This window comes from Celeribacter sp. (genome assembly GCF_048261515.1).
In the GTDB taxonomy this organism is placed as follows: Bacteria; Pseudomonadota; Alphaproteobacteria; order Rhodobacterales; family Rhodobacteraceae; genus Celeribacter.
Genome location: NZ_JBLXFZ010000005.1, coordinates 1 through 114,402, shown reverse-complemented (window position 1 = coordinate 114,402; position 114,402 = coordinate 1). Strand labels below are relative to the sequence as shown.

The window sequence follows — 114,402 nt, the reverse complement described above, 5'->3', positions numbered from 1 at the left end:
GGTGTGCGTGAGCAGGCCGCCGTGGATGATTTTGGCAACTGGACGGTGACCTATGCGGACGGTGCGTTGCCCGAGGGCGACTATACGGCGGATGTGGTGATCGAGGCGAAGGACGGAGCGGGCAACACGCGCACCGAAACCACCAGCGTCGAGATTGATACCGTGGCTTCTGCGCCCGTCATCGAAGCCGTGACCCGCGATCCGGGCGGTGTGCGTGCGGTTAATATCGAAACCACAGATGATGATGTGTCCGTCTTTGCCGTGGCCGAGGATGGCGGCGTGAGCGAGATGTCGACCATCGACTTCGATCTGCCTCCGACTGCCGAGACGGGTGCCGAGACGATGAAAATCTTCACCCCAGGCGTTCCCAACGGCTCGCAGATTGTTCTGACGTCCGAGGACGACGCGGGCAACAGTTCCGACACGCTCTTTGTCCTCGATACCACGACCGAACGGCCTGCGGGGGAGATGTTCGAGGTGGATCTCGATAACGCGGGTCTTGATGGTTTCGACTTCGGCGCGATCGACCTGCAATACGTCAACGGCGGGGCGGTCACTCTGAGTGCGGCCGACATTGACCGTATTGCGGGCGTGGATAAGACCATCACGATTCACGGCGGCACCGACGACCAAGTTACCTTTGAGGGCGCAACCGCTACGGAGCGCATCGAGGACGTCGATGGCGTGGATTACGCAGTCTACACACTGGGAACCGGGGCGGAGGTCTGGGTTAACGAAGATATCTCGGTGGTGCTGACGTAACGCGCGGGCGCAACGGGCCGCGGCAGAAGGGAAGCGAAATGGGGCAGAGGCTGGCATTAAGCATGGCTCTAGGGGCGGTTTTGACCCTAAGCGGATGTATGGATGCGCCCGTACTTTCGGGCCTCTCCGATGTGAAGCCTGTGGCCTTCGTGCGCGACAAGGTTGGGGCGATTGGCACGGGGACTGCTGATGTGGACCCTGATGCTCCCGCACTCACCGCGGCGGCGGACGGGACAGGATCGGAAGTCATCGCCGATCTCATCTCACGGCGCTCCGTGCTGGAACCTGGGTCGAATTATGCAACACTTGCCTCCGCCCTGCTGGATACATCGTCGGGCGTGGCGCAGGCCGAATTGCGCGCGGCGAAGATGCGGGCGGTTGCGCGTGACAAGAACTGGCTGCCCACCATCGGCCCGTCCATTTCGCTCAACTCGCTTGGTGAGTTGGCGGCGGGGTTGATCCTCGATCAGGTGATTTACGACAATGGCAAGCGCAAGGCCGAACGCGCCTTTGCCGCCGCCGATGTCGAAGTCTCCGCTGTTGCGCTGACGCAGGATGCCAATGATCGCGTGTATGAGGGGCTGATGCTGCTCGTTACCGCGTCGGAGGCCAATGCCAAGGCAGAAATGGCCGAGCGTGGATTGGGGCGGATGCGCGAGTTCAATCGCGTTGTGACCGAGCGCGTGCGTGGAGGGGTGTCGAGCCTCTCCGATCAGCGGGTCGTGCGCACCAAGATCACCACGATGGAACAGGAGGTCGCCACGCACCGCGAGGCCCGTGACGCCGCCGAGGCGGAATTGCGCTCCATGGCGGGAGGCTATGATGTCTCGCGCATGTCGCAAGCCGTGGGCCTGCGTCTGCCAAGCTCCGATCTGGAACCGTTGACAGTGATCCGTGCGCAGGCCGAGGCTAAACGTACTCGCGCCGAGGCAGAGGTCGAGCGGGCGGGGCTGCTGCCGTCTCTGTCGGCGTCAACCATTCTGGGGCAGAAGGACAGCAGCGACATCACCTATGGCGGCGCGGCGACGCTCGGACTTGGAACCAGTGCCGAGATGGCCGCAAGCACTGCGCGCGCGGATGCCGCCGATGCCGCGGTTCAAAGGGCACGCGAAGAGGCTGAACGCACCCGCGCCCGTTTCGAGAGCCGCTTGGCCGCGCTGACGCGGCAGGAGCGCGACGTGGCCGAAATCGCGCAGCAATCGCGTGCCAACTACCGTCTGTTTCAGGATCAGTTTGATGCGGGCAAAAAGACGGTCATGGATGTGCTGAGCGTCTATGAGCAGATGGTGCGCGACGAGCTGCAACACATCGATATCAAGTATGAAATTGTTCTGACCCAGTTGGAAGCCGCGCGTCTCGCCGGCGCCTTGGCAAACGGGGTAGAGATTTGAGTAAGCCGAACAAGTTATCTTTTTCCATCACCTCCGCGCGCCCTGCGACCGCACCTGCCTCCAATACGATCAGGCCGCCGAAGAAAGTCGGTGCTGTCACCGTGCATGTCGGCACTCCTACGCCCGCGCCTGTCGAGCGGTCTTTCGTGCCCGACGATCCTGTTGCGCAGAAGAAGAAGGACGCCGCCGCAAAGGTGCGTGCCAAGGCGGCGAAGGTTGCGGAAGATTTGAAGGCGCGCGAAGAGGCGATGCAGGCGGAGACTGAGGCCGCGCGCAAGCAGCGCGAGGCCGCGAAGGTCAAGCGCCTGACCCGCGCTCGTGCTGCAACCGATGCCGTCGCCAAGCCTCGCAAGAGTGCTGCCGAGGTGAAAGCCGCAGCAAGGACACGTGCGGCCGCTGCGAAACCGGTCGAGACAGCGCCTGCGTCGAAGACCGTCGCGCAGGTTCCTGTTGCGCCTCAGCCGGTTGCCGCGCCGTCCGCTAAAAAGCAGTCGCCAGCGATGCCGCATCCTGTTCAGGCTGCGCCGCAATCAGTCGAAACTCAACCCGTCGCGGCGAAGCCCGTACCGCCTCGCGCGCAACCGATACCTGAACCCACACCACAACAAGCACCACAAGGCGTCAGCGCCGCCGCCCTTGCGCGGGCCGAATTGATAGTCCAGTTCGCCGCCCGCCACGGCATGAATGCCATGACCTCCGATATGATCGAAGGGTTCAATGACAAGAGCGGTACGGATATGTCGCCCGACACGCTGGCAGCCGCGCTGCGCTCCACGGGGCTAGAGGCGCGGATCGAGACGGGCTGCGCACCCACGGGCAAGCTGTGGCCCGCTTTGGCCTTCATGACCTCGGGCCATGTCATCATGGTGCTGTCGCAACGCGGCGATACCCTGCGCATCCACGACCGCAGCCAGCCCGATAACACCGCTGAAGTGCCGCTTGAGGAGTTCGCGCCCTTTTTCAGTGGGACGATCATTCGCGCGGGCAAGTCGTTGGAAGCTTTGACCAGCGCCCACCTGCCGCGTTTTGAGAGCCGCCACTGGTTCTGGTCGCAATTCCGTCCCTTGCGCAAACAGATCGCGGAGATCGCGCTTGGCTCACTGGTCGCCAACATGCTGGCCGTGGCGGTAGCGCTTTTCTCGCTACAGGTTTACGACCGTGTGATCCCGCACCAATCGCAGGCAACGCTATGGGTTCTGGCCCTCGGGGTCTGCGTGGCGGTTGTCTTTGAAGCGATGCTGAAACTGGCTCGCGCGCGCCTGATGGATGGCGCGGGGCGGCAGATCGAGATGCGGGTGCAGCGTCTCTTGATGGATCGGATCATGGGGATGCGGTCAGACGCACGACCCAACGGGGCGTCGGGGTTGTTCTCGGCTATGCGCGAGTTCGGGTCGGTGCGGGAGTTCTTCACCTCCTCGACTATCGGCACGGTCGCCGACATTCCCTTCATCTTCCTATTCTTCGCACTGGTCGCCTCCATCGCGGGGCCAGTGGTGGGGCTTCTTCTGGTGGGGGCCGTCCTCATGGTTGTTCCTGGCTATTTTCTGCAAAAGCGGATGCTGCGGTTGACCAAGGAAACCCAAGGGGCTTCTGCGCGATCAGGGCGGTTGTTGCAGGAAGTGATCTATGACCTCGACACCATCAAGTCACAGCGCGGCGAGGCCCGCGTGCGCCGCCTCTGGGACGAGTTGAACATGCTCTCGGCGGCGAAATCCTCCGAGCAACGCAAACTGGCGTCGGGCCTGACCTTCTGGGCGCAGGCGATCCAGCAGTTGACCTATATCGGAGCGATTGTTGCGGGCACCTATCTGGTGTTCGCGGGGCAGTTTACCGTCGGCACGATCATCGCGACGGGCATTCTGACCTCGCGCACGCTTGCGCCTCTGGCACAGCTTTCGGGAACGATGGCGCGGTGGTCTAATGTCAAAACCGCTCTCGATGGCCTTGATGCCATCGTGGAGGCCCCGCAAGACAGCGATCCCGCACGCCGCTACCTGCGCCGCGAGGCGTTGCGCGGGGACTTCGGGCTGCGCGAGGTGCAGTTCCGCTACGACGAGGAAGGCGCGCCGAGTCTTGATGTGCCCGCGCTTGATATCAAGTCGGGGCAGAAGATCGCCGTTCTGGGTGCGAATGGGTCGGGCAAGAGTACCTTCCTGAAACTCCTTGCGGGGCTGTACCATCCAAGTCAGGGGCGCGTGATGCTCGACGGTGCCGAGCTTGGGCAGATCGACATGCGCGACCTGCGCCGCAACATCGGCTATCTCGGGCAGGATGTGCGCCTCTTTGCCGCGACGCTGCGCGAGAACCTCGACCTTGGCGAGACGGGGCGCAGCGATGACGACCTCTATGCCGCGCTCGATTTTGCAGGGCTGGGAGCCTTCGTGCGCTCACATCCGCGCGGGTTGGACCTTGATATCCGCGATGGCGGCGAGGGGCTGTCGGTGGGGCAGCGCCAGTCGATTGGCTGGGCGCGGCTGTGGCTTCAAGATCCTGCGATCTGCCTTCTGGATGAGCCGACCGCCTCGCTTGATAGCGCGTTGGAGCACAAGTTGGTCGCCCGTATGGCCGACTGGCTCGCGCCGCGCACCGCCGTGATTGCAACGCACCGTATGCCGATCGTGGGGCTCGCCGACCGAACAATGGTGTTCAAGGACGGGCGCATGGTTGTCGATGGTCCGACCGATCAGGTCACGGAGCATCTGGCGCGAGCAAATGGCGGGGCTGTGTAATGGTGACGCTCGACACCATGATGGAGAAAGACCTCGACCGTCCAGGTTGGGTGATCCGCATTTCGGCGCTTGTGGTGCTGGTCTTCCTGCTTTGGGCGGCGATTGCCAATGTAGACGAGATCGTGCGAGCGGATGGGGAGATGATTTCTTCCTCGCGGCCCCAGATCGTGCAGAACCTTGAAGGCGGCATCCTGTCGGAATTACTGGTCAGCGAGGGGCAGATGGTCGAACAGGGTCAGGTGCTCGCTCGCTTGCAGGGCACGGAGTTCCGTACCTCCGCCGATGATTTGCAAGAGCGCCTCGACGCCCTGGAAGTGCGCCGTTTGCGCCTTGAGGCGGAGGTGGAGGGCGCTGACGATTTCTCTGTGCCTGACGATCTGGCCGCGCGCGCGGCGGCGGTTGTGGACTCCGAGCGTGCCTTGATGACGGCGCGGAAGGCGGATTTTCTGGCACGGCGCGACGGGGCGCGCGAGGCGCTTAAACAGGCCGAGACCGAGCGATCTCTCATGGAGGACATGCTCAAGAAGAACGTGGTCGCGCTGATCGAAGTGACGCGCGCGCGCAAGGCCTATACGGACGCGCTGGCCACCTACAACAGCATTGTCGCCGCGGCCGATCTGACGCGTGCGGAGGCCTATTCGGAGACGCTGCGCGAGATTGCCTCGGTGCGTCAGGGTTTGACGCTGGCAAAGGATCAGTTGGACCGTACGGTGATCACCTCGCCCATGCGCGGGATCGTCAACAATCTCACGGTGACGACCATCGGTGGCGTGATCCGTCCAGGTGAGGAACTGGTGCAGATCATTCCCGTCGATGAGGAGTTGTTCATCGAGGCGCGGGTGCGGCCCGAGGACATCGCCCATGTCGAGCCAGGGCAGGCCGCGACGATCAAGCTGTCGGCCTATGACTACACGATTTACGGCACGCTCAAGGGGACGGTAAAAGTGGTCTCCGCCGATACCTTCCGCGACGAGCGAGACCCCAATGCGCAGCCTTACTATCGCGTGACGGCGACGGTTGATCTCGACACCCTGTCACAGCGCCAGCAGAAGATCGAAATCCGACCAGGGATGCGTGCGCAAGTCGAGTTGCACACGGGATCCAAATCCTTCCTGCAATACCTCCTCAAACCGCTCTACAAATCGCGCGAGGCCTTCCGCGAGCCGTAAGTCGTTTGTAGAGTGGGGGTATGGAAACACCTATTCGAGATGCCGCGACGACCATTCTCCTGCGTCGTGGGCAGGGCGAACCGCGTGTGCTGGTTGGGCAGCGCGGTCGCGGAGCAGTGTTCATGCCAGGGAAGTTCGTCTTTCCAGGCGGTGCTGTGGACGCCGAAGACTATGAGCACGAGGTTGGTGGAGCACTTTCACCTCGCTGCACCGAGCGGCTGGCCAAGGAGGCCGATCCCGCGCTGGTCCGTGCATTGCCCGTAGCGGCATTGCGGGAGTTGCGCGAGGAAACGGGACTTGTAGTCGAGGACGCCTCGGCGCTGTCCTTTGTATTCCGCGCGATTACTCCACCCAACCGTCCTCGCCGTTTTGATGCGCGGTTTTTCCTTGCCGATGCGGATGCGGTTGTCGGTGATGTAGATGACTTTTCGCGCGCCGAAGACGAGCTGGCGCATATCCAGTGGGTGACGCTCTCACAGGTGCAGGAGTTTGATCTGCCATTTGTGACGCGTGTGGTTCTGGCGGAAGTGCAGGAAATGCTTAACGGACCTTTGCCGCCTGATCGTGTGCCGTTCTACGATCACCGAGGTGCGGTTGGACAGGTGCGTAATTTGCGCTAAGCGTCCGTTGACGCCTTGCAAGAGTGGCTCGCGCGGCCCCGACGATAGCGGGGGCCGCGCGTTTTTCAGATGTCTTTACGACTTGCTTGCGTAGAGCGAGTTGGCAATGAGTTCGTCGACCACGCCAGGATCGGCGAGTGTCGAAGTGTCGCCCAGACTGCCCGTGTCGTTTTCGGCGATCTTGCGCAGGATGCGGCGCATGATCTTGCCCGAACGGGTTTTCGGCAGGCCCGGTGCCCACTGGATGAAGTCGGGCTTGGCAATCGGACCGATCTCGGTGCGGACCCATTTTTCGAGGTCTTTCTTGAGCTCGTCCGACGGTTCCTCGCCGTTCATCAAGGTGACGTAGGCGTAGATGCCCTGACCTTTCACATCGTGTGGCATACCCACGACAGCGGCTTCGGCCACTTTCTGATGGGCGACCAGAGCGCTTTCAACTTCGGCGGTGCCCATGCGGTGCCCCGACACGTTGATCACGTCATCGACGCGACCCGTGATCCAGTAGTAGCCATCCTCGTCACGGCGGCATCCGTCGCCCGAGAAGTAGTAGCCTTTGTATTGCTGGAAATAGGTCTCTTGGAACCGCTCGTGGTCGCCCCAGATGCTGCGCATCTGACCTGGCCAGCTGTCCTTGAGGCAAAGCACGCCCTCGGTTGCGGTCTCGGTCAGTTCCTCACCCGTTGTCGGGTCAAGCACCACAGGCTGCACACCGAAGAACGGCAGTGTTGCCGACCCTGGTTTGGTCGCAATCGCGCCAGGAAGCGGGGTCAGGAGGTGGCCGCCCGTTTCGGTCTGCCACCAAGTGTCGACGATTGGGCATTCACCCTTGCCGACGACCTCGTTGTACCAGTTCCATGCTTCGGGGTTGATCGGCTCACCCACGGTGCCGAGCAGTTTGAGCGAGGAGAGATCGTATTTCTCCACGGGCTCGGTGCCATGCGCCATGAGCGCGCGGATTGCGGTCGGGGCGGTGTAGAACTGGTTGACCTTGTGCTTCTCGCACACAGCCCAGAAACGGCCCGCATCGGGGTAGGTCGGCACGCCCTCGAACATCACAGTCGTCGCGCCATTGGCCAGCGGGCCATAGACAATATAGCTGTGTCCCGTGACCCAACCCACATCAGCGGTGCACCAGAACACGTCGCCATCGTGATAGTCGAAGACGTATTTATGCGTCAGCGCCGCATAGGTGAGGTAGCCGCCCGTAGTGTGGACAACGCCCTTGGGTTTGCCCGTGGAGCCCGACGTGTAGAGGATGAAGAGCGGGTCTTCGGCATTCATGGGACGCGGCGGGCATTCGGGGCTCGCGTGTTCCATGAGGTATTTCACGTCTACATCGCGTCCGTCGATCCATGTGATCTGCTCGCCGGTATGTTTGACGACGAGACAACGCACCTTGTCCGAGCAGTGCAGAAGGGCCGCATCCGTGTTGGACTTCAGAGGTGTGGAGCGACCGCCGCGCGGGGCATGGTCGGCGGTGATGACAAGCTTCGCGCCACAGTCGTTGATTCGGTTGGCAAGCGCATCGGGGGAGAAGCCCGCGAAGACGATGGAGTGGATCGCACCGATCCGCGCACAGGCTAGCATGGCATAGGCGGCTTCGGGAATCATCGGGAGGTAGATCACAACGCGGTCGCCACGCATCACGCCTTGCGAGAGCAGGACGTTGGCCATGCGGTTCACCTTTTCGGAGAGTTCCTTGTAGGTGATATGCTGGGCGGGTTCATTCGGGTCATCAGGCTCGAAGATGATCGCGGTTTGCAGCGAACGTTTTTCGAGGTGACGGTCGATACAGTTAGCCGACGCGTTGAGCACGCCGTCCTCATACCATTTGATGTCCACACGCCCGAAGTCGAATGTGGTCTTCTTGACCTGCGTGTAGGGTTCCATCCAGTCGAGGATTTTGCCCTGCTCCGCCCAGAAACTGACGGGATCCTCTACGGATCGTTTGTACAGGTCGTCATAGGTCTTCCGGTCGATATGTGCATTTGCCGCGAATTCCTCAGACGGCGGGGTCACGAGATTGTCTTCGGACATTTGGGGCCTCCCTCTTGGTGATTTCAGTGCATCCCTCCAAAGGCAGACGTAGCACGTCGCCTCCTCCTATCGCCTTGTTTACCGCCTTTGATGTGAAAAAGCCCGTAAGAGGCTGCATAGGAACGGTTTTTTTGTAAAGAAATTGACGGTGGATGTGAAGGCTCTGTAAAAATGTAGGCTCGATCTGAAAAAGCGCTTATCCATCAAATGCTTGCGAAGTCGGATCAGTCACGGGCCTTTGGTGTCCGTTGGGGGCGTTGTAAATGACAGGGCATAAGGCGCGGGTGGCTTGGTCCGAGAGGTGCCCAGTGACGGTGTAATTCACCGAAGGAAATCACGACTCACTGGGGGAAGGCACGGGTATAGCGCGTCACGAAAGAGATCGCGAATGTCGGCTTGCGTGTCGTTCATTTTTGATGATGAAAGGATTTGGTGGAGCCTAGCGGGATCGAACCGCTGACCTCCTGCATGCCATGCAGGCGCTCTCCCAGCTGAGCTAAGGCCCCAAAACCAAGTCTTTGTGCCGTCTTTCCGGCTGTCTGGCGGGGGACGATTTCCGTCCGCCCGCGCTAGATATTTAGATCCGCTCACAGTTGCAAGCGAAAAATCGACGTTGCCAGATCAGTTGTCGTCGTCGGCTGCCACGTCGGCAATCTCGTCGAGCGACACATCATCATTGTCGTCATCGTCGTCGAGAAGATCGTCGTCGATTTCAACGTCGGTATCATCATCGAGCAGATCGTCATCAGTGTCGATGACATCCTCTTCTTCGACGGGCTTGGCTTTGGCTTCAACGGCGACCTGACTTTTGTTGTTCGCGTCGAACGTCACGGTCTCGCCAGTGTAGGGGGAGATGATCGGATCGGCGTTCAGGTCATAAAACCGCTTGCCCGTGGTCGGGCAGACGCGTTTGACGCCCCATTCCTCTTTGGGCATGTGCAATCCCTTTCGTTTGTGCAAGGCCATTTGGGTAAGACCCGCGCGGATTGCCACATCAAACGCGGGCTGTCAAAGGCTTTTGGCGGCAAATTGATGTGATCGCGGTGGTGTGCTTTCGCGGTGCGCGGTATTGCTTGGGCGCATTGTTGTAATTTGGGGAGGCGGATGGCCGATTCCTATGTGATAGAGGGCGAGGCGCCGATTTCGGTGACGTTGCGGCGTTCCAAGCAGGCGCGGCGGCTGTCTTTGCGTGTGTCGCGGCTGGACGGGCGGGTTACGCTGACCATGCCGCGTTCGGTGCGTGAGGGGGAGGCGATTGCCTTCCTGCGGGAGAAAGAGGCGTGGCTTCGCGGGCATCTAGGGCGCACGGTTGTAGCGCAAAGGCCTGAGATTGGCGGGACGATTCCTTTCCTCGGGCGCGACACCGAGATCGTTAGCGGCACGGGACGGGCGGCACGTCTTGAGGAAGATCGCCTTGTGGTGCCTGGCGATGGCGAGATGATTCCCGCGCGTATTCTGGCGTTTCTCAAACTTCAGGCACGCACGCGGCTGCAGGTGGCCTCCGATCACTACGCCGAGGCGCTTGGTGTGTCTTTTGGCAAGATTACTCTGCGCGATACCCGTTCACGCTGGGGATCGTGCACTTCCGAGGGCAACCTGATGTATTCGTGGCGCTTGGTCATGGCGCCGCAAGAGGTTCTCGACTACGTGGCTGCGCATGAAGTTGCGCATCTACTGGAGATGAATCACAGCGCCGCCTATTGGGCGAATGTCGCTAAGGTCTGCCCTGACTATCGCCGCCACCGCGACTGGTTGCGCACGGATGGACATAGTTTGCACAGCTGGGATTTCTCGCGTTGACGCCCTGCAACTTTGTGATCACAGTCCGCCCATGCTGACACCTATCTCGCGCACCACCGACACGCTGACCGCCGCCCATGATCGGGTCTACCGCGCGCTGCGGTCCAAGATCATGCACGGCGAAATCCGTCCGGGGCAGGCGCTGACCCTGCGCGGTATTGGCAAGATGTATGATGTCTCCATGACACCCGCCCGCGAGGCGGTGCGGCGGCTGGTGGCGGACGGGGGTTTGCAGCTTTCGGCTTCTGGTCGCGTGACAACGCCCGAGCTTTCGGGGGAGCGGATCGAGGAACTTGCCGCGATCCGTGCGTTGATCGAGCCCGAGCTTGCGTCCCGTGCTCTACCGCGCGCCCACATGGCGCTGATTGAGCGGCTTCAGGCGGCCAACACGGTCATTGCGGAGGCCGTCGCCAAGCACGACGATGTGGGCTACATCCGCGCCAATCTCGATTTCCACCGCACCCTCTACCTGCGCGCCCAAGCGCCCGCGATGCTGGCGCTGACCGAGACAGTCTGGCTCCAGCTCGGCCCTACCATGCGCGCGCTCTATGCCCGCCTTAACCGTACAGAAGTGCCGCATAATCATCGCCTGATCGTCGCGGCCCTACGTGCAGGCGACGAGCCGGGGTTGCGGTTGGCGGTGCGGTCGGATGTGACGCAGGGGCTGCGGATGCTGACTGTTTAGACCGACTTCAAGACCGACACTGGAGAACGCCCGATGCCCGAACTGAAACGCTCCCTCGACATGACCGAGGTGATGACGCCCGATCTTGCCAACTTCTCAGGCAAGGTCCACGGGGGTGCCTTGCTTAAACTTCTCGACCTCGTCGCCTTCTCCTGCGCCTCGCGTTATTCGGGCGAATATGCGGTGACGCTTTCGGTCGATCAGGTGGTGTTCAAGGAACCGATTCACGTTGGCGAAATGGTCCACTTCAAGGCGACGGTGAACTACGTTGGTCGCTCTTCGATGGAGATCGGTATCCGCGTTGAGGCGGAGGACATCCGCCGCCAGAAAGTCCGCCACACCAACTCGTGCTACTTCACGATGGTGGCTGTCGATGACCACGGGCAGTCCACCGAAGTGCCACGGTTCGAGCCGAAAACGGAAGTGGACAAACGCCGTTGGAAAGCCGCGAAACTGCGTAAGGAATTGCGCCGTGAGACCGAAGCCAAACTCGCCGCGATTTCGGGACACTGAGGCTTTCGCCTTTCGGAAAGCAGGAAACCCGCGCGGTCATTTCCGCGCGGGTTTCCTTTTAGTGTCAGGTGATTAGCCCTTAGGCGTGGATCGCCCCATCTCCGCAGGCCAAAGCCGCCTCGCGCACCGCCTCGGAGAAGGTCGGGTGGGCGTGGCAGGTGAGCGCGATGTCCTGTGCGGAGCCGCCGTATTCCATCGTGACGCAAACTTCGTGGATCAGATCACCCGCACCCGGTCCGATGATGTGGCAGCCCAGAACGCGGTCGGTTTCTTTGTCCACGATCAGCTTCACGAAGCCGTCGCCTTGTTGCACGGCCTTGGCGCGGGCGTTGGCCATGAAGGAGAATTTACCGACCTTGTAGGCGCGGCCTTCTTCTTTGAGCTGCTGCTCGGTTTTGCCGACCGAGGCGACTTCGGGGGTGGTGTAGATCACGCCAGGGATCACGTCGTAATTCACGTGGCCATGCTTGCCTGCGAGCACTTCGGCAACCGCCATGCCTTCGTCCTCGGCTTTGTGCGCGAGCATGGGGCCAGCGATGGTGTCGCCGATGGCGTAGATGCCTTTGACGGAGGTGGCCCAGTTGGCGTCGGTCTTGATTTGACCGCGCTCGGTCATCTCGACGCCAAGCGCCTCAAGGCCAAGTCCGTCAGTGTAGGGTTTGCGGCCTGTGGCGACCAGAACGACATCGGCGTCGATGGTCTCTTCGCTGTCGTCCTTGCGCAGTTTGTAGGTGACTTTGGCCTTGGTTTTCGTCGTCTCCACGCCCTGAACTGCGGCGCCGAGGATGAACTTAAGGCCCTGTTTTGTCAGGAGTTTCTGGAAGTTGCGCTGCACTTCCGCGTCCATGCCGGGGGTGATGGCGTCCAAGAACTCGACTACGGTCACTTCCGTACCCAGACGGGCGTAGACGGAACCAAGCTCCAGACCGATGACACCCGCGCCGATCACGACCATTTTCTTGGGCACTTTCGGCAGGTCGAGCGCGCCCGTGCTGTCGACGACCATGCCCTTCTCATTGTCCACCTCGATGCCAGGAAGCGAGGAGGGAACGGAGCCCGATGCGACGATGATATTCTTCGCCTCGTGAACCTCGTCACCCACTTTGACCTTACCCGCAGCAGGGATCGAAGCCCAACCTTTGATCCAGTCGATCTTGTTCTTTTTAAAGAGAAATTCGATGCCGCCCGTGTTCTGGCCGACGGTCTCTTCTTTGTATTTCTTCATCTGCGGCCAATCGACGGAGGGGGACTTTCCCTTGAGGCCCATCTTGGCGAAATTGTGCTCCGCCTCATGCAGAAGATGCGAGGCGTGGAGCAGGGCTTTCGAGGGGATACAGCCGACATTGAGGCAGGTGCCGCCAAGCGTTTCGCGGCCTTCGACCACGGCGGTCTTGAGGCCCAGTTGGGCGCAGCGGATGGCGGATACATAGCCGCCGGGGCCAGCACCGATGATGATTGCGTCGTAGGAAGCCATGGGGTTCTCCTTGGTCGATTTTCGCTGTCGGATAGCTGTCTGCTATGCGTCGGCTATCTGTATGTCATCTGTTTTGGTCAGGTTTGTCGGTAAACCCGAGGTGAAAGGGCGGGGCCGTTCAGATGAGAGCGGCGATGTAGAGGGCGATGGTGGCCAGCATGGCGATGATCCAGACGAGGGAGCGCCAAGGGTTCCACCCGAAAGCATAGGCGGGGATGTAGAGGACGCGTGCGGCGAGGTAGACCCACGCAGCCGCCGAGGTGACGGTGGTCTCCTGCGCGGTCACGGTGATGAGCAACACGGCGGCGGCGAAGAAGGGGAACATCTCCACGTGGTTGTCATAGGCACGCATCATCCGCGCGGTGGCGGGACGCATCTCGCGGCTCGGCGCATTGTCGCGCGACCCTGACGTGTAGTCCGAGCCAAGATCACGGTTCGCCATGACAGAGGCCACCGCGAATTGAACGAAGTGCATGAGGCCTGCGAGGGCGAGGGGGATGAGTGTTTGGGTCATGAGCTAATAGACTTTGTGAAGCCACCTAGTATTCCGCCAAGGAAGTCGCCCACTTGCGCGTAGGATTTCTCGCCAGAACTTACTTTTTTAACAGCTTCCGACATCTTGTCAGTATCGTCGCCAATTTTGATGGTGTGGCCTAGGGCGACCAAACCATAAGAAGTTAGACTGATATTTTGGACTACGCCACCTGCGATATCACCGATTGTTCGATGATATGCCTCTACGCGAATTATCCCTTCTGCTTCCAGCCATTTAAGACATGGATAAAAGTAAGGGGCGTATTCATCGTCTAGCATGAGATTGGAGAACTGTAGTGTCCACTCTTGGATGCCAATTTCTATGGCGTTATCGAGAATTTTCGCGATTACAATTTCGCTTCTTTCGAAGTTATCCATGATCTCACAACTTCCGAATGATTGAGCGGGCCGTTGGCCCGCCCAAGTTATTCTTACAGATCCATCAGCAGGCGACGCGGATCTTCGAGCGCTTCTTTGACGCGCACGAGGAAGGTCACGGCGCCTTTGCCGTCGACGATGCGGTGATCGTAGGAGAGGGCCAGATACATCATCGGGCGGATCACGACTTCACCGTTGATCGCCATGGGGCGCTCTTGGATCTTGTGCATGCCGAGGATACCCGACTGCGGCGGGTTGAGGATCGGGGAGGACATCAGCGAGCCATAGACACCACCATTGGAGATGGTGAAGGTGCCGCCCTGCATTTCGGCCATGGACAGTTTCCCGTCGCGGGCGCGTTTGCCTTTCTCGGCGATCTCTTTCTCGATCTCGGCGAAGCTCTTGTTGTCCACGTCACGCAGGACGGGAACGACGAGGCCTTGCGGTGTGCCAGCGGCGATGCCCATGTGGACGAAGTTCTTGTAGACCACATCGGTGCCGTCGATTTCGGCGTTCACTTCCGGCACTTCTTTGAGCGCGTGGACACAGGCCTTGGTGAAGAAGGACATGAAGCCGAGGCGTGCGCCGTGCTTCTTCTCGAACTCGTCTTTGTATTGTTTGCGCAGGGCCATCACCTCGGTCATGTCCACCTCGTTGTAGGTGGTGAGCATGGCGGCGGTGTTCTGGCTCTCTTTGAGGCGGCGCGCGATGGTCTGGCGCAGCTTTGTCATTTTCACGCGCTCTTCGCGGGCGGCGTCATCGGCGGGCGATGCAGGGCGCGGTGCAGCAGAGGGTGCGGGCGCCTTGGCGGGCGCGGAGGCGGCTTTGAGCACGTCCTCTTTCATGATGCGACCGTCTTTGCCCGTGCCCGTGACGGAAGCGGGGTCGATGCCTTTCTCGGCCATCAGCTTGTTGGCGGAGGGGGCGTTTTCCACGTCCTTGCCTGTCGAAGCGGCAGGGGCAGCGGCGGCAGGTGCCGCAGCGGCGGAGGCAGCGCCAGCGCCAGAGGAAAGCTCGGCCAGTTTACCGCCAGCGGAGACAGTGTCGCCTTCGTTCGCGATGATCGCGGTCAGGGTGCCAGCGGCAGGGGCGGGCACTTCGACGGAGACTTTATCTGTTTCGAGTTCGCAGAGCATTTCGTCGGCGGCAACGCTGTCACCTACGGCTTTGAACCATGTGGCAACGGTGGCCTCGGAGACGCTTTCGCCAAGGGTCGGAACCATCACGTCGACGGTTTCGGCAGCGGATGCGGCAGGTGCGGGCTCGGCTTTGGCTTCGGCCTTGGGTGCGGGAGCGGCCCCTTCTCCCTCGGAGAGCGTGGCGAGCAGGGCGTCGACACCGACGGTTTCGCCTTCGGCAGCGACGATTTCGCCAAGGGTGCCAGCGGCGGGCGAGGGCACTTCGACGGTCACTTTGTCGGTTTCCAGCTCACAGAGCATTTCATCGACGGCAACAGCATCGCCAGGCTTTTTGAACCATGTGGCGACAGTGGCCTCGGTGACGCTTTCGCCAAGGGTGGGGACGCGGACTTCTACGGACATGGGGTTATCCTTCGATGTTGAGCGCATCGTTCACGAGCGCCGTTTGTTGTGCTTTGTGCTGCGAGGCAAGGCCCGTTGCGGGCGATGCGGAGGCGTTACGACCCGTGTAGGTGGGACGGGTGTGTTTGGCGCCGATACGGGTGAGAACCCATTCGATGTTGGGCTCCACGAAATTCCACGCGCCTTGGTTCTTCGGCTCTTCCTGACACCAGACCATTTCGGCGTTCTTGAAGCGCTCCAGCTCCTTGACGAGGCTGAGGGCGGGGAAGGGGTAGAACTGTTCGAGGCGCATGATGTAGACGTCGTCGATGCCAGCGGCGTCGCGGGCTTCGAGCAGGTCGTAGTAGACCTTGCCCGAACACATGACGACGCGTTTGATCTTCTCGTCCTTGACCAGCTTGGTCTCGCTCAGGCCCGTGGGCGAGGTGGAGTCGGCATCGTCCCACAGAACGCGGTGGAAAGATGATCCCGTGACGAAATCCTTGGCATCGGAGACCGCGAGTTTGTGACGCAGAAGGGATTTCGGCGTCATCAGGACAAGCGGTTTACGGTAGCTGCGGTGGATCTGGCGGCGCAGGATGTGGAAGTAGTTGGCTGGCGTCGAGCAGTTGGCGACGATCCAGTTGTCCTGACCACACATTTGCAGGAAGCGTTCAAGGCGCGCGGAGGAGTGCTCCGGTCCCTGACCCTCATAGCCGTGCGGCAGCAGGCAGACGAGGCCCGACATGCGCAGCCATTTGCTTTCGCCCGAGGAGATGAACTGGTCGAACATGATCTGCGCACCGTTGGCGAAGTCGCCGAACTGTGCTTCCCAGAGCGTCAGCGCGTTGGGTTCGGCCAGCGAGTAGCCGTATTCGAAGCCCAGCACGGCGTATTCGGAGAGCATCGAGTCGATGACCTCGTAATGCGCCTGACCCTCTCGGATGTTGTTGAGCGGGTAGTAGCGCTCCTCGGTCGACTGGTTGATGAAGGCCGAGTGGCGTTGCGAGAAGGTGCCGCGTGTGGAGTCCTGACCCGACAGGCGCACGGGGTAGCCTTCCGTGAGCAGGGAGCCGAAGGCCAGCGCCTCGGCCGTGGCCCAGTCGAAGCCCTTGCCCTCTTCAAACATCTTCGCCTTGGCCGCGAGTTGGCGCGCCACGGTTTTGTGGATGTTGAATTCCTCGGGATAGGAGGTCAGCGACTTGCCCACTTCCGTCATGGTCTGTTCGGAAATCGCGGTTTCGCCGCGCTGATACTCTTCGCCCTCGGCGTTGAGGTGTTTCCAGCGCCCGTCGAGCCAGTCGGCCTTGTTCGGCTTGTAGGTCTTGCCCGCCTCGAACTCGTCGTTGAGGTGCGACTGGAACTGCGCCTTCATATCCTCGATCTCGCCTTCGGGGATGAGACCATCCTTGACGAGACGCTCGGTGTAGAGTTGCAGCGTCGTTTTGTGCCGCTTGATGTTGGTATACATCTGCGGGTTGGTGAACATCGGCTCGTCGCCTTCGTTGTGACCGAAGCGGCGGTAGCAGAAGATGTCGATGACCACGTCTTTGTGGAACTTCTGGCGGAACTCGGTGGCCACTTTGGCCGCGTGGACCACGGCTTCCGGATCGTCGCCGTTGACGTGGAAGATCGGGGCCTCGACCATCAGCGCGATATCCGTCGGATAAGGCGAGGAGCGCGAGAAGTGCGGCGCGGTGGTGAAGCCGATCTGGTTGTTCACAACGATATGGATCGTGCCGCCCGTTTTGTGACCGCGCAGACCCGACAGGCCGAAACATTCGGCCACGACACCCTGACCCGCAAAGGCTGCGTCGCCGTGCAGAAGCACGGGGATCACGGAGGTGCGATCAGGGTCGTTTTTCTGGTCGGTCTTGGCGCGGACCTTGCCGAGCACAACGGGGTTCACCGCCTCAAGGTGCGAGGGGTTCGCAGTGAGCGACAGGTGGACCTTGTTGCCATCAAACTCGCGGTCGGAGGACGCGCCGAGGTGATATTTCACATCGCCGGAACCGTCCACATCGTCGGGTTTGAAGGAGCCGCCCTGAAATTCGTTGAAGATCGCGCGGTAGGGTTTGCTCATCACGTTGGCGAGAACCGACAGACGCCCACGGTGGGGCATCCCGATCACGACCTCTTTCGCGCCGAGGTTGCCGCCGCGTTTGATGATCTGTTCCATCGCGGGGATGAGGCTTTCGCCGCCATCAAGGCCGAAACGCTTCGTGCCCATGTATTTGACGTGCAGGAATTTCTCGAAACCTTCGGCCTCGACGAGCTTGTTCAGGATCGCCTTGCGGCCCTCGCGGGTGAAGGCGATTTCCTTGCCATAGCCCTCAATGCGCTCCTTGAGCCAGCCCGCTTGTTCGGGGTCGGAGATGTGCATGTATTGCAGCGCGAAGGTGCCGCAATAGGTGCGTTTGACGATCTCCAGAATGGTGCGCATGGAGGCGGTATGCAGGCCCAGCACATGATCGAGGAAGATCGGGCGGTCCATGTCGGCTTCGGTGAAGCCGTAGCTTTTTGGGTCCAGTTCGGGATGCGGTGTCGCATCGCGCATACCAAGCGGATCGAGATCGGCGACGAGGTGGCCGCGGATACGGTAGGCGCGGATAATCATCAACGCGCGCACCGAGTCCAGAACGGCACGCTGGATCACGTCCTCGGAGAGATCGACTTTCTTCTCGACGGCTTTTTCGCGGATCTTTTTCTCCACGGCGGCGGGCTCGGCCCATTGACCGTCAAGCGCGGAAGTCAGTTCGTCGTTGGGAACGGGCGGCCAGTCGGCGCGCGCCCATGAGGGGCCAGCGGCCTCGGCCTGCACATCGAGCGAGTTGTCACCGAGCGACGCGAAGAACGCGGCCCAGCTTTCATCCACGGAGGAGGGGTCTTGCGTATATTGCGCATAGACCTGTTCGAGATACTCCGCGTTATGCCCCTGCATAAAGGAGGAGGCGTGGAACTCGTCGTTGGAGGAGTGGTCGTTCATCTCTCTTGACCTTTCTGGACGGCGTGGCCGTGTGTTTCGTGCGTATGAGGCGCACATCGCCTTTAAGTGGGTGCGCCTGCGCCCCGATTAATGTGGGCGCAGGCGAAGTTTTTTCCAGCTCTTGCGAGAGGCGATTAGCCGTTTTTGATCGCTTCCGCGACGGCTTCGCCCAGCGTAGCGGGGCTGTCGGCCACAACGATACCAGCGGATTTCATAGCTTCAATCTTGCTTTCCGCATCGCCCTTGCCGCCTGCGACGATGGCGCCAGCGTGGCCCATGCGGCGGCCCGGAGGTGCGGTGCGACCAGCGATGAAGCCAGCGGTCGGTTTCCAACGGCCTTTTTTGCGCTGCTCGGCGAGGAACTCGGCGGCTTCCTCTTCAGCGGAACCACCGATTTCACCGATCATGATGATCGACTGGGTTTCGTCGTCGTCGAGGAACATGTCGAGCACGTCGATGTGCTCTGTGCCTTTGATCGGGTCGCCGCCGATGCCCACAGCGGTGGACTGGCCGAGGCCGAGATCGGAGGTCTGCTTCACAGCTTCATAGGTCAGCGTGCCCGAGCGGGACACAACACCCACGGAGCCGCGCTTGTGAATGTGACCCGGCATGATGCCGATTTTGCAGGCGTCGGGCGTGATGACACCAGGGCAGTTCGGGCCGATGAGGCGCGAGGAGCTGCCTTCGAGCGCACGTTTGACCTTCATCATGTCGAGAACAGGAATGCCCTCGGTGATGCAGATGATCAGTTCCATTTCGGCGTCGATCGCTTCGAGGATCGAGTCGGCTGCGAAGGGCGGGGGCACGTAGATCACGGAAGCATTGGCTTCGGTGACGTGCTTCGCCTCATGCACGGAGTTGAACACGGGCAGGTCGAGGTGCTTTTGGCCACCTTTGCCCGGGGTCACGCCGCCGACCATCTTGGTGCCGTAAGCAATCGCTTGCTCGGAGTGGAAGGTGCCTTGCGAGCCTGTGAAGCCCTGACAGATAACCTTGGTGTTTTCGTCTACGAGGATAGCCATGTCGTTGTGCTTTCTCTGGTTCAATTCTAAGGGCGCCCAAACGCGGCGCGGTGAGAGTTAACCGTCACGCCCAAAGGGGCTGCGGGATATAAGGATGATGGCGATGGCAAACATAAGAGGGATGCCAAATTCGCCGACTTCTTCGATGACGCCGAAAAGGTTGTTCTGGTCTTCACTGACGGAGATGCCGAATGGTTCAAGTTTGCGCGCAATCCCGTCGATGGATTTGGAGAAAACGAGAAAGACCACGCCCAAAAGCACCGCAACCGATGCTGCGTCAAAGCGTGCCAGACCGGCAAGGAAAGCCCGTGTTTCACGGCGCAGAAGGATCAGACAGCTTGCAATAATACCTAGCAGGATCGCAGCTGAAATCACCAGTTCGACCGGACCGACCGTATCACCAGTATATTGGCGCAGTTTGAGGAGACCCTCTGTAAAAGGGATTTTGTCCAGATCCAGCTCGCGTGCTGCACAGACAGCAAGCACGACAACGAAGTACCACTTGGACCAAACCGCCTCGCGCGGCCACAGCACGAACAACAACACAATGCAGCCGATATAGCCAAGCATGGACGCAACTTCGAAAAGGCCGCCTTCAGCCACGATCGATTTCTGGCTTGCCAACGGCAATTGCGCCACCAGCACAATCAACACAAGGATCACTGCTGCTGCGCCAAATACCAATCCCAGACCGGATTTACGGCTTGAGTATGCTGCGGGAGCGTTCATTGGCGCACCTCATTTACAGGGAAAAACCGTTCCGCGTTTGCAAGGGCATAGTTTCGGCCAGAGCCGAAACTATCCGACGCCAAGGCATTTCCCGCCGCGGTCGATATCGCGTGAGTCGTAACAGCAGTGCCAGCCCCCGAAAGGGGAGCTGACATGCAAACTGTTGCTGCGGAAAATGCGGTATGCATCTCGATCAGCCCTTCACCGCTTTCACGATTTTCTGCGCGCCGTCTTTGAGGTCGTCGGCAGCGATGACGTTGAGGCCGGAGTTCGCGATGATCTCTTTGCCTTTTTCAACGTTGGTGCCTTCGAGACGGACAACGAGCGGCACCTGAAGGCCCACTTCTTTCACGGCGGCGATGACGCCTTCTGCGATGATGTCACAGCGCATGATGCCACCGAAGATGTTCACGAGGATGCCTTTGACGTTGTCGTCAGAGGTGATGATCTTGAACGCTTCGGTGACTTTCTCTTTGGTCGCGCCGCCGCCTACGTCGAGGAAGTTGGCAGGCTCTGCGCCGTAGAGTTTGATGATGTCCATGGTGGCCATCGCCAGACCCGCGCCGTTCACCATGCAACCGATCTCGCCATCAAGCGCGATGTAGTTGAGGTCGTGTTGGGACGCGGCGAGTTCTTTGGGGTCTTCTTCGGTTTCGTCACGTAGGCCCACGATGTCGGGGTGACGATAGAGTGCGTTGCCGTCAAAGCCTGCTTTACAGTCGAGGCATTTGATGTCGCCCGCGGGGGTGACGATCAGCGGGTTGATTTCCAGCATCTCCATGTCTTTCTCGACGAAGAGACGGTAGAGGTTGGAGATCAGCTGCACGCATTGTTTGACCTGCTTGCCTTCGAGGCCCAGAGCAAATGCGACGCGGCGGCCGTGGAACCCTTGCAGGCCCGTGGCGGGATCGATGGAGAAGGAGAGAATTTTCTCGGGTGTCTTGTCAGCCACTTCCTCGATGTCCATACCGCCTTCAGTGGAAGCGACGATGGAAACGCGGGAAGACTGGCGATCCACGAGAAGGGCGAGGTAGAGTTCGCGCTCGATGTCGGAACCGTCCTCGATGTAGATGCGGTTGACCTGTTTGCCTGCGGGGCCGGTCTGATGGGTCACGAGTGTGTGGCCGAGCATACGGTTGGCTTCCTGAGCGGCTTCCTCGACCGATTTGGCCAGTCGCACACCGCCTTTTTCGCCTGCGCCGGCTTCCTTGAAGGAACCCTTGCCGCGGCCACCTGCGTGGATCTGGGCTTTCACCACCCACAGCGGGCCGTCAAGCTCGCCTGCCGCCGCTTTGGCGTCGTTGGCGTTCAGAACGACGCGACCGTCAGAGACGGGGGCGCCATATTCCTTGAGAAGGCTTTTGGCCTGGTACTCGTGGATATTCATGGAACTGTCCTATTATCGTTCGTGTTCACTGCCCACATGACACACCCGATCGGGCTGAAGAAACGATTATTTGCCGTGTTAGCGGTAAATGTGCCTGAATTTTCACTTTTGTGATCACAGCGTCAAATCGTGTGATCACAAATCGGCTGCGTGTGATGAGAATCACGGCGAAGCCGCGATATGCCCCTTTGATGGGTATCTTGGTGCGCGGCATGGTATCGACTCGTGCCGAGCGTTCTGGCGGATCGCGTGGTGACAGATAAACTGCTGCCACGAAAAAGGCCCGCGCGATGCACGGGCCTTTTGAAATGTCGTGTTGTGGGGCCGATCAGCCGAGGTTGCTGTCGATGCCTTTGCAGGCTTCCACGAGACCTTTGACCGCATCCACGGATTTGTCGAACATCGCCTGCTCTTCTTTGGAGAGCTTGATGTCCACGACCTTCTCGATGCCGCCCGCGCCGATGATCGTCGGGACGCCGACGTAGAAGCCGTCGAGGCCAAGTTCGCCATCGCAGTAAGCCGCGCAGGGCAGGAGGCGTTTTTGGTCTTTGAGGTAGGCTTCGGCCATCTCGATTGCGGAGGTGGCAGGGGCGTAGAAGGCGGAGCCGGTTTTCAGCAGGCCAACGATTTCGGCGCCACCGTCACGGGTGCGCTGGATGATCGCGTCGAGTTTTTCCTGCGTGGTCCAGCCCATTTCCACCAGATCGGGCAGCGGGATGCCGCCAACGGTGGAGTAACGGGTGGAGGGCACCATGGTGTCGCCGTGGCCGCCGAGAACGAAGGCGGTGACGTCTTTCATGGAGACGTTGAATTCCACCGACAGGAAGTGGCGGAAGCGTGCGCTGTCGAGAACGCCAGCCATGCCGACAACCTTGTTGGTGGGCAGGCCGGAATACTGTTGCAGCGCCCAAACCATCGCGTCGAGCGGGTTGGTGATGCAGATAACGAATGCGTCGGGTGCGTGGGCTTTGATGCCTTCGCCGACCGACTTCATCACCTTGAGGTTGATGCCGAGAAGGTCGTCGCGTGACATGCCGGGCTTACGGGGAACACCAGCGGTGACGATGCAGACATCAGCGCCTGCGATGTCGGCGTAATCGTTGGTGCCGACCATTGTTGCGTCGAACCCCTCGGACGGGCCGGACTCCGCGATATCGAGGGCTTTGCCCTGCGGGGTGCCTTCTGCGATGTCGAACAGAACGACGTCACCAAGTTCTTTGAGAGCGGCGAGGTGGGCGAGCGTGCCGCCGATTTGACCTGCGCCGATTAGGGCAATCTTGGGTCTGGCCATGAATTTGTCTCCGGTCAGTTGGATTGAGAACGGGCGCATGGGTAGCCCTTTGCGTGCATTGGTGCAAGGGCGCTAGCGGCCGCACGCGGGGGCAACCCGCTGGCGTTAGCGTTAAACCCGCCTTATTCATCGGGGAAAGAGATATTTAAGAAATCGGAGCGGCCCATGGTCCTTGATGCCCATTTTTTCGCCTTTGCGATCCCTGCGGTGATTTTTGCGGGCATGTCGAAGGGCGGTTTCGGATCAGCGGCGGCCTTTGCCGCGACACCTTTTCTGGCGCTGATTCTCACCCCGGGACAGGCCATCGGACTGATGCTGCCGCTTCTGATGGTGATGGATGTGACCGCGCTCCGTGTGTTCTGGCGCAAGTGGGACTGGAAAATCGCGCGCAATCTGATTGTTGGTTCCTTGCCAGGAATTGCGCTGGCGGGATTGCTCTACGGGGTCGCCTCGCCAGATGTGTTCCGCTTTCTGATCGGGGTCGTGGCGATCGGATTCGTCGCCTACCAAGGTGCCAAGGCACGCGGATGGGTGCCGACGCCGAAGACGCAGATGGGCACAAAGGGCGGGCTGTTCTGGGGGGGCGTGACGGGCTTCACTTCCTTTATCAGCCATGCGGGCGGGCCACCCGCCGCCGTATATATGCTTAGTCAGAAGATGGATAAGACCACCTATCAGGCAACCAGCGTTCTGGTGTTTTGGGCGATAAATCTGCTCAAGTTCATCCCCTATTTCATCGTTGGTATTTTCAGCGCTGATACCTTTAAGGCAGATGTGATGCTGATTCCCGCCGCCGTCGCGGGCGTGTTGATCGGAGCCTATATGCACCACAAGATGTCGGACCGTCTGTTCTTTGCGCTGGCCTATATCTTCCTTGTCGTCACGGGCACGAAGTTGATTTTTGACGCGCTGACCTGAGCGACGTTTGACGGATTCGGGATAAGCGGCACGAAAATTTCTGCGTCGCGGCGCATTTGGGCTTGCGCAATGGTGCCGAAATGTGCCTCTTTGCGCAATAATGTTGCTCGACCAATTTGCCCGAAGGGAAGAACCAATGACACAGGCCCGCCCGTTCCGCTCTGCTCTCTATATTCCAGGCTCCAAGGAGCGCGCCTTGGAAAAGGCGAAGGGTCTGGCCTGTGACGCGATTCTGTTCGATCTTGAAGATGCGGTTGCACCCGACGAAAAGGTCGGTGCGCGCGCAACGCTTGTTGCGGCGATTGCTGCGGGGGGCTACGGCGCACGGGCCAAAATCGTGCGTGTGAACGGGTTCGATACCCCTTGGGGCCGTGACGATGTGGCCGCTTTCAAAGGGGCGGATATCGACGGCATCCTTTTGCCGAAGGTCGAGAACGCGGAGATGGTCGAGGAACTGGCGCAGGCTATCCCCGACGTGCCGCTTTGGACGATGATGGAAACGCCGCTAGGCATGATCAACGCGCCCGAGATCGCCGCTCATCCTCGCATGGCGGGCTTTGTGATGGGCACGAACGACCTCGCCAAGGAACTCAACACCCGTCACCGCGCCGACCGTTTGCCGATGATGGGCGGGCTGCACCTGTGCCTGATCGCTGCGCGCGCCTACGGGTTGGTGGCGCTCGACGGGGTATATAATGCCTTCAAGGATGCCGAGGGGTTGCAGGCGGAATGCGAGCAGGGCCGCGACATGGGATTTGATGGCAAGACCCTGATCCACCCTGCGCAGCTTGAAATCGCCAATGCCGCCTTTGCGCCCAGTGCGGAAGAAGTGGACCTCGCCCGCCGCCAGATCGCTGCCTTTGAGGAGGCGGAAGCGCGCGGCGAGGGGGTTGCGGTTGTGGATGGTAAAATCGTGGAGAATTTGCATATCGTGACGGCGCGGGCCACGCTCGCCAAGCATGATGCAATCAACGCGATGGAGTAAGCCATGGAATTCTTGATCTTGGGGGTGTTGCTGTGGAGCGGCGCGCACCTGTTTAAACGGCTCGCGCCGACCGCGCGCGCGAAGCTAGGCGAAAGGGGCAAGTCACCGATTGCCATTGTGATCGTTGCGTCAGTTCTCATGATGGTGATCGGCTATCGCGGGAACGAGAGCGATGTGCTCTACGTGCTGCCCGAATTTACCCGCCACATTAACAACCTGCTGATGCTGATTGCGGTGGCGTTGCTGGGCCTTGGCAATTCCAAGAGCCGTCTGCGTGCGAAAATGCGGCATCCGATGCTCGCGGGGGTTGTTGTTTGGTCCGTGGCGCACCTTTTGGTCAACGGCGATGTGGCTTCGATCGTGTTGTTCGGCGGTTTGCTGATCTGGGCCTTGGTTGAAATGGTGGTCATCAACGCGAAGGTTTCCGATTACGTGCCCTATACGGGCGGGTCGGTCGCGGGAGATGTGCGGTTGGCGCTGATCACCTTGGTGGTCTTTGCGGTGATCGGGGTGCTCCACATGTATATCGGCCCTTCGCCGTTCCCGATGTGAGGTGTGCGCGATGAAAGCCTACAGATTGCTGACCGAAGAAGACACGTCGGCCTTTTGCCACAAGGTGACAGAGGCGCTGAACAAGGGATGGGCGCTGCATGGCTCGCCGTCCTATGCGTTTGATGCGACCACGGGGAAGATGCGCTGTGCGCAGGCCGTGGTGAAGGAGGCCGAGGGCGACTATTCGCCTGAGGTGAAACTGGGCCAGCTTTAGGCTCCCTGATCGGGCGGGGATGCGCAGGCCCACGCGCGGCATCCGCCCGACAGCCATTGGAAGAGTAGAGAGATGAAAACCAATTCGGGACGATTTTTTGAGGATTACCATGTCGGTCAGGTGATTGAGCATGCTGTGCCGCGCACCCTGTCAGGGGGTGAACGGGCGCTTTATCATGCGCTCTATCCCGCGCGTCATGCACTCTATTCCTCCGATGAGTTCGCCGCCGAATGCGGGCTGGAGGTCGCGCCGCTGGACGATCTGATCGCCTTCCACACGGTCTTCGGGAAAAGCGTGCCTGATATTTCGCTCAATGCTGTGGCTAACCTTGGCTATGCCGAAGGGCGTTGGCTCAAACCTGTGGTAGCAGGCGATACGCTGCGCTCGGTTTCCGAGGTCATCGGAGTGAAGCAGAATTCCAACGGCAAGTCTGGCGTCGTCTGGGTCCGTACCAAGGGGATCAACCAGTTCGACGAGGAAGTTCTTGAGTATGTTCGCTGGGTGATGGTGCGTAAAGGTGATCTGGACGCACCCGCGCCTGAGGCGGTGATCCCAGATCTGGCGGGAAACGTCTCGGTCGAAGATCTGGTGATTCCCGAAGGTCTGGATTTCTTGCGCTACAACTTCACGCTGGCGGGCGAGGAGCATCGCTGGGCAGACTACGAAGTGGGCGAACGGATCGACCATGTGGATGGCGTGACCATCGAGGACGCAGAGCACATGATGGCCACGCGGCTGTGGCAGAACACGGCCAAGGTCCACTTTGACGCGACCAATCGCGCGGACGGAAAGCGTCTGATCTACGGCGGGCACGTCATTTCGCTGGCCCGCGCGCTCAGTTTCAACGGCTTGGCCAATGCGCAGATGATTGTGGCGCTCAACAGCGGTGCCCATGCCAATCCCTGTTTTGCGGGTGACACGGTGCGGGCCTATTCCGAAGTGCTCGATAAGGCGGAGACCCCCGCTCCAGGTGTCGGAGCGATCCGTTTGCGGCTGGTGGCCTATAAAGACGGCGCGCCCGAGTTTGCGCTCAAGGGAGAGGACGGGAAATACCATCCCGACGTGCTTCTTGATCTCGATTACTGGGCCTTGATGCCGCTTTGAGCCGAAGGCGCCCTGCGGGGCGTTTTCGCGCAGAAAGCAAATTCCCGTGTGTTTTTGTCGGGTTAATGCGGTCGGGCCACGCCCTTTGATGTGGATCAATTCACAAAGCTGCATATTTGAAGGTTTTTGTGATCACGCCAAATAATTTGTGATCACATGGGCCGAAAATCGACATGGCTTGTGTTGTTTTCGGGGTGCGTTAGCGCTCACGGGTGGTGACTCGCCGTGCAAAAAGGGTATTACGGGGGCAATCAATGACCGCATCAATCGTGAAAGGACAGCATCCATGGCTGATGTGAACCGCGGCAATCGTCCGCTTTCCCCCTTTATGATCGGCCCGTATTATCGGCCGCAAATGACGTCCATGTCTTCGATCATGGTTCGCATCACCGGCATAGCTTCGCTGATCTCTATGTTCTTCGTCGTCTGTTGGTTCCTCGCGGCGGCAACGTCGCCCGAAGCATTCAAGATGATCGACGGGATCTATACGAGCTGGATCGGCAATGCGGCGGTGTTCCTCGCGACATGGGCGCTCTGGTTCCACATGCTTGGACGCCTCCGGCACGTTGTCTGGGACTTCGGGTATCTACTTGATGTCGAGACATCGGAAAAAATGGGTTGGGGCATGTTTATCGGGGCAACTATCCTGAGCGTTCTGACCGCGATCGTGTTTCTTGTGTGCTGAGAGGGCTGGATATGAATTTTCTTACAGACCGTAAACGTGCTGTCGGGCTTGGTGCTGGCGGATCGAGTGCGCATCACCACTGGCTGACCATCGCGACCTCTCTGTCGCTGATCGTGCTTGTGCCCCTGTTCATCTTTACATTCGGCAGCGCTCTGGGCGGGTCTTACGAGGATGTGGTTGCCTTCTACAGCAAGCCTTTCCACGCGATTGCCACAGCGCTTTGCCTCGTTGGCGGGATCATCCATTTCAAGACCGAAGTGGATGAGGCCGTTGAGGACTATGTGGGCGGTATCAAGCGCAAGCTGACGCTGATCGTAGTCGCAGGATTTTGCTACACGCTGATGGCGAGCGGACTGTTCGCCCTTTTGAAACTCGCCATTCAGTAATGCGCGCGAAGAAAGACTGAGTAATGACAGCAGCATATGAATATGAAACCCACGACTATGACGTGGTTGTCGTCGGTGCCGGTGGCTCTGGCCTTCGTGCAACGCTTGGTATGGCGGAACAGGGTCTGCGCACCGCCTGTGTGACGAAGGTCTTCCCGACCCGCTCGCACACGGTTGCCGCGCAGGGGGGCATTGCGGCCTCTCTTGGCAACATGGGGCCCGACAGCTGGCAGTGGCACATGTATGACACCGTGAAGGGCTCCGACTGGCTCGGCGACACCGACGCGATGGAATATCTTGCCCGCGAAGCGCCCAAGGCGGTTTACGAACTTGAGCATTACGGCGTGCCGTTCTCGCGCACCGAAGAGGGCAAGATCTACCAACGTCCTTTCGGCGGCCACACCACTGAATTCGGTGAAGGCCCGCCCGTGCAGCGCACCTGTGCCGCGGCTGACCGCACGGGTCACGCGATCCTGCACACGCTTTACGGCCAGTCGCTCAAGAATAACGCCGAATTCTATGTCGAGTATTTCGCCATCGACCTGATCATGTCCGAAGACGGCGTGTGTCAGGGGGTTGTCTGCTGGAAGCTCGATGACGGCACGATGCATGTGTTCAATGCGAAGATGGTCGTGCTGGCCACGGGCGGCTATGGCCGCGCCTACTTCTCCGCGACATCCGCTCACACCTGCACTGGCGACGGTGGCGGCATGGTGGCGCGCGCAGGTCTTGCGCTTCAGGACATGGAATTCGTTCAGTTCCACCCGACGGGTATCTACGGCTCTGGCTGTCTGATCACCGAAGGTGCGCGCGGGGAAGGTGGCTATCTCACCAACTCCGAAGGTGAGCGTTTCATGGAGCGCTATGCGCCGACCTACAAGGATCTCGCGCCGCGTGACTACGTGTCCCGTTCGATGACGCTGGAAATCCGCGAAGGGCGCGGTGTGGGTGAGAATGGTGATCACATTCACCTCAACCTCAGTCACTTGCCCGCCGAAGCGCTGGCCGAACGCCTCCCGGGTATTTCCGAATCCGCGAAAATCTTCGCTGGTGTGGATGTGACCAAAGAGCCGATTCCCGTGCTGCCGACCGTTCACTACAACATGGGCGGTATTCCGACGAACTATCACGGCGAGGTTCTCAACCCGACGAAGAAAGACCCCAATGCGGTCGTTCCGGGTCTGATGGCCGTGGGCGAAGCGGGCTGTGCCTCGGTGCATGGCGCAAACCGTCTTGGTTCCAACTCGCTGATCGACCTCGTCGTCTTTGGCCGTGCTGCCGCGATCCGTGCGGGCGAGATCGTCGATCCGTCCACGCCGAACCCCGCGCTGAACCAAGCGTCGGTGGACAAGGCTTTCGACCGTTTCGACGGTCTGCGCCACGCCAAGGGCAATATCCCGACCGCCGAATTGCGGCTTGAGATGCAGAAGACGATGCAGGCAGACGCCGCCGTGTTCCGCACCGACAAGACGCTCAAGGAGGGGGTCGAGAAGATGACCGCCGTTGCGGGCAAGCTGGACGATCTGCACGTGACCGACCGTTCGCTGATCTGGAACTCCGATCTCATGGAGACGCTGGAGCTGACCAACCTGATGCCGAACGCGCTGGCCACCATCGTTGGCGCTGAGGCGCGCAAGGAGAGCCGCGGGGCGCACGCCCACGAGGACTATCCCGACCGCGACGACAAGAACTGGCGGGTGCACACCATCAGCCATGTCGATGGCAACTCGGTATCGCTCACCTACCGCGACGTGATCAAGGAGCCGCTCGTCAAAGAGAAAGACGGCGGCATCTCGGTCAAGAAGATCGCGCCGAAGGCGAGGACGTTTTGATGCGCGGCCGTTTCACATTCGCGACGGCAGGCGTGGCGTTTGCCGCACTTGCCTTGAGCGGTTGCGATGCGGTTGGCAATTTCGGCGTCGCCATGCAAGGGCGCGAGCCCGCAGCCATCACAGACGCGCAGACATATTCCGATGCCGCCGCAGATGCGAAGGCGCGTGAAGACTATGTTCCCGAGCTTTCTGGCGATTACGGAAAATCCACCTTCGATTGTGGGACCTCCGTTTTCGTTGGCGGGTCTGGCTACTGTATCAAGGACGGTCGCTGATGCGCGGCCGTTTGACACCTAATCCGCGTGCGGGCCGTGACCCGTATGCACCTGAATGCGCCCTGACGCGCGGCACGCAGACCTGCGTGTAAGGAGGGAAAGACATGGTTCAACTGACACTCCCGAAGAATTCCAAGATCGTAAAGGGCAAGACATGGCCGAAGCCTGAAGGCGCGACCAATGTCCGCAAGTTCCAGATCTATCGTTACAATCCCGACGAGGAGAAGAATCCCTCGGTGGACACGTATTTCCTCGATATGGACAAATGCGGTCCGATGGTTCTCGACGCGCTGATCAAGATCAAGAACGAGATTGATCCGACGCTGACCTTCCGTCGCTCCTGCCGTGAGGGTATCTGTGGCTCCTGTGCGATGAACATCGACGGGATCAACACGCTGGCCTGTATCTATGGTCTCGACGAGATCAAGGGCGATGTGAAGATCTACCCGCTGCCGCACATGCCCGTGGTGAAAGACCTCATCCCCGACCTAACCCACTTCTACGCGCAACACGCGTCGATCATGCCGTGGCTGGAGACAAAAACGAACCGCCCTGGTAAGGAGTGGAAGCAGTCGATCGAGGATCGCAAGAAGCTCGACGGTCTCTATGAGTGTGTGATGTGCGCCTCGTGCAGCACCTCTTGTCCCTCCTATTGGTGGAACGGCGACAAGTATCTCGGACCAGCCGCGCTCCTGCACGCCTACCGCTGGATCATCGACTCGCGCGATGAAGCCACAGGCGAACGTCTTGATGCGCTGGACGATCCGTTCAAGCTCTACCGCTGCCACACCATCATGAACTGTGCGAAGACCTGTCCGAAGGGGCTCAACCCTGCCGCAGCCATCGCGCATATCAAAGGCATGATGCTCGACCGCGCGCATTAAGCCGTGACGGACCCGCTCCTCTCGGCGCTCTTGCTTGCGGCCGTGGCGGGGATTTCGATCCCGCTCGGCGCGTGGCTTGGCTCTGTGCCGCGACTTGTGCCGGGATGGATGGAAGAGGAATTTAGACATAGCGTCGTCGCCGTTGGCGGCGGCGCTTTGTTTTCGGCGATTGCCTTGGTGCTTGTGCCCGAAGGGGCCGATCTGGTTCCGCCCGTGGCCGCCGTGGTGCTTTTAGGCGCGGGTGGATTGTGTTTCTACGCCATCGAGCGGTTCCTGATGTCGCGAGGCGGCCATGCGGCGCAATTCCTTGCCATGATGCTCGACTATCTGCCCGAGGCCGCGGCTCTCGGTGCGCTGGTGACGGGGCGACGGTCGGAGGCGGTGATGATGGCGGGGATCATCATGTTGCAGAACCTTCCCGAAGCCTTCAACGCCTACCGTGAGTTGGAAGAGGGGCACCGAGTGTCGCGTCGCCGCCAGTTGACCTTTTTTGCTCTGATGGTGCCGCTCGGCCCGCTCGCCGCATGGATTGGTATGGCGGTCCTGAGCGGGCGCGACCTGATTTTGGGCGGATTGATGCTCTTTTCCGCAGGTGGATTGCTCTATCTCATTTTTCAGGACATCGCGCCGAACGTGCGATTGGAGCGGCATTGGGGCCCACCCCTTGGCGCGGTTGGCGGCTTCCTCCTCGGTTTCGCGGGTCATCTCGCGACGGGAGGGTAAGGCGTGGCGATTCTTCTGCCGATCATCCTCATCGCAATCTATGTGACCATGTATTTGATGCGCTCGGACAAGACGGCGGCCTGCAAATGGCGACAGGTTGCACGCGAGGGTGATGAACGCACATGGCGCTGTCCCGTGTGTGGCGGGGAAGAAGTCACGACCGACGGAGCCGAGCCGCGCTTTTGCGGTGCGGGGAAGTCGAAGAGCTGAGGGTGTGGTTGTAAGGGGAAGCGCGGTGCCGCGCTGCCCCTTGGTTCCGTCAGGCTCAGAAGGCAGCTTCCAGAGCGATCTCGACCATATCGCCAAAGCTCTTTTCGCGTTGGTCGGAGGGCAGGGATTCGTGCGTCAGCAAGTGGTCGGACACGGTCATCACACCCAAGGCACGCACGCCGTGACGGGCAGCGACGGTGTAAAGCTCGGCGGCTTCCATCTCGACACCCAGAATGCCGTGGCGGATCATGGCTTCGTCAAGGTCGGGGCGCTCGGCATAGAACACGTCCGAAGAGTAGATGTTGCCGACATGGACACCGACATCACGCCCACGCGCGGAGGCAACGGCCTTTTCCAGTAGCCCGTAGTCGGCACAGGGCGCGTAATTGATTTCCTTGAAGAACCCCACGGACGGGGTTGTGCCCATGGTTGTGGCGGTCATGGCGATGATGACGTCGCGCACCTTAATATAGTCCTGCATCGCGCCACAGGAACCGATGCGGATCAGGGTCTTGGCCCCGTATTCGGTGATCAGTTCGTTGGCGTAGATGGAGATCGACGGCATTCCCATGCCGGAGCCGTGGATCGTGACGGGGTTGCCTTTATAGGTGCCCGTAAAGCCGAACATGCCGCGCACCTCGTTGACCAGTTTGGCCCCGTCGAGAAAATTCTCGGCGGCCCATTTGGCGCGATATGGATCGCCAGGCATCAGGACGGTTTCGGCAATGTCACCTTTGGCGGCGGAGATATGTGGCGTTGGCATCGGAGCACCTCTTTGATGATGAGTTACTCCGACTATATCTGCGGTCGCGGTGGATAAAACCCTAAAGCGTCGTGAGCGGCCTCTACTCGGCAGCCTGCGCCGTTGGATCGACCAGAGCCACAATGTCGAACATGATGCGGTTAAGTTCGAAATCCTTGGGCGTGTAGATGCGTGCGACCCCCATGGCCATGAGCGCCTCGGCATCGGCCTCGGGAATGATCCCGCCGACCACGACGGGCATATGGCCCAGATCTGCGGCGCGCATTTGCTCCATCAACTCTTCGATCAGCGGCAGATGTGATCCCGACAGGATCGACAGTCCGACCACATCGACGCCCTTCTCAAGCGCCGCATCGACGATCTCGCGCGGTGTCAGGCGGATACCTTCGTAGTCGATTTCCATACCGATATCGCGGGCGCGGGCGGCGATTTGTTCGGCGCCGTTGGAGTGACCGTCGAGACCAGGCTTCCCGACAAGGAATTTCGGCTTGCGGCCGAGCGCACGGGTCACGCGGTCCACATCGGCACGGATGTCTTCCAAACCCTCGGTACGGTTGGAGGGGTTGGTCGATACGCCCGTGGGGCCGCGATACTGGCCAAAGACCGCACGTACAACATCGCCCCATTCGCCCGTGGTTGCTCCCGCCTTTGCCGCCTCGATGGAGGCGGGCATGATATTCTCGCCCGATTGGCAAGCCGCGCGCAGCTTCTTGAGTGCGGCGTCAACGGCCATTTGGTCGCGTGCCGCGCGCCATTCCTCCAGACGCCCGATCTGATCAGCTTCGGCTTCGGGGTCGGAAGTCATGATGGAGCCGTCCCCAGCGGTGAGCGGAGAAGGCTCGCCCACGGTCCAGCGGTTCACGCCGACGACGACGGTTTCGCCGCCTTCAATCCGAGTGATCCGTTCTGCATTGGCCTCGACCAGACGGGATTTCATGTAGTCGATCGCCTCGATCGCGCCTCCCATTCCGTCGAGCGTGGCCAGTTCGGCCAATGCTCCTTCTTTTAGCGCGGCGACCTTGCGTTCCACGGCGGGGTTCTCGTCGAACAGGTCGTCATATTCGAGCAGATCGGTCTCATAGGCGAGAATCTGTTGCATGCGCAGCGACCATTGCTGATCGAAAGGGCGGGGCAGGCCGAGCGCCTCGTTCCATGCCGGAAGCTGCACGGCGCGGGCGCGGGCGTTTTTCGACAGGGTGACGGCGAGCATCTCAATCAGGATGCGGTAGACGTTGTTCTCCGGCTGTTGTTCGGTCAGGCCAAGGGAGTTGACTTGCACCCCGTAGCGGAAGCGGCGGAATTTCGGGTCGGTGACGCCGTAGCGTTCGCGGGTGATCTCGTCCCACAGTTCGACGAAGGCGCGCATTTTGCACATCTCGGTGACGAAGCGGATGCCTGCGTTTACGAAGAAGGAAATGCGTCCAACCATGCTGGGGAAGGCTTCGGGTGGCACTTTACCCTTCAGGTCGTCCAGCACGGCAATGGCGGTCGCCAGCGCGAAAGCCAGTTCCTGCTCCGGCGTCGCGCCAGCCTCTTGCAGGTGGTAGGAACAGACGTTCATCGGGTTCCACTTCGGCAGGTGCTCGCGCGTATAGGCGGCCACATCCGTGATCATCCGCAGGCTCGGCGCGGGAGGGCAGACATAGGTGCCACGCGAGAGGTATTCCTTGATGATGTCATTCTGAACCGTGCCTTGCAGCTTGGACACATCCGCGCCCTGTTCCTCGGCCAGAGCGATATAGAGCGCGAGAAGCCAAGGGGCGGTCGCGTTGATCGTCATAGAGGTATTCATCTGCTCCAGCGGGATGTTGTCAAAGAGCATCCGCATGTCACCGAGATGGGCGACTGGCACGCCGACTTTGCCAACTTCGCCGCGCGCCAGTTCGTGATCGCTGTCATAGCCCGTTTGGGTGGGCAGGTCGAAGGCGACGGAGAGACCCGTCTGACCCTTGGACAGGTTCGAGCGGTAAAGCGCGTTTGAGGCCTTTGCCGTGGAATGGCCCGCGTAAGTGCGAAAGAGCCACGGGCGGTCTTTGGTTGCCTCGGATGGCGTTGGTGATTTGTTCTCTGTCATGGCGGCCTCGGAATATGGTCGAGCAACTTTATTTCTCCTGTTCGTATATGGATGGAATTTTGTGCCAATGTCAATTCGTCGCAATGCGGCAGGTGCAAATTAGTCAACTATGCTTGGTCGAATGGTGCGTTCGGACGCTACATATTCACTTGTTTTCTTGGCTTTTCGCGACAAATTCTGCATTTGCTTAGTTATATAATGTCGCAAAATGGTAAAATTGAGTTGCAATATTGCTCGGCGGTCCGTAATCCTGTGGCCAGAGAGCACGCGATTCTGCATCGCGGCGCAGGATGGGGTGCTTCCAGCCGCACTGGGGAGCACCCCTCGAAATTCAACGGAGGGCAACGATATGGCGCTCGATACGAACCAGTTGGCTTATGAGGCCGAAGAGAAAGATCTCTATGAGGTCGGGGAAATCCCGCCGATGGGCCATGTGCCTGAGAAGATGTATGCGTGGGCGATCCGCCGCGAACGTCACGGCGAACCTGAGAAGAGCTTTCAGCTCGAAGTCGTGGAAACGCCCAAGCTCGACAGCCACGAAGTTCTCGTTCTCGTGATGGCCGCTGGCGTGAACTACAACGGCATCTGGGCGGGGCGCGGTATTCCGATTTCCCCCTTCGACGGTCATGGAGCCGAATATCACATTGCTGGATCGGATGCGGCGGGCATTGTCTGGGCCGTTGGCGACAAGGTCAAAAACTGGAGTGTCGGGGATGAGGTTGTTGTTCATTGCAATCAGGACGATGGCGATGACGAGGAATGTAACGGCGGCGATCCCATGTTCTCGACGAGCCAGCGTATCTGGGGCTACGAGACACCTGACGGGTCGTTTGCGCAGTTCACCCGCGTTCAGGCGCAGCAACTCCTGCCGCGCCCGCAGCATCTGACGTGGGAAGAGAGCGCATGCTACACGCTGACGCTCGCTACGGCCTATCGCATGTTGTTCGGCCACCATCCGCATGAGCTCAAGCCAGGTCAGAATGTTCTGGTCTGGGGGGCGTCGGGAGGGCTTGGCTCCTTCGCGATCCAGCTTGCCACGGCGGCAGGGGCGAATGCGATTGGCGTGATTTCCGACGAGGACAAGCGCGACTTTGTCATGGGGTTGGGCGCGAAAGGCGTGATCAATCGGAAGGACTTCGACTGCTGGGGGCAACTGCCAACGGTGAATACGCCCGAATACAAAGCGTGGTTCAAAGAGGCGCGGCGGTTCGGCGCGGCGATTTGGGATATCACGGGCAAGGGCAATAACGTCGATATCGTTTTCGAGCACCCTGGTGAGGCGACGTTCCCTGTCTCGTCACTGGTTTGCAAGAAGGGCGGAATGGTTGTCATCTGTGCGGGTACATCCGGGTTCAACTGCACCTTTGATGTCCGCTATATCTGGATGCATCAGAAACGCTTGCAGGGGTCGCACTTCGCCCATCTCAAACAGGCCGCTTCGGCGAACCGCCTGATGATCGAAAAGCGGATTGACCCGTGTATGTCGGAGGTCTTTCCGTGGACGCAGATCCCCGCCGCGCATACCAAGATGGCCCAAAACCAGCACAAGCCTGGTAACATGGCGGTTCTGGTTCAGGTACCGAGGCCAGGGTTGAAGTCGTTCTCGGAGGTGCTTGCCGCACAAGGCTGAGTGACCTTTACCACTGTGTCAAATATGATAGACCCGCGCTCCTGAAGGGGCGCGGGTTTCGCATCTTCTTGCGTAAGAGATTCTACAACTATAGATTGCGGTCGAGGTCACGCGTATCGATCGTTTGTGTCTGGTTGAATGATGATTGTTTGTTTATCAGTTGGTTGTGTCATGCTTCCCTCGCTATTTATGGGGAGCAAGAAAGTGCGAAGTTTCAGTCGTTAATAATTGCGGTAAAGTTAAAGCCCTGTCCGAAATGACAATCCGAAAGGCTTTACATGCAAGACGATTGGCTACTTGATGTGCTCACAGATCTGCGAACCTTCGCGGACAAGAAGGGCATGAATGCAACCGCAGATGCGCTTGCCGAAGCCTGTCTCTTGGCCGCGGCTGATCTCAGACGTGATGCAATGAGCGAGAGATTGGAACGGACAGGAACGGATGGCAACGGAGCTGGAAAACTTTCTGGAGTCCATTCAGGACGTCGGCTCCTTTGAGGAGTTTCAGTCCGCAACGGAAACGTTGCGGGACCTGCTTGGCGTTAAGCACGTTGTTTATCATTGGGTGAATTCGGTCGGAGAACGTTTCGGCGCGGGTACCTATTCGTCGGATTGGGTCGATCGCTATCTCGAACGCGACTATCTCCGCCTTGATCCGGTTTTGTTTGGATGTTTTCAGAGGTTTACACCCGTAAACTGGAAGCGTCTGGATTGGTCCTCCAAGGCCGCGCGGGCCTTTTTCCGTGATGCTTTGGACTTTGGTGTCGGCTCGCAAGGGTTCACGGTGCCAGTGCGTGGGCCAAACGGTCAGTTCGCGTTGTTTACCGTAAACTCGGATACGGACGACGAGGACTGGGAGCGGTTTATCGACCGCAACGAGAGAACGCTCGTGATCCTTGCGCACGAGTTCAACAAGAAGGCGCTGGCCTTCGAAAAGCACGATGACACCGCGCTGACGGCAACCCTGTCGCCACGCGAAGTCACCGCGATGACGCATCTGGCCAAGGGCCTTAGCCGCGCGCAGGCGGCGAGTGAAATGGGCATCTCAGAGCATACGCTTCGGGTCTATATCGAAGCGGCGCGACATAAATTGGGCGCCATGAACACGACCCACGCTGTGGCGCGTGCACTTTCTTCGGGCGTAATCATCGTGTAGCTCCCGTAACGGGAGAAAAACATCTGGACAATTCAACTATAGGTGTTGCGCGACTCGGCCGCAAAGCGAATTCTGTGACTCTCCGGAGTCGAGTTGAGGGGGATGACAATGCTCGGCTCCGCTATTCGAAAACACAGGAGAACGTTATGCTGCACTACATTTACGCCGAAGATCTTCACCTCTTTCCGCTGCTCCGCGACACGATGTTTCGCGACCGCGCTGACCAGTTCAAACGACGCCTCGGTTGGGCCGTTAAGGTTAATGCACGTGGCGAAGAGCGCGATGAATATGATGATATGAACCCGCTTTACGTCATCTGGGAGCGTGCAGACGGCACGCACGGGGGCTCCATGCGGTTCCTGCCGACCACGGGCAACACGATGGTCAACGACCACTTCCCGCACCTCACAGACGGTGTGCGAATCGAAAGCCCGCTGATCTGGGAATGCACGCGGTTCTGTCTCGCACCGAAAGCGGAACGCAACGTGACTGCGGCTCTGACGCTCGGAGCGGGCGAGTTGATGGAAGAGTTCAAGCTTGAACACTACGTGGGCGTGTTCGACCCGCGCATGGAACGGATCTATCGCCTCATGGGCTTGTCCCCTGACGTGATCGGACGCGCTACGCACGAAGGTGAGGAAATCGGCGTCGGCCTGTGGGAAATGACACCCGAAGCCTTCGCTCCGACCTTGGAACGGGCGGGTGTGGACCGCGAAACGTCGAAACGGTGGTTCTACCAGTCCTTCGAAATGACCCCGCCCTTCGTGGAGCGCCGCGAGATCGCGTAAAACGCGCAACATGACTGGCACGCCATGCGGCGGCCTTGTAGGGTCGCCGCATGAAAGTGACTTTTTCTCCAGATCAGGCAGAAGCCTTCGATACGGTCTCCGAAATGCTCAAGGCGGCGGGGGTCGATATTGAGGAAGGCATGACCACGCCCCGCATGGACGAGCGGCAGGTGACGCGCGCGATGACGGGCAAGGCAGGGTCGGGCAAGACCCTTCTACTCGCTCAGCTATACAAGTCTCTGGAGGAGGCGGGTGTCGATATCGTCTCGGGAGATTGGGAGGGCAAGAAGCGGCGCGACAGGCGCACGTTGGCCATCCTCGCACCGACCAATAAGGCGGCCTCGGTTCTGCGCAATCGCGGGGTGCCCGCGACCACCATCCACCGCATTCTCTATACCCCCGTCTATGATCCCGAATACGAGAAGATCGCCGAATGGCTCGCGGGCAATGGCGAGCGTCCCGACGTCGCGGAATTGACTGACGCCGCTCTTGATCGCGCCTATGCGTTCTACCAGACCAACAAGTCGATCCCCGGTGCGTTGGCGGCTGCAGGGCTGCGCGGATCGGACTTCATCACAGGATGGAAACGCCGCGACGATCCGCTCGACATCGGATTTGTCGATGAAAGCTCCATGCTGGACAAGAAGCAGTTGGAGGATCTTCAGGAGATCTTCCCAACTCTCGTGCTGTTCGGCGACCCCGCGCAGCTTGCTCCCGTCAATCAGGCGGGTGCAATGGTGTTTGACGGGTTGAAAAAGAGCATGGTGAATTCGCTGTCGCGCGTGCATCGCCAGGCCGATGACAACCCAATTCTCGACCTTGCCCACGCACTTGCCGACCCCGCACTTGGTTTCGAACAATTCGAGCGCATGATCGCGGAGGCGGCGTCAAAGGACGAACGGGTGGTCTATGCCCAGCGGGTCGAAAGCGACCTGATGGCGCGCTCGCCCGTGCTTGTGTGGCGCAATGCGACGCGCATTCGCCTGATCCAAGCGTTCAGGAAAGCCTATGATGCGCCAGAGGACGCGCTCCTGCCAGGGGAACCGCTCATTTGCGACGGGCTGGAGTTGCCGCTCAAGCATCGCAAGAAGCGCCTCGATCTGGAGGCGCGTGGTCTCATCAAGGGTGCGCAGGTTGTCTTTCTCGGGCCGGGGAAGAAGCCAGGGTTTTCACGTCTTCATGTGATGGGTGCCGAAGATCCCACGCTGTCTGCGGCATCGATTGTGAAAATCGAGTTTCCGGGCGAGGAGGAACCCTTCATCCCTTACGCCGCGCGTATGGGGGCGGCGTTCCTGCATGGAGCTGCGGTCACGATCCACAAGGCGCAGGGTAGCCAATGGTCGGATGTTCAGGTCTTTGCGCCCGATCTCTACGCGGCCGCGCGTGCAGGTCGGATGGAGGCGGGGATCGCGCTGTGGAAGCGGTTGGCCTATGTCGCGATCACGCGGGCCGAGACACGTCTGTTCTGGGTCACGCGTGCAGCGCTGGCCAAACCCACGGCACCGCTCGATACGTCGGACCTCAAGCAACTCGCCCCCGCGCCACTTGCACTTGAACTTCAAAGCGACAATGGGTTGTAGCGCGGGTTAGCGGCGCAGGAGGCGGAAGCCCTCCGAGGCGGCCCATCCTGAAAGCCCCGCGATCAAGAGCGCCAGCACACCGTAGATCGCGGCGTTCTCGCGCGACAGGCGGTAGAGCCAGCGTTCGATCCCGACTTTCTGCACATCGATCGTGGTGGCGTAGCTGTCAATCACGTCGCCCTCTCGGACGAGGAAAATGCGCGTGGAGTAGCTGCCTTCGGTAAGGTTCGCGGGGAGCTTCACTGAGGTTGAGAAAAGCGTATCCTGTGACAGGCTCACCCCGCCCTCGCGCACGTGATAGAGGTCTTCCTTCTGACGCAGGCGTATCAGCGCCTCACGCGAGGGGTTGCCCTCCATACCAGGCAGGATTTGTTTGTCGGCGGTGATGCGCCACAGGCTGTCGGTGAGGTCGGAAATGATCGTGCCGAGTGGCCGTGTGGTGGCGACTTCGTAGAAGGTCGGTGCGTGGCCGACGATCTCGTTTTCGACGTTGATCCAGATGCCGAAGCGGCGAGCTTTGCGGCGCACGGTTTCAACTTGCGCGGGGCCAGCCACGGAGACAATCACATCCAGAGGGCTATCCTCGGGCGGCGGGTCGGAACGTTTGACCGCGCCGAAGATCAGGATTTCTGACCCGTCGAAATTGGCATTGATCGAGACGCGGGTCTGACTCAATGCAGCGACGACTTCCTCGGCGCGAAGAGGGCTTGCGAGGAAGAGTAGGGCTGACATGAGGGCGAGTGTGCAGCGCATCTTAATCCCCCAGCGAATAGAGTTCGGCGGGTGGGATCAGCAGGTCCACACCCAGTTTGAGACAGACTGCCAAGACCAGAAGCGCGAGCAGAATGCGCAACTGTTCGGCCTTGAGGCGCAGACCTATCTGAGTGCCGATCTGTGCACCGATAACGCCGCCCACGATCAACATGACGGCGAGCAGCACGTCGACTGTCTGGTTGGTATAGGCGTGCAGCATGGTGGTGAAGGCGGTGACGAAAATGATCTGGAACAGCGAGGTTCCGATCACGACCTTTGTTGGCATTCCGATGATGTAGATCATCGCGGGCACCATGATGAACCCGCCACCAACCCCCATGATCGCGGCCAGCATCCCGACGAGGAAACCGACGCCGAGTGGTGGGATCACAGAGATGTAGAGACCGCTTGCGCGGAACTTCATCTTGAACGGTAGGTTATGGACCCATGTGTGCTTGGTGCGTTCGCGGCGCGCAACCTTGCGACCCTTGGCGCGTTTGAGCGCGCGCAGGCTCTCGATGAGCATCAGCGCGCCGATGATCCCGAGGAAGACCACGTAGCAAAGCGTCACCAAGAGATCGACCTGACCCATGGATTTGAGCAGGTTGAAAATTTGCATCCCGATGGCGGAGCCCGCGAGACCACCCACGAGCAAGACCCAGCCCATTCGCAAATCCACCGTCTTGCGCTTGAGGTGGGCGAGCACGGCGGAGACCGAGGAGGCTACGATCTGGTTGGCGGAGGTGGCCACCGCCACGGCAGGCGGGATGCCGACAAAGAACAACAGCGGGGTAATCAGGAAACCGCCGCCCACGCCGAACATCCCCGACAGGATGCCGACCAGCCCTCCGAGGCCCAGCAGGGCGAAGGCATTCACGGACACCTCTGCAATGGGAAGAAAAATCTGCATTGTTCACTTTCGCGCGGCGTTTATTCAGGAATGCAACGAATTGACGTTAGGGTCAAATGCGTAGACCTCGAAAGACGAAAAAAGCGGGGCACATTGGCCCCGCTTTGTGTCGTTTATATCCGTTTCGCCCGCGTTAGCGTTCCTTGACGTAGGGTTGGCCTCCCGCGCGGGGCGGGATGGCTTTGCCGACGAAACCAGCGAGGATGATCACCGTGAGGATGTAGGGCAGGGCCTGCATGAACTGCACGGGGATGGTGAAATCACCCAGCGAGATCGACTGGTAACGGTTGCCGATAGATTCCAGAAGGCCGAAGAGCAGCGTGGCCGAAAGCGCATACCACGGCCGCCATTTGGCGAAGATCAGCGCCGCCAGTGCGATGTAGCCACGACCTGCCGACATATCCTTGACGAAGCCCGCCGCAAGGGAGGCCAGAAAGGTTCCCGCCATGCCACACAGCACGCCCGCGATCACGAGCGAGGCAAAGCGCAGTCGCTCAACCGAGACGCCCGCCGTGTCAACCGCCGAGGGGTTTTCGCCCACTGCGCGAAGACGTAGGCCAAAGCGCGTGCGGTAGAGCACCCACCACGACAGCGGCACGGCAAGAAGCGCCATGTAGGTCAACACGGTATGGCCAGAGATCAACTCGTTGTAGAGCGGCCCGATAAAGGGCACATCGGCCAGCGCATCGGAGAACGGCAGGTTCCATGCCTGAAAACGGGCTTCGGTAGGCAGTGCGGGGGTGCGCCCGCCCAGACCGAACCAGCTCTGTCCGACCACGATTGTCAGGCCCGCAGCGAGGAAGTTGAGGGCCACGCCAGAGATCAATTGATCGCCTTTGAAGGTGATCGAGGCGAGACCGTGCAGCATCGAGAAGGCTAGCGATCCGAAGATCCCGGCAAGCAGCCCGATCCAGATCGAACCCGTCACGCTCGCGATGGCCCCCGCGAGGAAGGCGGCGGCAAGGAGTTTTCCCTCAAGACCGATGTCCACAACACCTGCGCGCTCCGAGAAGAGACCTGCCAGACAGGTCAGCAACAAAGGCGTTGCGAGACGCACGCTGGAGTCGAGGATTTGGATGATCGTCAAATAGTCCATCTCACGCCTCCTCTCTGCTCTTGTAGCCCATGATCATGAACGCCTTTTCCAACGGGCGCCGCACCATGTTGTCGAGCGCGCCCGTGAACAGGATGACCAGCGCCTGAATGAGAATAACCAATTCGCGCGGGATGCTTTCCCACAGGCTCAACTCGGCGCCCCCTTGGTAGAGGAAGCCGAAGAGAAGTGCGGCCAGAACGATGCCGACGGGGTGGTTGCGCCCCATGAGCGCCACGGCGATGCCGATGAAGCCAGCCCCTTCAACCGCGTTGTCGATCAGCCGCTCGGCCTCCCCCATCACGTTGTTGATCGCCATGAGACCCGCAAGCGCGCCCGAGATCAGCATTGCGATGATGACGATGCGTGCGGGTTTAATGCCCGCATATTTCGCCGCGGTTTCGGACATGCCATAGGCGCGGATTTCATAGCCAAGCCGTGTGCGCCAGATCAAAATCCAGAAGGCGAAGGCACAGAGCAATGCCACAACGAAAGAGATGTTCGCGGGCGCGTGCTGGTTGAACTCGATCCCGAAGGGTGCGAGCATTTCGTGGAAGGTGGGCAAGTGCGCACCCTCAGGAAAACGTGCGGTTTCTGCCGCCATGCCGCCTTCGCGCTTGATCACTTTCGTCAGCAGGTAGCCGAGGAATGCCGAGGCGATGAAGTTGAACATGATCGTGGTGATCACGATGTGGCTGCCGCGTTTGGCTTGCAGGTAGGCGGGGATAAAGGCCCATGCCGCCCCGAAAAGCGCGCCGCCAACCATCGCCGACGGAAGTGCCAACGTCCAATGCGGCCACGGCACGGCAAGGCAGACCAGTGCGACCCCTAGGCCGCCGAGCATGGCCTGCCCTTCGCCACCGATGTTGAAGAGCTTACAGTGCGAGGCAACGGCGAAACTCAGGCCCGTAAAGATGAAGTTGGTGGTGTAGTAGAGCGTGTAGCCCAACCCGTTGGTGTTCCCGAAGGCCCCGTTGACCATGGTCTTGATCGCGACAATCGGATCTTTGCCAATGGCCCAGATCACGAGACCAGAGAAGAAGAAGGCGATCAGGATCGAGAAAAGCGGGATCAGGATCGTATCGGCCCATTTCGGCATTTTCTGCATTACGCATCTCCCCCTGTCATACCCGCCATCATCAGGCCCAACTCGCCCTCGTTCGTTTCCGAGGGAAGTTTCTCACCCATGATATGGCCGTCGAACATCACCGCGATGCGGTCCGAGAGCGACATGATTTCGTCCAGTTCGACCGAGACCAGAAGGATGGCCTTACCCTCGTCACGAAGCGCGACGATCTGTTGGTGGATGAATTCGATGGCGCCGATGTCCACGCCGCGCGTCGGTTGGCCGACCAGAAGCAGATCGGGGCTGCGGTCGATCTCGCGCGCGAGCACGATTTTCTGCTGGTTTCCGCCCGAAAAGTTCTTTGCTTCCAGTCTCGGATTGAGCGGGCGCACGTCGAAACGCTCCATGGCCTCATGCGTGACCTCTTTGATCTTTGCATTGTCCATGAGCAGGCTGTTCTTTTGATATTCGGGTGCGTGATGATAGCCGAACACCATATTTTCCCAAGCCTGAAAATCGAGGATTAGCCCTTCGTCATGACGATCTTCGGGCACATGCGCGATGCCGCGCGCGCGGCGGCTTTGGCCGTCGCTATGCTTTCCTGTCAGGTCGATTTCCTGCCCGTTCACACGGATGGTGCCCGTACCGTTGCGGTAGCCGCCGAGCACTTCGAGCAGTTCGGTCTGGCCGTTTCCTGCCACACCCGCGATACCGAGAATCTCGCCCGCGCGGACGGTCAGGTCGATGCCTTTAACGCGCTCGACGCCCTGTTCGTCCACGACGCGAAGGCTCTCGACCTCCAGAACAGGTTGTGCGGGGGCTGCGGGTTTCTTGTCGACGCGCAAGAGCACCTTACGTCCCACCATAAGTTCGGCGAGTTGTTCAGGGGAGGTCTCTTTGGTTTTCACAGTCGCGGTCATTTCGCCGCGGCGCATCACCGAAACCGTATCGGTCACTTCCATGATTTCGCGTAGTTTGTGCGTAATCAGGATGATGGTTTTTCCTTCCGCCCTGAGACCCTCAAGAATGCGGAAAAGGTGGTCGGCCTCGGCGGGTGTCAGCACACCCGTGGGCTCGTCCAGAATGAGAATGTCGGCCTGACGGTAGAGCGCCTTGAGGATCTCGATCCGTTGTTGATGGCCAACGGAGAGATCTTCGACGACCGCATCGGGATCGACGGAAAGTTCATATTCTTCGGAAAGTTGCTTGAGAAGGCCGCGGGCCTTTGACAGCGACTGTTTCAACATCGGGCCTTCTTCGGCGCCGAGGATGACATTCTCAAGAACGGTAAAATTCTCGACCAGTTTGAAGTGCTGAAACACCATGCCAATGCCTGCGGCGATAGCGGCTTGGCTGTCGGTGATATCGACTTTCTGGCCGTTAATGATCACTTCGCCCGCGTCGGCTTTGTAGAACCCGTAAAGGATCGACATGAGCGTGGATTTCCCTGCGCCGTTCTCGCCGATGATGCCGTGGATCGTGCCTTTCTGGACGGTGATCGAAATGTCCTTGTTGGCCTGAACAGGGCCAAAAGCCTTGGAAATCCCGCGCAATTCAATGGCGGGAGGGTGAGCGGTCGGGGCGGCAGTATCCTGCCGCCCCCCGTTGATTTGTGCACACATGCGACGCGGCCCTTAGAACGCGGGGCAGGATTCGTCGGAGGTGTAGTCGTGCACCATGATCTCGCCAGCGATGATCTTCGCTTTTGCCTCTTCGACAGCGGCGGCCATTTCTTCGGTGACGAGTTCGGCGTTGAATTCATCCATGGCAGCGCCAACACCACCATTTTCGACGCCCCAGATTTCCAGACCCGTAGGCACTTCGACGCCAGCGGTCAGCGAGTCGTAGACGACGTTATCCACGCGCTTGACCATGGAGGTCAGAACGGAGCCAGGCTGGAGGTAGTTCTGGTTGCTGTCCACGCCGATGGAGAGGATGCCTTCGTCGGCGGCGGTTTGCAGAACACCGAGGCCCGTGCCGCCAGCAGCGGCAAAGACAACTTCGGAGCCTTGGCTGATTTGCGCTTTGGTCAGCTCGCCACCTTTAACCGGATCGTTCCAAGCCGCAGGCGTGGTGCCTGTCATGTTGACGATCACGTTGGCGTCGGGTTTCACGGATTTGACGCCTTGCGCGTAGCCGCAGGCGAATTTGGAGATGAGCGGAACGTCCATACCACCCACGAAGGATACGGTGTCACCTTCGGCGGCCATAGCAGCCATTACGCCCACGAGGTAGGAACCTTCGTGCTCGGAGAAGATGACGGAGCGCACGTTCGGCAGGTCAACAACAGCGTCAACCACGACGAATTTGGTGTCGGGGAAGTCGGTGGCAACGGTTTCCAGAGCCGTGGGCCACAGGAAGCCGGTCATGACGATCGGGTTGTATCCGCCTTCGGCAAAGCGGCGAAGCGCCTGTTCGCGCTGTGCGTCGGATTGCAGTTCGAGATCGCGATAGGTGCCGCCAGTTTCCTGAGCCCAACGTTCCGCGCCGTTATAGGCCGCTTCGTTGAAGGATTTGTCGAATTTACCGCCAAGGTCGAAAATCACTGCCGGGTCGGCAAGTGCTGCGCCCGATGTCACGGCAATCGTAGCAGCCGCGCCGAGAAGTTTCTTCAAGAGGGTCATGATGGTCTCCCGTTAGATTCGTATTTGGGCAAATGTTAATCATTTGCTCTACAAGCGAGCAGGTCACTGCGCTTCACCCCTGAATTAGGGCGAGAAGCGGCGGGAGGGTCAACAGGATTTTTACCATTTGGTCTTTTCGGGTCATTTAGTTGACCGTCAAAGTTGAAAGTAACGTCCCGTCACGCCTGTTTGAGAGGCTTTGTGAGGATCAGGGCGGTTATCTTCGTGCCATCGGGGGCGGTGTAGTAGCCTTTGCGCCGTCCAGATTCGGTATAGCCTTCCGAATGATAGAGGGTGATCGCGGCGTGATTGTCGGCGGCAACTTCGAGAAAGGACGTGGCCGCTCCGCGTTCACGCGCTTCACTTTCGTAGTCGCGCAGTGCTTTGCGCCCCGCGCCCTGACCGCGCGCCTCTGGGGCGACGGCGATAGTGAGCAGCTCCGCTTCGTCCACAATCACTCTACCGAGCGCCATGGATCGTTTGTCGGGTGCAATGAGAAAGGTGTGTTCGGATGCCAAAAGCCCCGCCAGTTCCGATGCGGACCAAGGGCGGGGCGTAATGAAGCTCTTTGCATGAAGCGCAGCAAGCGCGTCTAAATCGGACGTGTCAGTCATCGCGGTTCAGGCCGCGACGGGGCGCACTTCCAAAACTTCGGGGATGTAATGGCGCAACAGGTTCTCGATGCCCATCTTCAACGTCAGGGTCGAGGAGGGACAGCCCGCGCAGGCACCTTGCATGTGTAGATAGACAACGCCGCGCTCGAAACCGTGGAAGGTGATGTCGCCGCCGTCCTGTGCAACGGCAGGGCGCACGCGGGTGTCGAGCAATTCTTTGATCTGCTCAACGATCTCGCCATCAGGTCCGTCGTGATCGGCATGACCCGCAGGCGCGCCGCTCTCGCCTTCCATCACTGGGGCGCCAGATTGGAAATGCTCCATGATCGCGCCGAGGATTGCGGGTTTGATGTGATCCCAGTCGGCTTCCTCATCCTTAGTCACGGTCACGAAATCATGACCGAAGAAGACACCTGTCACATTGCCCACGGCAAAAATGCGTTTTGCCAGCGGCGAGGTGGTGGCGGACTCCGCAGTGGTGAAATCGGCTGTGCCCGTTTCCAGAACAGTCTGGCCAGGCAGAAATTTCAACGTTGCGGGGTTCGGCGTGGATTCGGTCTGGATGAACATGGCGCATATTCCTTAGCTGTCAGGTCGGATATGCGCTTTTGCGGCGGGAAAGTCAATGTTTGGAATGATTCTAAATCGCGATGCGCGCTGGCATTGCGGCGGTTGAAAACCGTGAAACGGAGAGCGCGCGCAGTGTGCCTCGGGAGGAGAGACAAACTACGCGCGCGGTGCTTCCCTTTCAGGGGGAGGCTGCCGTCAAACGCAACAGGGATTAGTTGTTGCGGGTGAACGTCTCGGTATCAACCACAACGCCGTTCACGGTGAGTTCGGCTTGAACGTCATCGACAACAGTCGAGTTGAGTTGGAAGGACACGTCGGAAGACAGGCCCGAACGAAGCATAACGTCGCCGAGGACATCGCCGCGAGTACCGTTGGAGTAGTCGTAGATCACGAGGCTGGCAGGAGCGTCGGCCACAACCGTAGCGATTTCAAGCGATGTGCCAGAGAAGTCAGCGTCGGAGGAGTAGATGTTGGAGGCCGAAGCGGCGCCTGCGGTTGCAGCGACAGCGATACCAGCGGCGATCAGAGTGTTCAAAGTTTTCATCATGCGTTCCTTTACGAGGTAGTGACGCAGACCAGTTCCGCGTCTCGATGAGGAACAATTGGGGTAGAAAACCTCGAAGAAAAAGGGTCTCGGAATTCACGGAAGCGTGCGCTGTTTTTGAACAAAAAACCTCTTGAAAAAGTGCCTAAAAAATACGCCCCCTCCGTCTGTGCAAGGTTGCGCAAATGGATTGCACTGGCGCACTGAATTCTTCTGAATTTCGTGGGAACAGAGGTGGTTGGCCTCTTGAATTTTTCCGGCACGCTGTTCCACAGCACGGGTCGAAGCGCAAAACAGCGGGCGGGTCGGTCAAACTTTTTTTCGACAACAGATTGTGAACTGGCCTTTGAACGTCCTCGCATTCCTTGATGACGCGGTTTGCGGCCGCGCGAAGGCGTTCAGGTGATCTCTTCGAGTCGTTCTTTCGACATATCGCCAGGCACAATGGTCATCGGGATGGGCAGACTACCTGCTTGTTTGGTCATGGCCGCGACTAGAGGGCCAGGACCTGCCTTACCTGTACCCGCGCCGAGGACGAGAACGCCGATGGAGGGGTCTTCCTTGATCAGGTCGAGGATTTCGGGGATCGCCTCCCCTTCGCGGATGACCAGATCGGGGTTGATCCCTTGGCGATCGCGCATCCATTTGGCGAAAACCTCGAAATGGACCTCGATACGTTCGCGCGCCTCTTCGCGCATCAGGTCGGCCACGCCGATCCAGTGGTTGAATTCGTCGGGTGGAATAATCGAGAGAATGGTCACGCCCGCGTTTGTTGAGGCTGCGCGCATGGCGGCAAAGCGCATGGCGTTCAGGCATTCGCGACTGTCATCTAGGATGACGAGGAATTTGCGCATTCGGACTTTTCCCTTGCGTGGCTCGTGCCGCGATAGTGGACGACTGCGCAGGATCAGGCAAGCGGAGCCTTTTCGATGCGCGCGCGGATATGCAAAAAACCCCCGCCCCTGAGTGGGGCGAGGGGAAGAAGCCCGTCGGTCGGGGAAGAGACGACAGGGGCATCAGACAGGCGAAACACGAGGGACGCGTGCTTGCGATATAGGGGGCGTGCGCAGGGGCCCAGCGGATGCAGCCCGATCCTAGCGCGACAATGAATCCGTTTCGTGACACTGGTGTGAATTGCGCGCTTTCGCGTGGGCGTGCGCATGTCGGCGGAATGGTGGGATATTTGTGAACAGGTGAAGCTGGCAGTCGGGGGCACGAAAAACGCCGCGCCTGTATCGGGCGCGGCGTTGTTTTGTCTGTGTGGTTTAGCGAAGGAATGCCGTCAGCGTACGAAACCCATGATGTCGAAGGTTTTCGCAAGGATCGGCTCGGCAATGGCGCGGGCCTTTTCGGCACCTTGTTCCATGATGCGGTCGATCTCGGCAGGATCATTCATCAGGCGCTGCATTTCTTCTGAGATGGGCGCGAGTTTGTCGACAGCGAGATCCGCGAGCGCGGGTTTGAACTTGCCCCAGCCTTCGCCTCCAAATTCCGCGATCACCTGTTCGTTGGTCACATCGGCCAGAGCGGCATAGATGTTGACGAGGTTGCGGGCCTCGGGGCGTTCGGCAAGGCCGTCGTAATGCTCGGGCAATGGCTCGGGATCGGTGCGGGCCTTCTTGAATTTCTTGGCGATGGTTGCCGCATCGTCGAGCATGTTGATGCGCTCCATGTCGCTTTCGCCAGACTTCGACATCTTCTTGGTCCCGTCGCGCAGGTTCATCACGCGCATTGCGGGGCCTTCGATCACGGGGATCGTTTCGGGGAAGAAGTCGACCTTATAGTCGTGGTTGAATTTTTTCGCGATGTCTCGGGTCAGCTCAACGTGCTGCTTCTGGTCCTCGCCCACGGGCACATGCGTGGCGTGATAGGTCAGAATGTCGGCGGCCATGAGCGAGGGGTAGGCGTAGAGCCCGAGCGAGACGTTCTCGGAATTCTTGCCTGCCTTATCCTTGAATTGTGTCATGCGGTTCATCCATCCAACGCGGGCGACACAGTTGAAGAGCCAGCCAAGCTCGGCATGGGCGGAAACGCGCGACTGGTTGAAGAGGATGGATTTCGAGGGGTCGATGCCTGCGGCGAGATAGCCCGCCGCCACTTCGCGCGTCGCCGTGCGCAGGTCTGCGGGGTCTTGCCAGACGGTGATCGCGTGCATGTCCACAACGCAGTAGATGGTTTCGAATTCACCGCCCTGTGAGGCAACAAACCGCTTGATCGCGCCGAGGTAGTTGCCCAGCGTCAGGCCGCCCGAGGGTTTGATCCCCGAGAAGATACGTGGGGTGAAGGCTGTATCGGACATGCGTGATCTCCGTCATCGCTGGATTTATCTGCGCCAACCGCTTACCTATGCGCGGCAAAAGCGTCAAGGAACCCCGCACATGAACGATTACAACCAACGTCCCGAAATGCCGTTCAATGCTCTCCCGCCTGCCGTTGTGGCCTTGGCCGTTGTGATCGGCGGAATCGAGCTATTGTTCCAGATTGGCTCGTACGGGATCATTGGCGGGCCAAATGCCGTGGGCTGGCGGATTACAGCGATGGAGCAGTTCGCGTTTTTCGACGCAGTGTTTGAGGCGATGCGGTCGGAGGGTTCATGGCCACTTGAACATGTCATTCGCTTTGTGACCTACGCGGGTGTGCATTACTCGATCACCCATGCGGCCATGGTCGTGGTGTTCATTCTGGCCTTGGGAAAAATGGTGGGAGAGACATTCGGCAATATCGCGGTTCTGATTGTTTTCTTCACGTCGATCATTGCGGGATCGCTGGCCTACGGGCTTTTCCTCGACACCAATGTGCAACTAGTGGGCGCCTACGCGGGCGCATATGGGCTGATCGGCTCCTATACGCTGATGCTCTGGATTGGGCTCGGTGCCATGCAGCAAAACCAGTTCCGCGCCTTCTCCCTGATCGGGTTTCTTCTGGCGATCCAGTTGGTCTTTGGTCTGTTTTTCGGGCGCTCGCCTGACTGGGTGGCAGATCTGGCGGGTTTTGTGACAGGGTTTTCCGTGTCGATCCTGTTGATCCCCGGTGCGCCACGTCGGATATTTGAGCGTATTCGCCAGCGTTAACCGCCGCGCCGCACCGCCGACTTAAGATCGGAGAGTTTCATTGCGCCGATGGCGTAGGCTGTTGCGAAATACACCACGATGCCGCTGAAAACGAGGATCAGCACGGCCAGCCCACGCGAGACCGCGTAGACGGGAGCCAGCGCGATGTCGATGCCGTAGACGTAGCCTCCCATGACGAGCGAGGCCACGAGAATGCGCGGGAGACGTTGAGCGAGGCGCGCGTCCGTGGTTACGTCCACGCCCATGGACCGCTTCCCGATCCAGAGCATCAAAACCATGCCCCACGCGGCCAGAGACGTCGCCACGGCGGCGGCAAGGTAGCCGATCCAGAAACTCAGCCCGACAGCCACCACAACGTTGATCACCATCGCATAGAGCGCGAAGTGGAACGGGGTGCGTGTGTTCTCGCGGGCGAAATAGAGTGGTTGCAGCACCTTTTGCATAACGAAGGCAGGCAGGCCCGCGCCGTAAATCGCCACGGCCAGCGCGGTTTTCTCGGCGTCCTCGGGCGTGAAGCGACCGCGCTGGAAGAGGAAGGAAATCAGCGGCTCGGGCACGGCGATGAGCGCAACGGCGGCGGGCACGGTGAGCAGGAGCGCAAATTCAAAGGCACGGTTGTAGGCGTGACGCGCACCTGCGCCGTCCCCTGCCTGCAAGCGCCGCGACAGGTCGGGCAGCAGCACCACGCCGATGGCGATGGCCACGACGCCGAGCGGAAGTTGATACAGGCGGTCGGCGAGGTTGAGATATTGCAACGCGCCTTCTTCACCAAAGGACGCGACCTGACGGCCGACGAGGAGATTGACTTGGACCACGCCCCCCGCGAGGGCAGCGGGGGCTGCAAGGATGAAGAGGCGTTTCAGCTCAGGCGTCATGCGCGGCATATGCGGGACAAGCGGGAAGCCCGCACGTCGCGCCGCGATCCAGACGATGGCAAGTTGCGCTGCCCCTGCGAGCGGCACGGCCCAGACCAACGCGCGCCCCACGTCCCAGCCCATCCGATGCGCTAGGATCATGGCACCTGACAGGATGACGTTAAGCATCACGGGTGCGGCCGCGGCGGCGGAGAAGCGACCCGTCGCATTCAATACGCCTGAAAAGAGCGCGCCAAGCGCGATGAAAAGGATATAGGGAAAGGCCACGCGGCCATAGGACACGGCGAGGTCGAAGCGGCTGTCCCCGATGAACCCCGCTGCCATGGCGGAGACCAGAAACGGCATCGCGACCATTGCTACAAGGGTCAGCGCGATCAGCATGGCGGCCAGAACAGAGAGAGTGTCTTCGGCAAATCTGCGCGCGTCCTCGTCGGCTTCGACCTTTTTTGCGAACATCGGCACGAAGGCCACGTTGAGCGTGCCCTCGGCGAAGAAGCGGCGGAACATGTTCGGCAGCGAGAAGGCGACGACGAAGGCCTCCGCGGCAGGCCCTGCGCCAAGGTAGGCGGCGATCAGCGCGTCACGGACAAAACCCATGATGCGGCTGGCCATGGTCCACGTGCCTACCGTCAGAAAACCCGCAATAAGGCGGATCGGTTTCATGCCTTTGCTGCCCGCGCGGCACCTTGCGCGATGGCATCCCGTAGCTTCTTGTCCAAAGACTTCTGTTTGGCTTCACCGTGGATTTTCATGCCGAACATGTCCTTGACGTAGAAGCTGTCGACCACCTGTTCGCCATAGGTCGCGATTTGCGCGGTGGCGATCGAGATGTGGTTGTCGGCCAGAACGCGGGTCAGATCGTGCAACAATCCGGGGCGGTCGCGGGTATCCACTTCGATGATGGTGAAGATTTCCGAGCCGTCATTGTCAAAGGAGATCGAGGTCGGCACGCGGAAGGCGCTTTCGCGTTTCTTGATCTTGTCACGGCTGGCGAAGGCCTCGCGCGCAACGATCTCGCCTTTCAGCGTCTTTTCGATCATCTGGCGCAGGCGCGGCAGGCGCGCGGTTTCGAACGGGTTGCCATCGTTGTCCTGAATCCAGAACACAGCGGTCGCATAGCCGTCACGCGTGGTATAGGTGCGCGCGTCTACGACATTCGCGCCGACCAGTGCCACCGCCCCCGCGAGCCGAGAGAAGATGCCAGGATGGTCGTGCAGGGCGAAACAGACACGGGTGGCGTCACGGTCTTCATCGGGGTTGATGTCGATGCGGATGTTGTTTTCGTTGAAGTCGTGCAGCAGGTTGGCAAAGACGACATGAGCCGATGTGGGCAAGCCCTGCCAATAGGGGCCGTAGTGGCGCTGCAACTCGGCGCGCAACGCGGCATTGGACCAGTCGGGGAGGGCGGCACGCAGCGCCTTTTTCGCCTCGCCTTCGCGTGCGCCGCGATTGATATCTTCCAGCCCGTGTTCCAACGCATGTGCGGTTTGCGAATGCAGGTTCCGTAGGAGCACCGCTTTCCAGTTGTTCCAGACATCGGGCCCGACCCCACGAATGTCGCAAACGGTCAGCACGGTCAGCAGATCAAGGCGCTCGCGCGTGCGTACGGCCTTGGCAAAATCGCGGACGGTGCGCGGGTCGGAGATGTCGCGCTTCTGTGCCATGTCGGACATCAGGAGGTGATAGCGCACGAGCCATTCGACGGTCTCGCATTCAGCCGGTTTCAGGCCCAGACGCGGCGCGATCTTGCGGGCGATTTGGGCGCCGATAACGGAGTGGTCTTCGTTACGTCCCTTACCGATATCGTGGAGCAAAACCGCGACGTAGAGAACGCGCCTGTTGATCCCGCGAGAGAGAATGTCTGAGGCAACGGGAAGCTCCTCGATCAACTCGCCGCGCTCGATTTGGGCGAGGTTGGAGATGCACTGGATGGTGTGCTCGTCGACGGTGTAGCTGTGATACATATTGAACTGCATCATCGCCACGATGTGTTGAAACTCGGGGATAAAGGCGCCGAGCACCCCGATTTCGTTCATCCTGCGCAGGCCTCGTTCTGGGTTGCCGTGTTTGAGCAGGATGTCGAGGAAGATTTTCTGCGCCTCAGGCGCGTTACGCACGGATGTATCTATGGCATCGAGATGTGCGGAGATGCAGCGCATCGCATTGGGGTGGAGCAAATAGCCTGTCCGCAGCGCCTCACTAAAAATGCGCAGGATGTTCACTGGATCGGCGAGAAATGTCTCTTCGTCTGGAAAGTTGAGGCGCCCGCGTTGCACATAGAACTGGTCGGAGACCTTGCGGCGACGTTTGAACAGTCGTTGTAGCGCAGGCTCCTGTTTGACGTGCAATTCCTCCAGAGCGGTTAGGAAAATGCGGGTCAGTTCGCCGACGCGCGTGGCATGGCGGAAGTAGTCCTGCATGAAGTGCTCGACGCCCCGCCGCCCCGAATGATCGACATAGCCAAGCATCTCGGCCACCTCCACCTGAAGGTCGAAGGTCAGTTGGTCCATCGGGCGGTTGGTCACGAGGTGGAGCGCATTTCGCGAGGCGTAGAGGAAGGTCTCGGCCTCTTCGAACGCGCGGTATTCATCGGCGGTGAATACGCCGGCCTTGACGAGATCGGCTGTGTGGCGCACGCCGTGGACGTATTTCGCGATCCAGAACAGCGATTGCAGATCGCGCAACCCGCCCTTGCCTTCTTTGACATTCGGCTCCACGACATAACGCTGGCCGCCCTGTTTGCGATGACGCTCGGAACGCTCTTCGAGTTTGGCTTCGATGAACTCGCGGGCGGTGTTGGAAAACAACTCGTCGCGCAGTTTGACCTGTAGTTCAGAGGCCAGCTCGGCGTTGCCCGACAGGAAGCGCGTTTCCAGAAGTGATGTGCGGATGGTGAAGTCCTCGCGCCCCAGACGGATACAATCGCGCGGCGTGCGGGTGGCGTGGCCGACTTTAAGGTGCAGATCCCAGAACATGTAAAGCATGCTCTCGACCACGCTCTCGATCCAGCCGTTGATCTTGTGCGGTGCGAGAAACAGCAGGTCCACATCCGATTGTGGCGACATCTCACCGCGGCCGTATCCGCCCACGGCGAGGATTGCCATGCGCTCCCCCTCGGTGGGGTGCGGATTGGGATGCAGACGCGTCATGGCGACGAATTGCACGGTGGTCACGATGCAATCGGTGAGCCATGCGTAGGACACCACGGCGGGACGCGCGTTGCGCGGCGCATTGAGAATTGCCTCGCGGATCGCAGCACGCCCGCGTTTGATCCGCGCATCCAGCACTTTTACGGTCGCCGCCCGAATGTCGCGCGCGCCGTCCGCGTCGTCCCACGCGGCGCTCAGCTCTTTTGCCACCTGCGCGACGTCGAAGATCGCAGACGGGTCACAGATGGTGTTTTCGGGAGCCCGTGGAACGTAGTCGGACAGGGACGGATCAGAAGCCAATTCCGCTGAAGGCTCTTGGGGCAGGGTCAATCTCGATTACCTGATTGTTCTGGATTGTTGCGACAGACAGGCCGCGTTCATTGGTGCCGTCGGTACGGAAGCGGAAGACGCCGTTGACGCCTGCGAAGCCAGACTGACGGGTCAGCCCTTGTGTCGTGAGTGCGTTTTTATCGCCCGATTTGACGAGCGCGCCGATGGCGGCGATGCCGTCATAGGCCAGTCCGGCAAGCGAGTGCGGCGGGCCGCCGTAGGTTGAGGAATAGCGCGACACGAAAGTCTGTGTCAGAGCCACGTCTGGCGTCGCGAACCAGCTGCCTTGCAGGCCAGGAAGCGTGAGTGCCGATGCGGGCACGTTGAGGCGTTGCAGGCCGATAAACTGCGGGTTGGGGGAGGAGACGCCATTCTCGGGCAGAAGCTGTGCAAGAAGCGGCATAGCCCCGTCGTTGCCAGAGGTGAAGAAGATTGCGTCGGCCCCGGTCGAGCGCACAGCGGAGGTGATTTGCGGGATGCCCTGCGTCACGCCCATCTGGCTCAACTCGAAACTGGTCTGCCCGGCAACCCGCGCGCCATTGCGGCTGGCAGCGGCGACGATTGCGGCGGCGCCAGCGCTCTCGGCAGCGGATTCGCCATTCACAACGAGGATGTTGCTTTTGCCTTGCGAGACCGCATAGCGGGTCAGGCGGTCGGCGGTGTTGCGGAAGGTATTCCCGAGGATAAAGACATTGCCGCCTGCCACATCGGGGTTGTTGGAAAAGGACACCACGTTGATGCCCGCGTTCGCGGCAGGGATGCCAGCGAGCTTGGCCGAGCCGCCGTAGACGGGGCCGAGAATGATCTTGGCTCCTGCTGCAACGGCCTGACTTGCTGCGGCGGAGGCGCGTTCGGCCTGACCGCCTGTGGGGTAAACACGCAGGTCGATGGTCACGCCGTCGAGGTCGGCCATGGCAAGACGCGCGGCATTTTCGAGGGAGCGCGCCAGTTCGATGTCCGAGGAGCTTTCCGATTCGTAGGGAACGAGAAGCGCGACAGGCACGGGTTTGGACGTGTCGATGCGCGGTCCGTTGTTCGACATCGGCATGCCCGTGGTGTTACACGCGGCGAGCGCGGAAAGGGCAGCGAAGGCTACAATGGCCTTTGTGGCGGCCTTGAAGGACTTGCAGGTAGCTCTCAGACGGGCAAACATGGGGGACATCACTCCTGACGGCTATTTCGCCGATTGGCTCTCCGGTTATAGGTCGCGTAACATGCTAGGCCACGGAGGCCAATGAGTAAACGCCGCAATACAGGACCCGACCTTGCCCTATCAGAACACGCATCTTTCCGCCGGTCTCTATTTCGTGGCCACGCCCATCGGCAATGCCCGTGACATCACGCTGCGGGCGCTTGACGTGCTGGCCTCCGCCGAAGTGCTTGCCGCCGAGGACACACGTTCTCTACGCAAGCTCATGGAAATCCACGGCATTCCCTTGGATGGGCGGCACATCATTGCTTATCACGATCACAACGGAGAGAAGGCGCGCCCGCGCCTGATGGGGCTTTTGGCTGAGGGGCGCTCGGTTGCCTACGCTTCCGAGGCAGGCACGCCTCTGGTCGCCGATCCCGGGTTTGTTCTGGCGCGCGAGGCAATTGCGGCGGGCTACCCCGTCACCTCCGCACCTGGCCCTTCGGCCATGATCGCGGCGCTGACCATTGCGGGATTGCCGTCTGACCGCTTTCTTTTCGCGGGTTTCCCGCCCGCCAGCGCGGGTGCGCGGCGGACTTTCTTCGCAACATGGGAAGCGGTGCCCGCCACCATCGGTTTTTACGAGAGTCCAAAGCGCATCCAGCGGACCTTGGAAGAGTTGCGCGATCTCTATGGCGCGGATCGTCCGGTTGCCTTGTGTCGCGAGTTGACCAAACGCTTCGAAGAAGTGCTGCGCGGGAGCATCGCGGAAGTGCTGGCCCAACTGGAAGAACGCACGCTAAAGGGCGAGATCGTGCTTTTGGTGGCGCGTGCGGAAGCACGTGAGATGGCGGCCGAGGATCTGGATGCCGCGATTGATGCCGCGTTGGAGAATGGAACGGTGAAGGACGCCGCAGCCGAGATTGCCAAACGCCACGGTCTCAAACGCCGCGATGTCTATCAGCGCGCCCTTGCACGGGCCAAAGAGCGCGAGGACGGAGAGGCGTGAGCGAGGACGGCCGCAACCCCGATCCGTTGAAACAAGCGCGCGGCGCGATGGCCTATCACGCAGGCTTGAGCGCCGAGGGAGCCGTGGCGGATCATTACCTTGCCCTCGGCTATGAGCGGGTTGCCGAACGCTGGCGCGGCAAGGCAGGGGAGATCGACCTGATTTTCCAACGGGACGGTATGACCGTTTTTGTTGAAGTGAAACGTTCCGCCAGCCACGCCTCCGCCGCCGAGCTTCTGCGCCCCGCGCAGATGCAGCGCCTTGCTCGCGCCGCCGAAGAGTATATTGGCGTACTCCCCGACGGGTTGCTGACAGAAATGCGCATTGATGTGGCTCTGGTCGACGGAACTGGTGTGATCGAAGTGCTTGAAAACGCGCTTATGTGAGGGGGCGTGTGGTGCTCGCGTATGAGCTTGATCATCCATGCACAGCGCTTTGCCATTGAATGCAGGCGGGGGGTGGTCCATCTATACTGCCAAGCAAACGAAGAGGCTCGCCCATGTCCACCACTCCGCTCAAAGTCGCCATTCAGATGGACCCGATCGAACCGATCGACATCAACGCCGACAGCACCTTCCGGATCATGGTCGAGGCGCAGGAGCGCGGCCACAGCCTATTTTACTACACGCCCGACAAACTCGCCTATAACGAGGGCCGCATCACGGCACGCGGATGGGACGTGGAGGTGCGCCGAGAGGTGGGTAACCATTTTACGCTTGGCGAGGAGCGTGTGGTTGATCTATCGGAATATGATGTTGTCTGGCTGCGCCAAGACCCGCCCTTCGATATGGGCTATATCACCTCCACCCATCTGCTCGACATGATTGCCGAGACGACGCTGGTGGTGAACAACCCCTTCTGGGTGCGCAACTATCCCGAGAAGCTTCTGGTCCTGAACTTCCCCGACCTCACGCCCCCCACGGCGATCGCCCGCGATCTCACGACGATCCGCGCGTTCAAAGAAAAGCACGGCGATATCATTCTCAAACCGCTCTACGGCAATGGCGGTGCGGGGGTGTTCCGCCTGACGCCCGATGACCGCAACCTTTCGTCGTTGCATGAATTGTTCACGGGCATTTCCAACGAGCCGATGATCGTGCAGAAGTTCCTCCCCGATGTTTCGGCGGGCGACAAGCGCGTGATCCTCGTGGACGGTGAACCTGTCGGCGCGATCAACCGCGTACCGCAAAAGGGCGAGACCCGCTCCAATATGCATGTTGGCGGACGGCCCGAAAAAATCGCCCTGTCAGACCGCGACCGCGAAATCTGCGACCGTATCGGGCCGCTTTTGCGCGAGAAGGGACAGGTTTTCGTCGGGATTGACGTGATTGGCCAGTATCTCACCGAGATCAACGTGACCTCGCCCACGGGTATTCAGGAGTTGGAGCGTTTCGACGGCACCAACACTGCCAAGCTCATTTGGGAAGCAATCGAGGCGCGTCGCGCAGGCTAGGGGTCAGACGCTTTCACGCGCGGCCACCACGCGATAGCTCAGGGCCTCGGCCACATGCGGGCGGCGCACAGTCTCCGATCCCGCAAGGTCGGCAATCGTGCGGGCGACCCGTAGCACGCGGTGATAGCCGCGCGCCGACAGTCCGAACTTGTCCGCCGCCAGTCGCAACATCTCGCGCCCCTCCGCATCGGGCGTCGCCACTTGCTCCAACTGCCCGCCTTCCAGCGCGGCATTGGTGCGGGTATGCGTGCCGTCATATCGCGCCGCCTGCACATCGCGGGCTTTGGCGACACGGGCGGCAACGGTGGCGGAGGCCTCGCCCCTTGGCGCATCGTGGAGGTCTTGGAAAGACACGGGCGGGATGTCGAGGCGCAGGTCGAATCGATCCATCAGCGGACCGGATATTCGCCCCAGATAGTCCTCGCCACAAATCGGCACTTTGGCGCAAGCCCGTGACGGGTCGGGCAGGTAGCCGCATTTGCACGGGTTCGCCGCCGCCACCAGCATGAAGCGCGTCGGGTAGCGCATGTGGGCATTGGCCCGCGCGATCATGACTTCGCCCGTTTCGACAGGCTGGCGCAGGCTTTCAAGAACACCGCGCGAAAATTCGGGCAACTCGTCGAGGAAGAGCACACCGTTGTGCGCCAGTGCAATCTCGCCCGGTTGCGCACTGCGCCCGCCGCCGACGATGGCCGCCATGGACGCGGTGTGGTGTGGCTCGCGAAAGGGACGGGCGCGGGAGATGCCGCCCGCCTCGATGAGGCCCGCGAGCGAGTGGATGACAGAGGTTTCCAGCGCTTCTTGTGGTGACAGTTCTGGTAGGAGCGTCGGCAGCCGAGCAGCGAGCATGGATTTCCCCGATCCGGGCGTGCCGACCATGAGCATATGGTGATGCCCCGCCGCCGCGATTTCGAGGGCGCGTTTGGCCTTTTCCTGCCCTTTGATGTCGCGCAGGTCGCGGGTATGCGTGGCGGGGGAAACCTCGCCCGCAGTGGCGGTGTCGAGTGGCGCGTCGCCTGTGAAATGGCGGACGAGCTTGGCCAGTGACGCGGGCGCATAGACCTGCGCCGCGCCGACCCAAGCCGCCTCCGCACCGCAATCGGCAGGGCAAACCAGATCGCAGTCCTGCGCCGCCGCCGCGAGGGCTGCGGGCAATGCGCCGTTGACAGAGACCAGCGAGCCATCGAGCGCAAGCTCGCCTAGAGACAGCGTGTTGGCTGCGACTTCTTCGGGGATCATGCCGACGGCAGTCAGCAGCGCGATGGCCACAGGCAGATCGAAATGCGACCCCGCCTTGGGCAGGTCGGCGGGGGAGAGGTTGATTGTGATCTTCTTCGACGGAAGCGCAATCTGCATCGCCGAGAGCGCCGCCCGCACCCGCTCACGCGCCTCCGACACTGCCTTGTCGGGCAGACCGACGATGGTAAACGACGGCAATCCGGGTGCCACGGCGCATTGCACGTCGATGGGGCGGGCGTCGACACCCTCGAATGCGACGGTCCATGTATGTGCAACCAAGGGTATCCCTCCCGTTTACCTGTCTTGCGGGCAGTGTCGGGGGCGGGCGTTGAAATATGGTTAACGGCTGGAACGGTGTCGTCTGCGTCAGCGTGAAATTTCAGATTACCGCGACGAGCCAGCTTTTTGTCGGCAGGTCGAGTGCGTAGGGCACGGGATCATAGCTGACTTTGAGACCATCGGAGCGCCATGCCCTGAAGGCATCGTCCTCAAGATGCGAACGGACATAGGCCGCGATGCGTTCGGACACGGGCAGATCATACCCTGCGATCCGTGTCGCCACTGGCGCATAAAAAGCATCCGCCGCGCTATAGTCGCCAAAGAGCCACGGACCACCGCTCGAGTATTTCGAGAAGGCCACGGTAAGCAATTCCTCAAGGCGGGTTAGGTCGCTCTTTAGGGCCTCAGATACTTCGAACCCCTCATAGACATGGAGAAGTTGCATGGGGCATTCACTGCGAAGCGCTGAAAATCCCGCGTGCATTTCCCCGACCAGCCAACGCGCGTAAGTGCGGGCTTCGGGATCTGCGGGCCAAATGCCTGCTTCGGGATGCCGCTCGGCCAGTGTTTCGGCAATTGCGCTGCTTTCACCGACAACCCAGCCTTCGGGCGTCACCACCGTGGGGACAAGGCGTGCGGGGGCAAAAGAGGCGAGATCCTGCGCCATAGTGCCATCGTAAAGGCCGACCATTTTGACATCGACTTCGATGTTGAACTTCTCGAACAACAGCCAGCCGCGCAGGGACCAGCTTGAAAATGCTTTGTCGCCAATGAACAGTTTATAAGACATGGGAACTCCGATCTATGCGCCTGCCAATACAGTTGCGCAGAAACCGTCATCTCCAAAGCGCGAATTGCTGATCGGTGTCATTGCGGAACGTGATTGATCCGTTCCAAAGCCCACCCGCCTGTTTTCCAATCGCCCTGTCGCGAAATGACCGTGAGCGACAGCGGGGCGATCTCGTGGCCGAGCGCGTCATAGGCGGAGCAGCGCATTGCCTTTTGCACCAAAGACAAGATGACGCCCATATGCGCCACGACGATGTGGTCGCCTTCAAGCGTTTCAACTGCCGCCTCGACGCGGGCGGAGAAGGTGTTCCAGCTTTCCCCATCGGGCGGCGAGACATCGCCAGGGCGTTCGAACACCTCGCGGGCAAGGGCTGCGTCACGGGCCTCGATTTGCGCCCATGTCAGGCCTTCCCATGCGCCGAAATGCGTCTCGCGCAAACGCGCGTCGTGGGGAAGTCGCGGGCGTTCACCTTGTAGAGCAGTGGCGGTGTCCACGGCGCGGATCAGGTCCGAAGAGACGACAGGCGCATGGGGAAGAGCATCACCTAGCCGCGCGATGGCGGCGCGGTCCGACAGATCGGCAGGCAGATCGGTCCAGCCCACGAAGTTCTTGGCGTGAGTCGGTCCATGGCGCACCAGAAAGAGGCGGCTCATGCCAATCCCTCGGGGAGGGGGCCTTTCAAAGAGAAGGGCAGGCCCGCCATCACGCCGACGACACAATCGGCCCGTTCGGCAAGACGGCGGTTGAGAGCGCCCTGGGCAATACGGAACCGTCGCGACAGCGCATTGTCGGGCACGATCCCCATGCCAACTTCGTTGGTGACGACGACGATTTCGCCTTTTGCGGCGTCAATGGCCGTGATCAGGGCGTTGACCTGCGCATCAAGGTTCGCGTCTTCGAGTAAATGGTTGGTTAGCCACATGGTCGCGCAATCCATCAGGAGAACCTGAGTGTCTTGGAGGTCCGCGATAACCGCATCGGCGGTAAAAGGCTCCTCGACGGTGTGCCAGTCGGGCCCTCGCTGGGTTCGGTGTCGATCAACCTTGTTGCGCATTTCGGCGTCAAAGATGCGGGACGTGGCGAGGTATATGCGGTCCAAGCCGCTGGATACGCACAGTTTTTCGGAGATGTCGGACTTTCCCGACGACGCCCCGCCTATCACGAGAGTGAATTTTCGACACATGAACGTGAAACTTTCTGTCATCCAGATGCGTTACGCTTGCGTAACAGGAGTAGCCAACGCTCGCAACGACACCGTTTGCGAGGCGTCGGGCACAACCGCGGGAGGTATTCCGAATGGCACTCGACACAATCACCGAAGATCGCAAATTTTCGCGTCAGGCAATGCGCGCCGAAATGCTGGACGCAGAGACTGAACACGCACTGGCTGTCGCATGGCGCGATCATCGCGACGAAGAGGCTTTGCACCGCCTCATTCGCGCCTACATGCGACTAGCTATCTCGACGGCTGCAAAGTTCAAGCGCTATGGCGCGCCGATGAGCGACCTCATTCAAGAGGCAAGTCTCGGACTGATGAAGGCCGCCGAGAAATTCGACCCTGATCGCGGGGTTCGTTTTTCGACATATGCCGTCTGGTGGATCAAAGCATCGGTTCAGGATTTCGTGATGCGCAATTGGTCACTGGTGCGTACAGGGTCCACATCGGCGCAGAAGTCGCTTTTCTTCAACATGCGTCGCGTTCAGGCGAAGTTCGAGCGCGAGGCAATGGGGCGCGGCGAGGTGCTCGACCGCGACCAACTCTTGCAACTTATTTCGACCGAATTGGGTGTGCCGCTGCGCGATGTGCAACAGATGGACGGGCGTCTTTCGGGTTCCGATTTTTCGCTGCATGCCCAGCAAAAGGGCGACGAAGACGGTCGCGAATGGATTGATACGCTGGCCGATGAGGGGGAAACCACGTCGGAAATCGTGTCGGAGGCCCATGATCAGGCACAGCTGCGCAATTGGATCGTTGAGGCTTTGGATGCGCTGAACTCGCGCGAGCAGTTCATCGTGACGGCGCGCAAGCTCACTGACGAGCCGCGCACGCTTGAGAGTCTCGGCGTGGAATTGTCGCTCTCAAAGGAGCGTGTGCGCCAGTTGGAAGCCGCCGCTTTAGGCAAAATGCGCGTTACGATGGAGCGCCACGGCGCGGATCTTCGCGCGATGCTGTCCTGACGTGCTTGGCGATGCGAGTTAGCTTGGCGGCGTGTGATGCCGCCAAGTTCTTGTTTTCGCGCGGTCACAGGCTTACACCTTTGGGCATTGTTCCAAGAGGTGCGCCATGCTGAACGGCAAGACCATTTTGCTCATTATCGGAGGCGGTATTGCCGCGTTCAAATCGCTCGACCTGATGCGTCGGTTGCGCGATGAAGGTGCGCGTGTCGTGCCTGTCCTGACGAAGGCCGCGGAGGAATTCGTGACGCCGCTCTCGGTCTCCGCGTTGGCCGCCGAAAAGGTCTACCGCGATCTCTTTGACCTCACCGATGAGGCCGAGATGGGTCATATCGAACTCAGCCGCGCCGCCGATCTCGTCGTTGTGGCTCCCGCAACGGCTGACCTGCTTGGCAAGATGGCGGGTGGTTTGGCCAATGATCTGGCTTCGACGCTTCTCATGGCGACAGACAAGCGTGTTCTGGTCGCCCCCGCGATGAATGTGCGGATGTGGGAGCACCCAGCCTGCCAACGCAATGTCGGGACGTTGCGTGGCGATGGCGTGCTGTTTGTCGGCCCGAATGATGGGGCGATGGCTTGCGGTGAATTTGGTCCTGGCCGCATGTCGGAAGTGCCAGAGATCATCGCCGCAATCAAAACCGCACTGGGCGACGGGCCGCTGAAAGGCAAACATGTGCTGGTTACATCTGGTCCAACCCATGAACCCATCGACCCCGTGCGCTATATCGCCAATCGCTCGTCGGGCGCTCAGGGTACGGCGATTGCAGCCGCCTTGCGCGATCTCGGCGCGAAGGTGACTTTTGTCACGGGCCCCGCTGACGTGCCCCCGCCGCAAGGGGTTGAAGTGGTTGCGGTTGAGACGGCGCGGGAGATGAAGGACGCGGTGGAGGCGGCTCTCCCTGCAGATGCCGCGATCTTTGCCGCTGCGGTTGCTGATTGGCGCATGGCCTCGGAAACTGCCTCGAAGATCAAGAAGCAGGACGGTGCTCTGCCTGTTCTGGAGTTCGCCGAAAACCCCGACATTCTTGCAGGTGTCGCCCAGATGGCCGCAGGCCGCCCCCCGCTTGTTATCGGGTTTGCCGCCGAGACCGACGATGTGATCGCCAATGCCACGGCCAAACGCGCGCGCAAGGGCTGCGACTGGATCGTGGCGAATGATGTGAGCGCGGAAACGGGCATCATGGGCGGTAGCGAAAATGCCGTGACTCTGATCTCGGAAGCGGGGGCAGATGTCTGGCCGCGCATGTCGAAAGAGAAGGTCGCCGCGCAACTGGCGCAACGAGTTGCCGATACTCTGCTTCAAGCGAAATGATAAAATGACACACGAAAGCCCGGTCTCATGAGTGTTGAAATCAAAATAGAATATACCGCGGATGCTGACCGTGCCCTGCCGCTGCCCGCTTACGAGACTCCGCTGGCGGCGGGCGCCGATCTGCGCGCCAATCTCGCGGAGGCGGATCGTGCGGCGGGCTTGACCTTGGGCGCGGGCGAACGGGGCTTGGTGCCGACTGGGTTTCGGATGGAGATCCCCGAAGGCTACGAGGTGCAAATCCGTCCTCGTTCTGGTCTAGCGCTCAAACATGGTATTTCGCTCCCGAATACCCCTGGCACGATTGATGCGGACTATCGTGGTCCCGTGGGTGTCATCTTGATCAACCTCTCGGATCGTCCCTTTACCATCGCCCACGGCGACCGCATCGCGCAGATGGTCGTGGCGCCTGTGTTGCAAGCGCGTTTCGTTCTGGCCGACGAGTTGAGCGAGACGGAACGCGGCGCGGGCGGGTTCGGGTCGACGGGGCGCGGATGACCCTCGCGCTTTTCCTTGCTGCGCTTCTTTGGGGCGTCGGTGTGCTGGCGGGGGCTCCCTATCGCACGCGGTGGATGATGATCGGCGTCCTCTATTTCGCCATTCTCGGCGCCGTGGCGGTGATGGGGGCCGCCAACCCCTTTGGTGGGGCGCTGGGTGAGTGGCTCCTTTTGGGTGGTTTCGCGGCAGTGATCACGGCTTATCGAGCGGTGCTTGCGGCGCTGCGTCGCCGTGCGACGGCGCGCGACACGGCGAGTAAGGAGACGTCGAACGAAGCACCATTCAGCGATGCCGAACTTGAACGCTACATGCGCCATATCGTCCTGCACGAAATCGGTGGTAGTGGTCAGAGAAAGCTGAAAGAGGCTAAGGTCTTGGTGGTCGGCGCGGGCGGTCTTGGTGCGCCTGTCCTGCAATATCTCGCGGCAGCGGGCGTGGGCACAATCGGTGTCATCGATGACGATGTGGTGGATGCCTCGAACCTTCAGCGGCAAGTCATTCACACCGACGCGCGGATCGGGATGCCGAAGGTGTTCTCCGCCGAAATAGCCATGCGCGCGCAAAACCCCTTCGTTGAGGTGAAGCCCTACAACCGCCGCTTGGATGAAAGCTGTGCGCCGCTTGTGGCGGAATACGATCTAGTCATCGACGGCTGTGATAATATCGACACCCGCTACCTTGTGAACCGTCTTTGTGTTGCGGCCAATACACCTCTGCTATCGGCAGCGATAACGCAGTGGGAAGGTCAAATCAGCACATATAATCGCGACGAAAAGTCCCCATGCTATCAATGCGTGTTCCCGAAGCAGCCCGCAGAGGGGATGGCTCCCACCTGTGCGGAGGCAGGGGTCGCCGCGCCATTGCCAGGGATGCTGGGCACGATGTTGGCGATGGAAGCGGTCAAGGAAATCACAGGCGCGGGCGAGGGGCTGTCGGGTCGATTGATGATCGTCGACGCACTTTATGGTGAGAACCGCACGATGCGCGTGAAAAAACGCGAAGATTGTCCGATCTGCGGCGGGTAGCACTTTTACTCCCGTGCCGCGCACCCTAGCTTGTCTTCCAAACCAAGGAGACATTGATGACCAATCCGCTGCTTTCCGACTGGAACACCCCGTTCGACATCCCGCCCTTCGACGCCATCGAAGATGCGCATTTCCAACCCGCATTTGACGAAGCCCTGTCGCGGGGCCGTGATGCGATCAAGGCGATTGCCGACAACCCCGAACCGCCCACCTTTGCCAATACCATTGAGGCGATGGAGCGGGCGGATGCGGACCTGTCGCGGGTGCTTGGGGTTTTCTTCGGGATTGCGGGGGCCGATAGTAACCCTGAGCGCGAGGCGTTGCAGCGGGAGTTCTCTCCCGCGCTTGCGGCCTATTCGTCGGAAATTACGTCGAATTCCAAGCTGTTCGCGCGAGTTTCCGAACTGTGGGAGCGCCGCGATACTTTGGGTTTGACGGACGAACAGTCTCGCGTGCTTATGCTGACGCACCGCAGTTTTGTGCGTGCGGGGGCGGCTCTTGGCGAGGCTGACAAGGCGCGGATGGCTGAGGTGAAGTCGGAGCTGGCGAAACTTGGGACGCAGTTCACCCAGAATCTTCTGGCCGATGAGCGGTCGTGGTTTATGGCACTGTCGGAGGATGATCTTGTCGGTTTACCCGAATTTGTGAAGTCGGCGGCGCGTTCGGCGGGCGAGGAGAAGGGCGCGGATGGTCCTGTTGTGACTCTGTCGCGATCCCTGATCACGCCTTTCCTGAGCTATTCGCCGCGCCGCGATCTGCGCGAGAAAGCCTTTCGTGCGTGGGAGGCACGCGGGGCCAATGGGGGCGAGACAGATAACCGAGAAATCGCCGCCAAGACACTGAAATTGCGAGAGGAGCGGGCGAAGCTCCTTGGCTATGAGAATTTTTCGGCGTTCAAGCTCGAAACCGAAATGGCTAAAACGCCTGACGCTGTGCGCGATTTGTTGATGGAGGTTTGGGCGCCTGCGAAACGGGCGGCGGATCGGGATGCGTCGCGGCTTGAGGAGATGCTGCATGCTGACGGCTTCGAGGGGCCGCTGGAGCCTTGGGACTGGCGGTATTACTCGGAGAAGCTGCGCAAGGCTGAGCATGATCTCGATGAGGCCGAGTTGAAGCCCTACTTGCAGCTTGACCGTATGATCGAGGCGGCCTTTGCCTGCGCGAACCGTCTCTTCGATCTGGAGTTCGAACCGCTCGACGTGCCGATGTATCACGACGATGTGCGGGCGTGGAATGTAACGCGCGATGGCGCGCATCTCGCCGTTTTTATGGGCGACTACTTCGCGCGTGGATCAAAGCGATCGGGTGCGTGGTGCATGGCGATGCGCTCGCAATCGGCGCTCGACGGTGACGTTAAACCCCTGGTCGTGAATGTGTGCAATTTTGCTAAGGCGGCCAAGGGAGAGCCCAATTTGCTGTCCTATGATGATGCACGCACGTTGTTCCACGAGTTCGGCCATGCACTGCACCAGATGCTGTCGGATGTGACTTACGAGAGCATTTCAGGCACCTCCGTTGCGCGTGACTTCGTGGAGCTACCCAGCCAGCTTTACGAGCATTGGCTCGAAGTGCCCGCCGTGCTGGAAGAGTTCGCGACCCATGCGGAGACGGGAGAGGCGATGCCGAGCGAGATGCTGGAGCGTCTTCTGGCCGCGCAGACTTTTGATCAGGGCTTTGCGACGGTGGAGTATATCGCCTCCGCGCTGGTTGATCTGGACTTCCACGCAGGACCTGCGCCCGCCGATCCGATGCAGGCACAGGCCGAGACACTGGAGCGGATCGGGATGCCGCGTGCGATCACCATGCGCCATGCGACACCGCATTTCGCGCATGTGTTCTCGGGCGACGGCTATAGTTCAGGCTATTACAGCTACATGTGGTCGGAGGTCATGGATGCGGATGCCTTCGAGGCTTTCGAGGAGGCGGGGCCGTTTGACACCGAGACCGCAAAGAGGCTGCATGATACCATCCTGTCGCGCGGCGGCTCGGAAGATCCCGAAGTGCTCTACACGGAATTCCGTGGGCGGATGCCCGGGGTTGAGGCGTTGCTGAAGGGACGAGGATTGGCGGAGGTCTGAGCGCGATCAGTCGCGGTCGCCTGCCACGTCCTTGTGAATGATGACATCGGCCTTGGGGTAAGCCTCAAGGATCTTGCGGCGTAGGGCCGCGCCGATGTCATGTGCTTCGCGCAGGCTCTGCTCCCCGTCGAGTTCGATGTGCAGATTCACGAAGACCTTGGAGCCAGCCATGCGGGTCTTGAGGTCGTGGTGTCCGCGCACTCCCTCATGGGCGTCGGTGATCTCCGCAATCCCGTCGAGCATGTCGTCGGGGGCTGCGCGGTCCATGAGCGCGTCCCACGCCCTTTTGCCGATCTTGAGTGCGCCGATAGCGAGCAAGGCTGCGGCACCAAGTGCCACGACGCTGTCGATCATGGTTAGGCCGAAAGCGGCGGAGGCAATTAGCGCGAGAATGGCACCGACGTTGGGGATCAGGTCCGCGAGGTAGTGCAGGCTGTCTGCGGCGACGACTTTGGAGCCTGTGCTGGCGATCACGTGACGCTGCCAAAGGACCAAGGCGCCCGTGAGCACGATTGACAGGACCATGACAGCGATGCCTTGGCTCTCGGAGGTGACTTGCACGGCGGAGGGGTTGGTGAGGCGGGCAAAAGCAGCGATCGCGATCAGCCCTGCCGAAATCAGGATAAAGGCCGATTGGCCAAGTGCAGCGAGATCTTCGGCAGAGGTGTGGCCGAAGGTATGCTCCTCGTCGGGCGGACGGGAGGCGTAGTAGATCGCGGCCAACCCGCCAAGCGCCATCATCAGGTCCAGACCGCTGTCTGCGAGCGAGGCGGCGATGGACAACGATTGGGTCGCCGAGAGCGCCCAGAGTTTCGCGATGACGAGAACAAGGGCAACGGAGACGGAGGCAAAGCCTGCGGAGAGGTTGAGGCGCGTGTCACTCATAACGCCATTGTCGCGCGTCCCCATCCGTCAGTCCAGCATCAGCTTGTCGCTGATCCGTGCCCATGCCCGCGATTCAAATTCCTCCTTGGCGGGTTCAAGGCAGGATTGTGCAAGGAACCAGTGGAGATAACCGCCAAAATCGAAATCGGCCATGGCGGCGGGGCCGTGTTCCAGAGCTGCGACGAGGTCGCTTGTGCTGCGAGGTGTCAGGGTGGCGTGCCAGTAGTCGGATTTGGCGCAGGTGATGACGGGTTTGCACTGCATCAGCGCCTCAAAGCCTGCCGAAGAATTTTGGGTAACGGTGACGCGCGCGGCCGCAATCAGGTCATGCACCGAGGCGTCGACCAGCTTCACGTTCGGGTAGGCGTTGCACAGTTCGGTGAGCCGAATGCGGTGCGCCTTGTCGGAAAGCGGGTGGGCTTTGACATAGGTGATCTCGTCGGGATGCGTCGTCGCGCAGCAACGGATCATGTCGGAGGTCGAAATGTAGTGGCTGCGGTTGGGCAGCGCTTCGATGTTCTGGGCAAAGATGACCGAGCTCGCGGGTGGCAGGCCGTCGCGGGCGCGCGCGGGTTGCGGAAGTTTGGACACGTTCTTGAGCTGCATGTAGCTCGTCACGCCGTTGAAGAAGAAATCGGCCTCTTCGCGATCGACGTCGCCGCGCGGGAAACGTGCGAAGCGTAGCGAACTTTCCCATCCCGCGCCGACCTCGTCGAGATACCAAAATCCCCAGATATAGGTCGGAAATGCGTGCAGGATGGTCGGCCCGAACCGCGCGGGACCGCCGACGATGATATGTAAGTGGTGTTCGTCGATCAGCGATTTGGCCGTGCGACCGTCGCCATCAACAAGGTAGCACGACACACCGCGCCGCCCGAGTTTGTGCTCCAGTTTGGTGAAGAAGTCGTGCTTGCCTTTCGCAATCGCGTCTTTCCAACTGCCGTGCGCGTGTATGACGCAGGATTTCAGGCCGGGGGCGATGTTGCGGGCTGCGAGAGGGGAGCGGACCTGTTCCATCACCATCGATCCTACTCAAGCGTTTCGGCGGGATAGACACCCCAAATCCCGGTCTTCGCAACCCATCCCTTGTAACCACCCGCCGAGGCGCGACACCATGCGCGTTCGCATTCCAGAAGACGCAGGACGGTGCCCTTTTCGGCCTGTGCGACCACTGCGGAGGTTTGCAACGGGCGGCGATGGAGGTCCACCATTTCGGCAGAGACGAGGGCCGTGCGGACACCTGATATCAGCGTGTAGTGGATCCATCCTGTCGCATCGTCGATATCGCGTACGCGCCTCCAGTGGCCGTATTCAGCGATCACTTCAAGCGGGTAGCCGCGCCGTTTGAGCACCCAGTCGATGCGGTGGCTGAGCGAGGGGCCGCGCCGAAGGTTGGCCTCGTTCGCCTTGAGCGACACAAATCGCGGGATCGGCAGGTTCGTCACCGACCCGCGCGGGCGTGATGCAGATTCGGTTGTGGCGGCGGGTGCGTCCGCTGTGGTCGTCGCGTCTGTGCTTGTGGAGGGTTCTGTTTGGGCCAGAGTGGGCTGCGCTGAGAGGATTACCGCAATGGCGAGTACTGCGCACCATGCCAGCATTCGCGCGATGCGCGGAGTGTGGTAATCGGCGTTCGGTGAATGTGCCTGTCGCATCACAATCCTCGTGACCTTCATAAATGTCAGCCTTTGCCATAATGCGCTTTGATGAACAGCGCAGGGTGGTGATCGGCGTGACCCCGCTCGGCCCGCTACGCGGGTCTTGTTATGCTATTGCCATTCTTATCGGATACGCCTTGCCCAGATGCAATGCTGTTTGCAAGGATGGGGCCGAGCGAATTCGCAAATCAACACGGAGGGCATCATGCCGCCAAACCGTCTAAAGGTCGCTGTAACGCGGCGTTTGCCTGATGTGGTCGAGGCACGGTTAAGCGAACTTTTTGACGTACGGCTTAATCCTGAGGACGACAAGCCCACGCCAGAGCGCCTAAAGGAGCTATTGGATTGGGCGGATGTTCTGGTGCCTTGCGTCACGGACCGTATCGACGCGGAAATCATCGCAGCGGCGGGGCCGCAATTGAAACTCATCGCGAACTACGGCGCAGGGGTCGACCATATCGATGTGGTGCGTGCCTATGAAAAGGGCATCGTGGTCTCCAACACCCCTGGTGTCATGACCGAGGATACGGCGGATATGGCGATGGCGCTGGTGCTCGCAGTGGCGCGGCGCTTGCCCGAAGGGATTGCCATGACGCAATCGGGCGATTGGCAGGGCTGGTCGCCAACGGCGTTTATGGGCGCGCGCATTCACGGGAAGGCCCTCGGTATTCTGGGTATGGGGCGGATCGGCCGCGCTCTGTCGCGGCGGGCGCGGGCCTTCGGCATGTCGATCCACTACCACAATCGCACGAGGCTGCACCCTGTGATCGAGGAAGAACACGGCGCGACATGGTGGGATAGCCTCGACCAGATGCTCGCGCGCGTCGATGTGTTGTCGATCAATTGCCCGCATACGCCCGCGACCTTCCACCTGATCAACGAGCGGCGGTTGAAGTTGATGAAGCCCACGGCGGTGCTGGTGAATACCTCGCGCGGAGAGGTGATCGACGAGAATGCCCTGACCCGTGCACTGCGCGCAGGTGAGATTGGCGGTGCGGGGCTGGACGTGTTCGAGCGCGGCCACCAGATCAACCCGCGCCTGCGTGCCTTGCCAAATGTGGTTCTGCTGCCGCACATGGGGTCGGCGACGGTCGAGGGGCGGATTGAAATGGGGGAGAAAGTGCTTCTCAATATCCATACTTTCGCCGATGGCCACCGCCCGCCCGACATGGTTGTGCCCGATATGATCTGAAATTTCTGGGAACCTTTGGGGCAGGGACGTGCGTTTCCTTTTCGACGCGATTGAAACAACATCGAAAAGGAGACACCCATGGCTTGGGATATTTTGCAAGGCAAATGGAAGCAGTTCAAAGGCAAGGCGCTCGAAGAATGGGGCGATTTGACTGAAGACGATCTGGACCGCACCGAGGGCAACCGCGAACAGCTCGAAGGTTTGATCCAGGAAAAATACGGCAAGACCAAAGCTGAAGCGCAAGAGGCGGTCGATACCCTGTCGAAGAAGGTCGCCTGAGACCTGACGCCCATTATCCAACGAAAAGAATCCAACGAAAATAGCGGAGCCTCTAGAGGCTCCGCTTTGCTATGTTAGGATGCGCGCCGCGCGTGGATCAGTCGCGCTGGTCGCGGATGAAGGTGCCGTTCTTCAAGTCCTGCATCGCCTGAAGCAACTCCTCGCGGGTGTTCATCACAATGGGTCCGTGCCACGCGACGGGTTCCTTGAGCGGCTGGCCTGAGACGAGCAGGAAACGAACGCCTTCTGGTCCAGAGCGCACCACTACCTCGTCACCCGTGTCGAAGTTCACCAAGGTGCGGTTGCCTGACATATCGCGGATGTTGATTTCCTCGCCTGAGACTTCCTTTTCGACGCGCACACCGTAGGGGTTGGAGGCATCGCGGAAGGTGCCCGCTCCAGCGAAGATATAGGCGAAGGTGTTGGCATAGGTATCAACAGGCAGGCGCTTTGTGGTGTTCGGCGGCACAGAGACATCAAGGTAGAGCGGATCGGCGGCGATACCGTCGACTGGCCCCGACTGGCCCCAGAAGTTCCCCGTGACGATTTTTACCCTCGTCCCGTCATCGTCGATGATTTCGGGAATGTCGCTGCCGTGAATGTCCTGATAGCGAGGCGCGGACATCTTCAGCGAGGAGGGAAGGTTGGCCCAAAGCTGGAAGCCGTGCATCTGGCCCTTGGCATTCCCGCGCGGCATTTCCTGATGCATGATGCCGCTGCCTGCGGTCATCCATTGCACCGATCCCGCGCCTAGAACGCCCTTGTTGCCGAGGCTGTCGCCATGCTCGACTTCGCCGTCAAGGACATAGGTGATGGTTTCGATGCCGCGATGCGGGTGCCACGGGAAGCCCTTCTCGAACTTCTCGGGCTCGTCGTTGCGGAAATCGTCGAAGAGTAGAAACGGGTCGAACTCGCGCGGCTTGTGAAAGCCGAACGCGCGGTAGAGGTGAACGCCAGCACCCTCAAGGGTTGCTTGGGCCAGTTCTTCGGATTTTACGGGGCGGAATGTCATGGTCGATCTCCTTTCCTGCCCCACTATGTGTTTTGTGCGGTGAAAAGGTAAAGTTCCGCCAGCGAAGGTTCAGTGTGCGTCAATGCGCATAGACACACACTGAAACCCGAGCTGCTTCTTGCCGCCGCCCGTCTACTTCTTGTTGTTGTAGACGTTTTCGGGTGCAGGGAAGGAACGATCACGGACCTCGCTTGCGTAGGCTTCGACCGCCTCTTCGATGGCGGGGCCGAGCGTTCCGTATTTCTTGACGAATTTCGGCACCCACGGGTTGAGGCCGAGCATGTCTTCGAGCACGAGGATTTGCCCGTCGCAGTTCTTGGAAGCGCCGATCCCGATGGTGGGGATATCGACCGCTTCGGTGATCTGGTCGGCGAGGGGCTCGACGACGCCTTCGACCACTACGGCAAAGGCGCCCGCATCGGCCACGGCTTTGGCGTCTTCAATGTGCATGTTCCACGTCTCTTCGTCGCGGCCTTGTGTCTTGAACCCGCCCATGACGTTGGTGGATTGCGGCGTCAGGCCGATGTGGGCCATGACGGGGATGCCGCGCTCGACGAGGAAGCGAATGGTCTCCGCCATACGCGCACCGCCTTCGAGTTTAATCGCCTGACATTGGGTTTCCTTCATGATCTTCGCGGCATTGCGGAAGGCCATGTTGGGGCTTTCCTCATAGGTGCCAAATGGCATGTCTACGACGATCAACGCGCGTTTGGTGCCGCGCACAACCGCGCGCCCGTGCATGATCATCAGGTCGAGTGGCACACCGACCGTGCTTTCCATGCCGTGCATCACCATGCCGAGGCTGTCGCCGACCAGAATGAAATCGGCGTGTTTATCGACGATCGCAGCCGTATGCGCGTGGTAGGAGGTGAGCGAAACAATCGGTTCGCCCCCCTTGCGATTGCGGATCTGGGGCACGGTGGTGCGGCGGATTTGTTCGGTCTGTACGGACATGGCGGCTCCTTCAGGTCGGGTCTGCGACACGTTGGTCAATGAGTAGCACGTCGCCGAAGCGGGCGGCGAGGAGAATGACGACGGGGGCGGTGATTTGGCCCGTCACCTCTTCGAGTGTCGCGGCATCGCGCACGTCGACACTTTCGATCTGTGCACGGGGTTCTTTGGCGATGAAGGCTCTGACCGCTTCTTCCAACTCTGACGCAGTGCGGCCGTCGGAAACCTCGTAGTCGGCGAAGGCCAGCGCCTTGTTCAGGATGAGCGCGGCTTTGCGGTCATCAGGTGTGAGGCGGACGTTGCGGCTCGACATGGCCAGACCGTCGACTTCGCGCACGGTTGGGACGCCTGTGATTTCGATAGGAATATCAAGGTCGCGCACCATGGTTTTGATCACCAGAAGCTGCTGGTAATCCTTCTCGCCGAAGAAGGCGCGGTCGGCCTGAGCGATGTTGAACAGCTTGGTGACAACGGTGCAAACGCCCTTGAAATGACCGGGGCGAAGTTCCCCCATGAGCATCTTCTCCAGCCGTTCGGTGACGACCGTGGTCTGGGTGTCGGCGGGATACATCTCATCCACAGAGGGGCAGAAAACGGCATCAACACCCTCGGCTTCCAGAAGCGCGAAATCACGCGCCTCGTCTCGCGGGTAGGCGTCGAGATCGGCGGCCTCTCCGAACTGGGTCGGGTTGACGAAAATAGTCACGATAACGCGGTCGCAGGCCTCTTTTGCCGCGCGCACGAGTGTCAGGTGGCCCTCGTGCAAAAAGCCCATCGTTGGCACCAGACCAACGCTTTCTCCTGCGGCGCGCCACTGTTTTACGGCGGTTCGAATGTCCGATTTGGTTCGGCAGATTTCCATGCCATGCCCCCCTCGCGATTGCGCTGTGACGCTACAACTCATGCTGCGAAGCGGCAAGAGGAAGGTTTGACGCGGCCCGTGTGCGGTCGTTTCGTGGTGTTTTCACAGACAATCCAAATTCCTGCCGCATTTCGTTTCCAATATGGGGAGCAAGTGAACTGGGAAATGGACCAATACTAATGGCCAATCAGGCGAAACTCGTGGCGACCTTGATGATGGTGGCGGGCATCGGGGCATTGGGCTTCGTGGCCTATGAAATGCGCCACACCCCTCCGCTTGCAAAAGTGACCGAGAGCATTACGACCACGGTGACACAATGGACTGACGCCGGCCCAAGTGCCGCGCCGAAAGAGGAAGGGCTGGTCGCGAAGGCTCTGGCGCTTGTCCTCGGAAAACCCGAGAGCGAAGTGGCCGAAGCCGCGGTGGAGATGGAGGTCGAGGACGTCGAGCCCACCTATACCAGTTCCTGCGAAATGCGCGGCGAAAAGAAGATCTGTAGCATCGTGGTTGAATAGAAACCACCCGCGGAGGCATCCCCGCGGGCGGCTTGGTCCATCGTATTCTCCATGCGCGGAGAATTAATCGTCGGACGTCAATTCATCATATGCTTCCAGAGCCTTAGCCGCATACATCAGGACAGGGCCGCCGCCCATTTGCACGCACATGGCAAGCATTTCGGCAAGCTCTTCGCGCGTGCCGCCATGTTTGATCAGTGCTTCGACGTGGAAGCCCACACAGGGTTCGCAGCGGACTCCGATTGCGATGGCAAGTGCGACCATTTCCTTGGTTTTGTGGTCCAGATGCTCGCCTTCCATCGCCGCTTGCGACATGGCGCCAAAGCCCTTGGGGATGTTGCGGTTGGCTTTGTTAAGGCTGCGCAGGGCGTCGCGCATATCGGCGTTTTTTTCGGTCCAGCTCATTGGGGGGAATCCTTCATGTTCGCATTTGTGGTTCGCGCCACCAATCGCAGGACATTCGGGTGCCAACCATGATCCGTGTCAAGAAATTCCGGGTTTTGAATGCATCTGTTGAGGAGGCCAAACGAAAAAGGGCCCGTCGTGAAACGGGCCCTGATGAGCTGTCGGATTTGCGTCGGACATCTGTCGGACATCCGTCGGGCAACTGTCGGACCCTTGAGGGGCACGACAGGAATTCCGCTTATTGCGGAATGTCGCCTGTGAGACCTTCAACGTAGAAGTTCATGCCTGCAAGCGTGCCGTCGTCGGCCACTTCGCCTTCGCCCAGCCACGGCGTGCCGTCCTGCTTGTTGATCGGACCGGTGAAGGGGTGGTATTCGCCAGACCCGATCTTGGCGATCAGCTCTTCGGCTTCGGCTTTGACCTCGGCGGGAACAGCGTCGGTGATCTCACCGATGCCGACCATGCCAGCACCGATGCCGTCCCATGTGTTGTCGCTTTCCCATGTGCCGTCCATGACCGCTTTGGTGCGCTCGATGTAGTAGGGCGCCCAGTTGTCGATGATCGACGAAACGCGGGGCAGGGGTGCGTATTCCGACATGTCGGAGGCCTGGCCGAAGGTGTAGATGGTCTTCTCACCCGCTTCGTTGACTTTCTGCGCAGCGGCCTGCGGCGCAGTGGAGTCAGTGTGCTGAAGGATCACGTCAGCGCCTTGGTCGATGAGCGCCTGAGCCGCATCAGCCTCTTTGGCGGGATCGAACCAAGTGTAGGCCCAGACCACGGAGAATTCGACGTCAGGGTTCACCTTCTTGGCGTGGAGGTAGGCGGCGTTGATGCCGCGGATCACTTCGGGGATCGGGAAGGAGCCGATGTAGCCGATTTTGTTGGTCTCGGTCAGGTGGCCCGCGATGGTGCCCTGAACGGCGCGACCCTCATAGAAACGTGCAGAATAGACGCCTACGTTGTCGGCTTGTTTGTAGCCCGTGGCGTGCTCGAATTTCACGTCGGGGAACTTGGCCGCGACGTTGATCGTCGGGTCCATGTAGCCAAAGGATGTGGTGAAGATCAGGTCAGCACCGCCAAGAGCCATCTGCGTGATTGCACGTTCGGCATCGGCACCTTCAGGAACGCTTTCCTGATAGACGGTTTCAACCGCATCGCCGAATTCGGCTTCCACGGCGAGGCGGGCTTGCTCGTGCTCGTAGGTCCAGCCACCGTCACCGATGGGGCCAACGTAGATGAAGCCGACTTTGGTTGGGTCTTGCGCAAAGGCGCCGCCAGCCATGCCGAGCGCGAGCGCGGAGGTGGCGAGAATGTTTTTGAACGTCATGGGTTCTTTCTCCCGGGTTGTTGGGGCATGGCCCCGTTAGTTTGTCCCTCAGTTCGAGGGATGGAAAATCCGCCCCAGCATGGCGGGCGCGCTGGACGCCCCGTGCCTGCGTGCGGAAATGACTACCAGCACCACGATGGTGGCGAGGAAGGGTGACATGGACAGAAGCTCGACGGGCACTTTCGCGCCAGCGGCCTGAAGGTTGAGTTGCAGCACGGCAATGCCGCCGAAGAGGTAGGCTCCGATCAGCACGCGCGGAGCTTTCCAGCTTGCGAATACGACGATGGCCAGAGCGATCCAGCCGATCCCTGCGGTGATCCCGTCGGTCCATTGCGGCACGCGAATGAGGCTGATGTATGCGCCACCAAGGCCCGCCATTGCGCCGCCGAAGCCGATTGCGGCAAAACGCACGAGGCGCACTTTGTAGCCGAGCGCGTGGGCGGCGCTGTGGTTTTCCCCGACCGCACGCAGGATGAGACCCGCGCGGGTGTATTTGAGAAAGGCCCAGACCGCGACGACACTAAGCAGGCTGAAATAGACGATCAGGTCATGTTGGAAAAGCACGGGGCCGAGGAACGGAATGTCTTCGAGAAGGGGGATGTGGACATCGCCCGTCGATGGCGGTTTGATCCCCACGTAGCCTTGCCCCATGAGGGATGCCAGTCCCAGCCCGCCCAATGTGAGCGCGAGGCCCGAGGGCACCTGCGTGGCGAGAAAGACTTGTGTGAGCAGGGCGAAGAGCATGGACAGGAGTGCACCACCCGCTGCCGCCGCGATAAAGCCGAGCGTGGGGCTGCCCGTTTCGACAGCAGCGATAAAGCCGCAGACTGCGCCCGTGATCATCATGCCCTCGACGCCGAGGTTCAGCACGCCTGATTTCTCCACCACCATTTCGCCAAGGGCGGCAAGCAGGATGGGAGTGGACGCAACCATCAGGGAGGCGAAGAGGATGGTAGGGTCGATAGATCCGAACATCACGCGGCCTCCCGATTGGTGCGAACGAGGCGGTAGTTGATGAAGATATCCATCGCCAGAAGCGTCATGAGCAGCATCCCTTGAAGCACCTGAATGGCCGCCGCGGGCAGGCCGAGCGTGGACTGTGCCGCCTCGCCGCCGATATAGGTGAGTGCCAGCAGGAGGCCTGCCAGCAGGATGCCCACGGGGTGAAGCCGTCCGAGGAAGGCCACGATGATGGCGGTGAAGCCGTAGCCCACGTTGAAGTCGATGGAGATTTGTCCTGCAGGACCAGTGACCTCGAACAGACCCGCAAGACCTGCAAGCGCGCCCGCCGTGCCGAGGCAGAAGATGACGAGGCGTTTTGCCTTCACGCCCGCAAAGCCAGCGGCGCGGGGGCTTTCCCCCGTCAGGCGGATGTGAAAGCCGAGCATGTGTTTGTTGATGAGGACATAGGCCGCGACGACCGCGCCGAAAGCGGCAACAACGCCCCAATGTGCGCCCGTTCCGGGGATGAGTTCGGGGTTGGACATCCATTCGATGCGGCTGAGATTGCGCGAGCCGGGGAAGCCGTTGCCCTCGGGATTGCGCAACCAGGACAGGGCGGCGGAGGCAAGCAGTTGCTCGGCCACATAGACCAGCATGAGGGAGACGAGGATTTCGTTGGTGTTGAACCGTGTCTTGAGGATGGCGGGGATCATCGCCCATGCCCAGCCGCCCAATGCGCCTGCGATGACCATCAGCGGGAAGATGAACCATGCGTCCATCGGGTAGAGCGCCAGCCCCACGGAGGCACCCGCGAGCGCGCCCATGATGTATTGGCCTTCCGCGCCGATGTTCCAGATGCCCGCCTTGAAGCCGAGGCTCAGGCCGAGCGCGATGAGAACCAGCGGCGCGGCTTTGATCAGGAGTTGTTCGCGGTAGTAGAAGGCGAATTCGCCGAAGAGCGGATCCCAGAAGATCGTGCGGATCGCCACCAGCGCATTCTTGTCCAGCGCGGCAAAGAGAATGGCGCCCATGATCATCGTTACGATGACTGCCAAGAGTGGCGTGGCGAGCGTCCAAAGGCGTGATGGCTCGGGGCGTTTGACGAAGGCGATCATACCTCAGCCACCTCCATATCATGTGCGCCGCCCATCATCAGGCCGATTTCCTCGACCGTGAGGCCTTTGGCCGTGCGGGGCGGGGTGAGGGTGCCTTCGTTGAGGGCGGCAAAATGGTCGGAAATTTCCATGAGCTCGTCGAGGTCTTGGCTGATGCAGATCACCGCCGCGCCCTTTTCGGCAAGGTCGAGAAGCGATTGGCGGATAGCTGCCGCGGCGGACGCGTCGACGCCCCATGTCGGTTGGTTCACGACAAAGACCTTCGGCTCTTGCAGCACTTCGCGGCCGATCACGAATTTCTGGAGGTTGCCGCCAGACAAGGCGCGGGCGGCGGTATGGGCGCCAGGTGTGCGGACATCGAATGCGCTGATGATGTCGCGGGCGAAAGTTTCGGCCTTGCCCCAATTGATGAAGTTGTTCTTGGCCAGAGACTTCCGCGCACTGCCGCTCAGAACGGCGTTCTCGGTCAGGCTCATGTTTGGCGCGGCGGCGTGACCAAGGCGCTCTTCGGGCGCGGCCAGAAGCCCCAGTTTACGGCGTCCGTTCGGGTCGAGGCGGCTCACGTCCTGACCGTCAAATGTCACCGATCCGCTTTGTGTGCGTGCCTCGCCTGAAAGCACCGACAGCAATTCATCCTGCCCGTTGCCTGCGACACCGCCGATGCCGAGCACTTCGCCCGCGCGGACGGTCAGAGAGACCTGTTTGAGGCGCGTGCCGAAGGGGTTGGCGGGGGCGAAGTCCAGCGCGTTGACCTCAAGGAGAATTTCGCCCTTTCCACCGCCTTCGCGTGAGGGCGTGTGCAGGGTCTCGCCGACCATCAGTTCGGCCATCTGGCGTGCTGTGGTGGCCTTGGGGTCGCATTCGCCTACGACCTTGCCAAGCCGCAGGATCGTTGCCTCGTCACAAAGCGCGCGGATTTCTTCGAGCTTGTGGGAGATGTAGAGGATCGAAGTGCCCTCGGCCTGCAACTTGCGCAGGGTCTCGAACAGGATTTCCACCTCTTGCGGCGTCAGCACGGAGGTGGGTTCGTCCATGATCAGCAGTTTGGGATCTTGCAAAAGGCAGCGGATGATTTCCACCCGTTGCCGCTCCCCTGCGGAGAGATCACCAACGATACGGTCGGGATCGAGCGGCAGGCCGTATGTTTCCGATACCTCGCGGATGGAACGTGCAAGGTCTTGCATCTTCGGCGGCTTTTCCATGCCGAGTGCGACGTTCTCAGCGACCGTCAACGCCTCGAACAGCGAGAAGTGCTGAAACACCATAGCGACACCCGCGCTGCGGGCGGCTTGTGGATTTTCGGGCGTATAGGGCGCACCGTTCATCACCATCGTGCCGCTGTCGGGCTTTTGCAGGCCGTAGATCATCTTCACGAGGGTGGACTTACCCGCACCGTTCTCGCCAAGCAGCGCATGAACCTCGCCCTTGCCGATGGTGAATGACACGGAGTCGTTTGCCACGACACCTGGATAGGCCTTTGTCAGGCCGTTGATCTCGAGAAGTGCGTTCAACCCGTCTTTTCCCCGATAGATTCTCTTTGTCCCTCTAACGACAATAGTTGGCTCGCAACGCCTATCGCAATGGCTTGAGGGTGTTTCCCGAGAGAAGTTTGCCCAATAGGGCAGCAAATGCGTGAAATCTGGGCGTGTGAGTGGCCCAATTTTGTGAGCCGCGAGCGAAAGCGGGCCCATTTGGTTTTTGATCCGATCAGGCCGAGAAAGGCGAAATCATGGTCGAGAATGCGGTGGCACAGCTCCAGATCGAGCGCATGCGAAAAGGTCAGAATGAGATGTTCGGCGTCTTTGGGCGCAAACCGCACCGCATCTTCGGGCTTTGCTGCGACGAGTTGTGTGACGCCTGAGGGAATGGTCTCGGGGAAACGCGAGGCGTCCGTGTCCACCCACGTGATCGCCATATCGGGAAGCGGTGCAAGCGTGGTGACAATCGCGCGGCCCACATGGCCCGCGCCCCAGACCCAGAGCGGGCGCGCCGCCTTGCGCACGGGTTCAATCATCCAGTCGCCGTGAAGCGCGGGGGCGCAATGTCCCGTCGCGCGGGCCTCGCCCAAGGCTTTGCGGATCGCGAAGGGCATTTCGGAGCCTTCGGGGCCGCGTGCGAAAACATCGTCGGGGATCGCGTCAACGCTCTTGAAGACTTCCGTCAGTAGCGTCACCGCCCCGCCGCAGCATTGCCCCATAGCGGGCCCGAGCGGCACATGGTGTAGACGTGGCGCTTCGAATGCGGATTTCGCCGCTTCAAATTCCAATGCGCCGCCGCCGATGGTGCCCGATTGCGCGACGCCCGCGCCATCGCGCCAGACCAGCATGGAGGCACCCACTTCGCGGGGAGCAGAGCCGCGGGTGTCGGCCACAAGGACACGCGCGACAGGGCCGTGGGCGGCAATCGCCTCGGCCAGTGCGGCGCGATCGAAGCTCACGTCGCATCTCCTTTGGCGCGGTCGATGGCGCGCAGGATTTCTTCCGACGTGGCGGGGGCGTTGAGTGCGGGATAGTTAGGACCACAGGAGGCTACCGCGTCTGAGAGAGCCAAGAAGGTGGAGATGCCAAGCATGAAGGGAGGCTCGCCAACCGCCTTGGAGCGGTAGATTGACTCCTCGCGGTTTTCGCCGTCCCAAAGCGCGACGTTGAAAATGTCGGGCGCGTCCGAGGCGGTGGGGATTTTGTAGGTTGAGGGCGCGTGAGTGCGCAAGTTGCCCTTGTCGTCCCAGACCAGTTCTTCCGTTGTCAGCCATCCGGCCCCTTGGATGAAGCCGCCTTCGACCTGACCGATATCGAGCGCGGGGTTCAGGGAGGCCCCAACATCGTGCAGAATGTCGGTGCGCAGCATCCTGTTTTCACCCGTCAACGTGTCGATGACGCATTCGGTCAGGGCGATGCCGTGGGCGAAGTAGAAGAAGGGCCGTCCGTGTCCCGCGATGCGGTCCCATTCGATTTTGGGCGTTTTGTAGAAGCCTGTGGCCGAGAGGCTGATGCGGTTTTCATAGGCAAGTGCCACGACCTCCCCGAAACCCATGTCGTGATCGCCAAAGCGCACGCGGCCATCGTCCCAAGTAATGTCTGATGCGCCGAAGCGGTCGCTAAGGAACTCTTCCAATCGTGTGCGGATCGTGTCGCAGGCCGCTTTGACCGCCATGCCGTTGAGGTCGGAGCCCGAAGAGGCGGCGGTGGCGGAGGTGTTGGGCACTTTGCCTGTGTCGGTGGCGGTGATTTTCACGCGATCTGCGTCGACGCCGAAGGAGCGGGCGGCGACTTGCGCAACCTTCTGGAACAGGCCCTGTCCCATTTCCGTGCCGCCGTGGTTCATCGCGATGGAGCCGTCTTGGTAGACATGCACCAGTGCACCCGCCTGATTGAGGTGGGTCAGCGTGAAGGAGATGCCGAATTTGACGGGCGCGATGCCGAGGCCGCGTTTGAGGATGCTGTTCTTGGCGTTCCAGTCCTCCACGGCTTTGCGCCGCGCGGCGTAGTCCGCACTTGCGAGCAGTTTCTCGGTCATGGCGCCGAGGATGAAGTCCTCGACCTCTTGGCCATAGGGGGTGGTCTGCGCTGGGGCGTTTGCCGTCATGTCGGCGTAGTAGTTGGTGCGTCGAATTTCCGCCGGATCGGCGTCGAGCGTATGGGCGATGTGGTCGATGACGCGTTCGATCCCGATCACGCCTTGCGGCCCGCCGAACCCGCGGAAGGCCGTGGCGCTTTGCGTGTTGGTGCGCAGGCGATGGCTTTCAATCCGTACGTGTTCGAGGTGGTAGGCGTTGTCGGCGTGCAGCATGGCGCGGTCGGCCACGGGCAGGCTCAAGTCCTGCGCCCAGCCGCAACGGGTCATCTGCGTAAAGTCGATGCCAAGGATGCGGCCCTTGTCATCGAAGCCGCAACGATAGGCCACGCGGAAGTCGTGGCGTTTGCCCGTGATGGTCATGTCGTCATCGCGGTCGTAGCGCATTTTGACGGGCTGGCCCGTGCGTGCGGCGACCACGGCGCAGGCGATGGCGAGCGCGTTGCCCTGACTTTCCTTGCCACCGAACCCGCCGCCCATCCGCCGCGTTTCAACCCGCACGGCGTGCATGGGGACGTGGAGGGCGTGGGCGACTTTGTGCTGGATTTCGGTGGGGTGTTGGGTCGAGGAATGCACGACCATATCGCCGCCTTCCTGCGGCACGGCGAGGGCGGCTTGTCCCTCAAGGTAGAAGTGTTCCTGACCGCCGATCTCGATTTCGCCCTTGATGACATGCGGGGCGGATTTGAGGGCCTCTTCGGGCGTGCCCTTTTGATAGATGCGCGGCCCGTCCTCGAAACGGCTGTCGGCGGCGAGCGCCTCTTCGTAGGTGAGGATGGCGGGCTTTTCGGCGTAGGTGATCTGTGCCTTGCGCACGGCGCGGCGGGCGGCGAGGTGCGAGGTTGCAGCGACAAGAAAAATGGGCTGGCCCACGTAATGGACCGTGCCTGTCGCCAGAAGCGGCTCGTCATGCATGGAGGGAGAGCAGTCGGGAACCTCGTCGAAATCCTCCGCCGTGAGGACCATGACAACGCCTTCGGCACCGCGCACGGCGTCGAGGTCAAGCGCGGTGATGTCGGCATGGGCTTGGGTGGACAGGCCGAAAGCGAGGTGCAGCGCATTCGCGGGCGTCGGGATGTCATCGACATAGCGGGCCGCGCCCGTGACGTGCAGTTTCGCGGCGTCATGGGGAAGGGGTTTTCCGACACTCATGGCGTGACCTCCAGAACCGAAGGGACGCCCTGCGTGCGTTCCGAGAAATAGCGCACCAGCATGTTCTGCGCGGTCTTCAGGCGGTATTCGGCGGAGGCGCGCATGTCGCTCATCGGCTGATAGTCCTCGGCGAAGGCGGGCAGGGCGGCGGTGATGGTGTCCATCGTGAAGGGCTTGCCCGTCAACGCGGCCTCAACGGCACTGGCCCGTTTCGGGGTCGCGGCCATGCCGCCAAAGGCGATGCGGGCGGCGGTGATCGTGTCGTCTTCGACGGTCAGGTTGAACGCGCCGCAGACGGCGGAGATGTCTTGGTCGAAGCGTTTGGAGAGCTTGTAGACCCGCAGATCGTCGAGCGGCGCTTTCGGGATCGTGATGCTTTCGACGAATTCGGCGGGTGCGCGATCCTGTTTGCCGTAGGCGATGAAGAAATCCTCAAGCGCAATCGTGCGGCGTTCCTCACCTTTGCGTAGCGTGAGCGTTGCTTCCGCCGCGATGAAGGGAGGGGGGCTGTCGCCGATGGGCGAGCCATTGGCGATATTGCCGCCAAGGGTGGCGGCGGCGCGAATCTGGGCGGAGGCGAAGCGGCGATACATCTCCGCCAGCGAGGGGCAGAGCGTCCGCATCGGCGCGATCAGATCGGCAATCGGCGTGGTCGCGCCGATCTCCAGAGCGTTGCCCGTGTCGGAGACATAGTTGAGATCCTGAACCCCCGCGAGGAAGATGACCTCCTCGGGCTGTTCGAGCTTCTTCGTGACCCACAGGCCAACGTCCGTTGCGCCCGCAATAAGCGTCGCGTCGGGCTTGAGCGCATAGAGTGCGGCCAGTTCGTCGGCGCTTTCGGGGCGCTCGACGAGGGCGGGGGCGGGGATGCCTTCCGCCGCGCCCATCGGTGCGGGTGTCTTGGCGGCCTTGGCGGCGGCACGCAGGATCGGTGCGTAGCCCGTGCAGCGGCACAGGTTGCCCGCAAGCACATCCTCGTGGTCGGTCGCGCCGTTCGCATGGGCGGTGGCCAGAGACATGACAATGCCAGGCGTGCAGAAGCCGCATTGGCTCCCGTGTTCTTCAATCATTGCGGATTGGACGGGGTGCAGGTTGTCGCCATCGGAGAGACCCTCGACCGTTGTGACCTTCGCGCCTTGCAGTTGCGGAAGGAAGAGGATGCAAGCATTGAGCGCGCGGCGGCCGCGTGCGTCTTCCACCATCACGGTGCAGGCGCCACAGTCGCCCTCGTTGCACCCTTCCTTGGTGCCCGTCAGTCCGCGCCTCTCGCGCAGGAAATCAAGGAGTGTTTCGGTTGGCGTACAGGACGCCTTGGTCGTCTTGCCGTTGAGGTTGAAGGTTACTTCCATCGGTTCGGACCTGCCGCTTTCTGTGCGTTTGCGGGCCGTATGACCCGACCGCACGTCCACCCGATGCGGCGGAAAATGGCGTGCGTTTAAAGCAGCAAACATCACCGCACAGGGGTTTGGCAAGTGTTCGTGCAGTATCGCGTGCCAGATTTTTGCCCGAACGATCAAATTTTGAGCGAGCAGAAATTGTGATCTGCGGCCCCCCGTATGCGCGTTTTCGGGCTTGGCCCCGCTGGCTTGCTTGGTTTAGCTTGGCCGCAAATGAGCAGTCCGACCTTTATCCATCTTCGCCTTCATACCGAGTATTCGCTCCTTGAAGGGGCGATGCGACTCAAGAAATTGAGTGGCATGGTCGCGGATATGGGGATGCCTGCGGTGGCGGTGACAGACACCAATAACCTCTTCTGCGCATTGGAGTTTTCCGAATACGCAAAGGGCGCAGGTGTGCAGCCGATCATCGGTTGTCAGGTCGATGTTGGCTACGATCAGGCCGCGCAGGGCGAGCGTCCGCGTGATCCTGCACCCGTTGTTTTGCTGGCGCAAAACGAACGCGGTTACGAGAACCTGATGAAGCTTAACTCCTGTCTCTACGTGGACAAGCACGACAGCCTGCCACAGGTGACAGTTGAGGAATTGGAGCGCTATAGCGCGGGGCTGATTTGTTTGACGGGCGGGGCAGATGGTCCCGTGGGGCAGCTTATTCGCGCCCACCAGTTGCCCAAGGCGCGTGCGCTTTTGGAGCGGCTCAAGGCGATTTATCCTAACCGCCTCTATGTCGAGTTGCAGCGCCATCCAGGTGAGGGCGGGCAGAATACCGAAGGCGAGCGTGCAACCGAGCGGCCTTTCGTGGAATGGGCCTATGATTTTGGCCTGCCGCTTGTTGCGACCAATGATGTCTATTTCCCCGACGCGGATATGTATGAGGCGCATGACGCGCTGATCTGTATCTCGGAGGGGGCCTATGTGGACCAATCCGAGCCGCGCCGCCGGCTCACGCCGCAGCACTATTTCAAATCGCCCGCCGAGATGGCCGCGCTTTTTGCTGATCTGCCCGAGGCTATCGAAAACACGGTGGAGATTGCCAAACGCTGTGCGTTCAAGGCCTACAAACGCGATCCGATTCTGCCGAAGTTTGCTGACGATGAGGTCGAGGAATTGCGCCGTCAGGCGTGGGAAGGTCTGGACAAGCGTTTGGCCGTGATCGAACCTGCCGCGCCGCGAGAGGAATATGAGGAGCGGCTCAAGTTCGAACTGGGCATCATCGAGCAGATGGGCTTCCCCGGTTACTTCCTGATCGTGGCCGACTTCATCAAGTGGTCGAAGGACAACAACATTCCCGTCGGACCGGGTCGTGGGTCGGGGGCTGGCTCCCTTGTGGCCTATGTGCTGACCATCACCGATCTGGACCCGCTGCGCTATTCGCTGCTGTTCGAGAGGTTTCTGAACCCCGAACGTGTGTCCATGCCTGACTTCGATATCGACTTCTGCATGGATCGCCGCGAGGAAACGATCCGATACGTGCAGGAGAAATACGGGCGCGACAAGGTGGGTCAGATCATCACCTTTGGTGCGCTTTTGTCCAAGGCGGCGGTACGCGATATCGGGCGGGTGTTGCAGATGCCTTACGGGCAGGTGGACCGCCTGTCGAAGCTCATTCCCGTCGAGGGCGTCAAACCTGTCTCGATCCACCAGGCGTTGCAGGACGAGCCGCGACTTCGTGAGGAGGCGCGCAACGAGGAGGTTGTGGATCGCCTGCTGACCCATGGCCAGAAGGTCGAGGGGTTGCTCAGGAATGCCTCCACCCACGCCGCGGGTGTGGTGATCGGGGATCGTCCGCTCGACGAGCTTGTGCCGCTCTACCAAGATCCGCGCTCCGATATGCCCGCCACCCAGTTCAACATGAAATGGGTCGAGCAGGCGGGCCTTGTGAAATTCGACTTTCTGGGTCTGAAGACGCTGACGGTGATCCAGTCGGCGATGGACCTGATCTTCAAATCGGGCCGTCCGTTGCATATCGCCGCTGACGGGACGCAGCTTTACGAGCCGCCCGAAGGCGGGGAGAACCAGATCAACCTCATCCCGTTGGATGACGAGAAAACCTACAAGCTCTATTCGGGCGCGAAAACGGTTGCGGTGTTTCAGGTGGAAAGCTCGGGCATGATGTCCGCGCTGCGCCAGATGAAGCCGACCTGTATCGAGGACATCGTGGCGCTCGTGGCGCTCTACCGTCCGGGTCCGATGGAAAACATCCCGACCTATTGCGACGTGAAACACGGGCGCAAGGAATTGGAATCGGTTCACCCGACGATTGACCACATTCTCGAAGAGACGCAGGGCATCATCGTTTACCAAGAGCAGGTGATGCAGATCGCGCAGGTCATGGCGGGCTATAGCCTCGGCGGCGCTGACCTGTTGCGCCGCGCGATGGGTAAGAAGATCAAGGAGGCGATGGACGCCGAACGCCCGAAATTCGTTGACGGGGCGAAAGAGAACGGCGTGCCGCAGAAGAAGGCCGAAGAGGTCTTCGCGCTGCTGGAGAAATTCGCCAACTACGGCTTCAACAAATCCCACGCGGCGGCCTATGCGGTGGTGTCCTATCAGACGGGCTGGCTCAAGGCGAACCACCCTGTCGAGTTCATGGCGGGGGTCATGAACTGCGATATCCATCTGACCGACAAGCTCTCGATCTATGCCGAGGAAGTGCGTCGCGGTCTTGATATCGAGATCATTCCGCCCTGCGTGAACCGTTCGCAGGCGACCTTCGATGTGGTGGATCAGAAGCTGGTCTATGCGCTGGGCGCGCTGAAAAACGTTGGTGTCGAGGCGATGCAGATGATCGTGCGTGCGCGAGAGGAGGGGGGCAATCCCTTCGTCACGCTGTTCGATTTCGCGCGGCGTGTGGACCTCAAGCGGGTCGGCAAGCGCCCCTTGGAAATGCTCGCCCGCGCGGGCGCTTTCGATCAACTCGACAGCAACCGTCGCCGCGTTTTCGACAGTCTTGATGCGCTGGTGCAATATTCCGCCGCGATCCACGAGCAGAAGAATTCCAATCAGGTTTCGCTCTTTGGAGAGGCGGGCGACGATCTGCCCGAACCGCGTTTGAGCCCCGTGAATGACTGGACCTCGTCGGAGCGTCTGATGGAGGAGCAGAAGGCGATTGGTTTCTTCCTCTCTGGCCATCCGCTCGACGATTATGCTTCTGCCTTGAAGCGCAAGAAGATCGGCACGCTAGCCGATGCGCAGGCCAAGGCGGAGGCCGACGGGGCTGCCGTTGTTCAGGTCGGCGTCATGGTCTCGGGCTTCCGCGAGGCCAAGTCGGGCAAGGGCAACCGCTATTTCCGCATGAACATCTCCGATACCACGGGGCAGCTTTCGGGCATCGCCATGTTTGCGCGCCGTGAGGAGGATCTCAACGCCGCCCGCGCCGTGTTCGAGCAGACCGACAAGGTTGTTGTGACGCTTGAAGGGCGGTTCAACGACGGCCAGTTCGACCCGACGATTCGCGCGGTTCAACCGATGTCGACGGCGGTCGGCGATGCGGGGGCCGCGGGGATCAAGGTGTTCTGCGACGATGCCGCCGCCGTGGTTGCGGTCAACGAGCTATTGAGCCGCGTTACGCGTGAGGCTAAGCAACCCGCGCGCGGTTCGGTCTCTTTCTGTCTTATGTCCCCCGACCTGCCTGGTGAGGTGGATATTGATGTCCCACAGGAATTCATGATCACACCTGAGGTCAAAGGGGCGATCAAGTCTTTCGAGGGTGTGGTCATGGTGGAGGATACCTGATGCGGGTAATTTTGGCTGTCTGCGCTATTGGCGCGCTTTCCGCGTGCCAGATGCAAATCCCGCATGCCGAAGATGACCCCTCATCCGCCGTCGACGACACGGCCCTATCCGCCCAAATCGAGGGCGAAGAGGCGGCTCTCGCTGAGGCGGATACAGATGCCGAGGACGGGCCGCGCGGTCTGGGTGCCTTTTTCGCAAGCCTTGCGCCGCAAGACACCGCTCCGCCTGAAGACGTGACGCTCGCGGTCGCGGTGGAGAGCGCCGAGGAGGCCGATTTGGCCGCGCTGTCTCAGGAGTTCGAGGATGCCGCTACGACCGAGGAGCCTCGCAAGGGCCTGTTTTCTTTCCTGAAGCCGAAGCCGCAGCCATCACCGCTGGAAGGCACGGATATTGCCGTTGTGACCACGGATGCAACAGAGACAGCAGCCGAGGACAAGGCGGAGGTGCAGGAGAGCGAGAGTGACACCAGCGCCGTAACCGCAACACCCGCGCGGGCAGGTTTGGGGGGGATCTTTTCCTTCCTGAAGCCGCGTCCCGCAGAAGAGAAATCTCCAGACGGCGAAATAATCCCCGCAGCCATGAGTGCCTCGCCCGATGGGGCGGACCCTGAAACGTCCGAAGATTTCGAGGTGCGCCCTGAAACCCACGGCGTCGATCCATCCGTAGAGGCGGGGGATACGGCCCCCGCGCCGCGCAAGGGTCTTTTCGGCGGGTTGTTTGCCGCGCGTCCGAATGCGGGAGGGGCGCGACCACATTCAACTGCATCGGCTGATGTGACGCTGCCTTTCGGGGTTGTGGGCATCAATTGCGACGATACGCCATCGCGAGTCGGCAAAAAAGTTGACGGTTTCCCGCGTGAGGGCCGGGCGACATGGGCGCTTTACGATACTGATCCGTCGTCTACTGCGCCGCGCACGCAACTAATCACGGGATTTGCGGATGGATGTGCGCGTCAGATCACCGCGTCACTGGTCATGTTCGGTGCGGCGGGGCTGCATGAAGTTCACCGCTATTCGGACGCTATGAAAGACGAGCCGTGGTCGCGTGCCGACAAGGCCTACGAGACCGTGAAGGCGCGGGCCTGCGGCGTCAAAAAGCGCACTCCGTGCCCTGCCGATGCGCTGCCCGCCTTGGAGCAGCGTGTGACCTTTGCCACTGTTTACAAGCAGTTCGGCGGAACCAATGGGGTCATGGAGCTGCTTCTGGGTGACGGAAAAGTGCTGGCCGAAGAAGTGCGTTAGGTCCGCGTGATCATCCGCGGCTTACCAGTGCGGCGGGCGTTGGTCGGCAATCGGGACGGAGCCTTCGGCATCCGCCTGTCGTGACGCTTCGGCCTCCATCAACAGATGCAATCTGCGCATGGTCAGTTCGAGATCTTTCTCCTGACGCGCAACCACATCGGACAGTTCTTCAACGGTTCGTTGGAGAAAAGCGACCTGTTCTTCCAAAGCGGTGATGCGATCTTCTTGTGACATGTTCCAACCTCCATTGATGAAAGGGTGCGCCCATCGTCTTGCCCCAAGCGGCCCCTTGGGCTATGCCGCCCACGACGATGCGTCAAGGAACGGACCCGATGGCAAAGCCCAAGAAAACCCCGCGCCCCAAGGCGATTACGCCCAAAGGCTTTCGTGATTATTTCGGCACTGAGGTGACCGAACGCAAGCATATGCTCGATCAGATCGCCGAAGTCTATCATCATTACGGGTTCGAGGCGCTGGAAACCTCTGCGGTGGAAACCGTCGAGGCGCTTGGCAAGTTCCTGCCCGATGTGGACCGCCCGAACGAGGGTGTCTTTGCATGGCAGGAAGATGATTCCGATTGGGTCGCCCTGCGCTACGACATGACCGCGCCGCTGGCGCGTGTGGCGGCGCAATACCGTCAGGACCTGCCTTCACCCTACCGCCGCTTTGCGATGGGGCCGGTGTGGCGCAATGAGAAACCCGGTCCGGGACGTTTCCGCCAGTTCTACCAATGCGACGCCGACACGGTAGGCGCGCCCTCCGTGGCAGCAGACGCCGAGATTTGCGCGATGCTCTCGGATACGCTGGAGGCCGTTGGCATCAAGCGTGGCGATTACATCATCCGTGTGAACAACCGGAAGGTGCTCGACGGGGTGTTGGAGAGTATCGGCTTGAGTGAAGATCTTCTGCGAAATCCGCGACCAATGTCAGTTAGTGAAGCTGCGGATGCGCTTTATGCTGAGATGGTACGTCGCAACATTGAGAAAATTTCACAAGCGGATGTTCTCAGACAGATAGATAAATTTGATAAAGTCCATGAAGCGGGTGTTCGAGAGTTGCTCACAGATGGTCGTAAAGATGATTCCGGCGCATTTATAGATGGGGTAGGTTTGCCCTTGGATGCCGCTAATAAGGTCATCGAGTTTTTGACTTCTAAAGCGGAAACCAATGAGGAAACTCTCTCTCGCCTTGAGGCTGCTGTAGCGGATTCAAAGACAGGGCTCGAAGGTGTGGACGAGCTGCGTCAAATTGCTGATCTACTCAATACACAAGGTTATGGGCCTGATCGCATCGTGATCGACCCCGCCGTTGTGCGCGGGCTTGGCTACTACACCGGTCCCGTTTACGAGGCGGAATTGACCTTTGAAGTCACCGACGAAAAAGGCCGCGTGCGCGAGTTCGGCTCGGTCGCGGGCGGCGGCCGCTACGATGATCTGGTCAAACGTTTCACCGGTCAGGCTGTGCCTGCAACGGGTATGTCGATTGGCGTTGACCGTCTCTTGGCCGCTTTGCGGGCGACGAAGCGCATCGGGTCCGAGGAAGCGGGGCCTGTGGTTGTGACCGTCATGGATAAGGCGCGTATGGGCGACTACATGCAGATGGTCACGGAATTGCGCCAAGCGGGCATCCGCTCTGAGGTCTATCTGGGCAATCCGAAGAACTTCGGCAACCAACTCAAATACGCCGACAAGCGCAATTCCCCTGTCGCCATTATTCAAGGCGGCGACGAGGCGGAGAAGGGCGTGGTGCAGATCAAGGATCTGATCCTCGGTGCGAAGATCGCGCAGGACGCGACGCTTGAGGAATGGAAAGACCGCCCTAACCAGTATGAAGTGCCGCGCGACGAGATGGTCGCAAAGGTGCGCGAGATTATTGAAAGCTATCAATGATGAGTGACCTTTCGGGACTGTCCGAGAAAGCGCGCGCGCGGATCGCGGCGGAGCGCCTGTGCGATGAATTCGTGACACGTGGTGCGGCGCGGTTTGACAGCGATGTGCTTCTGCCTGCCGAGGTTCTCCTTGATCTCTACGGCGAGGATATTCGGGCGCGGGCGTATGTGACCTCCGATCCAGAGCACGGCGAAATGATGCTGCGGCCCGATTTCACGGTGCCCGTGGTTCAGGCCCATATGGCGGGTGATGTGACGCCCGCGAGCTACACTTATTTCGGTGAGGTTTTCCGCAAGCAGGACGCCCACCCCGATCGCCGCAACGAGTATTTTCAAGTGGGATACGAGGTCTTTGGAGGTGCTGATGCTGCGGCGGCGGAAGCGGATGTTTTCGGCACTTTTGCCGAGATGCTCGCGCCCTATGGGTTGCGGGCCGCGACGGGGGATATCGGCATCCTCGTGGACGCGGTGAAGGGGCTCAAGACGACCGAGGCGCGCCGCGCCGCGCTTTTGCGCCACATCTGGCGCCCGCGTCGTTTCCGCTCCTTGCTCACACGCTTTTCCGAGGCGGGCGCGAAACAACGCGAGGCGAATATTGCGCGGGTGCGTGCTAATCTTGAGACCACGGACGCGCCGTTGATCGGGTTGCGCACGCAGACCGAGATTGATGCTCGGATTGCAGCCCTCGAAGAGGATGCTAGCGAGCCGCCCATTTCCGCATCGGAAGTGGCGCTGCTCGACGATATCCTGTCGCTCAAGGAAACCGTTCCCTACGTTCTGTCCGCCCTGCGCGACATTGCCGTAGATATGCCCGCGATTGCGGGGTCTGTTGAGCGGCTTGATCGTCGTGCAAACGCAATGGCCAAAAAGGGCGTTGATGTGGAGGCGCTTGATTTCGAAGCCTCCTACGGTCGCACCTCGATGGAATATTACAATGGCTTTGTCTTTGGTTTCTATGCCGAGGGCCGCCCCGACCTGCCGCCCGTGGCGACGGGCGGGCGCTATGACGCGCTTACGGCTGTGTTGGGGCAGGGCGAAGGCGTGCCTGCGGTTGGCGGCGTGATGCGGCCTGATCTCATGGTCGCGTTGAAAGGAGACGCCTGATGGTTGTCAAACTCGGCGTGCCCTCCAAGGGCCGGTTGATGGAAAAGACCTTCGAGTGGTTCGCGGGGCAGGGCGTGACTCTGCGGCGCACAGGAGCCGAACGCGAATATGCGGGCGAGATCGAGGGCGTGGATGGTATTGAGCTGGTGCTCTTGTCCGCCTCCGAGATTCCGCGCGAGTTGGCGGCGGGGCGTATCCACCTTGGCGTTACAGGCTCCGATCTGGTGCGTGACAAGCTGTCCGCGTGGGATGCGAAGGTGCAGGAGCTTGCCCTGATGGGATTCGGTCATGCCGATCTGATCATCGCCGTGCCGAAGGCTTGGGTGGATGTTGATACGCTCGACGATCTGGATGCGGCAGCGGCGGCCTTCCGTGCGCGGCACGGTTTCCGCCTGCGTATTGCGACGAAATATCACCACCTCGTGCGCGAGTATCTCAAGGCGCATGGCGTGGCCGATTACCAGCTGGTCGACAGTCAGGGCGCAACCGAAGGCACGGTGAAGAACCTCACGGCGGAGGCGGTGGCGGATATCACCTCGACGGGCGATACCCTACGTGCCAACCACCTCAAGGTGCTCGATTGCGATCCTGTCCACAAAAGTCAGGCGACATTGTTCAAAAGTCGCGTGGCCCATTGGGACGACGAAGACCGCTGCGCACTTTCGCGCCTTAAGGCTATGCTCGAACTGGAAAGCTGACGCGGGCCGAAAGCGGCGCCCGCCTAGAGCACACCGATTTCGGCCAGTGTTTGGGCGAGATCCTGTGGCAGTTCCTCCTCCGCTTCACGCCCTTCGGGCAGATCGGCGGGGGCGTCGGCGGGCTTGAGATAGCGCCATCCCTGAAATGGCCGACGGGGCGCGGTGGTGGTGCGGTGTAGTTTCGCGTCGAGGATGATTGCACAGCGTCGCACGCCATCCGCGCCGAACACTTCTTCCAGCCCGACGATTTTCTGCCGCGCCTGAATGCTGCCCTTGATAACCCAGTAGAGTGATCCGCCCGCCAGGAGGGCGGCTTCCTGCTTGGGCCACATGCGGGTGGTGTGATGCGTGGTTGGGCCGCCATGCGCCTTTATATGGCGCGCGAGTTGATCGACGCTGTCAATGCCGACGCAAAGCTTCACAAGATTGACGTGATCTGCCAAAGTGTACCCCCAAGGTGTAGTGGGCGAGGATATGGAATTTGTGCGCGAGCGCAAGTTGCCATTGCCGCCTGCACGCGTTAGACCCCGCTGCTCACATCAACACTTCGACATGAATCGGACCACTGCCAATGACCCGTTTTGACGCCCCTATCGCTGAACAGATTTGGGATATGAAATACCGTTTCAAGGAAGCGGGCGGACAGCCGCTTGACCTGACCGTTGAGGACAGCTGGCGCCGCGTGGCGCGGTCTTTGGCGTCCGTCGAGGCCGAGCCGGAGGTGTGGGAAGAAAAGTTCTACAGCGCGCTCTCGGATTTCAAATACCTGCCTGCGGGCCGGATTTTGGCGGGTGCAGGCACAGGCCGCTCGGTGACGCTTTTCAACTGCTTCGTGATGGGCACGATTCCCGACAGCATGGGCGGTATTTTCGACATGCTCAAGGAAGCCGCGCTGACCATGCAGCAGGGTGGTGGCATTGGCTACGACTTCTCGACCATCCGTCCCAAAGGTGCGGATGTGATGGGCGTGGCCGCCGATGCCTCGGGGCCGCTTTCCTTCATGGATGTCTGGGACGCGATGTGCCGCACGATCATGTCGGCGGGCTCTCGCCGCGGGGCGATGATGGCCACGATGCGCTGCGACCACCCCGATATCGAGAACTTCATCGAGGCAAAGCAGGACGCCGCACGTCTGCGCATGTTCAACCTCTCGGTTCTTGTCACCGATCCTTTCATGGAAGCGGTGAAAGCCGATGGCCCGTGGGAGTTGAAATTTGGCGGTAAGGTCTATCACACGGTTCAGGCGCGCGATCTTTGGAACAAGATCATGCGCGGCACCTATGACTATGCTGAGCCTGGTGTCATCTTCATCGACCGCATCAACAAGATGAACAACCTCAACTACGTCGAGCAGATTGCCGCGACCAACCCCTGTGGCGAGCAGCCCTTGCCGCCCTATGGGGCCTGTTTGCTGGGTTCGATCAACCTCGCGCGTTTGGTCGAGGCTCCTTTCGAGAAGGGAGCGCGGCTCGATGAGGATGCGCTTTCCGAACTCGTGGCAACCGCTGTGCGCATGATGGACAACGTGGTGGATGCCTCGCAGTTCCCGCTGGAGGCCCAAGCGCAAGAGGCGCAGGCCAAGCGCCGCATTGGTCTGGGTGTGACGGGTCTGGCCGATGCGCTTTTGATGATCGGTCAGCGTTATGGCTCGAAAGAGGCCGCCGCGACCGCCGAGAAGTGGTTCAAATCCATCGCCCGTGCTTCCTATCTCGCCTCGGTCGAACTGGCGAAAGAGAAGGGGCCGTTCCCGCTCTTTGACGCGGAGAAATACCTGCAAAGCGGATCGCTGGCCGAGATGGACGAGGACGTGCGCGCGGCCATCGCCGAGCACGGTATCCGCAACGCTCTGCTGACCTCCATCGCGCCGACGGGCACGATTTCGCTCTACGCGGGCAATGTCTCGTCAGGGATCGAGCCTGTCTTTGCTTACTCCTACACCCGCAAGGTGCTCCAGAAAGACGGGTCGCGCACGGAAGAGGAAGTGGTCGATTACGCCGTCAAACTCTACCGTGAGAAATTCGGTGAGGATGCCGAGCTGCCCGAGCATTTCGTTAACGCGCAGACCCTTGCTCCGCTCGATCACGTAAGGATGCAGGCGGCGGCGCAGAAGTGGGTCGATAGCTCAATTTCAAAGACCATCAACTGCCCCGAAGACATCAGCTTCGAAGACTTCAAAGAGGTCTATATGGAAGCCTATGATACGGGCTGTAAGGGCTGCACCACCTACCGTCCGAACGATGTGACAGGTTCGGTTCTGTCCGTTTCGGAAAGTTCCGAGACGACGCCCGAAAGCGATGAAGGCGCCGAAGTAGTCTACCTCTCCGAGCCGCTGGAACGTCCCCAGACGCTTGAGGGTGCGACCTATAAGGTCAAATGGCCTGACAGCGAGCACGCGATCTACATCACCATCAACGACACGATCCACGGCGGCCACCGCCGCCCGTTCGAGATCTTCATCAACTCCAAGAATATGGAGCATTTCGCATGGACCGTCGCGCTCACGCGGATGATCTCGGCGGTGTTCCGTCGAGGGGGCGATGTGTCCTTTGTTGTCGAAGAACTCAAAGCTGTGTTCGACCCGCGCGGCGGTGCATGGATGGGCGGCAAATACGTCCCCTCCATTCTCGCTGCCATCGGCGGCGTAATCGAACGCCACCTGATCGAGACGGGTTTCATCGAAGGTGAAGGCATGGGCCTCAAATCCGATCCCAGTGCAGAGGTCATGGCCGTGGGAGAGAAACCCCGCGGCAAAGCCTGCCCGTCCTGCGGTCAATATGACCTGCAAATGGTCGAAGGCTGCATGACCTGCATGAGCTGTGGCCACTCAAAGTGCGGGTGATGGGGCTTTAGTTGTTGTGAATTACCCCAACCGATTTCCGTGAATCACCGCAACAGATTTCCAGAATGGGCATTTGACTTGGCCCAATGTTAACGAAGAAGGGTGGCGCAATAGCGCCGCCCTTTCTTATTTTGATTTATTGTCAGTGGGTTATTGGAATGTGGCGTCGACGTGTTTGCGTTCGTAGACGCTGCCGTAGTCCTCACCGTCCGGAGAGAAGGCCTTGATGCCGGCTACACGCAAGGTTGCAGTCATGGATTGCCAGCTCTTGCCGTAGGCCTGTGCCATTGTTCGCGGTGTGTAGAAGCGTTTATGGAACGCATCAGCGTCATCAGGGGTGATGAAGAGCTGATCTTTCTTGAGCTTCGGGTGCATCATCCATGTTGCAGGCGTGTGCCCATTCAAGACCAGACGCCGCATACGAACAGGTTGCCCGATACCGACTGTTTTCGCGAACATCTCAATGCTCTGGTTAAATGAGGGCTCCGGAGACAATACCGAGCAGACTTCGTCGTGATAGACGTAGAGGGCGGCATAGCCGTCAAAGTCGGCGTGGTTTCCGATCCTGACGATACGCTTTTCCTGGATGGCGCGGATGATGACCTCTGTGCCAACCATCAGGCGCGCGGCCGACTTCGAGATGTGCTCCCAACCGTGCTGGGCCTGGCGGAGCGGAGATGCACCAAGGAAGACACTGTCGAGAAAGCGGACACCATCAGCCGGGTCCCAGATTGCCTTGGTCCCTGCTTCACGAACAGAGGGCAGGCGCGGCGTGAGCACGCTTCCTGCGACTAGCAGATCAAATTGTGAACGTGTCGCGCCGATCCCTTCGGCGAAGTCCTTGGCTGTGACCAACGTGCTTGCGGCTTTCAGGATCGTGTCAGCGCGCTTTGCGTCAAAGACTTCCCAAGCGTCGGGCAAACCGTCTTCTGAAACGACACCTTCGGCAGCGAGGATTTTTCTCAGACGTCGTTGATCTATGCCCGTGGCACGTGCAGCGGTCCTCACCGAGTGGAGCCGCCTCTCGACAACGGGCTCGCCAAGTAATTCGTCGCCGACATTCAGGGGCCAGGTCTCGACCATGTGCGTCCGCAGGATATGCCGAAAGGCCTCGTAATCGGGATCATCGATGTAGTCGTAGGCAAGACGGTCATACATCTTCGGGAAGATCTTTCGAGGACCGTCATGCGGTCCGCCTGGCAATCCCTGCAAGTCGTTCAAAGCCTTTCTGATCTCTTCCTCACCATGACGCGCGACCATAAATCCCAGGTCATAGATAAACCACTTCTCTTCGTCAGGGACCGCAGATGGAGCAGAGGTAAAGTGCCGCAGCAACGACGTCCCGAGCAACAGGCAATAGTTGCAGGCGGCATGGAGACTAAACTGATCGAGCCAAGTGCCAGTATCGCGACCTTCAAGACGATCATCCAGCCATGTCTCAAAGCCCGTTGGCTCACGTGACTCACGGGTCAGCTTTCCCGCCATGATGTCAGGAGCCAAAGAGGCGAGGTGAGGCGCTGAATCAAAGCGGAGTAAGGGCTTGCTCTCTTTCCAGAGCGGCACAATGGGATGATGATGCTCAAGGCACAAGGTGACATGCGGCACCAACCAGTGTCCGCGCATCGCCATGCTTGTTTTAGGGTCTGCGTGATCTTCAAGGTCGCGCAGAAGGCACTCCGGGCATCCGCGCATTTCGGAGAGTTGCAATACTTTTGACGGGAATATGTGTCCACGGAACAGGCGTTGGCGCCCTGTCACTCCGTCAGATGATGGGGACCATTCAACAACGTCAGACGGAATGTGGCAGTTGAAATCCTTCAAAGCATCAACCGCCTTTGAAGACCCCGCGATCAGCGCTTGAAAAGACGCCTCCTTGTCGGATGCAAACGTGGCGGCATCGACATGGGACGCCGCCGCGGTTCTCGAGACGAACGACGCGATGGTTTCACGGCGCCTTGGGGGGATTGAGCTTGGCATGAAATTAAGATGTTTTCCGCTGCCAACGGTGGGTCGGTGGGTCGGCCAGTCTCATTCTTTTCCTTTTGCAGATGAAGTTCTCGCGGGGCGAGAGGACACAGCATTCGGCACTCTCTCTTGTTTAGGATTATCTTGTGCCGTTTCGGCGTAAAGCGCAACTCTGGCTCTGGCTGTCCGGATTTTGGTCGACCTCGCAGAGGTGATCCTCCTCAACGTGTGCATCCGAATCGAAACGAGAGGAGCGCCCACAAAAACCACTGCTTTTGCAATATTGGAGGCTGTGGAAGAGGGTGGCTTTGGGTGAATCCGAAAAAACTTTCCCAAAATGGGCTTGCGAAAAACGACTCGAAAGATCGGCATTTCCCACTCCTGTCTGGGAAAGCCTGTGTGCGAAAAATAAGCTCGGAAATTTCGGGCTGCCAAACAAGTGTTGACCTCCAGCTTCTGAACTCAAATGTTCCCTTTGCGTTCTGATTTTGTGTGGCGATGTCCAGCCCTTGCAGCACTGATCATCAGTCGCGGGCACTGAGGTGACTCTCTGCTCTTCCGCTTAGCCCTTAATCACACAATTCGACACATTGGAGTTTGCCTACCATGAACAATAGAGACGCCTGGGTTCAAAAAATACGTTCCGCCGCCAATGCTGCCGATGTTGGGCCCACGGACACCGACCTCGCCGCAGCGCCAGTTTTGAACTACTGGCGACCCTATATTTCTTTTCAAGGCGCGCCCATTCTGTGGGGGATTGCTTCGGGGCACCCGAAAATAAAGGAAGGCTGGGTTTCGACCTCCCAGCTCGTCGCGATTGACCCCGACAAGGGATGGGCGCGCACGGTGTCGCGTTGGTATGCTCTGGGCAATCCATTTTCAGATTATGAGGCAATCATAGCCAAAGACCTCAGAATAGAAAAAGCAACTCCTGGGTTTGTGCAGTTCGACGTGCCTGGGTATCGGCCATTTGATGATATGTCACTTCTTGGCGAGCTATTGGCGGCTTGGCGGGAACGTATGGAGTGTGACGGCGGGGGCAAGGACTGAAATGTCGGAGAAAGAAGGCTAGAGGTGTTGCGGTTTCAAAAATGCGTCCGCGGAAGTAGCCAGCCAACGGGTGGGTAAAAAGGCTTACCCCCCTTTGGTGCCGTTTGCATGAAATGGCCCGTTGCGGTCATTTGCAGCAGTGATTGAATACCGCGAACTTAGAGTCCGTAGCGGATCTTCCGTCCAGAAACGATCGAATCTAGCGTGCCCGCATTTTCATTGCAGACCCGCTGAAAGCGTCAAATATCCGGCGTCCAACTGCGTAGTCCAATGCTTCATGAGTTTCGAGCCAGATCAACCCGCTGGCCTCGCAGTGTTTCGAACCGCAGACCAAGGCGCTCTCTGGATGGCCAACCGGCTCAACAGCGCGTTGGTAAGTCCGTGTCCTACCTTTCGGGGGGTGGTCTTTGCACCGAATGATTGCCAATGCTGCCTCCATTGGTAAGTGGCTTGGGGATTTTGCATCTATGCAATCTGAACTCGTCGAAGATGTCGAGGCTCTTTATCGCGTGCTTGCGCAGCTGCCATCCCAACGATTGCGCTAGTGCGGTGTGCTGTGGGCTTGAGAAGTGATAGTGGAGCGGGGTGCTAACGGCCCAGAGTTGCCATTCACGGCAGGCATTTTGAATGACCGGTGCCAGCCCTTTTCGGGTGCCAGCCGAACTCCGACATTCGTGCGCATCGCAGCACATACACGACTATGAGCGTTCTCTATAGAAACAAAGCTTCGTTTGCCGGCTGTTCAATGTTGCTTGGAACAGAATTAGAGACCTACCGAGGCTTTTCTCTTCAAAGCTTGGCGCTCCGAAGCCTGAGCGCATTCGCGATCACCGACACGGAGCTGAAACTCATCGCCAAGGCTGCAATCACGGGCGAGAGTAACACGCCGAAGACCGGATAGAGGATCCCCGCCGCAACCGGCACGCCCGCCGTGTTGTAGGCAAAGGCAAAAAACAGGTTCTGCCGGATGTTGAGCATCACGGCTTCGGCCAGGCGGCGGGCTCTGAGAATGCCCGTCAGATCGCCTTTCACAAGCGTGAGCCCCGCACTTTCCACTGCGACATCTGCGCCGGTGCCCATGGCAATGCCGACATCGGCGGCCGCCAGCGCAAGGGCATCGTTGACGCCATCCCCGGCCATCGCAATTCGCGCGCCTGCTTTGCGTAACTCTTCGACCAGCGCGGCTTTGTCTTCGGGCGACACCTCTGCGCGTACCTCGACGATGCCGAGCTGTTTTGCCACGGCCTCGGCCGTGCGTTTGCTGTCGCCCGTGGCCATGACGATCCGAAGTCCTTCCGCGTGCAAGGCCTTGATCGCCTCGGGCGTCGTCTCCTTGATCCGGTCGGCCACGGCGAGGATGCCGACGACCGCGCCGTCTTTGGCGAGATACATGGCGGTTTTGCCCTCGGATTGCAGGCGTTCCAGATCTTCGCTCAAGGTGCCCGGCTCTGCACCTTGGCCCTTCATAAGCGCCGCATTCCCCAAAGCGACTTGCACGCCTTCGATGGTTGCAATCACACCCTTACCTGTGATCGCTTCAAAGCCGGTCGCATCACGGTTGGGAGCCTCTTTTGTGCCGTCGAGGATGGCCTCGGCAAGAGGGTGTTCCGAGCCACGCTCAAGGGCGGCGGCGTAGGATTTCAGGTCCTCTTCCGAAATGTCTTTCGCGATGACATCGGTGAGCGACGGTTTGCCTTCCGTCAGTGTGCCGGTTTTGTCCACGATCAGCGTGTCGACCTTGGCAAAGCGTTCCAGCGCCTCGGCATCGCGGATCAACACACCCGTCTGCGCGCCGCGCCCCGTGCCGACCATGATCGACATCGGCGTTGCAAGACCAAGCGCACAAGGACACGCGATGATCAGGACAGAGACTGCCGCGACCGTTGCATAGCCCAGAGCCGGGCTTGGCCCGACAAAGAGCCAGACAAGGAAGGCGACAATGGAAGTCACCACGACAGCGGGTACGAAATATAGCGACACACGGTCCGCGAGGCCCTGAATGGGCGCACGTGAGCGTTGAGCTTGTGCGACCATGGCTACGATGCGCGACAGGGTCGTTTCGGATCCGACGGCCTGCGCCTCCATCACAAAAGAGCCGGATTTATTCAGCGTGCCACCAGTCACTGCATCGCCCTGCGATTTCTCCACCGGGACCGGCTCGCCGGTGATCATACTTTCGTCAACGGAGGAGCGCCCGCCGACAATCGCACCATCGACCGGAACGCTTTCCCCCGGACGCACGCGGAGCCGATCACCGTTTTGCACCTCATCAAGCGGCACGTCTTTCTCGCCGTCTTTCGTGACAAGCCGCGCGGTTTTCGGCGCCAGATCCATCAACGCCCGGATCGCATCCCCGGTCCGTTCGCGCGCGGTCAGCTCCATCAGTTGACCAATCAGGACCAGCACGAGAATGACCGCTGAGGCTTCGAAATAGACGGGCGGCAAACCATGGTCATTCAACATTTCCGAGGGGAAAACCGACGGGGCCAAAAGCCCCACGAGCGAAAACAGATAGGCCGAGAGCGTGCCAAGTGCGATCAGCGTCCACATATTAGGAGAGACATTCACCACGGATTTCCAACCCCGGATGAAGAATGGCCGCGCAAACCACAGAACCGGCGTGGCGAGTGCGAACTGAAGCCAGAGAAACGGCTTATGCCCGACCCACTCGGCAAAGGGCAAGCCAACATGGCTGCCCATCTCCAAGACGAAGACGGCGGCGGCGAGCGGTGCCATGATCCAGAAGCGGCGTTTGAAATCGACAAACTCCGGATTCGGCCCACTATCCGCAGAAGGCGTCATCGGCTCCAAGGCCATGCCGCATTTCGGGCAGTCTCCGGGATGGTCCTCGATGATCTCCGGGTGCATCGGGCAGGTATATTTAGTCCCCTCCGGCATGGCTTTTGCCTTAGGGCGGGCGCCAAGATAATGCTCCGGGCTTTTCTCGAATTTCTCCTGACAGCTCGCGGAGCAGAAGTAGAACCGCTCCCCATCGAGCTTGGACATATGCGCCGCGCTGGCGCGGTCCACCGACATGCCACAGACAGGATCGCGGATTACATCAGATGCTGTATGGTGTTGGTCGTGCGTATGATGGTCGTGCGCTGTCATGGTTCACTCCTGATCGTTCTGGATTTTGACCTCGCCTTTTCAGATAGAGCCGCCAGTAACTGGAGGGTCAAGTGGGCGTTTCCGGTTTTTCCGAGCACCTCAGACGCCGAAAAATACCGAGCTCATGAGACAGATCTGGAGCAAAGAGGTGTGATTTCAAATTCTCGAGACGTCCGCCTCTTGGAGCGCCCAAAAATCCAAGGGTCACATCGATGTGACTTTACCCTCCAGTTGGTGGAGGGTTTATAAAAAGAACAAAGGAGATTGTGATGAACATCGGACATGCTTCAACCGAAACCGGTTTGCCCGTCAAAACGATCCGCTATTACGAAGACATCGGCCTTGTGTCTCCGGATCGGGCAGCGAATGGCTATCGTGATTTCGACGCACCCCAGATCGCACAGTTGCGATTGCTGGCACAGGCGCGGTTGATGGGGTTTTCTCTTGAAGAGTGCCGCACATTGCTTGCTCTGGAGGCGGACCCAACCCGGCATAGTCGCGATGTGCGGGACCTGGCTCAGCAGAACCTTGTCTCGGTTCGCGAGAAAATTGCCAATCTTAAAGCTTTGGAGGCGCGCCTCACTGAACTGGTTTCGAAATGTCATGGCAATGAGGCCCCCGATTGCGCGATCCTTGATGGGCTAAGTGCGTCCGCTTCAGCCTCCCGTTGACCCCGAGCCTGCCGCGCGCCATTATCGGCAGCCAAAGCCACAACCAAAGTTTCGGAGAACCTGTTTGTTCCGCCTCGTCACCATCTTGCTTATTGGGTTTCTGACCCTCTTCTCTGCGCCTCGCGCAGGGATGACGCATGGGACAACTGGGGCTGAGGTGTCGGGAGCAATACAAACGGCTGAGAACGCCGCGCATCATCATGAAATGTGCCCCGACTGTGCCAATAGGACCTCAGGTTCGGCGTCTTTGGATATTCCTTGTCCCCATGGCGCGATCTGTATGCTGTTCACACCGGAGTTGAGCCTTGAACACGAAGTGAGGCGTGAGCTCCAACCGCTCGGGTTCCCGCCCTTGCCTGCCGCCAAGATCATAGCGCGCGCACCGTCCCTCGATCTTCCGCCTCCCCGTATCGGGTTCACTTTCACCTGAACCCATTCTTTTTGACGCGCCTTTGCGTTTTGATCCGATACGGAAACATCATGAACAAATTGATCCTGCCCTTAGCCGGTGCCGCCATCGTGGCGCTTGCGGCCTATGTCTTCTTCAAACCTGAACCCACGCCCGCGACTACGCCGCTCGCCTCATCCTCGCGTCCAGCCCAAGGCGATTCGATTGTCGCCGTCGCGCTACCTGACACTCTCTCTGCAAATGCGCAGATCGGCAAACGCGCCTTCGACAGCGTCTGCGCGGCCTGCCATGGTGAGAACGCTGCGGGCAAGGAAGGGTTCGGACCACCCTTGGTCCATAAAATCTATGAGCCCTCGCACCATGGCGACATGTCCTTTCTGATGGCTGCACAGCGCGGGGTGCAGGCCCATCACTGGCGATTTGGCAACATGCCTCCGCAAGAGGGCGTCACACAGGGCGATGTCAAAGCAATCATCTCCTATGTTCGCGAGTTGCAGCGCGCCAACGGGATCAACTGACATGACCGATTTATTGATGTCCCGTCGCCATTTCTTTGCCGGAACGGGCGCTTTGGGCCTGATGCCGTGCGTCAGTTTCGCTGCCTCACCAGCGGCGTTGACCGCTCAGTTCGCACATACCCAGATCGCGCCGGACGGCTATCCCGTGACCGAGGTCTATAGCTATGGCAGTCAGTTCCCCGGCCCAATGATCCGCGCCAAACAAGGCGAACGGATCGCTCGGGAATTGGTCAACGACCTGCCAGTGCCGACCTCGGTCCACTGGCACGGCATTCGCATCGACAATGCGATGGACGGTGTTGCGGGGCTGACCCAAGAAGCGGTGCTGCCGAAGGCGCGGTTCACCTATGATTTCGCCGTGCCCGATGCGGGCACCTATTGGTATCACGCGCACATCAACTCGATGGAGCAAGTCGCACGAGGTCTTTATGGGCCGCTGATTATTGACGAGGTGAATGCGCCCGATGTGGATCGGGACGAGGTTCTGATGCTCGACGACTGGCGGCTCGACCCTGAGACGGCTCAGATCGACCCGGATTTCGATTTCCCGATGGATCGCAGCCACGCGGGGCGCTACGGCAATCTAATTGGCACCAATGGACGCTACGGCTATCGTCTTTCGGCGCGCCGCGGGGAACGTCTGCGCCTGCGGCTGATCAATGCGGCCAATGCGCGGATTTTTGGCCTCAAACTCCAAGGGCTCACGGGCTGGACGGTTGCGCTCGACGGGATGCCTTTTGCGACCCCGGAGCCTGTCGATAGCGAAATCGTTCTCGCCCCTGCGCAGCGCGTCGATCTCATTATCGATGTGACCGCCGCCGAGAGCGAAGAGGCCATGATCCTGCGGTTCGACGACGACGAGCAATGGCGCGCGCAGGTCGGGTTCGATCTGTCAGGCATCAAAGCAATTCGGGACACAGCCCCGGCACCTCTGCCACCCAATCCGGGGATGGAACCTGTCGATCTTGCGCACGCGACCCAGCTTGAAATGCACATGGAGGGCGGTGCCATGGGCAATATGCCGATGGGACGGATGAACGGGCAAATGATGGGGTTTCGAGAGATGGTCTCTGGCGGCATGTACTGGACCCTCGCGGGTGTCGCCGGGATGGACGAAGCCCCCTTTGCACGTCTTTCCTTGGGAGAACACGTCCGGCTCAAACTCACCAACGACACCATTTTTCCGCATGCGATGCACCTGCATGGGCAGCACTTTCGTGAGATCACGAACGGCAAGCAAGGGCCGATGCGGGACACGCTCCTGAGCCTTCCCGCTGAAACCACGGAAATCGCCTTTGTTGCGAACAATCCCGGAAAATGGCTGTTCCATTGCCATATGCTCGGCCACGCGGCGACTGGAATGACAACATGGATCGAGGTTGCTTAGGGTGATGTCGGTGGAAGCGGACATTCGCAAAATATGCAGCGAATGACCGCTCTCCGCCCTTCCAAACAAAACAAGCAGCTTGTCAGCCCGTGGCTGCCGGATGGCGACGCAAGTTCACTGCTTGAGACTTTCATCTAGCCACTACCACTTGTGCCTGTCATTGTCTTCGAATGGATGACCTCGCCGAAACCCACTGGAAGTCACTTTGTTTGGCGTTGCCTGCCAATGGCATAGCCAAGACTTTTAAAACCGAGGCGGACTGTTTGCGAAGGCTGGTTGCTGTTCGGTTCCCGACGGGTGTTACATGTCATGCTTGCGAGAGTGACCGGTTGTCATATCTGGCTGATCGGGACTTTTACTACTGCAAGAATTGCCAGTGTCAGTTTTCTGCGCGCTACGGGACAGTGTTTGAGCGCAGTAATCTGCCGCTGATGAAATGGTTTCAATGCGCGGAAATCGCGATCAAAGCACATGACGCGAAAAAGCTCTCAATCAGCTTTTCTATTAACGCCGTCACGATGCGGCTCAACGTGTCGCGGCGCACGGCTATTCGCTTAAGAAAAGCGGTAACGAAAGAACTTCTAAAGGAAGATGGCGGCATTTTGGGCCAGTGCATTTCTGACCGGAAGTTTGATTTTCCTGAAGCCATTGAGCCAGGGACGCAGGCGCATTTTTCTTCGCTCGAAGACAACGTGGGGCGCCAAAAGCGTTTTTAAAGGGCCTCTGAATAAAGTAGCCCCCTTTTTCCAAAGAAATAGCCCGATTTTCTATGCAACTGAAAATTTCCGCATATTTGGCCAATTGAACGAGGCACGATAGAAAGGAAATTACAGTTTTGGGATAGCACTTCGCAGCTTTGATCATTGGACCTCAGTCCAAGCCGGTCAGACAAAGTTTGCATACGCGGTGCGACAATGATGCCCAAATGGCAATTCAAAGGTTTTGCGAAAACAGTAGATGATCTGTTTTTCAGCGTAAGATTTTGATATTGCAGAAAAAAACGACTCGACTCTTCATTTTTGATTGAATAGCGAAGGGTCTCAACCAGCTCGGGAGCCCCGAGTTTAACACGAAAGAAAACTTTAAACACCGCGGCTGAGCTAGTGCGCGAACGGAGAAACTATGTCTGCACCTTTTCAATCATACACCATCGATGTTGTGCCGGATCCCGCGATCCCGGCCTACGCATCTGTGGCGGAGATGGCAGGTGCGCTTGAGAAGAGCCGTTCCGTAGAACTGGGCTATGAAAACCTCGATCAACTTCTACCCTATGACGGAATTCGTAAGGTCGTCCATCGCTCCGACTCCGCAAAGACGGGAGCGCTTGTCGGGAGAACAGAAGAGGACGCCAATCTGTCTCGCGTTGTTGGCTTCGAGTCTGGCTTGGAGCGTGCGGTGGCCATCAGTGCCTTGATTCATCCCAATACCTTTGGCTTGAAGTGTCAGCCTCGGCACTTTGGGTTCGAGCAAAAAGTTGATGACGTCGGATCCAATTTTCTCGATTTTCTGCTGACCCTGCGAAATGGTCAGAAAACTTACCTTTATGTGAAGAATGGCGACAGTCTCGTGCGCGCCAAGCAGGCATTGATTTGTGAGCAGATCCGGTTGCGGCTCCCGGAGGGCTGTGGGTTTGCTGTCATTTCAGAAGCAAGCTTATCGCCACAAATGCGTGGCAACAACGAAAGGATCTTTTTGGCAAAGAGGTTCCCGGACCCTGAAGCAGACGCTCGTCTGATGGAGGTTCTTGAGAATATTATCGACAAGCCAAAATTCACGATTGAAGAGCTTGTAATCCGTGGGGCGGGACATCGCGCCAAGGCTGAACAAGGGCGCATGTTTGACGCCGTACTTCGCGCCATCGCCGACTTCCGCCTCGTTGCCGACAAGAGACGCCTGATTGACTACCCGACAGTCGTGGGGAGATCAGAATGAGTGTGCTTCCGACATTTCATTTTCCACAAGGGACTTTGATCAGCTTTGAGGGCCATGCACTTGTGGTGTCCGGATTCTGTCGGGACGGCTTGATCGTATGGGACCGTGCGCTGGAGCAGCAGACGGCTCAGCACTTCGTCCTTGAGCATGCCAAAGTCCGCGAAATCATGGGGCGACTGGATACAGTCGTTGACGAAACCTTCGGGAGCGACGGGCCAGAAGAGGCGGCGCTTGCTGCGCAGAAGCGCGCTTCAATCTCGGCTTGGGAGACTGCGACCGATAAAGAGCGCTACGAAGCCCAGATGAAAGAGGCGTGGTGTCTCGCTTCACAGAAAGTTCTGCAAGGTGCCCGTCAAACGGAAACCAATATCACCAGACACTTTGATGCGATCCAGTCTGACGCTTTTCGCCGTCAGCGCCTTTTGAAACGCGGGACGGATCGCAATGGCGCGTTTCATGCAAAGACCTGGAGCCCGAAACGCGTGAGCCAGTTCTGCACGATGTATTTCGGCCAGCTGCGCCCGTCGCCAGAGGCGCTGTTGAACAAGAAGGCAAGTGGGAACAAGACGACACCCAGAATGTCTGCTGAGGCCAGCTTGTTGCTGGATCGGATCTGCAAAAAGTACTGTTCAACTGCTCAGCCGTCGAAAGCATCAATTGAAAGAACTGTCAGACAGGCGTTCCGGAGGGAATCTGCCGAGCGGATGTCGAATGGGCGGCCGCCCCTCACGTGTCCTCACCGTAACACCATCTATCGTCGTCTTGCTCAGTTCACGAAGTTTGAATTGGTTGTTGGGCGCGAGGGTATTCAAGAGGCGATGAAAGAATTCTCGCCAACGCAGCATGGGGTGCGCGCCCTGAAGCCAGGCGAATTGATTGAGCTCGACTTCTGGCATGGTGATGTATTCACGCTGCGCCAGAAGAGTGACTTTTGGGGCCTTCTTTCGCCCGATCTCCAGGAAAAGCTCGAGCAGAAGGAGAATAACAAAAAGACAAAGAAAAAGAATAAGAATAAGAAGAAAGCACAACGCCTTTGGGTCTGTGCGGCCATTGATGTAGCGACTCGGATGATTCTCGGAGTTGGCGTGGCTGAGACAGCGAATGTCCGCACCGTCATTGAAGTGCTGGACATGACGACGCGCGACAAAAGCCAGTATAGCCAACTCGCAGGCTGTAGTATGGCTTGGAGCCAGGCGACCGGCATTGGAACGGTGGTCGTTGATACGGGCAACGAGTTTTTCGACGCTGAAGTGCAAGCGGCAATTGTCGCGTTGGGCGGGTCTTACATCTACGGGCGCACCGGGGTGCCCATGGACAAACCCTTTGTCGAAAGGTTTTTCCGGACGCTGCGGATGATGTTTGCTGACGAACTTCCCGGCAAGACAGGGTACTCACCTGACTGCCTGATCGCATATGACAAAGAAGGCATGGCCGCCTTCGATGCTGATGTTTTTCGCCACCTGCTGGTGAGGTTCTGTGTCGACTACTATCCTCTTCAAGAGCATATGGGCCTCATGGGAAAGCGTCCTGTGGATCAATGGCAAGATGCCATGAAATATGGGGCGGTCGGGGCACCGAGCGTGCGTGTGCGACGCAGGGCTACCGGTTTGAAGCTCTCACGGAAATTGACGAAAGAGGGTGTCCGCATTCTTGGTGTTCCGTTCGGGGAGCAAAGCCAGTTTCCGAAGAAACTATGGGAAGCGGGGGTTGATCTCGAAATCCGTCTTGACCCGACGGATATGCGTGAAGTGACGGCCCTGCATGAAGGGGAAACCTATTACCTGGAAAATCAGCGTCCAGATCTGGCACATCACACTGTCCGCACGCTTATGGCCGCAATTGAAAAAATGCGGGCAACGAAACCCCAGGATAAGAAGTTCTATGAATTTGTTTTGGCAAAGCATGCGGATTGGTTTGATGCAAAGATTCAATCCGGGATTGAGGCACACGGATTGCCCTCAACAGAGCTGAAGGAGGAAACGCTCGAATGGTTTGAGAATAGTCACTGCGTTCACCTCCAGATCGAGAAAAATCCCGCAGAAGCAATCTCAGCCGACATGGATACTCTGCTGTCTGGTGGTCAGGGCAAGGGTATCTACTCACCCGAAATGATCGAGGCGGAAAAGCGTTCCTGGGCTGATAAAGAAGCCTCGGAACCCCAGGGAGAAGGTGCGGAGCCATGTGCCACCACCGCCCCCACCAATGACACATCCGCGCCGCCAGATGTCGGATCTGACCGCGCCGCGCAGCAATCGGTGGGCACGGGGACCAACAAGAAGAGCAAAGGGAAGACGAAGGCGCCGGGCAAGACGTTTTCTGGTGCGCCGAAGGGAAGGGGAAGTTTCAAATGACCAAAGAGAATTCGCTGGATGGGATGTCCTACGTCAAAAGGAAAGCACGTTTGCGGAAGATGTATTTCCACATGTCGCGTGCCGAGGAACTCGATGCTTTGTTTCAGGAGGCGGTCGATGATTACGACTCTGGCGTCTTGTCAGAAGAGCCGTTTGAGGCCAGTTGCCTGACGATCATCGGCGAGAGCAATTCAGGTAAAACCAGGGAGATCCGGCATGCCCTTTGGCGTCTGCAAACAGGGGACAGGCGCTTGGAGTGTGGGCGTGCGATTCAGGCAGTGTCGATCGTTCTTGATGGGGAAACCACCTGGAAATCACTTGGCATAAAGATTCTCGAGCAAGTGGATTATGACATGTCCCCGAGAAAGACCGAGCATGAAATCTGGACACGTGTTCGCCAACAGTTGCGCGATAAGGGAATGTGGATTGTCGCAATTGATGAATGCCAGCACATGTTCGAAACACTGGTTGAAAAAAACATAAGAAAGGTGATCAACTCGATCAAAACTTTGATCAAGAATCCCGATTGGCCTGTGGTTGTTGTGTTGAGCGGAATTCCCGAGCTCCTTGAGAAGGTCAATTTGGATCCACAATTGAGAAACCTGGCGACTGCTTACAACATGCGCTCGCTTGATCCAAACTGCGACGAGGATCTCCACGAGATTGATACGGCGTTTTATAATTATGCGGCAGTGCGAGGCGTGAACATCGACGGTGTACGCAATGAGGAAACTTACCGGCGTCTTTGCTATGCGACAGGGCATCACTTTGGTCGCGCTTTCAAGTTTATGGTTAGCTTGTTCGCGTCAATCGAGGATGACGAACGTTTCTTGAGACTTGATGCGTTGGCAGACCATTATGCAAAAAAGACGCAGTGCATTCCTGGCCACAATCCGTTCATTCGCGAAGACTATCACCTTTGTGACGTGTCGGTGTTGTTGGCTGGCTTGGACGGTTGAGTATTCCGTAGCACATAAAAATTTTCCTAAATTCATCGCGCCCCGACTTGTTGAAGTCGGGGCTTTTTTTGTATCTGTGTGTATGTGCGAAATTCCTTAAAGTTATGGAATCTCAAGAAAAATCACGGTTTTGGAAACGCGTTCAGGTGACTCGGAAATGTGTTGCTGTGATTGGTGTGAAAATTATCCAATGATTTCAATGGGTGGATTTGATCCCGCGGAAATCGGATGAGGTAATTCACAGTTTTTGTTGTGAATTACCCCAACCGATTTCCGTGAATCACCGCAACAGATTTCCAAAATGGGCATTTGACTTGGCCCAATGTTAACGATGAGGGGCGGCGCAATGGCGTCGCCCTTTCTTATTGTGTTTTGTTATCAGTCGTTTATGGGAATGTAGCGTCGACGTGTTTGCGTTCGTAGACGCTGCCGTAGTCCTCGCCGTCCGGAGAGAAGGCTTCGACACCGGCCGCACGTAAGGTTGCAGTCATGGATTGCCAGCTCTTGCCGTAGGCCTGTGCCATGGTCCGTGGAGTGTAGAAGCGGCTGTGAAACGCATCAGCGTCATCAGGTGTGATAAATAGCTGATTTTTCTTGAGCTTGGGGTGCAGCATCCATGTCGCAGGGGTGTGCCCATTCAGGATCAGACGCCGCATACGAATTGGTTGCCCGATACCGACCGTTTTCGCGAACATCTCAATGCTCTGATTAAATGAGGGCTCCGGAGACAATATCGAGCAGACTTCGTCGTGATAGACGTAGAGAGCGGCATAGCCGTCAAAGTCGGCGTGGTTTCCGATCCTGACGATACGCTTTTCCTGGATGGCGCGGATGATGACCTCCGGACCAAGCATCAGACGTGCGGCCGACTTCGAGATGTGTTCCCACCCGTGCTGGGCCTGGCGGAGCGGGGATGCGCCAAGGAAGACACTGTCGAGAAAGCGGACGCCATCAGCTGGGTCCCAGATTGCTTTGGTCCCTGCTTCACGAACAGAGGGCAGGCGCGGAGTGAGCACTCCTCCTGCGACCGTCCAATGCGGAAGGGCCGCTGCTGCGGGTTTTACCGCGCTTTTGCAAGCTGTGCGCATTCATTTGCGCGGCCCCTCCAAACGGACGGGGCGACGGGGCGGCGCCCATGCTATCAACCCCGCAAAAGACGCGTCAACGGGGGCATGCCGCCACCGCCGCTGGGGCACACTGGCGGCGTCTTTGCTCCCGCCAGAAACGTCGCGGAACCCGCGCCGAGCAAAAGGTCTCACGACCCGCCAGAATCACAGGAGCATCCCATGAAGCAGCAACACCGCAAACCGACCCGGACACTTGCCATGGCGTTTGTGCTGGCGTCTCTGACGACCTTGGCGCAGGCGCAGGAGGGCGACGGATCCGACATCATTCCCGCGCTGGCGCAGGAGGCCGTCATGGAAATCCTGCCCGCCATCCCCGCCGAGGTGGGCCTGTCGCCAGAAGACTACGTTTTCGGCAATGACTATACTGCCGATTTGCGATCGGTGCATGTGTTCATCGGGCCGGACGGCCATATGATGCCAAGCGAGGCGTGGCGCTTCACCCATCCCGCGCAATGTCGCAAACAGGCGCGCGAGACGTTCGAGCCGGTGCAAATCCTGACATTCGAGATCCAGCGCATCACTGAAACCCTTAATGGCCTGACGCGCCATCAGTATTTCGCCAACGCGCGGCTGTCCGATATTGATGTCGGTCCCGATAAACTGTTGATGGCGCGCAGATCGTCTACCGGCGGCTCGACTGTCGGACGGTATCCCACGGGCAGCGGCGGCAAGCTGTCGCTGGCCGATTACGATGCGCTGGTCCCGGCATTCCGGGATGCGATGCAGAACCTCGGTATTGATTTCGGGTCGCCGGGCGATGGCTGCGGCGATATTCGTCTGACCCATCTGTATGGCGCCAAGGTGGATGAGGAATTCGGGTTTCTGGCCGGGTATCAGAACGAGTCGGTGCCGAACATGACCTATGAATGGGATTTCGGCGGCGCGGGCGGACATGGCGACCAGATCGGGCGCCATGTCTACCCCGCCAAAGGCACCTATACCGTGACCGTTCATGTCGGCGGCGAAGGCGTGCGCGAAGGCAGCGCCAGCATTGCCGTCGTCGTGGACGACGGCCCGATCCAGCCCAAGGACGGCACCTGGGCAATCAGCCTCGTCAACCACGAAACCGAAGGCTGCGCCCCCAAGATTGTCAGCGGCATCGAAAAGGCCATGGCCAGCATGTTCGGCGATGAAAAGCGCGAGCGCCTGACATTCGCCAAGCCGTTCCACCCTGAACCCCTGATGAAACACGCCGACAAACTGGACTGGACACAGCGCGGCATGAACACCTGGGACACTGTGATCGCCGAAAAGTCGGGCAACGCCATGAAACAGAAGGTGGGTCTGGTAGCCGAAGTCCTGTCGGAGACACGGATCAAGGAGGTCATGGACCATGAAATCATCATGTCGGCCAATATTGCCAATCTGTTGGGCGGCTCCGAGCGCTGCGTTGCCGTTGGCACCTATGATCTGACATGGGTCGGCCCGTGATGCGCCAGCGCGCGGATCTTCGTACAGGGTGACAGAACAGTAACTTCACGCTGAGGGTTAAATTGCCTCGTTTTTCTGTTGATCGCTCTGCGCTGCAGGTCACCAATGCCAGAAGCGCTCGTTTTCGGAACGTTCAGAAAACACTCCATTTGACGCTTCCACAAAACCGTTCAATACCTAAGCATTTGCTGAAGGTTTTTGGCTCGCTACTGAAGTTGAACAGAGGTGGTCCAGCTTTTTCGACCATATTGCAGCCCATTTAAGGTGGATCAGGGTTTCACATTAGGCTGCTAATCTCATCGGTTCTGTTTTGCTGGCATAGGCCTCATCGGGGGTCAAGATGCCGTGAGACG

At 59.7% G+C, this 114,402-nt stretch carries 101 protein-coding genes and 1 tRNA gene (1 of these 102 only partly in view); 51 read left to right on the top strand and 51 right to left on the bottom strand.

All coding sequences use genetic code 11. The annotated features are described in order from the left end of the window. The 5 genes from ACN0SC_RS10465 to ACN0SC_RS10445 form a co-directional block, all read left to right on the top strand. Positions 1-762, top strand: partial view of an Ig-like domain-containing protein gene (locus ACN0SC_RS10465; RefSeq protein ID WP_417249629.1) — the end only. The gene continues 2,394 nt to the left of window position 1, outside the view; only the last 762 of its 3,156 coding nucleotides appear in the window; its start codon lies beyond the left edge, outside the window; it ends in the stop codon at positions 760-762. A gap of 38 nt (positions 763-800) precedes the next feature. Next, a complete protein-coding gene (locus ACN0SC_RS10460) occupies positions 801-2,153 on the top strand; it encodes a TolC family protein (RefSeq protein ID WP_417249628.1) in 1,353 nt (450 codons plus the stop codon). A gap of 500 nt (positions 2,154-2,653) precedes the next feature. Continuing rightward, entirely contained in the window at positions 2,654-4,882 is a 2,229-nt protein-coding gene (locus ACN0SC_RS10455; RefSeq protein WP_417249791.1) for an ATP-binding cassette domain-containing protein, read from the top strand. Then, on the top strand, positions 4,882-6,051 hold the full coding sequence (locus ACN0SC_RS10450) for an HlyD family efflux transporter periplasmic adaptor subunit (protein ID WP_417249627.1): 1,170 nt from the start codon (positions 4,882-4,884) through the stop codon (positions 6,049-6,051). The genes ACN0SC_RS10455 and ACN0SC_RS10450 overlap by 1 nt, the downstream gene beginning before the upstream one ends. 20 nt (positions 6,052-6,071) lie before the next feature. After that, complete coding sequence (locus ACN0SC_RS10445) at positions 6,072-6,671, top strand: NUDIX hydrolase (protein ID WP_417249626.1); 600 nt, start codon at positions 6,072-6,074, stop codon at positions 6,669-6,671. 75 nt (positions 6,672-6,746) lie between these two features. Here ACN0SC_RS10445 and acs read toward each other — a convergent pair whose 3' ends face one another. The 3 genes from acs to ACN0SC_RS10430 form a co-directional block, all read right to left on the bottom strand. Continuing rightward, the gene (gene acs / locus ACN0SC_RS10440; protein WP_417249625.1) at positions 6,747-8,708 is read right to left on the bottom strand and encodes an acetate--CoA ligase; all 1,962 of its coding nucleotides are present in this window, start codon (positions 8,706-8,708) and stop codon (positions 6,747-6,749) included. Between the two features lie 430 nt (positions 8,709-9,138). Further along, positions 9,139-9,214, bottom strand: a tRNA-Ala gene (locus ACN0SC_RS10435). Between the two features lie 115 nt (positions 9,215-9,329). Next, positions 9,330-9,644, bottom strand: a complete 315-nt coding sequence (locus ACN0SC_RS10430) for a TIGR02300 family protein (protein ID WP_417249624.1) — start codon at positions 9,642-9,644, stop codon at positions 9,330-9,332. Between the two features lie 168 nt (positions 9,645-9,812). On the opposite strand from ACN0SC_RS10430, the gene ACN0SC_RS10425 reads away from it, so the two are divergent. Genes ACN0SC_RS10425 through ACN0SC_RS10415 form a run of 3 tightly spaced genes read left to right on the top strand, consistent with a single transcriptional unit; the run spans position 9,813 to position 11,706 of the window. Then, positions 9,813-10,508, top strand: coding sequence for a M48 family metallopeptidase (locus tag ACN0SC_RS10425; RefSeq protein WP_417249623.1), 696 nt, complete (start codon positions 9,813-9,815; stop codon positions 10,506-10,508). A gap of 31 nt (positions 10,509-10,539) precedes the next feature. Next, positions 10,540-11,193, top strand: coding sequence for a GntR family transcriptional regulator (locus ACN0SC_RS10420; RefSeq protein ID WP_417249622.1), 654 nt, complete (start codon positions 10,540-10,542; stop codon positions 11,191-11,193). A gap of 33 nt (positions 11,194-11,226) precedes the next feature. Beyond that, on the top strand, positions 11,227-11,706 hold the full coding sequence (locus ACN0SC_RS10415; protein WP_417249621.1) for an acyl-CoA thioesterase: 480 nt from the start codon (positions 11,227-11,229) through the stop codon (positions 11,704-11,706). A 79-nt stretch (positions 11,707-11,785) separates the two neighbouring features. Here ACN0SC_RS10415 and lpdA read toward each other — a convergent pair whose 3' ends face one another. The 9 genes from lpdA to mdh all read right to left on the bottom strand — a co-directional run bounded on the left by lpdA (position 11,786) and on the right by mdh (position 23,027). Further along, positions 11,786-13,180, bottom strand: coding sequence for a dihydrolipoyl dehydrogenase (gene lpdA / locus ACN0SC_RS10410; protein ID WP_417249620.1), 1,395 nt, complete (start codon positions 13,178-13,180; stop codon positions 11,786-11,788). A 118-nt stretch (positions 13,181-13,298) separates the two neighbouring features. After that, the gene (locus tag ACN0SC_RS10405; RefSeq protein ID WP_417249619.1) at positions 13,299-13,694 is read right to left on the bottom strand and encodes an MAPEG family protein; all 396 of its coding nucleotides are present in this window, start codon (positions 13,692-13,694) and stop codon (positions 13,299-13,301) included. Further along, on the bottom strand, positions 13,691-14,092 hold the full coding sequence (locus ACN0SC_RS10400) for a hypothetical protein (RefSeq protein ID WP_417249618.1): 402 nt from the start codon (positions 14,090-14,092) through the stop codon (positions 13,691-13,693). The genes ACN0SC_RS10405 and ACN0SC_RS10400 overlap by 4 nt, the downstream gene beginning before the upstream one ends. A 53-nt stretch (positions 14,093-14,145) precedes the next feature. Then, complete coding sequence (gene odhB / locus ACN0SC_RS10395; protein ID WP_417249617.1) at positions 14,146-15,633, bottom strand: 2-oxoglutarate dehydrogenase complex dihydrolipoyllysine-residue succinyltransferase; 1,488 nt, start codon at positions 15,631-15,633, stop codon at positions 14,146-14,148. Between the two features lie 4 nt (positions 15,634-15,637). After that, positions 15,638-18,598: a 2-oxoglutarate dehydrogenase E1 component gene (locus ACN0SC_RS10390; RefSeq protein ID WP_417249616.1), complete on the bottom strand. Its 2,961-nt coding sequence runs from the start codon at positions 18,596-18,598 to the stop codon at positions 15,638-15,640. A gap of 134 nt (positions 18,599-18,732) precedes the next feature. Then, the gene (gene sucD, locus ACN0SC_RS10385; RefSeq protein ID WP_417249615.1) at positions 18,733-19,620 is read right to left on the bottom strand and encodes a succinate--CoA ligase subunit alpha; all 888 of its coding nucleotides are present in this window, start codon (positions 19,618-19,620) and stop codon (positions 18,733-18,735) included. A gap of 57 nt (positions 19,621-19,677) precedes the next feature. Next, positions 19,678-20,349, bottom strand: a complete 672-nt coding sequence (locus ACN0SC_RS10380) for a hypothetical protein (protein WP_417249614.1) — start codon at positions 20,347-20,349, stop codon at positions 19,678-19,680. 193 nt (positions 20,350-20,542) lie between these two features. Continuing rightward, positions 20,543-21,736, bottom strand: coding sequence for an ADP-forming succinate--CoA ligase subunit beta (gene sucC / locus ACN0SC_RS10375; protein WP_417249613.1), 1,194 nt, complete (start codon positions 21,734-21,736; stop codon positions 20,543-20,545). 328 nt (positions 21,737-22,064) lie between these two features. Beyond that, positions 22,065-23,027 carry a malate dehydrogenase gene (gene mdh / locus ACN0SC_RS10370; protein WP_417249612.1) on the bottom strand — a complete coding sequence of 321 codons (963 nt, stop codon included), beginning with the start codon at positions 23,025-23,027 and terminating at the stop codon, positions 22,065-22,067. A gap of 165 nt (positions 23,028-23,192) precedes the next feature. Between mdh and ACN0SC_RS10365 the strand changes: the two genes are divergently transcribed. The 12 genes from ACN0SC_RS10365 to ACN0SC_RS10310 all read left to right on the top strand — a co-directional run bounded on the left by ACN0SC_RS10365 (position 23,193) and on the right by ACN0SC_RS10310 (position 31,795). Continuing rightward, positions 23,193-23,945, top strand: a complete 753-nt coding sequence (locus ACN0SC_RS10365; protein ID WP_417249611.1) for a sulfite exporter TauE/SafE family protein — start codon at positions 23,193-23,195, stop codon at positions 23,943-23,945. A gap of 136 nt (positions 23,946-24,081) precedes the next feature. Next, a complete protein-coding gene (locus tag ACN0SC_RS10360) occupies positions 24,082-24,930 on the top strand; it encodes an HpcH/HpaI aldolase/citrate lyase family protein (RefSeq protein WP_417249610.1) in 849 nt (282 codons plus the stop codon). 3 nt (positions 24,931-24,933) lie between these two features. Further along, complete coding sequence (locus tag ACN0SC_RS10355) at positions 24,934-25,482, top strand: NnrU family protein (protein ID WP_417249609.1); 549 nt, start codon at positions 24,934-24,936, stop codon at positions 25,480-25,482. A 10-nt stretch (positions 25,483-25,492) separates the two neighbouring features. Further along, a complete protein-coding gene (locus tag ACN0SC_RS10350; RefSeq protein ID WP_417249608.1) occupies positions 25,493-25,696 on the top strand; it encodes a DUF1737 domain-containing protein in 204 nt (67 codons plus the stop codon). A 72-nt stretch (positions 25,697-25,768) separates the two neighbouring features. After that, complete coding sequence (locus tag ACN0SC_RS10345; protein WP_417249607.1) at positions 25,769-26,800, top strand: MaoC family dehydratase; 1,032 nt, start codon at positions 25,769-25,771, stop codon at positions 26,798-26,800. Positions 26,801-27,086: 286 nt separating this feature from the next. Then, positions 27,087-27,485: a succinate dehydrogenase, cytochrome b556 subunit gene (gene sdhC / locus ACN0SC_RS10340; protein ID WP_417249606.1), complete on the top strand. Its 399-nt coding sequence runs from the start codon at positions 27,087-27,089 to the stop codon at positions 27,483-27,485. Between the two features lie 11 nt (positions 27,486-27,496). Next, positions 27,497-27,871, top strand: coding sequence for a succinate dehydrogenase, hydrophobic membrane anchor protein (sdhD, locus tag ACN0SC_RS10335; protein ID WP_417249605.1), 375 nt, complete (start codon positions 27,497-27,499; stop codon positions 27,869-27,871). 23 nt (positions 27,872-27,894) lie between these two features. Further along, positions 27,895-29,703: a succinate dehydrogenase flavoprotein subunit gene (gene sdhA, locus ACN0SC_RS10330; RefSeq protein WP_417249604.1), complete on the top strand. Its 1,809-nt coding sequence runs from the start codon at positions 27,895-27,897 to the stop codon at positions 29,701-29,703. Next, positions 29,703-29,978: a hypothetical protein gene (locus ACN0SC_RS10325; RefSeq protein WP_417249603.1), complete on the top strand. Its 276-nt coding sequence runs from the start codon at positions 29,703-29,705 to the stop codon at positions 29,976-29,978. The genes sdhA and ACN0SC_RS10325 overlap by 1 nt, the downstream gene beginning before the upstream one ends. A 104-nt stretch (positions 29,979-30,082) precedes the next feature. Beyond that, a complete protein-coding gene (locus tag ACN0SC_RS10320; protein ID WP_417249602.1) occupies positions 30,083-30,862 on the top strand; it encodes a succinate dehydrogenase iron-sulfur subunit in 780 nt (259 codons plus the stop codon). 3 nt (positions 30,863-30,865) lie between these two features. Further along, positions 30,866-31,585: a ZIP family metal transporter gene (locus tag ACN0SC_RS10315; RefSeq protein WP_417249601.1), complete on the top strand. Its 720-nt coding sequence runs from the start codon at positions 30,866-30,868 to the stop codon at positions 31,583-31,585. Between the two features lie 3 nt (positions 31,586-31,588). Further along, complete coding sequence (locus tag ACN0SC_RS10310) at positions 31,589-31,795, top strand: hypothetical protein (RefSeq protein ID WP_417249600.1); 207 nt, start codon at positions 31,589-31,591, stop codon at positions 31,793-31,795. Positions 31,796-31,850: 55 nt separating this feature from the next. Here the strand turns inward: ACN0SC_RS10310 and deoD are convergent, their stop codons facing one another. Together deoD and ACN0SC_RS10300 are read right to left on the bottom strand one after the other, a co-directional pair. Further along, positions 31,851-32,558: a purine-nucleoside phosphorylase gene (gene deoD / locus ACN0SC_RS10305; protein ID WP_417249599.1), complete on the bottom strand. Its 708-nt coding sequence runs from the start codon at positions 32,556-32,558 to the stop codon at positions 31,851-31,853. A gap of 82 nt (positions 32,559-32,640) precedes the next feature. Beyond that, complete coding sequence (locus ACN0SC_RS10300; protein WP_417249598.1) at positions 32,641-34,632, bottom strand: methylmalonyl-CoA mutase family protein; 1,992 nt, start codon at positions 34,630-34,632, stop codon at positions 32,641-32,643. Positions 34,633-34,981: 349 nt separating this feature from the next. On the opposite strand from ACN0SC_RS10300, the gene ccrA reads away from it, so the two are divergent. The 4 genes from ccrA to ACN0SC_RS10280 all read left to right on the top strand — a co-directional run bounded on the left by ccrA (position 34,982) and on the right by ACN0SC_RS10280 (position 39,785). Next, positions 34,982-36,262 carry a crotonyl-CoA carboxylase/reductase gene (gene ccrA, locus ACN0SC_RS10295; protein ID WP_417249597.1) on the top strand — a complete coding sequence of 427 codons (1,281 nt, stop codon included), beginning with the start codon at positions 34,982-34,984 and terminating at the stop codon, positions 36,260-36,262. 441 nt (positions 36,263-36,703) lie between these two features. After that, entirely contained in the window at positions 36,704-37,417 is a 714-nt protein-coding gene (locus ACN0SC_RS10290; protein ID WP_417249596.1) for a helix-turn-helix transcriptional regulator, read from the top strand. 146 nt (positions 37,418-37,563) lie between these two features. Next, positions 37,564-38,205 (top strand): acyl-homoserine-lactone synthase, encoded by a 642-nt coding sequence (locus ACN0SC_RS10285; protein ID WP_417249595.1) that lies wholly within the window; start codon positions 37,564-37,566, stop codon positions 38,203-38,205. Positions 38,206-38,255: 50 nt separating this feature from the next. Continuing rightward, a complete protein-coding gene (locus ACN0SC_RS10280; protein WP_417249594.1) occupies positions 38,256-39,785 on the top strand; it encodes an ATP-dependent DNA helicase in 1,530 nt (509 codons plus the stop codon). A gap of 6 nt (positions 39,786-39,791) precedes the next feature. Here the strand turns inward: ACN0SC_RS10280 and ACN0SC_RS10275 are convergent, their stop codons facing one another. The 11 genes from ACN0SC_RS10275 to trpS form a co-directional block, all read right to left on the bottom strand. Continuing rightward, positions 39,792-40,538, bottom strand: coding sequence for a TIGR02186 family protein (locus ACN0SC_RS10275; protein ID WP_417249593.1), 747 nt, complete (start codon positions 40,536-40,538; stop codon positions 39,792-39,794). A 1-nt stretch (position 40,539) separates the two neighbouring features. Beyond that, a complete protein-coding gene (locus tag ACN0SC_RS10270) occupies positions 40,540-41,448 on the bottom strand; it encodes a sulfite exporter TauE/SafE family protein (RefSeq protein WP_417249592.1) in 909 nt (302 codons plus the stop codon). Between the two features lie 133 nt (positions 41,449-41,581). After that, complete coding sequence (locus tag ACN0SC_RS10265) at positions 41,582-42,544, bottom strand: ABC transporter permease (protein WP_417249591.1); 963 nt, start codon at positions 42,542-42,544, stop codon at positions 41,582-41,584. Between the two features lies 1 nt (position 42,545). Then, entirely contained in the window at positions 42,546-43,649 is a 1,104-nt protein-coding gene (locus tag ACN0SC_RS10260) for an ABC transporter permease (protein WP_417249590.1), read from the bottom strand. Continuing rightward, on the bottom strand, positions 43,649-45,229 hold the full coding sequence (locus tag ACN0SC_RS10255) for an ABC transporter ATP-binding protein (RefSeq protein ID WP_417249589.1): 1,581 nt from the start codon (positions 45,227-45,229) through the stop codon (positions 43,649-43,651). The genes ACN0SC_RS10260 and ACN0SC_RS10255 overlap by 1 nt, the downstream gene beginning before the upstream one ends. Positions 45,230-45,241: 12 nt before the next feature. Further along, on the bottom strand, positions 45,242-46,231 hold the full coding sequence (locus ACN0SC_RS10250) for a BMP family lipoprotein (RefSeq protein ID WP_417249588.1): 990 nt from the start codon (positions 46,229-46,231) through the stop codon (positions 45,242-45,244). Positions 46,232-46,410: 179 nt separating this feature from the next. Continuing rightward, on the bottom strand, positions 46,411-46,845 hold the full coding sequence (locus ACN0SC_RS10245; protein ID WP_417249587.1) for a GNAT family N-acetyltransferase: 435 nt from the start codon (positions 46,843-46,845) through the stop codon (positions 46,411-46,413). A gap of 6 nt (positions 46,846-46,851) precedes the next feature. Beyond that, positions 46,852-47,415, bottom strand: a complete 564-nt coding sequence (locus ACN0SC_RS10240; protein ID WP_417249586.1) for a NifU family protein — start codon at positions 47,413-47,415, stop codon at positions 46,852-46,854. A 211-nt stretch (positions 47,416-47,626) separates the two neighbouring features. Next, the gene (locus ACN0SC_RS10235; RefSeq protein WP_417249585.1) at positions 47,627-47,959 is read right to left on the bottom strand and encodes a hypothetical protein; all 333 of its coding nucleotides are present in this window, start codon (positions 47,957-47,959) and stop codon (positions 47,627-47,629) included. Between the two features lie 398 nt (positions 47,960-48,357). After that, positions 48,358-48,813, bottom strand: coding sequence for a universal stress protein (locus tag ACN0SC_RS10230; RefSeq protein WP_417249584.1), 456 nt, complete (start codon positions 48,811-48,813; stop codon positions 48,358-48,360). 428 nt (positions 48,814-49,241) lie between these two features. After that, on the bottom strand, positions 49,242-50,258 hold the full coding sequence (gene trpS / locus ACN0SC_RS10225; RefSeq protein ID WP_417249583.1) for a tryptophan--tRNA ligase: 1,017 nt from the start codon (positions 50,256-50,258) through the stop codon (positions 49,242-49,244). Between the two features lie 79 nt (positions 50,259-50,337). On the opposite strand from trpS, the gene ACN0SC_RS10220 reads away from it, so the two are divergent. Further along, the gene (locus ACN0SC_RS10220) at positions 50,338-51,030 is read left to right on the top strand and encodes a rhomboid family intramembrane serine protease (protein ID WP_417249582.1); all 693 of its coding nucleotides are present in this window, start codon (positions 50,338-50,340) and stop codon (positions 51,028-51,030) included. On the opposite strand, the gene murJ is transcribed toward ACN0SC_RS10220, so the two are convergent. Genes murJ through ACN0SC_RS10205 form a run of 3 tightly spaced genes read right to left on the bottom strand, consistent with a single transcriptional unit; the run spans position 51,027 to position 56,537 of the window. Beyond that, positions 51,027-52,568 (bottom strand): murein biosynthesis integral membrane protein MurJ, encoded by a 1,542-nt coding sequence (gene murJ / locus ACN0SC_RS10215; RefSeq protein ID WP_417249581.1) that lies wholly within the window; start codon positions 52,566-52,568, stop codon positions 51,027-51,029. The genes ACN0SC_RS10220 and murJ overlap by 4 nt on opposite strands. Further along, positions 52,565-55,384 carry a [protein-PII] uridylyltransferase gene (locus ACN0SC_RS10210; RefSeq protein ID WP_417249580.1) on the bottom strand — a complete coding sequence of 940 codons (2,820 nt, stop codon included), beginning with the start codon at positions 55,382-55,384 and terminating at the stop codon, positions 52,565-52,567. Before ACN0SC_RS10210 ends, murJ begins: the two co-directional genes overlap by 4 nt. Continuing rightward, complete coding sequence (locus ACN0SC_RS10205) at positions 55,344-56,537, bottom strand: penicillin-binding protein activator (protein ID WP_417249579.1); 1,194 nt, start codon at positions 56,535-56,537, stop codon at positions 55,344-55,346. The genes ACN0SC_RS10210 and ACN0SC_RS10205 overlap by 41 nt, the downstream gene beginning before the upstream one ends. A gap of 112 nt (positions 56,538-56,649) precedes the next feature. On the opposite strand from ACN0SC_RS10205, the gene rsmI reads away from it, so the two are divergent. The 3 genes from rsmI to gshB all read left to right on the top strand — a co-directional run bounded on the left by rsmI (position 56,650) and on the right by gshB (position 58,978). Further along, the gene (gene rsmI / locus ACN0SC_RS10200; RefSeq protein WP_417249578.1) at positions 56,650-57,525 is read left to right on the top strand and encodes a 16S rRNA (cytidine(1402)-2'-O)-methyltransferase; all 876 of its coding nucleotides are present in this window, start codon (positions 56,650-56,652) and stop codon (positions 57,523-57,525) included. Further along, complete coding sequence (locus tag ACN0SC_RS10195; RefSeq protein ID WP_417249577.1) at positions 57,522-57,911, top strand: YraN family protein; 390 nt, start codon at positions 57,522-57,524, stop codon at positions 57,909-57,911. The genes rsmI and ACN0SC_RS10195 overlap by 4 nt, the downstream gene beginning before the upstream one ends. Positions 57,912-58,024: 113 nt before the next feature. Further along, positions 58,025-58,978 carry a glutathione synthase gene (gene gshB, locus ACN0SC_RS10190; RefSeq protein ID WP_417249576.1) on the top strand — a complete coding sequence of 318 codons (954 nt, stop codon included), beginning with the start codon at positions 58,025-58,027 and terminating at the stop codon, positions 58,976-58,978. Between the two features lie 3 nt (positions 58,979-58,981). Here gshB and ACN0SC_RS10185 read toward each other — a convergent pair whose 3' ends face one another. From ACN0SC_RS10185 to cobU, 4 genes are all read right to left on the bottom strand, one after another. Next, a complete protein-coding gene (locus ACN0SC_RS10185) occupies positions 58,982-60,496 on the bottom strand; it encodes a YifB family Mg chelatase-like AAA ATPase (protein WP_417249575.1) in 1,515 nt (504 codons plus the stop codon). 100 nt (positions 60,497-60,596) lie between these two features. Then, positions 60,597-61,286 carry a glutathione S-transferase gene (locus ACN0SC_RS10180; RefSeq protein WP_417249574.1) on the bottom strand — a complete coding sequence of 230 codons (690 nt, stop codon included), beginning with the start codon at positions 61,284-61,286 and terminating at the stop codon, positions 60,597-60,599. Positions 61,287-61,363: 77 nt separating this feature from the next. Continuing rightward, positions 61,364-61,939 carry a histidine phosphatase family protein gene (locus ACN0SC_RS10175; protein WP_417249573.1) on the bottom strand — a complete coding sequence of 192 codons (576 nt, stop codon included), beginning with the start codon at positions 61,937-61,939 and terminating at the stop codon, positions 61,364-61,366. Beyond that, positions 61,936-62,469 (bottom strand): bifunctional adenosylcobinamide kinase/adenosylcobinamide-phosphate guanylyltransferase, encoded by a 534-nt coding sequence (gene cobU, locus ACN0SC_RS10170; protein ID WP_417249572.1) that lies wholly within the window; start codon positions 62,467-62,469, stop codon positions 61,936-61,938. Before cobU ends, ACN0SC_RS10175 begins: the two co-directional genes overlap by 4 nt. 113 nt (positions 62,470-62,582) lie before the next feature. Between cobU and ACN0SC_RS10165 the strand changes: the two genes are divergently transcribed. From ACN0SC_RS10165 to ACN0SC_RS10145, 5 genes are all read left to right on the top strand, one after another. Next, positions 62,583-63,464, top strand: a complete 882-nt coding sequence (locus ACN0SC_RS10165) for an RNA polymerase factor sigma-32 (protein WP_417249571.1) — start codon at positions 62,583-62,585, stop codon at positions 63,462-63,464. A gap of 106 nt (positions 63,465-63,570) precedes the next feature. Beyond that, positions 63,571-64,773: a bifunctional phosphopantothenoylcysteine decarboxylase/phosphopantothenate--cysteine ligase CoaBC gene (gene coaBC, locus ACN0SC_RS10160; protein WP_417249570.1), complete on the top strand. Its 1,203-nt coding sequence runs from the start codon at positions 63,571-63,573 to the stop codon at positions 64,771-64,773. A gap of 27 nt (positions 64,774-64,800) precedes the next feature. Further along, entirely contained in the window at positions 64,801-65,268 is a 468-nt protein-coding gene (gene dut, locus ACN0SC_RS10155) for a dUTP diphosphatase (protein ID WP_417249569.1), read from the top strand. Next, positions 65,265-66,293, top strand: a complete 1,029-nt coding sequence (locus ACN0SC_RS10150) for a HesA/MoeB/ThiF family protein (protein WP_417249568.1) — start codon at positions 65,265-65,267, stop codon at positions 66,291-66,293. Before dut ends, ACN0SC_RS10150 begins: the two co-directional genes overlap by 4 nt. Before the next feature lie 56 nt (positions 66,294-66,349). Further along, on the top strand, positions 66,350-68,371 hold the full coding sequence (locus ACN0SC_RS10145) for a M3 family metallopeptidase (protein ID WP_417249567.1): 2,022 nt from the start codon (positions 66,350-66,352) through the stop codon (positions 68,369-68,371). 6 nt (positions 68,372-68,377) lie between these two features. Here ACN0SC_RS10145 and ACN0SC_RS10140 read toward each other — a convergent pair whose 3' ends face one another. From ACN0SC_RS10140 to ACN0SC_RS10130, 3 genes are read right to left on the bottom strand one after another with little or no spacing between them, the layout of a single operon-like run. Next, positions 68,378-69,256: a cation diffusion facilitator family transporter gene (locus tag ACN0SC_RS10140; protein WP_417249566.1), complete on the bottom strand. Its 879-nt coding sequence runs from the start codon at positions 69,254-69,256 to the stop codon at positions 68,378-68,380. Positions 69,257-69,283: 27 nt separating this feature from the next. Continuing rightward, entirely contained in the window at positions 69,284-70,273 is a 990-nt protein-coding gene (locus ACN0SC_RS10135) for a hypothetical protein (protein ID WP_417249565.1), read from the bottom strand. 11 nt (positions 70,274-70,284) lie between these two features. Beyond that, positions 70,285-70,908, bottom strand: a complete 624-nt coding sequence (locus ACN0SC_RS10130; protein ID WP_417249564.1) for an SH3 domain-containing protein — start codon at positions 70,906-70,908, stop codon at positions 70,285-70,287. A gap of 208 nt (positions 70,909-71,116) precedes the next feature. On the opposite strand from ACN0SC_RS10130, the gene ACN0SC_RS10125 reads away from it, so the two are divergent. After that, the gene (locus tag ACN0SC_RS10125) at positions 71,117-72,103 is read left to right on the top strand and encodes a 2-hydroxyacid dehydrogenase (RefSeq protein ID WP_417249563.1); all 987 of its coding nucleotides are present in this window, start codon (positions 71,117-71,119) and stop codon (positions 72,101-72,103) included. 78 nt (positions 72,104-72,181) lie between these two features. Further along, complete coding sequence (locus ACN0SC_RS10120) at positions 72,182-72,382, top strand: CsbD family protein (protein WP_417249562.1); 201 nt, start codon at positions 72,182-72,184, stop codon at positions 72,380-72,382. A gap of 97 nt (positions 72,383-72,479) precedes the next feature. Here the strand turns inward: ACN0SC_RS10120 and ACN0SC_RS10115 are convergent, their stop codons facing one another. The 3 genes from ACN0SC_RS10115 to panC all read right to left on the bottom strand — a co-directional run bounded on the left by ACN0SC_RS10115 (position 72,480) and on the right by panC (position 75,207). Next, the gene (locus tag ACN0SC_RS10115) at positions 72,480-73,394 is read right to left on the bottom strand and encodes a pirin family protein (RefSeq protein WP_417249561.1); all 915 of its coding nucleotides are present in this window, start codon (positions 73,392-73,394) and stop codon (positions 72,480-72,482) included. 132 nt (positions 73,395-73,526) lie between these two features. After that, the gene (panB, locus tag ACN0SC_RS10110) at positions 73,527-74,348 is read right to left on the bottom strand and encodes a 3-methyl-2-oxobutanoate hydroxymethyltransferase (RefSeq protein WP_417249560.1); all 822 of its coding nucleotides are present in this window, start codon (positions 74,346-74,348) and stop codon (positions 73,527-73,529) included. Positions 74,349-74,358: 10 nt separating this feature from the next. Continuing rightward, on the bottom strand, positions 74,359-75,207 hold the full coding sequence (panC, locus tag ACN0SC_RS10105) for a pantoate--beta-alanine ligase (RefSeq protein ID WP_417249559.1): 849 nt from the start codon (positions 75,205-75,207) through the stop codon (positions 74,359-74,361). Positions 75,208-75,386: 179 nt separating this feature from the next. On the opposite strand from panC, the gene ACN0SC_RS10100 reads away from it, so the two are divergent. After that, the gene (locus tag ACN0SC_RS10100) at positions 75,387-75,722 is read left to right on the top strand and encodes a hypothetical protein (RefSeq protein WP_417249558.1); all 336 of its coding nucleotides are present in this window, start codon (positions 75,387-75,389) and stop codon (positions 75,720-75,722) included. A 63-nt stretch (positions 75,723-75,785) separates the two neighbouring features. Here the strand turns inward: ACN0SC_RS10100 and ACN0SC_RS10095 are convergent, their stop codons facing one another. The 8 genes from ACN0SC_RS10095 to xdhA form a co-directional block, all read right to left on the bottom strand. Beyond that, the gene (locus tag ACN0SC_RS10095) at positions 75,786-76,127 is read right to left on the bottom strand and encodes a carboxymuconolactone decarboxylase family protein (RefSeq protein ID WP_417249557.1); all 342 of its coding nucleotides are present in this window, start codon (positions 76,125-76,127) and stop codon (positions 75,786-75,788) included. Between the two features lie 238 nt (positions 76,128-76,365). Further along, on the bottom strand, positions 76,366-77,454 hold the full coding sequence (locus ACN0SC_RS10090) for a BMP family ABC transporter substrate-binding protein (protein ID WP_417249556.1): 1,089 nt from the start codon (positions 77,452-77,454) through the stop codon (positions 76,366-76,368). 48 nt (positions 77,455-77,502) lie between these two features. After that, positions 77,503-78,429 carry an ABC transporter permease gene (locus tag ACN0SC_RS10085; protein WP_417249555.1) on the bottom strand — a complete coding sequence of 309 codons (927 nt, stop codon included), beginning with the start codon at positions 78,427-78,429 and terminating at the stop codon, positions 77,503-77,505. Continuing rightward, positions 78,429-79,511 carry an ABC transporter permease gene (locus ACN0SC_RS10080; RefSeq protein ID WP_417249554.1) on the bottom strand — a complete coding sequence of 361 codons (1,083 nt, stop codon included), beginning with the start codon at positions 79,509-79,511 and terminating at the stop codon, positions 78,429-78,431. Before ACN0SC_RS10080 ends, ACN0SC_RS10085 begins: the two co-directional genes overlap by 1 nt. Beyond that, entirely contained in the window at positions 79,508-81,022 is a 1,515-nt protein-coding gene (locus tag ACN0SC_RS10075) for an ABC transporter ATP-binding protein (protein ID WP_417249553.1), read from the bottom strand. The genes ACN0SC_RS10080 and ACN0SC_RS10075 overlap by 4 nt, the downstream gene beginning before the upstream one ends. Continuing rightward, positions 81,019-81,948, bottom strand: coding sequence for a xanthine dehydrogenase accessory protein XdhC (gene xdhC / locus ACN0SC_RS10070; RefSeq protein WP_417249552.1), 930 nt, complete (start codon positions 81,946-81,948; stop codon positions 81,019-81,021). Before xdhC ends, ACN0SC_RS10075 begins: the two co-directional genes overlap by 4 nt. Then, positions 81,945-84,236: a xanthine dehydrogenase molybdopterin binding subunit gene (gene xdhB, locus ACN0SC_RS10065; protein ID WP_417249551.1), complete on the bottom strand. Its 2,292-nt coding sequence runs from the start codon at positions 84,234-84,236 to the stop codon at positions 81,945-81,947. The genes xdhC and xdhB overlap by 4 nt, the downstream gene beginning before the upstream one ends. Continuing rightward, positions 84,233-85,585 carry a xanthine dehydrogenase small subunit gene (gene xdhA, locus ACN0SC_RS10060; protein ID WP_417249550.1) on the bottom strand — a complete coding sequence of 451 codons (1,353 nt, stop codon included), beginning with the start codon at positions 85,583-85,585 and terminating at the stop codon, positions 84,233-84,235. Before xdhA ends, xdhB begins: the two co-directional genes overlap by 4 nt. A 261-nt stretch (positions 85,586-85,846) precedes the next feature. Between xdhA and dnaE the strand changes: the two genes are divergently transcribed. Both dnaE and ACN0SC_RS10050 read left to right on the top strand, forming a co-directional pair. Then, on the top strand, positions 85,847-89,368 hold the full coding sequence (gene dnaE, locus ACN0SC_RS10055) for a DNA polymerase III subunit alpha (protein ID WP_417249549.1): 3,522 nt from the start codon (positions 85,847-85,849) through the stop codon (positions 89,366-89,368). After that, positions 89,368-90,609, top strand: a complete 1,242-nt coding sequence (locus ACN0SC_RS10050; RefSeq protein WP_417249548.1) for a hypothetical protein — start codon at positions 89,368-89,370, stop codon at positions 90,607-90,609. The genes dnaE and ACN0SC_RS10050 overlap by 1 nt, the downstream gene beginning before the upstream one ends. A gap of 21 nt (positions 90,610-90,630) precedes the next feature. Here ACN0SC_RS10050 and ACN0SC_RS10045 read toward each other — a convergent pair whose 3' ends face one another. Beyond that, positions 90,631-90,843: a SlyX family protein gene (locus ACN0SC_RS10045; protein WP_417249547.1), complete on the bottom strand. Its 213-nt coding sequence runs from the start codon at positions 90,841-90,843 to the stop codon at positions 90,631-90,633. A 98-nt stretch (positions 90,844-90,941) separates the two neighbouring features. Between ACN0SC_RS10045 and hisS the strand changes: the two genes are divergently transcribed. Genes hisS through hisG form a run of 3 tightly spaced genes read left to right on the top strand, consistent with a single transcriptional unit; the run spans position 90,942 to position 94,299 of the window. Beyond that, positions 90,942-92,498, top strand: coding sequence for a histidine--tRNA ligase (gene hisS / locus ACN0SC_RS10040; protein WP_417249546.1), 1,557 nt, complete (start codon positions 90,942-90,944; stop codon positions 92,496-92,498). Further along, a complete protein-coding gene (locus ACN0SC_RS10035) occupies positions 92,495-93,601 on the top strand; it encodes an ATP phosphoribosyltransferase regulatory subunit (RefSeq protein ID WP_417249545.1) in 1,107 nt (368 codons plus the stop codon). Before hisS ends, ACN0SC_RS10035 begins: the two co-directional genes overlap by 4 nt. Continuing rightward, positions 93,601-94,299 carry an ATP phosphoribosyltransferase gene (gene hisG / locus ACN0SC_RS10030; RefSeq protein WP_417249544.1) on the top strand — a complete coding sequence of 233 codons (699 nt, stop codon included), beginning with the start codon at positions 93,601-93,603 and terminating at the stop codon, positions 94,297-94,299. The genes ACN0SC_RS10035 and hisG overlap by 1 nt, the downstream gene beginning before the upstream one ends. A gap of 23 nt (positions 94,300-94,322) precedes the next feature. Here hisG and ACN0SC_RS10025 read toward each other — a convergent pair whose 3' ends face one another. After that, entirely contained in the window at positions 94,323-94,742 is a 420-nt protein-coding gene (locus ACN0SC_RS10025) for a DUF1489 family protein (RefSeq protein WP_417249543.1), read from the bottom strand. Between the two features lie 128 nt (positions 94,743-94,870). Here ACN0SC_RS10025 and ACN0SC_RS10020 point away from each other — a divergent pair, with 128 nt between their 5' ends. Then, complete coding sequence (locus tag ACN0SC_RS10020) at positions 94,871-97,138, top strand: adenosylcobalamin-dependent ribonucleoside-diphosphate reductase (protein WP_417249542.1); 2,268 nt, start codon at positions 94,871-94,873, stop codon at positions 97,136-97,138. 150 nt (positions 97,139-97,288) lie between these two features. Here ACN0SC_RS10020 and ACN0SC_RS10015 read toward each other — a convergent pair whose 3' ends face one another. Further along, complete coding sequence (locus ACN0SC_RS10015; protein WP_417249541.1) at positions 97,289-99,115, bottom strand: TniQ family protein; 1,827 nt, start codon at positions 99,113-99,115, stop codon at positions 97,289-97,291. 594 nt (positions 99,116-99,709) lie between these two features. Between ACN0SC_RS10015 and ACN0SC_RS10010 the strand changes: the two genes are divergently transcribed. Further along, a complete protein-coding gene (locus ACN0SC_RS10010) occupies positions 99,710-100,153 on the top strand; it encodes a DUF6634 family protein (protein WP_417249540.1) in 444 nt (147 codons plus the stop codon). 789 nt (positions 100,154-100,942) lie between these two features. Here ACN0SC_RS10010 and ACN0SC_RS10005 read toward each other — a convergent pair. After that, positions 100,943-103,264 carry a heavy metal translocating P-type ATPase gene (locus ACN0SC_RS10005; RefSeq protein ID WP_417249539.1) on the bottom strand — a complete coding sequence of 774 codons (2,322 nt, stop codon included), beginning with the start codon at positions 103,262-103,264 and terminating at the stop codon, positions 100,943-100,945. A 269-nt stretch (positions 103,265-103,533) separates the two neighbouring features. Between ACN0SC_RS10005 and ACN0SC_RS10000 the strand changes: the two genes are divergently transcribed. From ACN0SC_RS10000 to ACN0SC_RS09970, 7 genes are all read left to right on the top strand, one after another. Next, positions 103,534-103,935, top strand: a complete 402-nt coding sequence (locus ACN0SC_RS10000; RefSeq protein WP_417249538.1) for a MerR family transcriptional regulator — start codon at positions 103,534-103,536, stop codon at positions 103,933-103,935. A gap of 480 nt (positions 103,936-104,415) precedes the next feature. After that, complete coding sequence (locus ACN0SC_RS09995) at positions 104,416-104,862, top strand: c-type cytochrome (protein ID WP_066599050.1); 447 nt, start codon at positions 104,416-104,418, stop codon at positions 104,860-104,862. Position 104,863: 1 nt separating this feature from the next. Then, the gene (locus ACN0SC_RS09990; RefSeq protein ID WP_417249537.1) at positions 104,864-106,249 is read left to right on the top strand and encodes a multicopper oxidase family protein; all 1,386 of its coding nucleotides are present in this window, start codon (positions 104,864-104,866) and stop codon (positions 106,247-106,249) included. Between the two features lie 170 nt (positions 106,250-106,419). Continuing rightward, complete coding sequence (locus ACN0SC_RS09985) at positions 106,420-106,965, top strand: transposase (protein WP_417249536.1); 546 nt, start codon at positions 106,420-106,422, stop codon at positions 106,963-106,965. A 406-nt stretch (positions 106,966-107,371) separates the two neighbouring features. Beyond that, positions 107,372-108,181, top strand: coding sequence for a hypothetical protein (locus tag ACN0SC_RS09980; protein WP_417249535.1), 810 nt, complete (start codon positions 107,372-107,374; stop codon positions 108,179-108,181). Further along, the gene (locus ACN0SC_RS09975; RefSeq protein WP_417249534.1) at positions 108,178-110,532 is read left to right on the top strand and encodes a hypothetical protein; all 2,355 of its coding nucleotides are present in this window, start codon (positions 108,178-108,180) and stop codon (positions 110,530-110,532) included. The genes ACN0SC_RS09980 and ACN0SC_RS09975 overlap by 4 nt, the downstream gene beginning before the upstream one ends. Next, positions 110,529-111,491, top strand: coding sequence for an ATP-binding protein (locus ACN0SC_RS09970; protein ID WP_417249533.1), 963 nt, complete (start codon positions 110,529-110,531; stop codon positions 111,489-111,491). Before ACN0SC_RS09975 ends, ACN0SC_RS09970 begins: the two co-directional genes overlap by 4 nt. Positions 111,492-111,877: 386 nt before the next feature. Here ACN0SC_RS09970 and ACN0SC_RS09965 read toward each other — a convergent pair whose 3' ends face one another. Then, positions 111,878-112,507, bottom strand: a complete 630-nt coding sequence (locus tag ACN0SC_RS09965) for a hypothetical protein (RefSeq protein WP_417249532.1) — start codon at positions 112,505-112,507, stop codon at positions 111,878-111,880. A 156-nt stretch (positions 112,508-112,663) separates the two neighbouring features. On the opposite strand from ACN0SC_RS09965, the gene ACN0SC_RS09960 reads away from it, so the two are divergent. Continuing rightward, positions 112,664-114,049: a PKD domain-containing protein gene (locus ACN0SC_RS09960; RefSeq protein WP_417249531.1), complete on the top strand. Its 1,386-nt coding sequence runs from the start codon at positions 112,664-112,666 to the stop codon at positions 114,047-114,049. Positions 114,050-114,402: the final 353 nt, after the last annotated feature.

Excerpts from the sequence above, each read along its gene's own strand:
- sucC (WP_417249613.1), bottom strand. The coding sequence starts at position 21,736 with ATGAATATCCACGAGTACCAGGCCAAAAGCCTTCTCAAGGAATATGGC.
- ACN0SC_RS10135 (WP_417249565.1), bottom strand. The coding sequence starts at position 70,273 with ATGGAACAGGTCCGCTCCCCTCTCGCAGCCCGCAACATCGCCCCCGGC.
- sdhD (WP_417249605.1), top strand. The coding sequence starts at position 27,497 with ATGAATTTTCTTACAGACCGTAAACGTGCTGTCGGGCTTGGTGCTGGC.
- dut (WP_417249569.1), top strand. The coding sequence starts at position 64,801 with ATGAGTGTTGAAATCAAAATAGAATATACCGCGGATGCTGACCGTGCC.
- murJ (WP_417249581.1), bottom strand. The coding sequence starts at position 52,568 with ATGAAACCGATCCGCCTTATTGCGGGTTTTCTGACGGTAGGCACGTGG.
- ACN0SC_RS10345 (WP_417249607.1), top strand. The coding sequence starts at position 25,769 with ATGAAAACCAATTCGGGACGATTTTTTGAGGATTACCATGTCGGTCAG.
- ACN0SC_RS10180 (WP_417249574.1), bottom strand. The coding sequence starts at position 61,286 with ATGTCTTATAAACTGTTCATTGGCGACAAAGCATTTTCAAGCTGGTCC.
- ACN0SC_RS10010 (WP_417249540.1), top strand. The coding sequence starts at position 99,710 with ATGAACAATAGAGACGCCTGGGTTCAAAAAATACGTTCCGCCGCCAAT.
- cobU (WP_417249572.1), bottom strand. The coding sequence starts at position 62,469 with ATGTGTCGAAAATTCACTCTCGTGATAGGCGGGGCGTCGTCGGGAAAG.
- ACN0SC_RS10275 (WP_417249593.1), bottom strand. The coding sequence starts at position 40,538 with ATGCGCTGCACACTCGCCCTCATGTCAGCCCTACTCTTCCTCGCAAGC.
- gshB (WP_417249576.1), top strand. The coding sequence starts at position 58,025 with ATGTCCACCACTCCGCTCAAAGTCGCCATTCAGATGGACCCGATCGAA.
- acs (WP_417249625.1), bottom strand. The coding sequence starts at position 8,708 with ATGTCCGAAGACAATCTCGTGACCCCGCCGTCTGAGGAATTCGCGGCA.
- ACN0SC_RS10420 (WP_417249622.1), top strand. The coding sequence starts at position 10,540 with ATGCTGACACCTATCTCGCGCACCACCGACACGCTGACCGCCGCCCAT.
- panC (WP_417249559.1), bottom strand. The coding sequence starts at position 75,207 with ATGGAAATCTGCCGAACCAAATCGGACATTCGAACCGCCGTAAAACAG.
- ACN0SC_RS10450 (WP_417249627.1), top strand. The coding sequence starts at position 4,882 with ATGGTGACGCTCGACACCATGATGGAGAAAGACCTCGACCGTCCAGGT.
- panB (WP_417249560.1), bottom strand. The coding sequence starts at position 74,348 with ATGTCCGTACAGACCGAACAAATCCGCCGCACCACCGTGCCCCAGATC.
- ACN0SC_RS10405 (WP_417249619.1), bottom strand. The coding sequence starts at position 13,694 with ATGACCCAAACACTCATCCCCCTCGCCCTCGCAGGCCTCATGCACTTC.
- hisS (WP_417249546.1), top strand. The coding sequence starts at position 90,942 with ATGGCAAAGCCCAAGAAAACCCCGCGCCCCAAGGCGATTACGCCCAAA.
- ACN0SC_RS10050 (WP_417249548.1), top strand. The coding sequence starts at position 89,368 with ATGCGGGTAATTTTGGCTGTCTGCGCTATTGGCGCGCTTTCCGCGTGC.
- ACN0SC_RS10460 (WP_417249628.1), top strand. The coding sequence starts at position 801 with ATGGGGCAGAGGCTGGCATTAAGCATGGCTCTAGGGGCGGTTTTGACC.
- ACN0SC_RS10005 (WP_417249539.1), bottom strand. The coding sequence starts at position 103,264 with ATGACAGCGCACGACCATCATACGCACGACCAACACCATACAGCATCT.
- ACN0SC_RS10240 (WP_417249586.1), bottom strand. The coding sequence starts at position 47,415 with ATGTTCATCCAGACCGAATCCACGCCGAACCCCGCAACGTTGAAATTT.
- ACN0SC_RS10430 (WP_417249624.1), bottom strand. The coding sequence starts at position 9,644 with ATGCCCAAAGAGGAATGGGGCGTCAAACGCGTCTGCCCGACCACGGGC.
- sdhC (WP_417249606.1), top strand. The coding sequence starts at position 27,087 with ATGGCTGATGTGAACCGCGGCAATCGTCCGCTTTCCCCCTTTATGATC.
- hisG (WP_417249544.1), top strand. The coding sequence starts at position 93,601 with ATGGTTGTCAAACTCGGCGTGCCCTCCAAGGGCCGGTTGATGGAAAAG.
- ccrA (WP_417249597.1), top strand. The coding sequence starts at position 34,982 with ATGGCGCTCGATACGAACCAGTTGGCTTATGAGGCCGAAGAGAAAGAT.
- ACN0SC_RS10090 (WP_417249556.1), bottom strand. The coding sequence starts at position 77,454 with ATGACGTTCAAAAACATTCTCGCCACCTCCGCGCTCGCGCTCGGCATG.
- ACN0SC_RS10365 (WP_417249611.1), top strand. The coding sequence starts at position 23,193 with ATGGTCCTTGATGCCCATTTTTTCGCCTTTGCGATCCCTGCGGTGATT.
- coaBC (WP_417249570.1), top strand. The coding sequence starts at position 63,571 with ATGCTGAACGGCAAGACCATTTTGCTCATTATCGGAGGCGGTATTGCC.
- ACN0SC_RS10140 (WP_417249566.1), bottom strand. The coding sequence starts at position 69,256 with ATGAGTGACACGCGCCTCAACCTCTCCGCAGGCTTTGCCTCCGTCTCC.
- ACN0SC_RS10115 (WP_417249561.1), bottom strand. The coding sequence starts at position 73,394 with ATGACATTCCGCCCCGTAAAATCCGAAGAACTGGCCCAAGCAACCCTT.
- ACN0SC_RS10250 (WP_417249588.1), bottom strand. The coding sequence starts at position 46,231 with ATGACCCTCTTGAAGAAACTTCTCGGCGCGGCTGCTACGATTGCCGTG.
- ACN0SC_RS10220 (WP_417249582.1), top strand. The coding sequence starts at position 50,338 with ATGAACGATTACAACCAACGTCCCGAAATGCCGTTCAATGCTCTCCCG.
- ACN0SC_RS10400 (WP_417249618.1), bottom strand. The coding sequence starts at position 14,092 with ATGGATAACTTCGAAAGAAGCGAAATTGTAATCGCGAAAATTCTCGAT.
- mdh (WP_417249612.1), bottom strand. The coding sequence starts at position 23,027 with ATGGCCAGACCCAAGATTGCCCTAATCGGCGCAGGTCAAATCGGCGGC.
- ACN0SC_RS10360 (WP_417249610.1), top strand. The coding sequence starts at position 24,082 with ATGACACAGGCCCGCCCGTTCCGCTCTGCTCTCTATATTCCAGGCTCC.
- lpdA (WP_417249620.1), bottom strand. The coding sequence starts at position 13,180 with ATGGCTTCCTACGACGCAATCATCATCGGTGCTGGCCCCGGCGGCTAT.
- ACN0SC_RS09985 (WP_417249536.1), top strand. The coding sequence starts at position 106,420 with ATGGATGACCTCGCCGAAACCCACTGGAAGTCACTTTGTTTGGCGTTG.
- ACN0SC_RS10100 (WP_417249558.1), top strand. The coding sequence starts at position 75,387 with ATGGCCAATCAGGCGAAACTCGTGGCGACCTTGATGATGGTGGCGGGC.
- ACN0SC_RS10150 (WP_417249568.1), top strand. The coding sequence starts at position 65,265 with ATGACCCTCGCGCTTTTCCTTGCTGCGCTTCTTTGGGGCGTCGGTGTG.
- ACN0SC_RS10300 (WP_417249598.1), bottom strand. The coding sequence starts at position 34,632 with ATGACAGAGAACAAATCACCAACGCCATCCGAGGCAACCAAAGACCGC.
- ACN0SC_RS10045 (WP_417249547.1), bottom strand. The coding sequence starts at position 90,843 with ATGTCACAAGAAGATCGCATCACCGCTTTGGAAGAACAGGTCGCTTTT.
- ACN0SC_RS10415 (WP_417249621.1), top strand. The coding sequence starts at position 11,227 with ATGCCCGAACTGAAACGCTCCCTCGACATGACCGAGGTGATGACGCCC.
- ACN0SC_RS09970 (WP_417249533.1), top strand. The coding sequence starts at position 110,529 with ATGACCAAAGAGAATTCGCTGGATGGGATGTCCTACGTCAAAAGGAAA.
- odhB (WP_417249617.1), bottom strand. The coding sequence starts at position 15,633 with ATGTCCGTAGAAGTCCGCGTCCCCACCCTTGGCGAAAGCGTCACCGAG.
- sucD (WP_417249615.1), bottom strand. The coding sequence starts at position 19,620 with ATGGCTATCCTCGTAGACGAAAACACCAAGGTTATCTGTCAGGGCTTC.
- ACN0SC_RS10015 (WP_417249541.1), bottom strand. The coding sequence starts at position 99,115 with ATGCCAAGCTCAATCCCCCCAAGGCGCCGTGAAACCATCGCGTCGTTC.
- ACN0SC_RS10175 (WP_417249573.1), bottom strand. The coding sequence starts at position 61,939 with ATGAGCCGCCTCTTTCTGGTGCGCCATGGACCGACTCACGCCAAGAAC.
- ACN0SC_RS10425 (WP_417249623.1), top strand. The coding sequence starts at position 9,813 with ATGGCCGATTCCTATGTGATAGAGGGCGAGGCGCCGATTTCGGTGACG.
- ACN0SC_RS10445 (WP_417249626.1), top strand. The coding sequence starts at position 6,072 with ATGGAAACACCTATTCGAGATGCCGCGACGACCATTCTCCTGCGTCGT.
- ACN0SC_RS10260 (WP_417249590.1), bottom strand. The coding sequence starts at position 43,649 with ATGCAGAAAATGCCGAAATGGGCCGATACGATCCTGATCCCGCTTTTC.
- ACN0SC_RS09990 (WP_417249537.1), top strand. The coding sequence starts at position 104,864 with ATGACCGATTTATTGATGTCCCGTCGCCATTTCTTTGCCGGAACGGGC.
- ACN0SC_RS10265 (WP_417249591.1), bottom strand. The coding sequence starts at position 42,544 with ATGGACTATTTGACGATCATCCAAATCCTCGACTCCAGCGTGCGTCTC.
- ACN0SC_RS10085 (WP_417249555.1), bottom strand. The coding sequence starts at position 78,429 with ATGTTCGGATCTATCGACCCTACCATCCTCTTCGCCTCCCTGATGGTT.
- ACN0SC_RS09960 (WP_417249531.1), top strand. The coding sequence starts at position 112,664 with ATGCCGCCACCGCCGCTGGGGCACACTGGCGGCGTCTTTGCTCCCGCC.
- ACN0SC_RS09975 (WP_417249534.1), top strand. The coding sequence starts at position 108,178 with ATGAGTGTGCTTCCGACATTTCATTTTCCACAAGGGACTTTGATCAGC.
- ACN0SC_RS10390 (WP_417249616.1), bottom strand. The coding sequence starts at position 18,598 with ATGAACGACCACTCCTCCAACGACGAGTTCCACGCCTCCTCCTTTATG.
- ACN0SC_RS10245 (WP_417249587.1), bottom strand. The coding sequence starts at position 46,845 with ATGACTGACACGTCCGATTTAGACGCGCTTGCTGCGCTTCATGCAAAG.
- ACN0SC_RS10235 (WP_417249585.1), bottom strand. The coding sequence starts at position 47,959 with ATGAAAACTTTGAACACTCTGATCGCCGCTGGTATCGCTGTCGCTGCA.
- ACN0SC_RS10350 (WP_417249608.1), top strand. The coding sequence starts at position 25,493 with ATGAAAGCCTACAGATTGCTGACCGAAGAAGACACGTCGGCCTTTTGC.
- ACN0SC_RS09980 (WP_417249535.1), top strand. The coding sequence starts at position 107,372 with ATGTCTGCACCTTTTCAATCATACACCATCGATGTTGTGCCGGATCCC.
- ACN0SC_RS10285 (WP_417249595.1), top strand. The coding sequence starts at position 37,564 with ATGCTGCACTACATTTACGCCGAAGATCTTCACCTCTTTCCGCTGCTC.
- ACN0SC_RS10255 (WP_417249589.1), bottom strand. The coding sequence starts at position 45,229 with ATGTGTGCACAAATCAACGGGGGGCGGCAGGATACTGCCGCCCCGACC.
- ACN0SC_RS10165 (WP_417249571.1), top strand. The coding sequence starts at position 62,583 with ATGGCACTCGACACAATCACCGAAGATCGCAAATTTTCGCGTCAGGCA.
- ACN0SC_RS10205 (WP_417249579.1), bottom strand. The coding sequence starts at position 56,537 with ATGTTTGCCCGTCTGAGAGCTACCTGCAAGTCCTTCAAGGCCGCCACA.
- ACN0SC_RS10130 (WP_417249564.1), bottom strand. The coding sequence starts at position 70,908 with ATGCGACAGGCACATTCACCGAACGCCGATTACCACACTCCGCGCATC.
- ACN0SC_RS10325 (WP_417249603.1), top strand. The coding sequence starts at position 29,703 with ATGCGCGGCCGTTTCACATTCGCGACGGCAGGCGTGGCGTTTGCCGCA.
- ACN0SC_RS10035 (WP_417249545.1), top strand. The coding sequence starts at position 92,495 with ATGATGAGTGACCTTTCGGGACTGTCCGAGAAAGCGCGCGCGCGGATC.
- ACN0SC_RS10230 (WP_417249584.1), bottom strand. The coding sequence starts at position 48,813 with ATGCGCAAATTCCTCGTCATCCTAGATGACAGTCGCGAATGCCTGAAC.
- ACN0SC_RS09995 (WP_066599050.1), top strand. The coding sequence starts at position 104,416 with ATGAACAAATTGATCCTGCCCTTAGCCGGTGCCGCCATCGTGGCGCTT.
- ACN0SC_RS10145 (WP_417249567.1), top strand. The coding sequence starts at position 66,350 with ATGACCAATCCGCTGCTTTCCGACTGGAACACCCCGTTCGACATCCCG.
- ACN0SC_RS10290 (WP_417249596.1), top strand. The coding sequence starts at position 36,704 with ATGGCAACGGAGCTGGAAAACTTTCTGGAGTCCATTCAGGACGTCGGC.
- ACN0SC_RS10380 (WP_417249614.1), bottom strand. The coding sequence starts at position 20,349 with ATGAACGCTCCCGCAGCATACTCAAGCCGTAAATCCGGTCTGGGATTG.
- ACN0SC_RS10000 (WP_417249538.1), top strand. The coding sequence starts at position 103,534 with ATGAACATCGGACATGCTTCAACCGAAACCGGTTTGCCCGTCAAAACG.
- ACN0SC_RS10320 (WP_417249602.1), top strand. The coding sequence starts at position 30,083 with ATGGTTCAACTGACACTCCCGAAGAATTCCAAGATCGTAAAGGGCAAG.
- ACN0SC_RS10080 (WP_417249554.1), bottom strand. The coding sequence starts at position 79,511 with ATGATCGCCTTCGTCAAACGCCCCGAGCCATCACGCCTTTGGACGCTC.
- ACN0SC_RS10095 (WP_417249557.1), bottom strand. The coding sequence starts at position 76,127 with ATGAGCTGGACCGAAAAAAACGCCGATATGCGCGACGCCCTGCGCAGC.
- ACN0SC_RS10120 (WP_417249562.1), top strand. The coding sequence starts at position 72,182 with ATGGCTTGGGATATTTTGCAAGGCAAATGGAAGCAGTTCAAAGGCAAG.
- sdhA (WP_417249604.1), top strand. The coding sequence starts at position 27,895 with ATGACAGCAGCATATGAATATGAAACCCACGACTATGACGTGGTTGTC.
- trpS (WP_417249583.1), bottom strand. The coding sequence starts at position 50,258 with ATGTCCGATACAGCCTTCACCCCACGTATCTTCTCGGGGATCAAACCC.
- ACN0SC_RS10455 (WP_417249791.1), top strand. The coding sequence starts at position 2,654 with ATGCCGCATCCTGTTCAGGCTGCGCCGCAATCAGTCGAAACTCAACCC.
- ACN0SC_RS10280 (WP_417249594.1), top strand. The coding sequence starts at position 38,256 with ATGAAAGTGACTTTTTCTCCAGATCAGGCAGAAGCCTTCGATACGGTC.
- ACN0SC_RS10125 (WP_417249563.1), top strand. The coding sequence starts at position 71,117 with ATGCCGCCAAACCGTCTAAAGGTCGCTGTAACGCGGCGTTTGCCTGAT.
- dnaE (WP_417249549.1), top strand. The coding sequence starts at position 85,847 with ATGAGCAGTCCGACCTTTATCCATCTTCGCCTTCATACCGAGTATTCG.
- deoD (WP_417249599.1), bottom strand. The coding sequence starts at position 32,558 with ATGCCAACGCCACATATCTCCGCCGCCAAAGGTGACATTGCCGAAACC.
- xdhA (WP_417249550.1), bottom strand. The coding sequence starts at position 85,585 with ATGGAAGTAACCTTCAACCTCAACGGCAAGACGACCAAGGCGTCCTGT.
- xdhB (WP_417249551.1), bottom strand. The coding sequence starts at position 84,236 with ATGAGTGTCGGAAAACCCCTTCCCCATGACGCCGCGAAACTGCACGTC.
- ACN0SC_RS10270 (WP_417249592.1), bottom strand. The coding sequence starts at position 41,448 with ATGCAGATTTTTCTTCCCATTGCAGAGGTGTCCGTGAATGCCTTCGCC.
- ACN0SC_RS10355 (WP_417249609.1), top strand. The coding sequence starts at position 24,934 with ATGGAATTCTTGATCTTGGGGGTGTTGCTGTGGAGCGGCGCGCACCTG.
- ACN0SC_RS10020 (WP_417249542.1), top strand. The coding sequence starts at position 94,871 with ATGACCCGTTTTGACGCCCCTATCGCTGAACAGATTTGGGATATGAAA.